Origin of the sequence: Saccharothrix sp. BKS2 (assembly GCF_047689505.1) — a bacterium.
GTDB classification, from domain to species: Bacteria; Actinomycetota; Actinomycetes; order Mycobacteriales; family Pseudonocardiaceae; genus Actinosynnema; species Actinosynnema lopnurensis.
This window is the reverse complement of sequence record NZ_JAUQOL010000003.1, coordinates 1-115343: the sequence shown is the minus strand read 5'-3', so window position 1 is coordinate 115343 and position 115343 is coordinate 1. Positions and strand designations below refer to the sequence as shown.

Sequence of the window (115343 nt, the reverse complement as noted above, 5' to 3'; positions counted from 1 at the left end):
AGCTCCCTGTCACCCGATGACCCCACCGTCCGGGCGGGCCTGTTCACCGCGGTGGCCGAGCACGTCGAGTCCGGCGCGTACCGACCGCTGCCGCACGTGGTGTACCCGGCCGCGAGGGTGGCCGAGGCGTTCGGCCTGTTGCGGAACTCCCGGCACATCGGCAAGGTCGTCGTCTCCCACGACGGCGACGTGCCGGTCGAACGACCGCCCGCCGCGGTGCGGCTGGACGAGACCGCCACCTACCTGGTGACCGGAGGTCTCGGCGGGTTCGGCGCCGCCGCCGCGCGCTGGCTGGCCGCCCGCGGCGCCCGGCACTTGGCGCTGGTCGGCCGCAGGGGAGCCGACGCTCCCGAGGCCCCCGCACTGTTGGCGGAGTTCGCCCGCTCCGGCGTGACGGCCACGGCCCACACCGCGGACGTCGCCGACGGGGGCGCGATGCGGCGGGTGCTCGCCGAGGTGGAAGGCTCCGGCCACCCGCTGCGCGGTGTGCTGCACGCCGCGATGGTGCTGGACGACGCGCCCCTGACCGAGTCGGACGACCGGCGGTTCGGCACCGCCTTCCGGCCCAAGGCGCAGGGCGCGGTCGTGCTCGACGCGCTGACCGCGAGCACCGACCTGGACTTCTTCCTGCTGTTCTCCTCCGCGGCCGCGACCATCGGCCTGCACGGCCAGGCCAACTACGTCGCGGGCAACCTCTTCCTGGAGGCCTTCGCCCGTGCCCGGCGCGCCCGGGGCCTACCCGGGCAGGCCATCGGCTGGGGAGCGATCTCGCAGGTCGGTCACGTCGCGCGCAGCGGTCTGCAGGACAGCGTCGCGGAGGTGCTGCGGCCCGTCCGACCGGCGGTGGCCCTCGCCGCCATGGGACAGGTGCTCGGTGGCGACGACGACGTCCTGGTGCTGGCCGGCATCGGCCGCAACCCGGCCCGGAGGTTCCTGCCCGGCCTGGGCTCGCCCCGGATGGCCGGCCTGTTCCCCGCCGACGTCGGTGGCGCGGAGGTCCGCGACCCGCGCGCGTTCCACCGGTCCCTGGCCTCCGCGACACCGGAGCAGGGCCACGCGCTGATCTGTCAGGCCATGACCGAGCTGCTCGCTTCGGTGTTGCAGACCGCGCCGGACCGGGTGGACGAGACCGTGCCGCTGGACCGGCTGGGGGTGGACTCGCTGATGAGCGCGGAGTTCCTCGTCGCGGTGCGCCAGCAGTTGGGCTGCGAACTGTCGGTCATGGAGGCCGCCAAGGGCGGGTCGATCACCGAGCTGGCCAGGATCGCGCTGCACCGGACGACATCCCGGGCGGCCCGCGGATGACGGGCGTGACGGCGCACCGCCGCCTCCGGCCGCTCGACAACGCCTACCTGGACTGCGACCGGCCGGTGGGCAAGGACGGCACCGAGATCGGTGTCCTGCTGCGCTTCGCCGAACCGCTCGGCAGGTCGGTCGAGGACTGGCGGGCGCTGGTCGCCGCCCGCCTCGACGCGGTGCCCGACCTCCGCCTCGTGCCGCACCGGCCGCGCCGCAGGTGGCTGCCGATGCGGTGGGCCACGGCTGACCCCGACCTCCGGCACCACGTGCGCGAGGTGAGGTCGGACGCGCCCGACGGGATGCGCGCCGCCGTCGAGGAGGTCATGGCCGGCAGGCTGCCGCTGGACCGGCCGCTGTGGCAGCTCGTCGTCCTCCGCGACGCCGCCGGCGGGGAGGCGGCCCTGTTCCGGGTGCACCACGCCCTGGCAGACGGTGTGGGCATGGTCGAGCTGGGCACCCGGCTGCTCGGCTCGGACCTGCGCGTCCCCGTGCCCGCCGAGGCCGCGCCGGTGCGGTGGGCGCGGCTGCGCGCGTGGCGGGAGGTGGTCACCGGGACGGCGCGCTACCTGCGCGGGTTCGCACCGCCGGCCGGGCGGGCCTTCACCAGCCGGGGTCTCACCGGCACCCGCCGGCTGGCCTGGGCGGAGACCGGCGTCGACCGATTGCACTCGATCGCCCGGCAGCACGGGGTCACCGGCACCGAGGTCTACCTCGCCGCCCTGGCCGGCGCGCTGCGGCAGTGGCCGCACACACCGTGGCGTTCGGGGCCGCGCACGGTCTGGGCCCTGGTTCCGGTCGACACCAGGACGGCCGGCACCGACGACGGGCTCGGCAACCGGGCGGTCAACCTGCGGGTGCCCCTGCCGTGCGACGAGCCGGACCCGCGCCGACGGCTCGCCCTGGTCGCGGGCGGCGCGAACACCGCGGGGCAGCGCAGGCGTGCCGAGGTGATGCGCGCCGGCGTCGACGTGCTGCCCGGCCCGGTGGTGAGGGCGCTGTTCTGGTGCACCTACCGGCGCTGGCACATCGACCTGGTCGCCAGCAACGTCGCGTCGCTGGGCCACCGGGTCAGCCATCTCGGCAACCTGATCACCGAGGCGTCGCCGATCGGGTTCCTGCCCCACGCCCGCCCGTTCGGGGTCGTGCTCGGCGCCTACGGGGACCGGGTGTCCCTGCACGTCACCGCCGACGCGGGCCTCCCCCGACCCGACGTGCTGTGCAAGTTGTGGATCCACTCGCTGGGCGAGCTCGCCTCGCTGCCCGCGCTCCCGCCACCTCACGGAAGAGACCGATGACCCACGTTCGTGCCGCACTCGCCGACCACCCGGTCGCCATCGTCGGGATGGCGGGGGTCTTCCCCGGCGCACGCGACGTCCAGGAGTTCTGGACCAACGTCACCAAGGGCGTCGACTGCATCACCGAGGTGCCGGAGACCCACTGGCGCGCCGCCGACCACTACGACCCGGACCCCGACGTCGAGGACAAGACCTACTGCCGGCGCGGCGGTTTCCTGCCGAGCCTGCGGTTCGACCCGGTCGAGTTCGGCATGCCGCCGGCGACGATCGAGTCGACCGGGGTCGTGCAGCTGATCAGCCTGCTGGTCGCCCGCGACGTCCTGCGCGACGCGGGGTGCGACCGCGACTGGTTCGACCCGGCGCGGACCGGCGTCGTGCTCGGCTACTCGGGAGCACCGTCGATCGCGCAGATGCTGGTGCCCCGCCTGCACCTGCCGGTCCTGCGGGCCGCGCTGCGGCAGTCCGGTGTGGACGAACAGCGCAGCGCCGAGATCACCGAGCGGTTCCGGGACTTCTACCTGCCGTGGTCGGAGGACTCGTTCCCCGGGATGCTCGGCAACGTCATCGCGGGCCGCATCGCCAACCGGATGAACCTGGGCGGGATGAACTGCACGGTGGACGCGGCCTGCGCCAGCTCGCTGGCCGCCGTGCGGATGGCGGTCACCGAACTGGTCGAGCACCGGGCCGACCTGGTGGTCACCGGTGGCTGCGACGCCGACAACTCGATCACCTCGTTCGTCAGCTTCTCCCGCACGCCCGCCCTGTCGCGCAGCGAGGCGGTCCGCCCGTTCGACACCCGCGCCGACGGCACCCTGATCGGCGAGGGCGTCGGGATGCTGGCGCTGAAGCGGCTCGACGACGCGGTGGCCCACGGCGACCGGGTCTACGCGGTCATCCGCGGCATCGGCTCGGCCAGCGACGGCGGCGCCACCAGCATCTACGCGCCCAAGCACGACGGGCAGGCGACCACCCTGCGCCGCGCCTACGCCGACGCGGACTGCTCACCCGCCACGGTCGGTCTGTTCGAGGCGCACGGCACCGGCACCCCCGTCGGCGACGAGGTGGAGCTGCAAGCGCTCGACACGGTGCTCACCGAGGCAGGCGCCGAGCCCCGCCGGGCGGCGCTGGGCACGGTGAAGTCCCAGATCGGACACCTGAAGGGCGCGGCGGGCGCGGCAGGGCTGATCAAAGCCGCGCTGGCCCTGCACCACGAGGTGCTGCCGCCCACGATCAACATCGACACCCCCACCGAGTCGCTCACCCGCGACGGCGCCCCGTGCTACCTCAACACCACCACGCGGCCGTGGGCCGAGGACCCGGAGCGCGGTCCCCGCAGGGCGGGCGTCTCCGCGTTCGGGTTCGGCGGCACCAACTTCCACGTCGTGCTGGAAGAGCACGGCGAACCACCGCCGACCACCGGCCACCGGGGCGCGACGGCGCACCTGTGGTCGTGCGCCGACCCGGCCCTGCTCCGCTCCGAGGTCGCCGGCGGGGAGGAGTGGGACGACACCGAGCCGGTGCCCGGAACCCACGCGCGGGTGGGGTTCGTCGCCGCCGACGCCCGTGACTTCGACGAACTGCGGGCGTTGACCCTCGACCTGCTCGACGCGCGCGCCGACGAGCAGGAGTGGAACCACCCGCGCGGTGTGCACTACCGGCGCGGCGCGCTGCCCGGCCGGCCCAAGGTCGCCGCGCTGTTCGCCGGCCAGGGCAGCCAGTACGCGGGCATGGGGCTCTGGCAGGTCCTGGGCACGCCCCCGGTGCGACAGGCGTTCGACACCGCCGGCCGGTTCACGCCGGGTCTGGCGGACGTGGTCTTCCCGCCGTCGTGGCAGGCTGACGCCGAGGCCGTCCTGCGCCGCACCGAGCACGCCCAGCCGGCGATCGGCGCGCTGTCCGCCGGGCAGTACCGGTTCCTGCGCGACTGCGGCCTGCGCCCGGACGGCCTGCTCGGGCACAGCTTCGGTGAGCTGACCGCCCTGTGGGCGGCGGGATCGCTGGGCGACGACGACTTCCACCGGCTCGCCCGCGCCCGGGGCTCGGCGATGCGGCCACCCGAGCCCGCCACCGCCGACCCGGGCGCGATGGTCGCGGTGACGGCCGCGGCCGCGACCGTCGAGGAGATGATCCGCGCCGAACCCGAACTGCTGATCTGCAACCACAACGCCCCCGACCAGGTCGTGGTGGGCGGCGCGACGGCCGCGGTCGAGCGGTTCGCCAGGGCGTGCGGCGCCGCGGGCGTCGTCGCGGTGCGGCTGCCGGTGGCGTGCGCGTTCCACACCCCGTACGTGGACCACGCCGTGCCGGTGTTCTCCGACGCCGTCGCACAGGTGGACTTCGTCCCTCCGGTCACGCCCGTCTACAGCAACGTCGCCGGCGCGGAGTACGGCGTCGACACCGAGGCGAACCGGCGGCTGCTGGTGGAGCAGATCCGCCGTCCCGTCGACTTCGCGGGCCGGGTCCGGCAGCTCTACCGGGAGGGGTTCCGGGTCTTCGTCGAGTTCGGGCCGAAACAGGTCCTCACCCACCTCGTCAGGCGGACCCTCGACGTGGACGACCTCGTCGCCGTGCACACCGATGGCGGTCTCGGCCGCGACGACGTGCAGCTCAAGCTGGCCGCCTTGCGCCTCGCGGTGCTCGGGCTGCCGGTGCGCGGGATCAACAGGCACTCGCCGAAGGCCGCGCCCGCCAAGCCGCCGTCGGCCGCCTCGGTGGTGCTGCGCGGGACCTGGTACCTGTCCGACGAGCGGCGACAGGCGCAGAACGACCTGCTGGACAGCCCGGCCGCGCCGCCACGACCACTGCCGGCCGCCGAACCGACACCCGCGCACGATGGCCGGTCCCACGATGACCGGCCCTGCGACGGCCGGGTCCACGACGAGTGGGCGCGCGTCGCGGCCGAGCACGTCGCGCTGCACCAGCGCTACCTCGACGGCCAGTTGCAGGTGGCCGACCAGCTGGTCCGGCACGCCGAACGGCCCGACCTGGCGGCCGGGGTCGCCGCCGTCGCCCAGCACAGCATCGCGATGGGGGAGGCCCACGTCCGGGCGAACGAGGTGCTGAGCAGGCTCCTCGGCCCCGAGGGGACCGTGCCCGGTCCGGTGCCGACGCCGAGCCCGCTGCCTGTCGCGCCACCCCTTCCCGAACCACCGCGCGAGGCGCCGGACCACCCTGTCACCCCGCCCGCCCCCGCACCGCGTCCCGTCCCCACCCCGGCGCAAGCCCCGCCGCTGTCGATCGAAGACGTCGACCCGGACGAGCTGAGGGAGACCCTGCTCCGGATCGTGGCGGACAAGACCGGCTACCACGTCGACATGCTCGAACCGGACCTCGACCTCCAATCCGACCTGGGCATCGACTCGCTCAAGCGCGCGGAGATCCTCAGCGAGCTGTGGAAGCGGTACCCGGTGCGCAGCCTGGACGGCATGGGCATCCAGCAGTTCGTCGAGATCCGCACGCTCAACGACACCGTCGAACTCCTCGTCGGCCTGCGGGGGCAGCTGTTCGGGGAGGACGACGCCGACGACGCCGACGTGGTGCGCTCCGGTGTCCGGCTGGTCCCGCTGCCCCGGATGGACGTCGTCGACGGCGCCTACCACCCCGATCCGCGGGCGGTGCTCGTGGACGACGGAGCGGAGCTGACCCGGGCCCTGGCCGCCGGGCTCACGGCCCGCGGGTGGCGCGTGCACGCGCTGCCGCTCGCGGACTGGTCCGAGGACTCCCTGGCCGCCGCACTGGACGCCGTGCTCGCCGCGGCAGGGCGCGTCGACCTCGTGGTCGTGCCGGACTCGTCGACCGAGGACACCGGACCCGACGTGGTCCGCTGCCACGCGCACGCCCTGTTGACCGCCAAGCGGCTGCTGGACCCGCTGTGCGCCACCGCGGCGACCGGCGCGCGGGCCGCGTTCCTCACGGTCAGCCGGGGCCGCGGCGCGCCCACCTCGGCTCTCGGTGGACTGGCCAAGTCCCTCGCGCACGAGGCGCCGCAACTGTTCTGCCGGTCGGTGGTGCTGACGGCGGAGCTGCCCGCCGAGCGCACCGCCGAGGCGGCGCTGCGGGAGTTGGACGACGCGGCCGCGGACGTGAACGAGGTCTTCCTCGACGGCGTCGACCGCCGGGTGGCCCGGCTGGTCCCGGTCCCGTCGACCCCGGCGCCGCACGTGGCGTTCGACCGGGACGACGTGGTCGTGGTGACCGGTGGCGCACGCGGCATCACGTCCTCGTGCGTGGTCGCGCTGGCCCGGCGGGCGCCGTGCCACTTCGTGCTGCTCGGCCGGACCAACCGGGAGGACGAACCCGCGTGGGCGACCGGCATCACGACCGACGGCCTGGCCGCCGCCCTGCTGGACCACCTGCGAAGCTCCGGCAAGGTGATGCCACCCGCGAGGTTCGAAGCGCAGGTGGCCGTCCTGCGAGCCCGGCGCGAGGTCGAGGCCACCCTCGTCGCACTGGCCGAGGCGGGCGCCACCGCGGAGTACCTCGCGGTCGACGTCACCGACCGCGACGCCGTCACCGCCGCGCTCACGCCGCACGCCGGCCGCGTCACCGCTCTCGTGCACGGCGCGGCGGAGCTCAACGACGGCCCCCTGCGGGGCAAGAGCCTCGCGGACGTGGAACGGGTCTTCGACGCCAAGGTCGCGGGCCTGCACAACGTCCTCGGCGCGCTGGACCCGTCACGGCTGCGGCACCTGGTGCTGTTCGCCTCGGTCGTGGGGCTGATCGGCAACACGGGGCAGGCCGCCTACGCCGTCGCCAACGGCGCGACCAACCGGTTCGCCCAGGACTGGCAGGCGGCGCACCCCCGGTGCCGGGTGGTCGCGATCAACTGGGGTCCCTGGCGCGGCGGCATGATCACCGAGACGCTGCGGGCCGGCCTGGAGATGGCCGGCACGCGGGTGATGAGCAAGGAGGCGGGCTCGGCCCGGTTCGTCGAGGAGGTGTTCGCCGAACGCGGCGCGGAGTCCCCGGTGGTCGTGATCTCCACGCCGATCACGCTGCCCGCGCCCTCGGCGCCGCTGCCCGCGGCCGGGCTCCGGGTCGTGCGCCGGCTCGACCACCTCCTGGCCGAGCCGGTGCTGCGCGACCACACCATCGACGAGTACCCGGTGCTGCCGCTGACCGGTGCGATGGGCTGGTGCGTCAACGTGCTCGAACACCTCCGACCCGGCGAGCACGTCGTGGAGTGCCGCGACTTCGCCGTGCACAAGGGGCTGGTCTTCGACGGCGACGAGCGGTCCACCTTCACCGCGGAAGTGCGGCCCGCCGAAGGCGAGGCGCTGCGCGTGACCATCACCAGCGCGGGCCCGGACAACCGCCACACCCCCCGGTACGCCGGCACCTTCGCGACCGGCAGGCGCATGTCACACGACCACGAGCACGGCCGTGCCTGGCACGAGGAGCTGGCCGCGCCGCCGACCGCGCCCCCGGACTTCTTCGACGTGCTGTTCTGCGGCCCCACCCTGCGCGGGTTGCGCCGAGTGCTGGCCGAGGACGACTCCGGGATGGTCCTGGAGTGCGCGGTGGCCGACACCGACCTGGCGACGGGAGCCTTCGCGGGCCGCCTGCACAGCACGGTGCCGGCCGACCAGCTCGTGCAGGCGGCCGGGTTGTTCGTCGTCAAGCGGCACGACTCGGTGTGCCTGCCGGTCGGCGTCGAGAACTGGCGGATGTCCGACCGGCTGCCCGCCGACGAGCCGTTCGCCATCGAGGTCCGGTTCGCGGGGGAGGACGGCCTGGAGGTGCGGGTCGACGTGACGGCGTCCACCGCCGACGGCCGCGTCCTGCAACGCGTGACCGGGCTGAAGATGCTGCGCATGCCCCACAGCTCGACGTGGCGCCCGGCGGTCGGGACCTCGCGGTGAACGAGGTGCTGTCGTTCGACGGCGAACCGCTGCTGGCCGCGTCACCGCGCGTCGGTCAGCCCGACGACCTGCGGCGGTTGCGCGACACCGTGGCCCGCGCGCACGCCTCCGCGCTCGACGTCCACCACCTGCTCCAGTCGCGGTCGCTCGCGCCGTTCGAGGGTGGTGACGCGTGACCGCGACCATCGCGGACGGCGCCGTCCAGCACGAGCCGGAAGGCATCCGGCGGGTGGTCGAGGCGGTGGACCGGCCCTGCTTCATCGTGCGGACCGGGCGCGGCATCGGCGCCGGCACCCGGTACCCGACGGCACCGGGACTCTCCCTGCTGGCCAGCGCGCCCGCGGTGCCGCCGGAACACCTCGGCGACAGCCGGTTCGCCCGCCACCACGGCACCCGGTTCCCGCTCATGGCCGGATCCATGGCGCACGGCATCGCCTCCGTCGAACTGGTCATCGCGATGGCCAGGGCCGGGTTCCTCGCCTCCTACGGGGCCGCCGCTCTGCCCCTGCGCGACGTGGACGCCGCGGTGGCGCGGCTGGCCAGGGAGATCCCAGACCTGCCCTTCGCCGTCAACTTCATCCACGACGGCCGTGACGAGCGGGGCATGGTCGAGCTGATCCGCTGCCTCACCCGGCACCGGGTGCGCTGCCTGGAGGTGTCGGGCAACATGCTGATCAGCAAGGAGGTGCTGCACTACCGGTTGTCCGGCGTCACCCAGGACCGCTCCGGGGCGGTCGTCCCCGCGAACCGCGTGGTCGCCAAGGTCGCGCACCCCGACATCGCGCTGCGCTTCCTGCGCCCGGTCGACCGGACGCAGGTGGGCGAGCTGGTCGCCGAGGGCCGGCTCACCGCCGACGAGGCCCGGCTCGCCGAGCGGCTGCCCCTGGCCGACGACATCACCGTGGAAGCCGACTCCGGCGGGCACACCGACGGACGTCCGCTCTCCGTGCTGCTCCCCGCGATCGCCGCGCTGCGCGACCAGGTCCAGCGGCAGTACCGCTACGCCGAGCCGGTCCGCATCGGCGCCGCCGGCGGGATCGGCACGCCGCACGCCGCTCTCGCCGCCTTTTCCCTGGGCGCGGCGTACGTCGTCACGGGCTCGATCAACCAGTCGTGCGTCGAGGCGGGTACCTCCGACGCGGCACGGCGGATGCTCGCCGCCGCCGGGATCACCGACTTCGAGTCCGCGCCGTCGCCCGTGGCGTTCGAGGCGGGCACCACCGTCCAGGTCCTGCGGGCGGGCAGCCGGTTCCCGGTGCAGGCCCGGCGCCTGCACCAGCTCTACGATCGCCACGACGGCCTGGACGCACTGCCGGCGCACGAGCGGGCTCGGCTGGAGCGGGTGTTCCGGCACCGCCTGGACGAGGTGTGGCGGCAGGCCGCGGAGCACAAGATGACCACCGACCCCGCGGCCGTCACCCGGGCCACCGCCGACCCCAAGCGCGCCATGGCGATGGTGTTCCGCTGGTACCTGGCGATGTCCTCGCGCTGGGCGGTCGCGGGGGAGCCGGACCGCGAGGCGGACTACCAGATCTGGTGCGGTCCGGCGATGGGCGCCTTCAACGACTGGGTACGCGGCTCCCACCTGGAGGAGTGGTCCAACCGCCAGGTCGCCGACGTCAACCGGCACCTCCTGCGCGGCACCGCGCACCTGGCCCGCCTCAACCAACTCACCCTCGCGGGCGTCCGGCTGCCGGAGGAGTGGACGCGCTACCGCATCCAACGGGAGAACACACCGTGACCATCGGCATCACCGGCGCCACCGGCTTCCTCGGCTCCCACCTGCTGCGCGAACTCCTCGGCGGCGGCGAACCGATCACCGCCGTGGTGCGCCCGAAAGCACGGCGATCGTCCCGCGACCGGCTGATGGGCGCGCTCGCCGCCGCGGGCGCCGACACCGCCACCCTCGCCCGCGCCACCGACCTGGTGACCGTGGTCGAAGGCGACGTGGGCAAACCGCACCTCGGGCTCGACGCGACCACGTACCGGAAGCTCGCCGATTCACTCGACACGGTGTGGCACAGCGCCGCCCTGGTCGCGCTGACCGGTCCCCGCGACCCGTTCACCGCCCAGAACGTCGTGGGCACGCAGGGCGTGCTCGACCTGGCCGCGGCCGGTGCGCGGCGCCCGCGCGTGCACCACGTGAGCACCGCCTACGTCGCGGGCGGTCGGCGTGACGGCACGGTCTTCGAGGACGAGCTGGACGACTCGGCGGGCTTCGAGAACTACTACGAGGCGTCGAAGTACGAAGCCGAGGTGCTGGTCCGCTCCTGGGCGCGACGGCACCACCGCCCGGTCAGCGTGTACCGGCCGAGCCTGCTGCTGACCGACCAGCCCATCCCCGACGGCGCGCCGGGCCACACGTTCGCCACCCTCGCCCGCATCGCCTCGCCATTCCTCGGCGACGGCCCGGTAGCCCCGAGCCCGCTGCTCACGGCAGCCGACACCTACCTCGCCGGAACACCCGAAGGCAGCACGTCGCTGCCGCTGCCGCTGCCGGGCCGGCCGAACGGCACGATAAACTGCCTGCCGGTCGAGCACGCGGTGCGCATGATGCGCGCCGTCGCGAGCCGGCCACCGGTGAACCTGGTCGACACCTACCACCTGGTCAGCCCGCACGAGACCGCCAACACCGACCTGCTGGCTGCCATCGCGCACCACCTGCCCCGGATGACCCTGACCTTCGGTCCGGCACCGGCCTCACCGTCCCCGGTCCAACGGCTGTTCTACGACGTCGTGTCCCCGTTCCTGAGCTTCTTCCGCCACGACCGCCGCTACGACCGCCGTCACCTGGGCGAGGCCACGAAGGGGATCACCGATCCGGCACCTCCGGATGCCACCTACCTCCGAGCCGCAGTGGGTTCCTACCTGTACCACCGGTAGCAGGCTGCCAGGCCACATCGACCATGCTGATCGAGCCAGGACCTGCCGGACTGCGTGCAGTTCGGGCCCGCAGCGGGGGCAGGGTGGCGGCGGAGGTCCCCGGATCGGTGGGGTGTTGGCGGAACGGTGTGGTGGTGTTGAGGAATCGGGTGTCGGAGCCCTGGTGGCGGTCGGTTTGGTTGGTGCGATCGTGGTGGGCGGTCGCGACGGACTTGCGACCCGCAAAGGACGTCCCGGCCCCGCCGAGCTGATCAATGCGGAGGATCGGGGCACCCTGTTCGCGGCGATGGCCGACTACACGCCGGAGGAATTGCCGATCGGCGGCCCGCTGTGGACCCGCCGGGCGGTGGTCGAGCTGATCCGCCTGGTCGTGGGAGTGGATATGACCGAGCAGGGCGTGGGGTTGTGGCTGCGCCGCCACGGCTTCACCCCGCAGCGTCCGGCCCGCCGCGCCTATGAGGAGCAGCCCGCCGCGGCACGCGCGTGGCTGGACGAGGAGTATCCGGCGATCGAGGCACGGGCGAAGGCCGAGTGCGCGGTGATCGCCTGGGTGGACCAGTGCGGGCTGCGCTCGGGTGCCGCCCCGCCCGGCCGGTCCTGGGCGCCGAAGGGCAGAACGCCGATCGTGCGGGTGACCGGGAAACGGCTGCGGGTCAACGTCATGTCCGCGGTCGCCTCGCGCGGCGCGCTGTGGTTCACCGTGTTCACCGACCGCTGCACCGCCGCCGTGTTCACCGCATTCCTCGACCGTGTGGCCCGCCAGGCGGGCCGGAAGGTGCACGTCATCGCCGACCGGCACCCGGTCCACCGCAGCAAGGCCGTCCGCACCTGGCTGGAGGCCAACGCCGAGCGGGTCGAGCTGCACCCGATGCCCGGCTACAGCCCCGAGCTCAACCCGGACGAACTGCTCAACGCCGATCCCAAGCGCAACGTCAACGCCTCCCGAGCCCACAACGTCGACACGGGCTGGCCCTCGGATTACCAGCTTTACCACCCGCCACCCCTCCGCCACCGAATGCTGACAGGAGGCGGGCTGTGGTGATCTTGTGCGATCGGGATGTGCTGACCGACTGGATGGCTGTGGGTCGAGGACGACGCCTACAGCCTGTGCTGCTCGAAAAGTCGTCGTCGCTGGTAGAACGAGTGCTTCAGCGTGTTGAGAGCATGTCCGGGTGAAGACGTCACCCTCGACTGGCCCCGGAGTGACGGCCTGGGGTGGACTCGCGCGCGCTCTCTTCAGGCTGATGGTTGTTGGTCGAGCAGCCCGACGGGGTCGGTGCTGTAGGCGACCATCCAGCTGGGGTCGATGCGGTACCAGACGTTCTCGTCCCAGAACGGGTCATCGCCGTCGCCGTCGTAGTGGTTGACGAGGTAGTCGCGGATCGCCGGCCAGGTCGGGTCGCTGCTCCTCCCCTCGGGGTTCAGCGGAACGGCGTGTCCGTGCGTGAAGATGCCGAGCTGCTCGCCGCGCATGAAGGTCGCGCTGATGCCGGGCCGCGCCGCGAGATGACGGGCCTTGGCGGCCTGGCGGTGGGTGCCGAAGATCCAGCGGCCATGCAGGAGGTGCCCGTCGGCGCCGCTGATGCGTGGCTCACCGCGCCGGGTGACCGTGGCGATGGCCAGGGTGCACATGCCTTGGCAGACCCGGACGACCTGCTCGGCGTCCAAGGTGCTCTCACCTGGCCGGACGATCGATTTGAGGTGGCTGCCGGAGCCGGCCAGAGACGTGTCGAGCAGTACTTGGAGGCTGTGGAGCTCGTCGGGGGTTTCGAACATCCGGCCAGTCAATCAGCTCCCACCGACGGGCCTTCACCCTGGATGCCGGCCGCAGGGTTGTGCGGCTTGACTCAGCGTAGCCGGTGTTGAAGTGGGGCTGTTCTCGTGGTCGATCGGGGACTTCGGCCCGAGGTGGGGGTGGCGTCGTCGGGTGTTGTGGCGGTGCGGCCAACCGAAGGCGGTCAGCCGTGCTTCCGTTTCATTGCCCCGATGCCGGGTGCCTTGGCGGGTCTCGTGGTTGAAGGAGGCGTTGAGGATCTCGGCGGTGAAGTCGCGTCCGAGCAGGTCCGGGGCTTTGATCGCGGCCGGATCGGCGAGGGTGGCGCGGTGCAGCCGCAGTTCGGACAGACCGACCTGGCGCATGATCCGGGCGGCGCGCTTGTAGTTGACCGGCGTCGCGCAGTTCGGCGGTGATCCGCGGGACGCAGTAGGCGCCGGCGGAGTCGCGGTGGACGGTGCGGATGCGGGCCGCCAGACGGGCGTCGGCCGCGGCGCGGCAGACCTGGTCCGACGCGGTCGTCTTCCAGCGGTGGAAACCGAATCGGGCGATCCCGACGACCTGGCACAACCGCTTCACGCCGTGGCGGCGCCGGTGGTTGTCGACGAACCGGAAGCGGTCCACCGGCGCGTCTCTCCGGCGAAATACCTCGCCGCCTTGCGCGGAATGTCCCGCTCCTCCTCCAACTCGCGGACCCGCCTGCGCAGCGCGGCGTTCTCATCCTCCCGAGACCCCCGCCGCCACGGGCGAGGAAACGGCGGTCGGTACTTCGGTGCGCTGCACGTCGTCGAGAACGTCGCGGACACATGTCGGTGGCGCTGCGGCACCACGCGCGGACGGTGTCGCTCAGGTAACACGACATCACGACCCGTCGATCGGTGAAGTTGCGCAATTTTCACCCGAAAGACGGATGCCACGGGCGTTCACGCTGATGAAACTAAACCCACTGGGAGCGCTCCCAGAGCGGGCGGGCGAGGCTGCGTGCCATAGGAGTGCGGTGCATGGCACCCGTGCTCGGCCGTCTGCGCCGCCGCACCCTCCACGCCGTCCTGACGCAAACCGTTCGACAACCCTACGACCCGCATCGGGACAGGGCCCGACACGGCTCCACGACCTCGACCGCGCGGCGGTGAGTCGGGCCCCACCGGTTCCGCCGCGGGCCGGAACTCCGAGATTCCCGTCGTCGGTCAACGAAGATTTGGCGGTGTACATGCTGAACCCATCCGGGACGACCTCCGGCCGGTCACGAGGCGCCCTGACCGTGAAGGCGGGCCCCGCGTGGCGGGTGTCGGCGGCGGTCGGCGCCTGCCTGGCGCTGTTGACCACCCTGCTGGTGACCTTCGGCGCGGGCACGGCCTCCGCCCACGGCGCGGTCAGCGACCCGCCCGCGCGCCACTACGGCTGCTACCTGCGGTGGCCCAACGGCCCGTCGCCGCAGATGGCCGCCGAAGACCCCCTGTGCCACAAGGCGTGGCAGGCCGACCCGTCCGCGATGTACAACTGGAACGGCCTGCTGCGCGACGGCGTCGGCGGCAACCACCAGGCCGCCGTCCCCGACGGGCAGCTGTGCAGCGGCGGCATGACCTTCAACGGCCGCTACGCCGCCTTCGACGAGCCCGGCAACTGGAAGGCCGCCGACCGCCCCAACAGGTTCACCCTCAACCTCAACGACACCTCCTCCCACGGCGCCGACTACATCCGCGTCTACGCCACCAAACAGGGCTTCGACCCCAAGACCCGGAAACCCCGGTGGGCCGACCTGGAACTGGTCGGACAGACCGGCAGGATCCCCACCGGCACCAGGACCCCCGTCGAGGTCGACGCACCCGGCCGCACCGGCCACCACCTGCTGTTCACCGTCTGGCAGGCCGGCCACGCCGACCAGACCTACTACTTCTGCAGCGACGTCAACTTCACCGACGGCGGCGGGCCCACGACGACGACCACGCCCACCGGCACGACCACTCCCACCAGCACGACGACCACGCCCACCGAGATCCCGTCCCGGGGCTGCTCGGCCACCTTCCGCACCACCTCCCAGTGGTCCGGCGGCTTCCAGGCCGAGGTGCGCGTGACCGCCGGACCCACCGCCATCACCGGCTGGACCATCACCTGGTCCTTCACCAACGGGGAACGGATCAACTCGATCTGGGGCGCCACCACGACCACCAGCGGGACATCCGTCAGCGCCCGCAACGCGGCCTACAACGGCTCCCTCGCCGCCGGGGCCTCCGGCACCCTCGGCTTCGTCGCCTCCGGCACCGCCGGAACCCCCGCCCTCACCTGCACCGCGTCCTGACCCCCGTGCGCTCCCGACCCGCCTGACCGACTCCGCAGCCTCAGCAGACGGGTCGGGAGCGAACCACGCGACGACAGAACGGCATCACCGCTCACACGATGTGGAGGCCGGCCACCCGTGTCGACTCGAGCTCGGTCTCGTCCTGGCTGCCGCCGTCCTCGTCTGCACGGGGCGCGTGGCGTGGTCAGGACCCGTTCGGGGTGCGCTGTCGGGTGATCACCAGGTCGGCATGATCGCCTCGGGGTAGCGGGAGCCGGCCGCGCCCTTGGGCAGGACCTCCAGCACCCGCGACTGGTCCTCCGCCGTCAGCACCACGTGCGCCGCCGCCACGTTCTCGGCCAACCTCTCCGGGCTGCGCGTGCCGGGGATGGGCACGACGTCCTCGCCCTGCGCCAGCAGCCACGCCAGCGCGAGCTGCGTCACCGTCGCGCCCTTCTCCCGCGCCAGCGCGGTCAGCGCCTCGACCGCGGCGACGTTGCGCTCGTAGTTGCCCGGCTGCCACCGGTCGTCCCAGCTGCGCATGTCGTCCGCCGGGTACTCGTCCGCCGGCCTCACCGCGGAGGTGAGGAACCCGCGGCCGAGCGGTGAATACGGCACGAACCCGATGCCCAGCTCCCGCACCACCGGCAGCACCTCGACCTCGACCGCGCGCTCGAACACCGAGTACTCGGTCTGCAACACCGACACCGGGTGCACGGCGTGCGCGCGCCGCAGCACGTCCGGGCCCGCCTCGCTCAGCCCGAAGAACCGGATCTTGCCTTCGGCGACCAGCTCGCCGACCGTGCCCGCCACGTCCTCGATGGGCACGTCCGGGTCCACCCGGTGCTGGTAGAGGACGTCGATGTGGTCGGTGCCCAGGTGGCGGAGGCTGTTCTCGGTGACCTCTCGGATGTGTTCGGGCCTGCTGTCGAGCTTCGCGCCCACGTTCGCCGGATCGGTCAGGTCGAAGCCGAACTTCGTGGCGAGCACGACCTCGTCCCGGAACCCGGCCACCGCGCGGCCCAGCAGCCGCTCGTTGCTGCCGGTGCCCATGCCGTACAGCTCGGCGGTGTCGAACAGGGTGACGCCCAGCTCGTGGGCGCGGCGGATGGTGGCGATGCCGCCCTCCTCGTCGCCCGCGCCGTACGCCATCGTCATGCCCATCGTGCCGAGACCGATCGCGCCGACCTCCAGGCCCTGTGTGCCGAGCACGCGCGTGGGCGGGTCCTGCTGCTGTGTCATGCCCTCGACGCTAGGGCCCACCCGGCGCGCCGGCATGGGCGGCGAACCGCATAGGATTGCCCGATCCTCTCACTCGCCTGTTCGGAGCGGCCCGTGCTCGACCAGCTCGCGGCGGCCGTGGGCCGCCACCGCAACGGCCTGTGGTCCGGCACCACCGCCGTGCCCCGGCTCACCGTGGTGGCCCTCGACGACCTGGTCAACCCCCTCTCGCTGCGCTACGAGCCGATGGTGTGCTTCATCGCCGAGGGCGTCAAGCGCACCGTCACGGGGGAGCACAGCCGGTTGGCGCGCCGCGGCGACATGTTCCTCAACTCGCTCGACCTGCCGGTCACCGCCGTGTTCGAAGAGGTGCCGTACCGCTCGGTCGTGTTGCACCTGGACGGCCCCGCGCTGGCCGACCTGCTGCTCGAACTCGACGGCGAGGACCCGGCCGTCCCGGTCGCGGGCCAGGTATCCGCCACGATGAGCCCCGAACTCGTCGACGCCGTCACCCGCTGGGTGCGGCTGCTCGACACCCCCGACGACATCCGGCCGCTGGCCGCCCGCGTGGAGGCCGAGATCCTCTACCGCCTGCTCGGCAGCCCGCTCGGCCCGACCCTGCGCCAGTTCGCGGCCGCGGGCTCGGCCCTGACCAGGGTGCGCGCCGCAGCCGACTGGATCGCCGCCCACTTCACCGAGCCCATCACCGTGGAGCAGGTCGCGGCGGTCGCGCACATGAGCCCGGCCACCCTGCACCGGCACTTCAAGGCCACCACCGGCATGAGCCCGCTGCGGTTCCAGAAGCACCTGAGGCTCCAGGAGGCACGGCGCCTGCTGGTGGCGGGCGACACCACGGCCGCGCACACCGCCGAGGCCGTCGGCTACGCCAGCGCCACCCAGTTCACCCGCGAGTACCGCCGCGCCTACGGCCTGCCGCCGGTGCGCGACGCCGCCCGTCTGCGCGGCAGGCTCACCGAAAGCCGTCCCAGAGGAACGCGGTGAAGGCAAACGCCCCGTCCAAGCCCTGATGGCCCTGGCCCTGGCGCTTCGACGAGTCGACGTCCTGTGGGCACTGCTGCGCGACAGCCGCGAACACCCGCGAACGCCCGCGGCTTGGGCGCGCAGGAACCGCCGCCAGGAGGTGTCGGTGTCACGCTCCGGCGCGGGCGGGTATGCGCAGGCGCCCGAGCACGTGACAAATGGGCGCCGCGGCTACCCGGCGGCCGAGCTTGAGCAGTCCGCCCTGGATCCGCCGGTAGCCCCAGCCGGAGTCCTCCCGGGCCATCCGCTCAACCAGTGCCACCAAGGTGTCGGCGGTCGACCGGTGCGGTTCGGGGTTCCAGGTGGGGAGAAGCTGCTGGGCGTGGAACTGGTCGGTGACCAGGTCCTGGGCGCCGGCGGTGCGGACCGGCTGGGTGCTGCGGTTACCCGGCGCTGCTTCGAGCTGTGGCTGCACATGAACATCGTCCAGCTGCCCGGGACCTCCGAGGTCGGCGCGCCGAGTGCGCCGTGTTCCGGTCGCGGGAGGATGCGGTCATGAGTGACGAGGCAAGGCGCGCCGCGGTGGTGGCGCTGGTCGGGCTCGCGGGCAGTCCTGATTGCCGGGACAGGGCGGACGCGGGTGGAGCCCTGGCCCGGTTCGCGGAGCTGGCGGAGGCGGGGGAGACGCTGCTGCGGCTCGTGCTCGACCCGGAGGACACGTTCGTCACCAGGGTGACGGCGGAAGCGTTGCTGAGGCGAGGGGACGTGGTGGGGCTCGCCGTGGTGGCCTCGGCTCTCGCCGCCGCCGACGTCGGGCACGTCGACTGGATCCACGCCGCGGTGCTCGACGTGTTCGGGGTGTTCGCCGGCGATCGGGACGCCGCTGTGCGGGAGTGCGGGGTGCTGGGGCGGGACGCCGACGAGCGGACGCGTCGCGGTGCCCGCGAGTTGGCCGCCGCGCTCGCCGCGATCAACCCGGTCCTCCACCCGGCCCGGGACGACTGACCGGTCAGGGGTGACGGCGCGACCCCCGACCGGGACGCCGGTCACGGGTCGCACCGGTCGCGATCGCTCGTCGAAGGCGGAGATCGAGGACATGACCGGCGGGCACGGCATCGACGTGCTCTACGACACCGTCGGCGACCAGGCGTACACCGCCGCCGCCACCGTCCTGGCACCCTCCGGCGCACGCGTCCTCATCGTGGGGTTCGCGAGCGGGCAGGTAGCCCGCCTCGACGCACAGGACCTGCTCATGAGGGACTACTCCGTCGCCGGCGTCATCTCCGCGTTCCGCGACGACACCGAACGGGCTGCCACGGTGAGCGCGTTGTCCGCCATGCTCGCCGCCGGACGCATCACCCCACCGGTGACGTCCGTGCACCCCTTCGACCAGGTCCCCGAGGCCATCGCCCGGTGAGCCGCGGACGGCTCGGGGCAGACCGTCGCGACCGTCACGACGTCCTGACGTCCTGACGTCCTGGCCGCCTCGATCTTCCTCGCCGAGCCATGTGCTCGGGTGCTGCGTCGGTGACCGTTTCCGACCGGTCCTGCGCCGAGGCCGGGGTCACCAGCACCGCCACCAGCAGTCCCGGGGTGTCCACCACGATGTGCCGCCTGCGGCCGGCGACCTCCTTCCCGCCGTCCCATCCCCGCGTCGCCCGGCCGACGGTGGCGGCCGCGCCCACCGACCGCGAGTCCACGACCGCCGCCGACGGCGCCGCCACCCGGCCCGTAGGCTTTCGGGGATGCGGATCGGCGAGCTGTCCAAGCGCACGGGCGTGAGTCGGCGCTCACTGCGGTACTACGAGGAGCAGGGCCTGCTGACCAGCTCACGCTCCGACGTCGGGCAGCGTCACTATTCCGATGCCGCGGTTCAGCGCGTGTCGCTCATCCGGCAACTCTTCGACGCGGGTATGTCCAGCCGGGTGATCGCGACCGTGCTGCCGTGCGTGGATCTCCCCGGTGACCTGGGCGTCGCCGAGGAGACGTTCACGGCGATGACGCGTGAGCGAGCCCGGATCGACGCCGACATCGCGCACCTGGTCGAGACCCGGGACGCGCTCGACGTGCTGATCGGGGCCAACAGCCGGCACCGGGCGGAGCTGTCCACGGCCCCGGAACCGGTGACACCGTCGGCCTGATGCTGTGACCCGCGCCTCAGCCCGTTGCCCCTCACATCGGTGTGAGCGGTGAGGATGGCCGCAGAGCCCGGAACCCCCGGGTCGGTCACACAGGAGGCGGCAGAAGATGGGGCAAGCATGGGGTTTCCGCAGGTACGGCGGGCCCGAGGTGCAGGAGTTCTTCGATCGTCCCGATCCCGTCCCCGGTCGCGGCGAGGTGCTGATCCGGGTCGACGTCGCCGGTGTGAATCCCCTCGACCACCTCGTGCGCTCGGGTCTGGTCCCCGGGCTCGACGGCGGGCGTCCGTTTCCCCGCGTGCTGGGCATGGAAGCAGCCGGGATCGTTCTTGCCCTGGGCGAGGGCGTCGACGGGCTCGAGGTGGGTGACGCGGTCTTCGGCTTCGCACTCACCGGTGGCGGCACCTACGCCGAGACGACGGTGCTGTCCGCGCGGAACACCGCGCGCATCCCGGCGGGCCTGTCCCCGACCGTGGCGGCAACGCTGCCGGTGGCCGGGACGACCGCGGTGGACGTGCTCGACCAGCTCGGCCTCCCGGCCGGTGCCACGATCCTGGTCAACGGGGTCGGGGGCGGGGTCGGCCTCGCCGTCGCCCGGCTGGCCGTCGGGCGCGGGTTGCGCGTGATCGGCACCGGGAGCACCGCCAAGCGAGAGCACGCCGAAGCCATCGGGGTGCGGTTCATCGACTACGCCGCCGGAGACGTCGTCGCCGCGACACGCGAGCTGGTCCCGGACGGCTTCGACGGGATCGTCGACCTGGTCGGAGGCACCTCGCTGCGCACGGTCGCCCCACTGGTCAGGGATCCCCGCAACGTCATCGCCGTGGGTGACATGTCCGTGCCCGATCTCGGTGGGCGTTTCGTCGAGCGTCGCCTCGACCGCGAGAACCTGGAGCGGGCAGCCCGGCTGGCCCTCGACGGACTACTCACACCCGTGATCACCGCGGTCCACCCGCTCTCCGACGCCCCGGCCGCCCTCGCCACCGTCGAGAACGGTCACACCTCGGGCAAGGTCGTCATCAAGGTGGCATGAGGAGGACCCGGCCGCCCGACGCCGTCAACGTCCACAGAAGACGGACGAGAGCTCGTGGTCGGCGCATCACCAACTGGGCACGTTCACCTGTACGGGGCTGAGCACGTCCAGGCGTAAGCCGACCCCTGAAGCCCAGAGTGCAGGATCGCCGCAGTTCAACGCTCGAGTGCAGAGTTCTGGCACCCCACAGGGATTGTCGCCGGTGCCGGTGCCGGTGGCAACGAGGCGCGGCGTGCATCGACTGCCCGGACAGGTAGGGCAGGGACTTCTCGTCAATGACGGCGTGTGGGCGTTGGAGCATCCGCACCACCAGGTGGTTCGTGTCGTCCGTCAGCAGCAGGACGCGGCTTGCCTCGGCGACGCAGGCCAAGCAGCTCTCCGACGTATGGATCGTTTCGTCGGCCACTCAGGTGCTTCAGGCGGGCGGAGGGGGTGAGGTGCGCGGCGCGCTTGGTCTTGCTCACCGGGCACCTCCCCTCCGGGCCGGGGCGCAGCGCGGACATGGTGTGGACCGGGTGCGGTCCTCGTCCAGCCACACCACCCGGGCGCTGATCGGGTCACCGGTACGGGCGTCGCAGGCGCCGCACTCCGCCGAGACCGCCGAGCGTCCTGCCGGGGGTGCGCTCGGCGCAGGACGGTTGATCTTTTGGTTCAGGGATGTTTCGGGCGTCATGCTGACGCCCCGTCGCGTCGCTGCTGACGCCCCGTTCGCGTTCTCCTGACGCCCCGTCGGGGCCGGCGGGACATCGTCCTGACGCCTCGTACCCGTGCCTGTGGACAACCCCGCCGACAGGACGAGGTCGTAGACCTGAGGGCGCAGGTCGGCGCGTTCGATCTGGGCGTCGCGGTAGTGGGTACGGCCCGGCTTGATCAGCCCCAACTCCTCCAGCGACCGCAGCGCGCGCTGCACGGTACGCCGTGACAGCCGGGTATAGCGCATCATCCGGTCGACCGACGGGAACGCCTCCGACCCGTCGGGGCCCGCGTGGTTGGCGAGCGCGATCAGCGTGATCGTCAGCGCGGCCGCGTCCTTGCGGTCGGTGGGGATCGGGGCGGTGTTCAGCGCCCAGTTGATCGCTTCGATGCTCACGGGCTCACCGCCCGGTGGCGCTGGTACGGCAGGATGTCGTGCACGGCTCGGCCTTCCGCAGAAGAGTCCGGGTCCAGGCCTGCCGTGGTGTTCCTGCACCCGGCGGGACCGTCCCGCAAGTAAGCTTCCGGCGCATCCGGGCGGCGGAGCCTTGCGGGCGCGGAAGTACGTGATGGGTTGTCAGCGCCTGGGGTGGGCGTGGCGTCCTCGACCTCGACCTCCGTCAGGCGTCGTTGGAACCGGGGGATGCGCGTGGCGCAGTTCGTGTTTGGATCTTGCGGTCTCGCGGATCCGGGGATCGGCTTCAGCTCGATGCGCGATGGTGCGGGGAGCAGGTGGGATACCGCTTGATCCGGCGGACAAGGAACGCGATGCCCGGCCCGAGCAAGGCTGCCAGCAGCAGCGTCGCCGGTCCCACGGTGCCGTCAACGACCGCGGTGATCGGTCCCAGGAGCAGCCAGCCGGTCAGAAGGCAGGTGGCGTCCGCGACGACCCGGATCGGCGCCGGTTGTAGCCGCGGGTGGCGGCGGTGCAGCTCCAGCATCAGGCTGTCGCGTGGAAGCGTCCCCATCTGCGCACTGAGGTAGAGGGCAACACCAACGGCGAACAGCACTCCTCCTGTCACGAACAACAGCAGCTTCCACGCCAGGTTCTGGGGTGCCGGCATCGACGCCAGTACGACGTCGCATGCCAGCGCGGGGATCGCGGCAGCGGCGACAGTCCCTGTTCCGGGACGAATGCGCAGCGGTAGACAGGTCATCAGCAGCGTCGCCTGGACGGCGATGAAGGCGCCGCCGAGGGTCCAGCCGGTGTGTTGGCTGACAGCCAGGTGCAGCACATCCAGCGGTAGCAGACCCAGCTGTGCGCGGACCAACGCGGCGATGGCCACGCCCATCAGCAGCGTGCCACCCAGCAGCCGGATCACCCGACTCGCCACGGCACGGCGGTCGATGTCGGTCATGCCCCACCTCGTCCGGTCGCAGCCACCGTGACGGCCGCGGACCACCTCGACGCCGCCCGTCCCGGCGGTGCACCCGGCGGACGAGAAGAACCGCTTGACGGTGGCCCCACCTGCCATGGCGTGTGGACCTGGTGACGTGGAGGTCCAGTCGTCGCGGTGCGCACATACATGGTGTGTCTCCTCCGGATTTTCTCCATGAAACAGCGATCAGTCAGGTGCGTTGCCAGTCATGTCCGGGGAACAGTAGCTCTCGCGGGAGATCGTTGAAACCATTTCAACCGGTGGAAAATGGTCCAGTCGATGGCGGCACGTGGGTCTTCCGATTGGTGAAAGTCGACCTGTCGGTGAATGGAACAATTTCGCGCAATGAAATTCTGCCGCCCGTCCGGCTTCTGTGTTTGCGCAGATAGAAGACTTGTTTATCCTTTTTTCGGCTTTCCTGGTGACGTGGTGGGTGGACATATGCCATTGTTTGTCTGGCAGTGACACCCGCTGTGGTTGATGAATCCGCAAGGTGGCTCGGGCGGTCGATGGAGGTCGCGACAGTCCAGGGTGTGCGTTCGGGATGGACTGCTTGCGGAATCCGGGGCAAATCCGTCCAAGGCCGGGGACTGGTCGATGTGGGGACTTGTCGAGGCAGTCGGGCGCGGCCTGAAACCAGTGACCTGTAGGGGGGAACCGATGAAGACACGCCGGGCACGATGGCGCCACACCGTCGACGGGCAGCTACTCGTACTACTGGGCCACCGAGCCGACGCGGTGCCGCCGACGTTGACGCAACACCTGCTGGGGGAGAAGGCGCTGCGGTTGACCGCCGAGGCGGCCGACGACCTGCTGATGATGGACGCGGCACTGCGAGCCGATGCCGCCGACGCGCTGGAGCACGTCGACTCCGCGGAACGGCGCCTCGTGGCGACCCGATCGACCACCACACCTGACAGCCGCGCCCTGGAGGATGCGGTGCGCTTGCACGGCGAGGCCGTGCGACGCCTGGACCAGGCACGGGCTTTGATCGACGACCTCCGTCGGTTCGTTGTCGATCTCGACGCGCCGGATGGTGCACTGCACGCTGCGGCACAGGGCTGGCGACTTTCACCGGCGGTACCGGCACAGGTCACCGTCTTCGACGACGAAACCCTCTTCCTCACCGTCGACGCCCGCCGGGCCACGACCACCGGACTCGGTGTCTTCACCACGGCGGGAGTGGAGGAGTGGGGCTGGGCCTGGCGCCGTGACGGTGACGACGACGACCTGTCCGCGCCCCTCCAGCCCGACCGCTGCGGCCGGTGGGTACTGGGCTACCTGCCCGCCACCGAGGAGATCTACGCCGTACTGCGAGGAGCGGGTCTGCCGTCGCAGGTGTGGCTGCTGGGTCGGGGGTTCGACGCCGACACCGCGCACGCCGTCCTCGACGACCTCGCGCCGCGGATGGCATGGCCCAACTCGTTGATCGCGGCGGCCGGGGCGGTCCACGCGGCGGTGCTGTGGCGGTCACGCGGTCACGTCCGGCCGGCGGCGTCGACCGGTTCCATCGCGGAGGCGTCGACGGACGAGGACACACGGCGATGACGGCACACCGACGAGGCCGGACCTGGCTGGGGCTCTCGGGTGGCCTCGTGGTACTCGCGGCCTGCGCCACCCACCCTCCGGCCGGCATCGACGCACTCGACCCGATCACGACCTCGACTCCCGGGGACGATGTCAACTCCCGCTCGTCCGGGACCGGTAAGCCCTCGGGGATGACCTCGGTGAGCGTTCCGCCGCCGGAGGTCCGGGGACCGCTGATCACCGTGGCCGGACAGGTCGAGTGGATCGGCCGGCAACCCGGTTGCGTGGTGCTGCGCCTGCCCAGCGGCCAGCGTTTCCAGCTCACCGGAACACCGGCGCGAGACGGTGAACGACAGGCCCGCGCAGGGCAACTGCCAAGACGGCAGCACATCGAGACCACCGGACACATCCCACCCGTCGGAGCAACCTCCTGCGGCCCGGGACGTGCTTTCTGGGCCGACCGACTTCGCTCCGTCGGTCCCTGAACCCTCGGCGGAAATCAACCCCCGCGTGCGGCTCCACTCCATGCCGCGCATCCATCGACCACCGGTGTCGCGCACCGCGCCCACCGGAGCCTCACTGCCCGAGGGCAGGTGAGCACAGGCTGCCGGTCACTCCCGACCGGCGGGGGTGCCGCGCCGATCGCTCAGACCCGACCCCCTGGGGCACGGCGACGGCGCGGCACACCATTCCACTCAAGAGTCAGGACACCGATGACACGCACATTCATCCTGCGCCTGCTCGGCGCGTTCGGCCTCATGCTCGCCCTGTCGCCGATCATCACTGCGGGAAGTGCCTCGGCGCAGGTGGCCATGGGCGGCCCCTACGGGCCCACCTCCACCTCCACCGGCGCGGGCAACCCGGACTCCCGGATCCAGGTGCGGGCCGCGCAGCCCGATGCCTGGCAGGCGCCCTACGCGGTGCCGGACGCCGGAAGCCGGAACGTGGCCTACCCGAACGACACCGGCTCGCAGATCCAGGCCCAGGCGTGCGGCTGGTATGCGCCCAATGTGAACTCGCACTACGTCCACTGCGGCTCCGGGAGGATCTCGATCAACGTCGAGTTCTGGTGGGGCATGGGCGCCACCCGCTCGATCTGCGTGTGGCCCGGCAAGACCCTGCTCTCCTCCCACCCGGCCCTCCAGGGCGGAATGATCACCTACGCCTACTACAACGGCCGCGGCTGCTGACGGTTCACCGGCCACGAAGCGCTTGTTGCGTGAACCCAGGTGCACCGCCGCTGCGGGGGCGTCCGGCGCACCGGCCCTGTCCCACCCCACCGCTGCACGTCCGCGGTCGGTCAACCGGCCGCGGCAGGGTGTGCTGATCGGCCGCATTGGCCTGGGGGAGAACCGGTTCACACCGACGCGTCGTCGACGGTGTCCGGCCTGCCCACCTCCACCCCGGCCGATGACGGCCCAGGACCCGTCGGTCCATCCGGGACCGGCCCGTTCGCGGCTCGCGTCGCCCCGCCCACGCGCTACCTGTGCGGGGCGGCGCGGCCGCCACGCCATCCATGCCCGACCACGGGAGAGATGATCATGTATCGAAGGCTTTCGGTCGTGCTGCCGCCGCTGCTGGGAGCAGCGCTGCTGCTCTCGGCCTGTACCTCGGGTGGCGGCACGCCGCCGCCCGCCGACACCGCGCAGCCTCGCGGCACCGGCCAGGCGCCCGCCGCGTCCGGCATCGAACAGGCGATCCCGGAACGCGACCGCGAGACCGCCAAGGCACACGCCGCGTTCCGTGCGATCGACGCGTGCGCCCTGCACGACGTCGGGGCGGCCACGGCCGTCACCGGCGACAAGGGAGACGAGATCACCCCGGACCAGGACGGGCTCAACGGGTGCACCCTGCGACTGCACAAGAGCGAGTTCGAGTCGACCTGGACCGTCTTCCTGGAGGTCGGCGCCCTGTTCCCGCCGCAGCTGCGCCACGAGGCGGCTCCGGAAACCGTGGGCGGGATGGCGGTGTTCACCAGGGAGGACGAGCGCGGCTGCACGCTGTCCAAGCCGCTGGACGACAACCACGCCGTCGAGGTGCGCACCGGCACCTACAGCGGCGCGACGAAGAAGCCCTGTGACGTGCTGCGCGAGTACGTCGGCAAGCTCGGCGAAGTCTGGAACGACCCGCCCGGGCGCGACCTCGGCCAGACCAGTCCGCGCCTGTCGCTGGCCGACGTCGACCCGTGTGTCGCTGCCTCCGCGGTGCTCGACGACGTCGGCCCTGGTGCGCGGCTCTCTCCCACGAGCGTGTTCGCCTGCTCGGCGGTTCCGGCGTCGGCGACGCCGTCGAAAGAGCGCATCGACATCGAGGTTGCGCTGATCATGGACGAGGACCCCGCCTCACTGACCAGGATCGGAGCGCGGGAACTCACGGTCAGCGGTCACCGGGCGGTGCTCACCGAGCGGGCCACCGGCTGCCTGGCCTACGTGGTGTGGGAACCGGAAACCGAGGTGGTGGTCAACGGGCACTCCGAGGACACGTTGGCCTCGCTCCAGCAGATCCGCGTGCGGGCCGGCACCTGCGAGGCCGCCCAGGCCGCCGCGGAAAAGGTCCTGGAGAAGGTCGGCAGGCGATGAGGCGCACGATCACCGCCCCGGTCCTGGCGGCGGGAGCGCTGAGCGTGGCGTGCACCACGACGATCGCCGGAAACCCCGGCCCCGCCGATGGCGTGTCGGGCAGCACCACCGTCCAGACCTCGGCAGGCAGTACCGCGACCGACGGGCGGAACTCCGACTCGGGCCAGGGCGCGTGCGGGCGCAGCTCCAAGCCCGAGCAGTGCACGCAGTGGACCCGCACCACCCCGGCCACCGGACAGCAGTTGCTGACCACCGTCAAAAACAACCCGGCCACCGCCGCGCAGATGCTGTGCTCGGCGCTGACCGGGCAGCAACTCGACACCCATCTCGGACCGGGCCACTACCGGTACATCGAGGCCGGGACCGGCTGCGCGATGTGGTCGGCCGACGACCAACTCGCCATCCGCGTGGGCGTCAACGCCCGGTACCCGCTCTCGGAGTACCTCACCAGGTTCCGCAACGACCCGCGGTTAGCCTCCTCGGTGTCCGAGCTGACCATCGCCGGCGCACCGGCGATGCGCACCGGCGTGCCACGGGAGTCCGACGGCAAGGGCGCCGACACCGAAGACCTCGTCGTCGCCGTCGGGGCACCGGACAAGCCCGGGGTGATGCAGGTGCAGGTCCTGCTGCGCCAGCCGCGCGGCAAACCGGACAGCACCCCGGTGGACCGCACCCGCCTGGACATGCGCGACACGGCTGTCGGCGACCTGCTCACAACCCTGTTCCCATCACGGTGATCACGATTCGGGGAGACCACGTCATGACCGACTTCAGCAAGCTGGTGCGCCCGGCCGCGATGCTGGCCGGTGCGTGCGCGCTGCTGCTGGGCGCCGCGCAGGCCGCCGCCCTCGGCGTGCCGTCGACCGCAACGCCGATCCCGTCCACCGCCCCCGGCGACGGTGCGCGCATCGTGCTGGGCGACCTGGACCCGAAGGTCGACGCGGCGGCCGTGGGCGCGCCGTTCGACCCGTGCAGGCTGGGCTGGGAGGCGTTCCCGGCACCGGTGCGGCCGGCCAAACCGAGCGCACCGCGCCTGCGCCCGCCCGGAGACAACGACATCTACAGCACCGCCTGCCGCTACGACCACAGCGAGCCGGCCGTGCTCAAGCCGGGCGGGCAGGCCGCGGTCGGAGCCCGGTTCATCACCGTGGTCGCCTGGGCGAAGGCAGACGACGGGATGAGCGCCAACCCCGCCGAGCACCCCAACGCCCACCCGGCGCAGTTCGGCGACAAACCGGGGCTGGTCAAGCCCGGCACCAACGCCTCCAGCGGTGACCCCACCTGCACCGCGATCCTCGCTCTGGCCGACGGCGTGGCAGGCATCACCGTCACCAACGGGAGGTTCCCCTCCGTCGACACCTGCACGATCGCCCGGACCGTCGGCGACGCCGTTGCCGCCGTCGCGCCGTGACCGGCTCGGACACCTCGGTGCCGGAGGACACGGCTGCCGGGCAGACCCGACCGATGCCCGCCCCGACCGCCGGCGGGCCGCGTGCCCGCGGGCGGCGTCGCCGAACACGCACCGACGGCACCCTGCGCGTGGCGGCGCAGGGCATGGGCCTGATCGTGGTGGCGACGCTGGTCGCGACGGTGCTGCTGCGGGAGGACATCACCGCCGGGCCGCGGGTCGGGCGGACGGTCACGGCGTCGACGACAGTCACGGTCACCGCGACCTCGTCGACGCCCGAGCCGGTGTCCGCCGAAGCGGACCCGGCCGCGGTCACCCCGCATCCGGTGTCGTCCGAGCAGCTCGCGGCGCTGCCGGTCGCGGTGGTCGGCGCAGCCCCCGGGCAGGCGATCACCGATCCCGCGCCCGGGAGCGAACCGGGCACCACGGTGCTGCACCCCACCCGCGACACCGTGGTCTACGCCGACCCCGGCGGGCCGCCGGTGGCGGTGCTGCCGCCGTACCAGCTGCTCTCACCGACCTGGGTGCCGGTCGTGGCCCGGTGGCCGGGCTGGGTACTGGTGCTGCTGCCGACCCGCCCGCACGCCGACGGCACCGCCGCGGCGGGCTGGATCCACCTCCGACCCGAGGTGCGGCTGGCCGACACCGACCGGCGGATCGAGATCGACACCACCACGGGAACGGTCGTGGTCCTGGCCGAACTGGGCCGCACCGGAACCATCCCCACCGCCGCACACGCCGCCACCACACAGGCCGAGGCGCCGGGTCGACGAAGTTTCGTGGCCGTCGGCAATCGGACCCTGCACGCGAACTGGCTGCTGCGGCTGGTGTGGCCGGTCGCGGTGGACCCGGCGCGGCTGTGCTCCGGCCGGCCGGGCGGGGTGTCGGTGCCCGGCCTGCCCGCCCGATCCGGACTCGGCGCGGCCGACGGCACCGGCTGCGTGACCACCCCCGACGCCGTCCGCGACGCACTGGGCGAGGTACCCACCGGAACGGCGGTGCTGCTGCGGTGACCCGGTCCTACGCCCGAGTTGCACACCGACCCGGTCCGCACCGGATCAACCCCCGTCGTGGGTGGAGCGCGCCGACGCCGTCGAGGACGCGCGGCGTGCTCCGCCCACTCCACCTGCCACGAGGGAGAAGGCCGGGGTCATCGAGGACGGCGACCGGTCGCGCCGGATCGCGCCCGGCGAGGCACGGCAGGCTGCCACGCCGCAGTCCCCGGCCGATGCCGGCCGGCGTGCCGGTCGCCATCCTCGTCGGAGGCCCGATCACCGGGTGGCCACCCCTCGGCACGCAGCCCACCTTCACTTCCCCGGACAGCGGGCCGTACCTCTGCCAGCGCCGACCCCCCAGGAAGGAGCAACACCGTGTTCCTCATCGACATCGACACGCGCGCCGACACCGAGCACGCGGCGGACACAGCCACGATCGACACCGGGGTCATGGGAGCCGACCTTCACCAGACCGGCGGCGAAGACCTGGTGGACAGAGCGGCGCGACTCAAGCGGATGATCAACGTCGCCCCCACCTACACCGCCGCCCTGTCCTGGTGGACCGGCATCGCCGTGCGCAGGGCAGCGCGGGCACCCGACACGCGCCGCGAGGTGGACGAATTGGAAGCCAGGCTGCTCGATGTCCCGCCCGGTACCCGCGTGCTCGTGCGCGAGGGCCACCTCGTGCCCGCCGTCGGCGACCCGACCGTGCGCCTGGCCGCGGTGACAGCGCTGGTGTACGAGCCGGCCCTGGGACTGGGAATCGACGAGCGCGAGGTGCTGCGAGAGGGCAGTGTCCCGCTGGGCGAGTTGCTCGGAGCAGCGGTACGGCGCGCCACCCAGTTCACGGTGCGCACCGCCGGGCCGGTGCGTGCCGATGCGCCGGCGCTGCACTCCCAGGCCCGCCTGCTGCTGGCGGGGCGACCGGTCGCGGTGGTGTCCGAGACGACCTACTGGTGGCCGCTGCTGCGCCGCGCGCCCGCGACGATGCCGCAGTACGTGCAGGCCGTCCCGTGACGTTGGACCGCGATTCCTACCTGGAGCGCTGCCTGCGCGTGCTGGAGGCCGTCGCCCCGCAACCGGCGCCGACGACGTTGGCGCGGATCGGCGAACTGAGCGGCCTGCCGTTGAGCACGGTCCACCGCCTCGTGCGGGTCCTGGAGCGCAGCGGCGCCGTCCAACAGGTCGGCGGCCGCTACCGGATCGGCGATCGCCTGATCGCCATCACCACCCACAGCACCCTCGAACGGCACGATCCGGCCGAGTAGTCGGCCTTTCCGCACGACCCGTCGACAGACGGTGTCGACGCGCTCATGCGGAAATCGACGTACGTCCTTCCTCTTCCCTTTTTTCGGCACATGGAATCATCGACTACGCGAACGGTCGGTAAGCCGTCTACGCCCCCACGGCTCGACGGCTTACCGACCGGTCATTTCTCGACAGTGCGCTCTCGGTCGCGCACCAGGCCATCATGGCACGTCGCAGCACCCACTGCATGAATTCGGGTGCGCAGATCACAGTTTTCGAATAATGAAAGCCTCATTTTCCGATCTGCGGGAAAAATTCCCTCCCTGGGCGGATGGAGGGTTATGGTTCCGGTATCGCCGTACGTCCAAGTCGTAGCGACGTCATGAGGCGGTGTCCACGGGGAGCTTTATGCGTGCTTTTTTCGCGAGACTGTCGGCCGTCCGGGGAGCGGATCATGTCCGGTGATCTGCTGTGGCGGCTGATGGCCGGCAGAAACCACCGCGAGGTCCGCGCCCGCTGGCGTGCTCGCCGCGCCGGCACGGCCGTGCGGGCGAATGGTGCTGTTCCCGCCGTGGACGACGGACCGGGACGCGTGGGCACCGGTCGGCCGGTGCCCGCGCGCGGCTCCCGACCCCGACCGGCGACGTGGACGCCTCCGGCACCCGGACATCCGGGAACACCGGGCGTGGTACCCGGTGGCGCCGCGCTGTGGAGGCCACCCCACCCGGCGCCGCAGCAGCAGGAGCCGGTACTTCCCGTCGGTGCCGTGCCGCCGCGGCGGGCTTCCGGGCGGCAGTCGGCTTTCGACGTGGTCGACGGTGTCCGTGAACCGTGGTGGACACGAGCGCGTCGCCTGGTCGTGGTGGGCGCGATCGTCGTGCTGACGGTCCTGGGCGCGGTCGACGTGACCGTCACCGTGCTGGGTTTCCTGCGTCCGTCGACGTCGCCCCCGGCGCCGGGGATCGCCGACGAGGTGTTCGACGGGGTCGCCGAGGGTGTGGCGGTGGACTACCTGTCCTGGGATGCCCGGAATCGGGAGCGCCGCGGGCAGGTGCTGCGGCGGTGGGCGGTGCCCGACCGCGAGGTCGACGGGTGGGACGGGCAGGGCCGCCAGTCCGCCGACAGCACCGCCGTGCTGGGACGCACTCGGCGGGGCGTCGACCAGGCCGTGGTGACCGTGCGGGTGCGGGTCGTGCCCTACACCCCGGACGAGCAGTCGGGATCGCAGAACCCGTCAACGCAGCCACCCGGGGAAGGATCCGACAGCTCGTCGCGTGCTGACGAACCCGGCGTCCCGGCCGCACAGCCCACATCGGCGGACGCGCCCGGGTGGCGGGCGCTTCCGGCACGCTGGCTGGTCCTCGCGGTTCCCCTCGCACGGCATGGCGACCACGTGCTGCTGACCGCGCCTCCCGCGCTGGTCGGCGACCCCGGCACCACACTGCCCGAACCCGTGCCCGCGGTGGAGGCGGTGAACGACGACCGGTTCACCCGCGACACCCGGCAGGCGGTGCGGAGCTTCTTCGAGGCGCTGGCCACCGGCGAGCTGGACTTCGTGCGAGCCCCGCGAGCACGGATCACCTCCCTCCGGAACGCGGCCGTGCTCGTCGAGCTGCGGCAGTGGCGCGGCGTGCAGTCGCAACCCGGCGCGCCTCCGGGGCAGCGCGCGGGGGTGGCGAGCGTGGTGTGGCGGATCGCCGAGAACGCCGGGCAACTGACCTGCACCTACCGCGTGGGCCTGCACCGCCAGGAGGACCGCTGGCTGCTGGCGGGCATCGACATCGACACCGGGAAAACACCGTGATGACCACCCTGACGACCATTCTGACCGAGCTGGCGCAGACCCAACCGTTGCAGCAGGTCAACCTCGACGGCATCAAGAACGCGATCTTCGCGCTGCTGGGCGTGCTGCTGATGATCGTGCTCGGGGTGCGGGCCTTCTGGTCCTACATGGAGGACCAGCCCGGCAAGATGGTCGCCCAGATCATCGCCGCCCTGGGCTGCGGCGTGTTCGTGTTCTTCCCCGACACCGCCGAGAACATCCTCAAGGGCGTCATCCAGTCCATCGTGGGCGGCACGGTATGAGACTGCCCACCGACACCGTCCACCTCAAACTCCAGACCCGCCAGTACGAGCTGTTCGGCCGCTCGCTGGGACGTGGCGTGGAACGGCGCGTCCTGCTGATCGGAGCCACGAGTACCGCGCTGTGGTGGGCGATGCTTCTGTTGCTGGGAATGCCGATCCTGCACCGCCTGTCCCCGCTGCTGTTCCTGGTGCCGCCGGTGGTGTTCGTGCTCTACGGCACCCGACGCGACGACACCGGCCGGATGGTGCTCGCGGCCTGGCGCGACCGGCTGCTGTTCCACGCGCCGGCGCGCCGACGGCCGATCGGCAATCCGCTGCTGGAGCTCGACAGCCACCGGTCACGGCCTGTTCGCCTGCTGGTCACCGCCCGCCTCGTCACGTCCGCTCCCAACCCTGATCGGGAAGGTGGTGCGTGGTGACACGCAAGGCACAGGCATCGCGCCGGATCACCGATCCGCCCGCCGCGCCGTTGCTGATCCAGGACGGCGTCGAGGTCACCGACGACGCGGTGTGGACGTGGGCGCGGATCCCGGACGGCTCCACCGAGCTGATGGAGGACGGCGAGCTGGAGGCCGCGACCTGGGCCACGGCCGCCGCGATGCACACGCTGCTGCCGGTCGACGCCGAGTACCACGTGAAGGTCGTGTGGGCGAGGTACTCGCCCGAGGACTACCGGGACAGCTGGGCCTCGACGCCCGGGGTGCGTGCGCCGGGCGCGGACTACTACATCGAGCTGGGCGCGCACCGCATCGCCCGCAACAGCGAGGTCGGCCACTTCCGCCGCCGCATCGTGCTGTTGGGGGTGCGCTGGCCCACCCGTGATATCGCCTCGCCGTGGGAGCAGCGCCGACAGGCCGTCTCCGTGCAGCTGCGTTCCCGCGCGGCGGTGCTGCGCGACGCCCACGACCGCGTCGACGAACTGGAACCGGCCATACGACGTTGGTTCGGCCAGGTACGGGACAGCCCTCTGCGGGGAGTCCCGGCTCCCGCCGCGACGATCGCGTGGGCCTACGCCCGCGAGCTGCGCCGCACCGCCGACCTCACCTCCGTCGGTGACGGCGAGTTGTCCGGCGCGCGGCTGGTGTCGCTCATGCACGGCGACGTCACACCCAGCCCCGACGGCCGCTACCTCACCACGCGGGACGCGACCACCGGCGCCGTTCGGCACGTGGCGATCCTCGTTCCCGCCACGAACGGGTTCCCGGCCGAGGAGTTGGAGATCCCCGGCGGGGAGTGGCTGGCACTGCTGACCGAGCTGACGGATGTGGAGGCGTCGGTGCGCGGGGTCAACCACGGCCGCACCGCTTCGCTGGCGCTGCTGCGCACCGGCCGCAAGTGGACCAGGTCGCAGTCGCTGGAGGCCGGTGAGGCGGGCGCCTCCCCGCCGGAGGAGATCGACGAGGCCGAACTCGCGCTGGCCGAACGTGACCGGGAGGTGCGGCGGCGCGTCGATGTGCTGGCGACCTCGCATCCGCGGTGGGTGGTGCACGCCGCGACGGTGGAGGAGTTGACCGACCGCGTCGAGGCGCTGCGCCGCCGCTACACCGGCATCGTCGCGCTGGAGCAGGCACCGAACATCCAGGACCTGCTGTGGAAGGAGCTGCTGCCGGGTGACCGGGTGCGGGTGCCTGAGTTCGGGCAGGTGCAGCCGATGCGCACCCTGGCCGGCTCGTGGTTCCACGGCGGCTCGGCGGTGGGGGACACCCGCGGCCCCTACATCGGCGGCAACCTCGGTGCGACGCCGGGCCCGGTGCGGCTGCACCTGGTCTCCCGCACCACCGACGACCGGCGGATGCCGACGACGATGTCGTTCACCGGCCGCTCCGGATCGGGCAAGAGCACCGCGGTGATGCTCACGGTGCTCGCCGCGCTGGCCGAAGGCGCCTGGTGCCTGCTGGCCGACCCCAAGGGCGACCTGGCCGGGATCGTGGAGGTCGCCGACCGCGTCCTGGGTGTTCCGGCGCAGGTCGTCGACGTCACCGCTCCGCAGGCGGCAGGGTCGATGGACCCGATGCGGTGGGCGCCCGGCGCCGACGAGGCCCGCACCCTGACCCTCGACGCCCTGCTCGGCGTCCTCAGCGGGGACGACCGGCGCGGCACCGAGGCGGTGCTGGAGGCCGCGATCGACCGGGTCCTGGCCCGGCCTCGGGAGATGTGGTCGGCCACCGCCGTGATCGGCGAACTCGTCGCCACCCCCGGCGAGACCCCGACCACACAGGCGGCACGGACGCTGGGGGAGACGCTCTCGGTGCGCTCCCGGCAATCCGACGTGCGCGCCGTACTGGGCACACCGGTGGACGGCGCCGCACCCATGCTGTCCGGCCGCGGACTGGTCTACCTGCGCCTGGACGGCCTGGGCCTGCCCCAGCCCGGCAGCGTGGCGGAGCAGTGGACGGTTCCCCAGCGCTGCGCGATGACCACCTTCCGGACCTCCACCGCCTACGCGCTGATGCAGTCACGCCACGTGCGCGAGCTGATCAAGCTGGTCGCGTTGACCGAGCTGCACCGCATCACCGCCTACCCGGAAGGCCGCTCGCTGGTGCAGTGGCTGGCCCGCACCGGCCGCGCCCTCAAGACCTACCTTCTGCTGGACTCCCAGTCCGCGGTCGAGATGGCCGCCATCGAGGGCCTGGTCGAGCAGCTGGTCATGTCGGCGGCGTTCGAGGCGTTGGGGCGAGAGGAACAGCAGGCCCAGGCGGTGCTGCTGCACCGGCCCGACGCGGGCCCACGCCTGCGACAGGCGCAGGGCATGGTGGGACCGGGCGAGTGCGTGATGCGCGACCGGCACAACCGGCTCGGGCTGGTGGCCTTCGACCGGCTGACCGAGTGGATCGCCGAGACCCTGTCCACCGACGCGGCCGAGGACTCCGCCGACCTCTACGCCTACGACACCGACACCGATCCGGCGGACACCGACCCCCGCGACAACCGCGGGGACGAAACACCGGCCGGCGACATAGCGCCCGATCAGGCCATTACCCGGCACGGCATCGAGGACCGCCGGGTCGACGAGCCGGAGCGTGCCCGGTGATCGCCGTCGCGTCTCCCCGCGCATCGACCCTCGGACGGCGCGTCGGCTGGTTCACGACGGCGGTGTCTGTGACCGCGCCGGCGAGCCTGCTCGCGACACAGCGGTGGCGCGCCCGGCTCGGCCGTCACGCGCGCTGCCTGCCCACCGGGCACCGGCCACGACCGGAGGTCCGGGTGCTCGGCGCGAGCAGGTCCGCGGAGTCCGCGGTCGCGGTAATCGCGGTTCGGGCGCACGACGAGGTGTTCCAGCAGGTCACGGTCGGCCTCGCTCTGATCGGGGACCGGTGGCCGGTCGACTCGACGACGCCTACGCCTGCGGAGGCGCGATGAGCAGCCAGGTCCCGCCCGCTCGACTCGTCGACTTCGTGCGCGACACGGGCCGGTGGGCGCTGCTGTTGGTGGTGCTGGTGCGTGAGCGTGCCCCGCGTCCGCTGCGATGGCTGTGGAACCGGCCGGAGCGGATGATAACCCTGGCCTGGCTGGTGGGGCTGCTCGTCGCAGGGCATGCGCGCGGTGCGGTGGCCGACGACGTGATCACCGGCCCGGACCTGGCCGGCAGTGGCCCGAAGACGTTGTTCGAGACGTACTCGTTCTCCGACTACGGCATCACCGTCAAGCCGGACGACTCGGCGTCGGGTTGGCTCGATGTCGCGTTGCCGGTGTACCAGATCATGGGTGTGATCGCGCTGCTGCTGATGTGGCTCGTGCTCGGCGTGCTGGAGGGCGCGCTGACCCTGCTGGAGTGGCTGCTCAACCTCACCGTCTACGCCGAGTCCAGCGACAGGATCGACCAGGCGGTGAACTCGGTTGCCCATCACGTGTTCTGGCCGCTGATCACGGCCACCGTCGCGATCGGCGCGGTCATGACCTACGCCCGGTGGCGTGGCGAAGGTCGTGGCTTCGCCACCGACCTGGGCTGGGTCGTCGCCACCGCGGCCACCGCGATGTTGTTCGCCTCCGGCCCCTCCACCGTGATGACCACCGTGGACGGCGCGCGGCAGCAGATCGCCGACGGCGTCATCGCCGGATCGACCCAGTTCGTGGCCGCCACGACCAACCCCACCGGGTTCCCCGCTCCGTCGATCGCCGACGGCAGTCCGCACGCGGGCACGCGTCGGCTCGTCGACGGCATGTGGTCCAACTTCGGTGCCACCCCCTGGTGCCTGGCGCACTTCAACTCCCTGGAGGTGTGCGGCAAGGCCGGTCACCACGCGCTGGCGAACGACGACACGTGGAAGCGGTGGATGGAGATCCTCGACCGGCAGGGCGCGGTCGAGGAGTTCGGTCCCTACGGCGACTACATCCGCGGACAGGACCCGGCCCGGCTGGGCGTCGTGCTGCTGCTCGCCCTGCTGGTGCTGCCGCTGGCGCTGCTGCTGATCCGCCTGGTCATCGCCGGACTCAACGCCTCGGTCGGGCTGCTGCTCGCCCTGGTCGCCGGGCTGGTGTTCCTCACGCTGTGGCCGATACCGGGCTGGCCGCGCGCGACCGGCACCCGCTACCTCGTCTACACCGTCGGCCGCAGCCTCCAAGCGCTGACCATCACCACCACGGTCTCCGGCGTGACCGTCACCTCCACGATCATCGTCACGCTCGTCGGCCAACACGGGTTCTTCATCGTCACCGTGCTCAACATCGCCCTGATGACCTCGGCGGTGCAGATGCAGTCCTGGGCGGACTCGCTGACCGGCGGCGAAGGCGCCCGCACGATGGGCGTCGGTACGGCGCTGATCGCCCGGTCGGTGGCGCGCACGGCGGTCAAGGCGGCCAGCGGCGTCGCCCGTGCCGCCGCCGGCGCGGCACGAGTCGCCGGTGGAGCGGCGATCGGCGGAGTCGGCCTGGCCACAGCCGCGACCCGCACGGTCGGCAACCAGTTCAAGTCCCAGGCGGGCAAGGCCGCGGACATCGACTGCGGACCGGTGGAGGCGACCGCCACCCGACTCGTTCCGTCCACCGCGGTGCAGCCCTACACACAGGGTCCTCCGGGAGGACGACGAGCGCGCCCGCACGGAACCGGTCCGGACACCGCGATCACCTCCGGCCCCGGCCTGGCGGTGCGGCCGAAGCCGGGCCCACGTCCCGACCCGGAAGCACGATCGGGCGCGACGTTCGACGCCGAACGAGCCACCGCGGTCGGCCCACGCCTCTGGGTCGCACCGCCCGGCGGAACCGGCACCGAGCAGGCCGCCGGCGACACGCGCCGAGTCTGGGTCGTCCCACCCGGTGGACGCGGGCTCGCACCGCCGGACAAGACCCCACCGCCCCCTGCCCGCAGTCGTCGTGGTGTTCACCAGATCAGCACCGGACGCCCACGCCCGCCCCGGAAGGTCAGGCAGGGCGGTGCGGATGCGGCCCGACCGCAACGACCGCGTCGCGCGCCCGGACACCGACGCGACGACACCGACACCGGCTGACCGGTGAGAGGAGAGCAGCACCGATGGCACATCCCGACCCGGCGCGCGACGGCTCCGAGCCGGAGGAGACCGCGCCGGTCCTCCCCGCCGGCGACCGGCTCGATGACGACGCCGATCGTCCGGCGCAGGTCGCACGACAGGTGCGCCGCGCGCTGTGGGGACGCGACCTGCTCGGCCCCCGTCCCGGGTGGTGGCCGTGGGGTACCGGTGCCCGCGCCCGAGCGCAGCGGCGGCGCGAGGTGCGCGAGCTCGGCGCGCAACGGCGCGTCGAGCTGCACCGCCGGTTCACCCACGGCCACGACCACGGTGGTGATGCCGTTCGCGCGCCGTGGCGACCCGTGCCGACCAGCCGGAACATCGCGGCCCTCGCCGCAGTGGTCGCAGTGGTCGCCGCGGTGGTGGCCGTGGCCTGGTCGATGGGCGACGGGCCAGGCGCAACCCGTGAGCCGTCGGGTGAGCAGCGTGGCGAACCGGCGCCCACCGAGGTCGCGCCCACCACCTCGACGGCGTCGATGGTTCTGCCTTCCGTCGCCGTCTCGTCGTCCGCGTGGTCGTTGCCGGAGCAACCGCCCATCCCGCCCTCGGGCGTCGCACCCGCACAAGCCCGGCCCCGGACCGCGACGGACCCGGCGACGATTGCCGTCGTCACCGCCCCACCGGGCCCACCCGCACGCCGGGAACTGTCCGATCCGCAGGACGCGGCGGGTGCCTGGCTGGCCCGGTGGTGCCCGTTCACCGCCAGCGAGGACCAGCTCGGCGACGCCGAACGGCGAGCACAGCCGGCGATGACCGACGCCGCCTGGTCGCTGTTCGACCCCGCCGGCGACGAGCGCGCCGCGCGAAACTGGGAACAGGCCACCGCCGCCGGAGAGACCGGCAGGTGCTCCGCGCCCGTCGCCCAGGTCGTACCGAGCGCACCCCGCACCCCGGAGCGGGTCGTGGTGCGGGTTACCGCCGACCGGGTGGTCACCACCGCAGCAGGGGCCCGCTACGTCGAGCCGGTCTCCTCTACCCGGGTCATGCTGCGCCGGCCCGACGGCACCTGGCGGGTCGACCTGGCCGCGGTCGGTGGCTGAGAACGATGGTCAAGCACCTTCTCGGCGGCGCAGCCGCCCTGGTCAGCCTGCTTCTGTTGGTCGCACTGCTCAGCACCGGTGCGCAGGAGGCAACAGCGGCCCCGCCGCGCGGCGGCTGCACGGTCACCACCCCGACCGCCGACGGGCAAGGCGAGCGGGCGACCGTGCCGGGCGAGCAGGTGGAAGCCACGCTGACCGCCGACCAGATGGCCGTCGCGCGCACCGTCGTCGCCGTCGGCAAAGGACTCGGGGTGACGCGGCGCGGCACCGCGATCGCCCTGGCCACGGCCATGCAGGAATCCACCCTCGACCCGAACGCGGTCTCCGGGCGCAGCCTCGGGCTGTTCCAGCAGCAGGGCGAGCTGTACGCAGGCGTCAACCGAACCGATCCGGCCGACACCGCCAGGGCGTTCTACGAGCAGCTGCTCACGCGGGTTCCGGACTATGACGACCCGGCGGTGGCGCCGGCCGAGGCGGCGCAGACCGTGCAGGCATCCGGTGCCGGAGCCTCCTGGTACGCCCGCTGGGACCGGTGGGCCACCGCGCTGGCCGCCCAGCTCTACGACGGCGTCCCCGCCCAGGGCGCCACCGACGGTGCCGGTGGCATCGCGTGCACCCCGGGCGGCGGGTCCGGACCGATCCGCGTGCTGGTCGGCGGCACCACGATCACCCTGCCACCCGAGGCCGGGATCCTCGGCACGCTGACGATGCCCCACGAACAGGCCACCACGGTGGTGGCCGCGGCGTTGAGCTACCTGGGCACCCGCTACTCCTGGGGCGGTGGCAACTCGGGCGGCCCCACCATCGGCATCCGCGACGGCGGGGTGGCCGACGCCCACGGCGACTACGCGACAGTGGGGTTCGACTGCTCCGGGCTGATGGTCTACGCCTTCGCCCAGGCCGGCATCACCCTGCCGCGTGTCTCGCAGGACCAGCAGCGGTTCGGCCGCTCGCTGCCGTGGAAGCAGGCCCAGCCCGGAGACCTGCTGTTCTGGGGACGCCCGGCCACCCACGTCGCGCTCTACCTCGGCGCGCTCCAGGGCGTGCACTACATGGTCGAAGCACCCCGGAGCGGCGACGTCGTCAAGGCCGGCCTCGTGCGCACCCGCGCGGGATTCGACTCCACGGTGGTGCGCGCATGGTGATCCTGCGACGGCACCGCACGACACTGGAGCAGCGCCGACGCCGTGCCGCTGGCCTGCTGCTCGCCCTGGCCGGCGCGATCCTGACCGTGTGGCTGGCCGCGGGGCTGCTCGCCCTGCTCGACGGGCAAGGCTGGCGCCCACCCCGGCTCCAGCTGCACTCACCGGTCCACGGTGACGGCGGGCTGCCGGGGCTGCCGACCTACCGGTCCTCGTCCCCGACCACCACCGTTGCCGAGCCGGACCCGGCCGCTTCCCCGGAGGACGGGGCACGGTGGCCGGTGACCGTCCAGTGGCCGGTGCGCCCGCTGTGGTCGGCGACGGCCGCTGTGCCGCTGTGGGCGACGTGGCTGGCGTTCGTGGTCGCCCCCGTGGCCGGGTACCGCCGTGAAGGACTGGCCAGCACCCGCGAAGTCCGGCGCGCCCTCGGCCGCCGGGAGGCCCGCGGCAAGGGGCGGGTGACGTGGCCGCGAAGCCGGTGGTGGACCCGGCTGACCATGCCCACCGCCGCGTTCGGCTACCGCCTGGGACACCCTCTGCGGCCGTGGGCGCCGTGGGTGCCGCTGTGGGCGCACTTCGAGCACAACATCCGCATCCTCGGCCGCACCGGCTGGGGTAAAACCCTGCGCCTGCTCATCCCCGTCATCCGCGACCTGCCCGGTCCGGCGATGGTGCTCAGCATCGAACCGGCGGTGTTCACCCACACCGTGCTCGCCCGACAGCACCGCCCCGCACACCCCGTGCGGGCACCGTTGCGATGGCTGCCCCGCCACCGCCGGATCCGCGAGTACCCGGTCGCCGCGGTGGACTTCTCCGACCCGGCCAACCGGTTCACCGCAGGCTTCCCGCAGGTGCGCTGGAACCCCATCGACGGGTGCGGCGACTTCGCCGTGGCCACCCGACGGGCCCACGCCCTGGTCGCAGGCTCCGACACCGCGGGCACACAGCGGCGCGGCAGCGAGGACGACGTGTTCTTCCGCAACTCCGCCGCCGAGGTCCTGGCCGCCTGGCTGTACGCGGCGGCACTGGGCGGCTACGGCCTCGACGAGATCACCCAGTGGCTCTCCGACACCCAGCACACCACCCCACGCCGCGTGCTCGCCGAACACCCGCACACCGACCGCACCGCCCTGCTCGCGCTCACCACCCACCTGAGCACCCGATCCGACCGCACCACCTCCGGCGTCGAGCGCTACCTCGCGCTGACCATCAACGCACTCATCAGCCGCGACGGTCGCCAGTTCTGCGACGTGCACCCGGACCGGTCGTTCAACATGGTGGAGTTCGTTCGTGACGGTGGCACCGTCTACGTGCTGGCCGACCCCGACCGCGTCCACCGCGTACGCCCGCTGCTGTCGTTGTTCACCGCGGAGATGTTCATCGCCGCCCGCACCACCGCACTCGCCCATCCCGGAGGCCGGTTGCCCGTGCCGTTCGTCGCGGTGCTGGACGAGTTGCGGCACAGCGTCGTGGTGCCCAACCTGCCCTACGTCGGCAACACCATGCGCAAACACGGCATCCACTACCTCTACTCGGTGCAGAGCAGCAGCCAGGAAGACGAACTCTACGGCCCCCAAGCCGACGGCCTGCGCGCCTCGGCCGGCGTCACCGTCGTCGGCGGACTGGACATGACCGTCGCCCCCGAACTGGCCACCCGAGCGGGCAACGCAGCCCTCGTCGAACGAGCCCGAGAACGGGGCGGCGACCAGGTCACCCGCGTGGACAGCCTGCCGGTCTCCGAGCAGCAGCGCCTGGCCGACGGCCGCGCCGTCATCGCCCCACGCGGCAGCGGCCTGTTCATCGCCTCCGCACCCACGATCCACCAACGCCGCCGGCTGCGCCGCCGCATCCAGCGCGAGGTCGACGCCGTCGACGCGATCGTGCGCGAAGCACGCAGCCGTGAACACAGCCGCGCCCGAGCAGCCATGGACGCCGCCGACGCACGAGCCACCTTCAACCGACCCGGAGGCACCCAGCCGTGACCGGCCACCCGACGAATCCCGCCTCGACGGCCCTCGAACCGTCTGCCGAGCAGGACGTGGCGGTGTTGCTGGCCCTGCTGGACGCCGAACCCGCCGCTGTGCGACGCACCCCGTGGACGTGGGCCGCCCTGTCGGACGAGGAGGCTGCAGCGCTGCGACGGACCGTGTGGCGGTGGGTGGCCGACTACAACCTGGTGCACGCGGTGTCCAGTGGCGAACGCATTCCCGACTGCTGGGAGCTGCACCCCGGCCTTGCCCACGACCTCGCGGTCATGGTGTGGGTCTACTACGACACCCACCACGACCCCAGATCCACACCGCTGATGGCAGGCGACTACCACCTCCGCTACCTGCCGGCGTTCCGCGCGAGGCTGGATCGCCTGCTGGGCAGTGATCCCGCCGGTTGCCGTGCCGGCGAGCATCCCGTGTCGTGGCGCACCAGCCCCGGTGAGATTCGGCTTCCACCCGACCGCAACCAGCCTGTGAATGCCGACGAGGAAAACATGGCGTTGCGCTCCTCATTCGGCTTCACCGCGAAAGGCAAATCGCTGGATGCGGAGTTGCCCACACCAGGAAGTCAGTGAGCCAACGCCGCTGACCGCGCCACCGAACAGATGACGTTGCTCAAACCGGTCTGTCTGGGCGGCTGGAACGCACCAACGCGGGTGTCGAGGGACTGTTTCAAGATCGGCTCTGGCGCACTTCCGGTGGTGGTGTGGTGGACCCCGGGCCGTGACGGGGTCGAGGGTTGTCATGATCATTTATGGCTCGAGTGGCGAAGCTGGTCGGCACGGTGTTCTCGGGGCTTTCGGCGCTGTCGGTCGAGGGTGTCGAGGACGCGGGTGATGTGATCGTGGTGCGGGCGTCGACCAGGGGCGATGAGGTGGTGTGTCCCGCTTGTGGCACTCCGACGGGCAGGGTCCACGCTTTCCACGAGCGGGTCCTCGCGGATGTTCCGGTCGACGGACGCCGGGTGCTGGTCAGGGTGCGGATGCGCCGGATGCGTTGCCCTGTCACGGAATGTGCGCGCCGAACGTTCCGTGAGCAGGTACCGGGCTTGATCGAGCGGTACCAACGACGCACCGCGCGACTGGGTAAGCAGGTTCGCGGTGTCGTGCGCGAGCTGGCGGGCAGGGCCTCCGCTCGATTGTTACCGTCGCTGGGGATCGCGGTCGGGCGGGACACCGCGGTGCGGGTCCTGCTGGGCATCCCGTTACCGGATCGCGCGGTGCCGCGGGTGCTGGGGATCGACGATTTCGCCCTGCGAAGATGTCATGACTACGCCACCGTGGTGATCGACGCCGACACCGGCGCTCGGATCGACGTGCTGCCCGGACGCGGTGCCGACGTGGTGGCAGGGTGGCTGCGGGAGCATCCGGGGGTCGAGGTGGTGTGCCGGGACGGCTCCACCGCCTATGCGCAGGCCGTACGGGACGCGCTGCCGCACGCGGTGCAGGTCGCCGACCGGTGGCATCTGTGGCACGGCCTGTGCGACGCCGCGGGCAGGGAGGTCGCGGCCCACAGTGCGTGCTGGGCCTCGGCCACGGGACTGCGCCAGGGAAAGCTCGCCGAGACGACCCTCGATCGGTGGCGGCAGATCCATGCCCTGCGCGAGGCCGGGGTCGGGCTGCTGGACTGCTCGCGCCGCCTGGGCCTGGCGATGAACACGGTCAAGCGATACGCCCGCGCGGCCACACCCGAGCGCATCCAGCGGGTGCCGAAGTACCGGGCCTGCATGGTCGACCCGTACCGGGACCACCTCCGCACCCGTCGCGAACAGGAACCCGGCGTGGGGGCCACCACGCTGCTGGGCGAAATCCGCGCCCTGGGCTACAACGGCAGCCAGAACCTCCTCGTGCGCTACCTCAACCAGGGACGGCACCTCGACGACCATCCACACCTGTCGTCACGTCGGGCCGCCCGACTGCTCCTGACCCGCCCCGGGAATCTCACCGAACGGCAACGGGAACGACTCGACGCCCTGACCTCGGCCTGCCCGGAGATGACCGCGCTGGCAAGCGTTGTGCGTTCCTTCGCCACCCTGCTCGTACCCCACAAGGACAATCCCGCCCGGTTGACGGCGTGGACCACCGCCGCACGCGAGGCGGACCTACCGCACATGCACTCCTTCGCCCGGGGCATCGACCAGGACACCGACGCCGTCACCGCCGCGATCACCCTCGACCACCACAACGGACGCACCGAAGGTGTGAACACCAAGACGAAGCTGCTCAAACGCCAGATGTACGGACGAGCCAGCTTTGCCCTTCTCCGCCACCGCATCCTCCTCGGATGACACCACCGGAAGTGCGCCAGAGCCGCTCATGGGATAGACCCCCACCCGCCGCGGGAGGAGATGGGCAGCGCCAGGAATCCATGCGCTCCCGACACCACGCTGCCTCTGGGCTACTACTGGGTCTCGGGCGCAAGAGCCTGTCGCATTTCGGGAGGTGCCGGAGCGCGTACCGTCCGCCGAGGGGCCCGCCACCGACGACGAGTTCAACGGGTCGTCGCCCAGGATGAGCGTCAAGCCTGCCTGGTCAGCGTCGCCAAGTGCCAGAAGTGGTCGATGACGGGACGGCCGGGGTGCGGGTTCATCCTCGGGAACAGCAGTGACTGCAGGTACCCGATCGTCGGGTCCACGACCGGGTGGGCTGCAGGTCGTAGTCGGCCGGTCAGGTGAGGCGGTCGTGCGTGCCGACGAGAGTGGCTACTTCCGCAGAGTTCGAGAGGGTACCGAGGGGCACTTAGACGCCGGAGTTCGAGCCCGTCTATATCGAGATCGAGTCGGTGGCGAGCTGGTCGCCGACCTCATCGTTCGGCGTTGAGCACTCTCACTCCGCTGGGGGAGTCGCTGCGCGAACCGTTCGGTCGAATCGGCGTAGTCAGCGAACTGTGTTCCCGGGTCGAGGGTTGAACACCGCTGGCGCACCCGACCGCGGGGTGAGGAACTCCCGTGGCGGCGCGCGCCGAACAGGGCCAACAACTCGTCAACGCGCACGCGCAGCGGATCGAGCATCTGCCAGCCCGACACAGGTCAAGCACGAGCGGCACCAGGGTCGCCTGGTACTGCGGACGCGCCGAGCCGATTGCGGTCGCATGTGCTGCGGACAGCGCCAACACGATCCTCTGGGCGCCGACCCAGTCGATCACGGCGGCTGCAGTGGCGTGCTCGGCCGGTCGGAGCTTGTGCGGGATGTATGTCTTGTCCGGCTTGAATTGGAAGTGCACCGTGCTGAGCTTCGGTTCGAAAGGTAGGTCCGGACGGTGGTCGCGCGTATTGTCCGGCCCTATTTCGCGGATTCGGCTGGTCCGTCGGGAGCGTTTGGACCTTCGGTTGGTTCGTGGCCGAAGAGCTGCAAGCAGCGGTTTCCCAGTGTCGTGATGCCGTGCGCGTCGATGTTCGCCACGCCGTCCCAGGTTCCGTCGCCCAAAGTGCGCAAAGCGCCGTGGCGAACGAGCGCGGCTAGCACCCCGTCAAGGAAACTCACGTAGTCAGGTAGCGCCAGTGCCAGATGGGTCCCTTCCCAGCCTCGGTGCCCGCCAGGGTTGGACCACATCGATTCCGGAGGCACCGGTTGCTCTGCGATCAGTTTCAGCACAACGACGTGCGGTACTTCCAGGTCGTTCACCATCGAGGCCAGCAACCTCGCTTCGTCAAGGTGGCTGTCGCTGCGCAGGCCATCGGCGAGGATCTGGCCGAGGGCCTGGATCTTGTCCTCCATCGAAGTCCTCGCTGCTGCCTCCAAGACTTGGGCGAGCAATTCGAGGCGGGCGTCATGACCAACTGCCCGCTCCACCAAGATGTCGAGACCGACGTCCAAGAGGTCGGCGGCGTGTTCGAGCGACCGCGCCGCGCGGTCCCCGCGACGCTCTCCTGCTCGGGTCCACACCTGTTTCAGATACTTGAGCACTGGTGCGCTGCCACCCACCAGCGTCGCCCCGACGGGGTTCGCACCAAGCGCGACACTCGCCAACGCGGCGAGCGCTCCAAGCGCAGCGTCTCGACCTGCCCCTGAATCTGCCTTGCCCGATTCGTCACGCTTCGTCATCGTCACTCCTGTCTAGTTTCGACTAGTGGTCGCGGTGGCTAGTGCTGCGTCACGCAACCTCGGTTGGATAACCGGTCCAGGTGAGGATGGGTGAGTCGGTGGCGAAGCCGGTCTTGGGGCGGGCTCGTGCGTTGCGCCAGCGGACGTCAGGGCGCGCCCTTCCTCGGAGGGGGTGATGGCCGGATCATCGGGCCCGGTTCGTCGCTGTCGGTCGGGCAAGGCTCCCGACAGCGACGATTGTGATGACAGTCCGAGGATTCATCGGGGCATGCGGAGGTCGCTTGGGGTTGGGCGTCCGATTGGGAGTACACCGATGACGATGAGGCGTGGTGTCTCGGTGGCGCTGCGAGCCACGGAGGTAATCCAGACGCTGTCGTCGAGGCTGGCGTACCCGGCGGTGTGAGGGCCGTGGTCGGCGACGATGAGGATGCCGAAGGGCGGACCGGTTGCGGTGTAGTTGGTCGCCTGGGCGAGGTACGAGCGTTCGATGGCCTCTTTCGTGGCTTTGGGTTCGCGGCGTTTGGTTTCGATGACGAAGCGGTTGCCGGGTCGGGGGGTGTAGGTGATGTCGGTTCGGCCGCCGGCGACGTCGATGATCTCGCGTTGGACGGTGTCGGGAGTCAACTGGCCTGCCAGGTGATCGTGAAGGTCGTCCTGGATGGCTTTCTCGGGCCAGGTTTGGGGCTTGCCGTCGTCGTCGGGTGGGCGGGGGCCGAGGTAGGCGGTGCGGGCGCCGTAGAGGTCGGCTTGCGCGTCGAAGCGGCTGTGGAGGAAGCGCAGGACCTGTTCGAGCAGGGTGGTGAACTCGGTGGAGAACGGTGGCCGCCATTGAGGGCTCTGAGCCAGGCGGGCGAGGAGGCCGGCGAGGAGGTCGTCGAAGCGGACGTTACCGGTCGCGGCGAACCCGTGTTGGCGGTGTTGCAGGAGCGTTTCGATGCTGTCGAGGAGATCGGGATCGAGGTCGTCGTGTAGGAGGTGCTTGCCGTCAGCGAGTAGCCCCGCGAGGGCGGGGCGGTATTCGAGTGCTTTTCCCGGCATCACCTCGCCCTCCTGGGCTACTGTGGCCTGCCTGGCACGGATGGCGTCGCGAAGTGCGATGGCATCGGGATGATCGATGAACTGCGGGTCGTGGACGAGTGCCTGGTCGAGATGGTGCAGCAACCCGGAGTGGCGCAGGAAGGCCGATTCGATCGCGGGGAAGATCAGAGTGCCGAGTCCGTCGTCGTGCGTGGGGTGACTCCGGATGGCGCGGTCGGCCAGGTAGACGTCGAGCAGTTGATTGAGCGCGGAGGCCGCGTCGTACCAGCTGGGTTCGGTCAGGCGTGTCGCAGCCGTGCGCAGCGTGGTGACCAGGCGTGCCCATGCTCCGAGGGTTTGACCGCGGGCAGCAAGCCACGGGAGGTCGTGGTGACCGGAGTTCCAGGCGTACAGAGCGGTGAGGTCGGTTTCAAGGCGGTCGGTCAGGGCACTGAGACGTCCTCGTGCGGTCTCGGGTTCGTTTCCCTTGTGGAACTCGCTGAACACCAGGACGGCATCGATGGCGGCGGTGTAGAGGCGGGCGTCGTGGCGGTTCTCCTGGCCTTGGTCGGTGGTGTGCAGACGCAGGAGCGCGCGGCGCAGGTGGTCTTCGGTGATCGACGGGTCGTGTTCGGCGAGTGCGAGGTGTAGATCTGCCAGAGCGAGTTCGAATGTGGCGTCGGCTCGGGTCGGTGTGGACAGCCTCGGATTGTCGGCGAGCCGGACGAGCACCTCGGGCAGGTCGTTGCCGCCGAAGTGGTCGTGGGCCAAGCCGATCAGCAGTGGTAGCCGGTCGAGGGCATCGGCGGGTTCGTCGCCGGTGATCTCGGTGAGCAGGGTCAGCAACCGGTGTTGTGTGGTGCGTTCGGCTACCGCGAGCCGCAGCAGACCGAGCAGGGCAGGGTGCGCCAGCGTGGCGGTTCCTTCGGCTCGCAGAGCTGCGTCGGCATGGTCATAGAGCGTCCGTGCGGTGGTGGCCGCCAAGCGGTCCAGGAGTGCGGGGTGCTCGCACAGCACGTCGATAGCGTCGTTGAGCACCCAGCCACTGTCGGGTTCCCGTATGCCACCGCGCAGGGCCGCGAGTAGTGCGTCATGGTGTGCTGTGTCGAGGTTCGCCAGGCCGGAAGCGGCGGCTTGCATCAGGTACGGCAGTTGAGGACCGCGGCATACGACGTGTGCGTCTGCCAGAACCGCGTCGACCCCGCGGAGGTCGTCCAGGGTGGGGCCGGTGGCCAGTTGTTCGTCGGTCGCCATGCTGGCCCACGACTGCAACGCCTGCTCGGTCCCGGTGACCACCGTCCCTCCTCCCGGATCGTGTCTGCCGTCTGGTGCATTAGAACAGGTGATCGTCGGTACTGGTGATGATGTGCTCCTCCGGGAGCAGGCCGCTGACGAACTCCGGATGCGCGGTGGTGAAGACGACCTGGAGTTGCGGCAGTTCGGACGTGATGGCCTGCAATTCCGTGATCAGACTGCGTGCGGACTCGGCGTTGAGTTCTTCGGCGGCGATGGAGTCGATCAGTAGAAGTCCCGGGTGGGAGGTGATGCCGCGGTCGGCGCCGATGCGCAGCAGCGCGATCACGGTGGCGATGCGCATGCGAAGTCGGTCCCCTCGGGAGAGGTCCTTGAACGCGGTCTTCTCGCCGTCCTTCACAGCGTTGACCTGTCCTGCGCGGGTGAGCCGCACGGAGTCCAGGTTCTGCACGCCGAAGCGCTCGCACAGCGTGACGATCTCGGTGTCCATCTCGGGCAGGATCTGCTTGGCGGCCTGGTCGACCACGGCCCGTACTTCACCGTGGACGGCGGCGAGAACCGCACCGATGGTGGAGCCACCCAGGGCGGGTGCCGTCTGCGCGGGTGCGGTCGCGCTGAGCTTGCCTCGCAGACCCGCAGCGGTGAGTTCCAGCTGGTGCAGTCGGGTCAGTGGATGCCCGGCGGTCAGGGTTTCCCGCAGATGCCGTCGTGCCGCCTCGTACGCGGTATCGGCTTGCTCGGCTCCTCGTACGGCCTTTTGGTGGCCGGGCAGGAGGTCGGTTTCGGCCTGGGTGGCGTTGGTGACGTTCTCGTCGAGTTGGTTCAGCAGGGCCTCGGCGACCTCGGGGTCGACCTCGGGCAGGGGGCGGGTACAGACCGCACATGCCGCGTCGTCACGTTCCTGGCTGCGCCGGTCCGCGGTGAGCGGTTCCTCGCACCGCGGACAGCAGGTGGGATCCAGGCGGCCCAACACGCGCCGGGCGTGCCAGGTCTCGGTGGCATCGAGCTTGGCCTGCTCCGCGCGGATCCGGGCGTCCCGAGCGTCACGAAGCGCTTGATCCGTACGTTCGAACGACTCCCTGGCCTGTCGCAGCGCCTCCGCCGTGTCGTCGACGTCACGAAGCAGGGCCGAGACGTCGATCGCTTCCCGGGAACGCAGATCGGTGATGGCCTTCAGGGTCTCGTCGAGTTCCTTCTGCCAGTCTGTGCGTTGCTGTGTGCGTGCCTGCGCGTCGGCGTCGGCTCGTCGCTTGAACTGGGCCTCGGACTTCTTCTCCCGTTTGTCGGCCACCGCTAGCTCGGCCATGGCCGTGCTGTAGGGCAGGTCGACGAACAGCTCCAGCAACCGTCCCGGCAGACTAGCTGCGGGCACGTCACCGAGCAGTTGCTTGTCTCCTCCGGGATTGAGGTAGCAGGCGCCGAAGTAGGCGGTCCAGCCGTGCAGCTGTGGTGCGCCTTCGCCATCGGCGCCGCCGCCGGTCTGCCATACCTGGGTGTGCTCCATGCGTAGCGTGTCGAGCATGAATTCGCCGATGACGCGCTCGATCTCACCCAAGCCGACCGCTTCGGCAAGCAGTCGCAAATGCCCGTCCTCGGCGTCGACCAGCTCCTGCTCGGTATCGGCCGAACGGATCGTCGCCCTGATGGTGCGTTCCCAGCCGGAGGACGCATCGATCGCGATCCGCACCGGCCTGCCCGCCAGCACGGCGTCCAGCCGCAGGTGACGGATCCACGACCGCACGTCCTTGGGCAGGTCACGGGCCGCGCCACGCAGTGGCAGGACGAGAAATTCCAGCATGCTGGTCTTGCCGGCGCTGTTGGCGGGGTGGACGATCGCCCACACCCCCGGGCCGAAGCGCTGCCGCACCCGGATCGCCTCGCCGGACTTCTTTGCACCCTCCGCGGTCAGTTGCAGCACGCGGATTCGTCGGTCGGCGACGGCCGGTGTCTTCAGCACCACGTTGACCTCGGCCAACGCGCGCTCGACCTGCTGGGCGGACAGGCTCACCTCGGCGGCGGCACGTTCCAGGATTTCACCGGCGCTGGGCACGGAATCGGTACGCGAAGAATCGATCATCATGCTTCCTGCTCAACGGGAGCGACGGCGAGGGCCGCGTCAGCGTGGGCGTGCCGGGCTTTCAACCCGGCCAGACGGTCCCGCGCCTGCTCGGCGATGGACGGGAGGTAGGTGCCGGTAGGAGTCTCGGCGTAGTCGCGCACCAGGTACTGCCGATCCTTAAGTTGCGTGCCGCCCGAGCCTTCTGCCAGCGCCACGACCAGACGGGTACGCTCGACGTACCAGGACAACACCGGCGCCTCGTCCAGAATGCCGTCGACTACCTCCCGGCCGCGTCGCGTCAGCCAGTACCGGTGTTCACTCACACGGTCACCGTTCACGACCTGTGTCTTGCGGATCAAGCCCTTCTCGACCAGAGGAGCGAGGGCGTCGTCGAGAGGTTCGAACGCGCCGAACCGATGGCGCAGCATCGGCAGCCTGCGCAGATCCGGCTCGTCCGAATCGAGGATGCCCGCCGCGAGAGTCAGCAGGTGTGGCTCGTCAGGTGATTTCTCGAACTCCGTCAGTAGCTCGTTGGCCAAGTAATCGGGGTAACGAACCCAGAAGTCCAATTTCTGCAACTTGACCTGCGTACGCACCACTGAGACGGCGCTGTCCGGAAGGTTCCCGTCGGACGATGTCGGCGGCTGTCCGGCAGCCGCAATCAACAGCAGCAACCGCATCGCGCTCTGCCACCTGCTGGCCCTGCGCACTCCAGTCGTCAACGATCCCCCACCAGCCTCCGCCTTTCGCGAGCACACTGACAGCGACAGTCCCGATGCACGAGTCCCCGTTCAGGTGAGTTCATGACTCGACTGAGCCGACATCGCACTGCCTTGGCGATTCGTTTCAGAACTAGCCTGAACGAGTGAGGGGGCCATCGAACGTATGTTCGTTGCACGGCTGGTGTCGCTCGTCTTTGAGTCGCTGCGACCGACGAACCGGTCTCAGGACGGGCTGGTCTTCGGACCACCAGCTTGACCACCCGCCACCCCTCCGTCACCGAATGTCGACAGAAGGCGGGCCATGGCGATCTTGTGCAATCGGGATGTGCTTACCGACTGAATGGGCTGTGGGTCCAAGACAACGCCTACAATGAGGCGATGTCGATTACGGTGGCCAGGTAGAGCCAGCCTTCCCAGGTGTGGATGTAGGTGATGTTGCCGCACCACCGGGTATCGATATCCGTCGCGGCGCAGGAGAAGTCGCGGCGGATCAGGTCCGTCGGAACGGTCGCGGCGGGGTCGGGGACGGTGGTGGTGCGCCACTGCTTGAGTGCTTACAGCGAAGTGATCATAAGAGGATTGGCGTCGGTGATCATTACATTGGAAGCCGGATGATCCTGATACGCGGGCGTGACGTTCGGTCGAAGGCGCCGAGGAAATATAGAGGAACTGCGACATGTATCGGAGGGGTTGTGATGATCGCGTCGACCGTTGATGGCCAAGGTGCGTTGGGCTTGTGAATGGCCGGTGTGTCCGGCGGAGGGGAGCGGGCGAGGTCGGGGGAAGTCGCTCACGGGGTGCGTTTCGCGTTCTACGGGTGCGTCGACGGGTCGGATCCGGAAGGGTCCGAGGTGTCGAAGGCGTGGCAGCGTGAGATGGCCGAGCACACGATCGCGGGGCAGGGCGTGATCGTGGCGGGTTTCTTCGATGTCGAGGTGACGTCACGCGCCTCGTGGGCCGTTCGTCCGCGGGCCTCGGCGTTGCTCGCGGTGTCCGGTGAGTCGGACCGTGGCTTCGACGCTGTGGTGGTCGGTGACTTCGAGCGGGCGTTCGGCACCGTCGCCGAGTTCGAGGAGTTGGTGTTGTTCGAGAGGTGTGGGGTTCGGGTGTGGATGCATGAGGCTGTAGGTCTTGTTTCGGGGGCGGCCCGGACTTCCGGCGTTGTTGACCGTGTTGCAGTCAGTTATTGAACCGAAAGTGTGCGGTTGCCTGCCGCCTGGTGGTGAACCTGCTGGTCAGCAGCCTGAAGTGAAGGCAAGCGGACACTTTCGACGCAATATCCACTCGCCGACCGCCAGAGGAGTCGCGACGGGGCGACGTCGAGCGGGTCGGAGGGGCGGCGGCTGGGAGCGGCGTGACGGGCATGCTGTGACGGTTGCTCGAGTTTCTGTGGTCGTGCCCAGGGCCACGCGCGGGTGCGTGCGAGTAGGTGCGCGGCGTCAAGGTGAAGTCTCTCCACCTTTGGTGATCAGGTGATGGTTCGAACCCGGCCGACCCCGATCGACGGGCGAGGGGCCCGTCGCCGCCCCCTTTAGCACACGCATATGCGAGGCGTCCACCACCGCCGTGTCCACCTCCAACCGGCCCAACGCGCAGCTGATCCAACAGCGCCTCGTGCAGCGCGGGCCACACGCCGGCCTCGGTTCAGTCCCGTAACCCGCCGCCAGCACATCACGTCACGCCTGCTGTGCCTGCACCCGCTGTCCGCCGATCAGGGCGTCGAGCCGGGCGCGGGCGCGACGCACGGCGTACTCGTGGTCGGCGAGTTTGGTTCCCGCCCCGTAGCGGCCGTGGTACATGACCAGGCGCACCTGTTCGCGTTGCAGTTCGTGCAGCGCCTTCGCGGCCTTGCGGCCTTTGGCCTTCTTCAGCTGTGTGCGGGCGTGGCGGCGGCGTCGCAGGGAGGGCAGGTCGGCGCGTTCGGCCGGGGTGATGAGGTCGTCGGCGACGAAGTGCTCGGCGAGCACCGTCAGGTAGGTGCCTTCCTCCTTGCCCGCGAGCCGCCAGATCAGGTAGCCGACGACGGCCACCGGAACGGCTTTGATCAGCACCGAGGGGAAGAAGCCGAGGTCGGTGAGGAACGGCGAGTTCCAGAAGAAGTGCAACGTCCACGCCACCGCGAACGCCGCCACCGCCACCGCCAGGCGCTGGGCGAACGGCTTGTGCCGCCGGGTTAGGAAGTACCCGACGCCGAACGCGGAGACGGAGGTGAACATCGCGTGGCTCCAAATACCGCTGACGATGCCGCGGACGCCGAGCACGAAGGCGACGGGCAGCACCTCGTCGTCGCTCGGGAACGCGATGGCGGCGTTGATGGAGTACGACAGGTCTTCCAGGACCTGGAAGCCCAGACCGACCATCGCGCCGACGGCCACCACGGACAGCAGGGTCGGGAACTGGTTGCGGGCGACGAGCACCAGCAGGATCACGCCGAGGATCTTCAGGGTTTCCTCGACGCTGGGTCCGGCCAGGGCTGCTCCCCAGTCGGCGGCGTACTGCGGACCGCCCAGCTTCGCGGCCAGCGAGAAGACGGCGGCGTTGGCGGAAACGGCGAGGTAGGTCGCGGCGAAGCCGCCCCAGGCGAAGGCCAGCACGTAGCCCAGCGGTGGATGTTGCTCGAACAGGTCCAGCGACCGGAGGAACAGCAGCACGGGAATGGTGTAGAGCGTCCACACCACGACTCCGGACAGCACTGCGACGGGCACGATGCGGTAGGCGGTGAGCAGTTGGGTGGCCTCGAAGAACAGGCCGTTGGCGATGAAGAACACCATCACCCAGAACGCCACGCGCCGCGGCTGGAAGAAGCTGTCGACGCCCACGGGGGCCAGGAGGTCGGGGGCGGCCTTGGCGTGCTTGACCTGCGTCACGGTCGGGCTCCCGTCATCCGGATGCTGTCGAGCATCTCGTCGACCTGGCCGGCGGTCCGCTGGTAGGTCTCCACCGCGCTGGGGCCGTAGGCGAGCACAGACAGGTCGGACTGCTCGTCCACTACGACCCACGCCCGGCCTTGCAGGTGCGGGCCTACGTAGGCCAGCGCCACCCCGGTCAGGCCGCCGTCGGTGTGGAAGGACGACCCGTCGCCGGTCAGCCGGATCGAGCCGTCGGCGGTGATGCTCCGCCTGGTGCGCTCGACCTCCTCGGCGGTCGTGCCCTTCCACTCGCTCACGGCCACGGCGAACGTCGCGCCGTCACCGGCCACCTGTGATCTGCTGCCCGGCGTCGTGCCCTCGCGGATGAGCGACCACCCGTCGGCCGGCACGAAGGTCACGCCCTCCCCGACCTCGATCGTCGTCCCCGGCTCGATCACCTCGGCCCCGGAGGTGTTGTCGTCCACGACCACCAACGCGCCGACCAGCAGCACGATGACCGCGACCACGATCAACGACCCCCACCACGTCCGGTACGGCTCACGACGTGGTAGTTCCGGTAGTCCCGTCGTTTCGGTACTGCTCATACCACCACCTCCAGGCTGCTCCCGAAGGACGAGTATGGGCACGGCCACTCGCGTCCGCATGATGGAACCGGGGCCCGCACCGGAGGGTGACGACTACCGCCCGGCGAGCAACGACGGGATGTCCCGCACACCGCCCAGCACGTGGGTGGGGTGCTCGGCTTCCAGCTCCGCCCGCGTCTGAGCCCCGGTGAGGACGCCCGCGACGATTCCGGCGCGGGCGGCGAGTCCGGCCCGGACGTCGAGTGCGGTGTCGCCGGCGGCCAGGACGTGCGCGGGGTCGGTGACGCCGGTCAGCTCCATCGCCCGGTGGATCATGTCGGGTCGGGGCCTGCCGCCGCCGACCTCCGAGGCGCACACGACGGCGTCGAGGTGCTCACCGACCCGCCAGCCCACCGCGTCCAGCAGCGGGTCGGTGATCGTCCGGTCGAAGCCCGTGGTGAGTACGACCCGCACACCGGCGCTGTGCATCGAGGCCAGCGCTTCCGGCACGCCGGGCAGCGGGACGGGCGGGATCTCGGCGTAGGCGGCGCGCAGGCGTGCGACGAACTCGGCGTGCAGGTCTTCCACCGCGTCGGGGTCGCCGGTGAGAGCGGCGAGGGCTTCTCTCTTGTCGGCTCCCATCCAGGGGCGGACGTCGACGTCGGGGACGCCGTGGTCGGTCACGACGGAGGTGAGCACGCGGTAGACCGCGCCGCCCTCGTCCACCGTCGTGCCTGCGATGTCCAGCGCGGCGAGCGCGATCATGGGTGGTCCCCTTCGGACAGCCGGTGGCGGACGACGGCGGAGAGCCGGTCGACCGCGACGATGAGCACGACGACCACGAGGATGTGGGTCAGCATCTCGTCGAACTTGAACAGCTTGATGGACTGGTTGATCAGGAAGCCGATGCCGCCCGCGCCGACGAGGCCGAGCACGAGCGACGAACGGACGTTGACGTCGAAGCGGTACATCAGCAGGCCCGCCAGTTGCGGCGACACCGAGGGCAGCAGGGCGTGTGCGGCGACCTGGACGCGGTTCGCGCCCGCCGACCGCAACGCCTGTGACGGGCCTGGGTCGGCGTCCTCCAAGGATTCCGCCCACAGCTTGCCCATCACGCCGACGTTGTGGCACACCAGGGCGAGCACGCCGGGGAACGGGCCGAGGCCGACGGCGGTGACGAAGATGAGCGCGAACACCACGTCCGGCACCGCGCGCAGGAACGACAGCACGGCGCGCGCGGCCTGGTAGACCCAGACCGCCGGGGCGGTGCCCCGTGCCGCGAGCAGCGCCAGCAGCAGGGAGAACGGGATCGACAGTGTGGTGCCCAGCAGCCCGATCCACAGGGTGACCAGGGCGCCGTCGAGACTGGGGCCGAGCACGTCCCAGGACAGGTCGGGCGGCACGGCCTCGGAGAGGAAGTCGGCCATGCCGCGCCAGCCGTCGGCGAGCGCGCCGAAGGAGATGTCGGTGGTCTCCCACGCGACGGCGTGTGCGGCCACCACGACCGCGGCCACGATCCAGCCGATCAGCGCCGCCTTGGGGCGGCGGGGTTTCGGTGGCACGGGCATGCGGCGAAAACCGTCCACAGTGGTCACGACACGGGCTCCAGGGCCTGGTAGAGGAAGTCGACGGACTGATCGGGCCGTCCGTCGAGCACGACGCGGCCGTCGCGCAGGCCGACCACGCGGTCGGCGTGCCGGGCGGCGAGGGCGGGCTGGTGCAGCACGGCGAGCACGGCCAGGCCCTCGACGTGGGCCAGCTCCGCCAGCAGGGCGAGGACCTGCTCGGAGGCGGCGGGGTCCAGCGCGGACACCGGTTCGTCGGCCAGCACCACGCGCGGGCGCTGGCACAGGGCCCGCGCCACGGCCACGCGTTGCTGCTGGCCGCCGGACAGGCTGCCGGCGCGGTCGTGGGCGCGGTCGGCCAGGCCGACCCGGTCCAGGCAGGCCATGGCCTCCTCGCGCACCTCGCGCGGGAACCCGAGCAGCGACGAGCGCAGCGACAGGCGGCCGAGTGCCCCGGCGCAGACGTTGTCCAGCACGCTGCGCCGCCGCACGAGGTGGATGCGCTGGAACACCAGCGCGAGGTCGAGCCGGTCGCGGGGCCGGCCGTCGACGGTCACGCGGCCCGCCGTCACCGGCACCAGGTCGGCGGCGGCGCGCAGCAGGGTGGACTTGCCGGAGCCGTTGGCGCCGAGCACGGCCAGCAGTTCGCCCCGGGCCACGGTGACGTCCACGCCGTGCAGCACCGGGCGGTCGCCGTAGCGGACGGCGATGCCGGACAGCTCCAGCATCAGACGTCCTCCTCGGTCAGGCCCATGGTCTCGGCCAGGTCGAACAGCGGCTGGTAGGTGGACTTGTCGACGGCGACCAGCGGGCCGGGCGGGTCCACGTCGAGCAGCTTGCCGATCTCGGCTACGGCGTCCGGCGGCAGCTTCAGCAGGGCGTCCTTCACCGCGCTCTTGAACTTCTGCGGCAGCTCGCCGCGCACGGTGATCGGGTCGTTCGGGATCGGGTCGGAGGTCCACACCTGCTTGAACTTCGACTGGTCGAACGTGCCGGCGGCGGTGGCGCTGCCGAGCTGCTGGGAGTTGATCTCGGCAGCATCGACCGCACCGTTGACCAGCGCCAGCAGCGCTTCGGGGTGGCCGCCCGCGTAGGTGAGCTTGACGTCGGAGTCGGCCATGCCCGCGTCCCGGAGAGCCTTGCGGGGCAGTGCGTCGCCGGAGGTGGAGCCGACCGAGCCCAGTGCCAGCGACCGGCCGCGCAGCTGCTCGATCGTGGTGATGTCGGAGCCGGCGGGCACCCAGATGCCCGCGGTGTAGCTGGAGAGCGTTCCGTCGGACTCGCCGAACGACGCGACGGCCTCGGCGCCTGCGCGCTTGCTGGCGAACACGTAGCCCAGCGGGCCGAAGATGCCGATGTCGAGCTTGCCGTTCTGCATGGCCAGGACTTCGGCGGAGTAGTCCTCGGTGACGGTCAGGTCCACCGGGCAGTCCAGGGCCTTCGACAGCGCGTCGGCGAGGACCTTCGCGGCCGGCGTGAGGCGGGCCGGGTCCTCGAACGGCTCGACGCCGAAGCGGATCGTGCCGTTCGGGCAGGTGGCGGACTGGGCTTCGTCGGCGGAACCGCCGCAGGCGGTGAGGACGAGGGCGGCGGCGAGGCCACCCGCGAGGGCGAAACGACGGACGGACACGGTGCGCTCCGGTGGGGGCGTGGAGTGGGAGGGACTGCCGCGGCGGCGGGCCCGGGAGGAACGGTCGCAAGTCCACGCCGGGCTGGTCAACACTTGTATTGACAAGTCATCGGCTGTTCACCCGGCGTAGACCCGCTGGTCGGACTCGGTGGGGCGGGGAGGGGTCGATCAGGCTGTGTCGATCAGGCTGGGTGGCCGAGGTCGGTGGCCGTGCGGCGGACCTCGAACAGCCGGCGGCCCTCCCGGTTGATCCAGGTGGCGGTCAGCGTGGCGGGGGAGGCGGTGGTGTCGGCGACGAGCTTGAGGAACACGTGCGGTTCGACGGCGCTGTGCACGAGGGCGGGGTGCGGGGTGTTCAGGCTCGGGATGGTGCTGTTGTGCAGCGGGCTGACGATGTACTGCCACAGGTCGTAGCCCACGCGCGGCCCGTAGTTCAGCGCCCGGGACACGTGGATGTCGCCGCCGATCAGGAAGCAGCCGGGGATGCGCTCGGCGGCGATGAGGTCCAGGATCGCGTTCTTCTCGTGGGCGTAGGTCTCCCAGTCGTCCTTTTCGGCGTTGCCCTTGTCGTCCCAGATCATGCCGGTGGCCAGGGCTTTGAAGGTGGCGGTGCTGCGGCGCAGCCGGTCGCGCAGCCAGTCCCACTGCGTTCGGCCCAGGCAGGTCGGTTTGGTCGGGTCGGCCCAGCTGGGCTCGGTGCGGCTGAACCAGCGCGGGTCGAGCAGGAACACCTCCACCGGACCGCGGCGGAACGAGGTGTAGACGCCCTGGCCGGCGCCGCGGGTGGTGAGCTGGGCGCCGTTCGCGTCGTGGCCGAAGGTGGCGTTGGCCCGGTAGTCCACGAACGCGGTCCGGTTGTTCGCCTTGGCGCCGTAGTCGCCGTGGTAGTCGTTGCCGCCGAAGTCGTGGTCGTCCCACGTGCCCCAGACCGGCATCGAACGCACCAGCCGGGCCAGCTCGGGCTGTGCCAGGAACTGCCGGTGCTTGGTGCGCGCGACGGCGAGGTCGGTGGAGTCGACGTAGGGGGTGTCGCCGAGCATGACGAAGCTGTCGCAGCCCTCGTCGACGATCCGCGTCCACACCGTGTTCGGCGTGGACGGTGCGCACGAGCCCAGGCCCATCGTGACGACCGCGGGCGCGCCCGCCGCCGGAGCCGTGGTGAACGACCCGGTCAACGGCGCGAATCCCGGCGCGCCGCCCTGCGGGGCGATCGAGTAGTCGTAGCGCGTCGCCGCGCGCAGTCCCGTCACGGTCGCCAGCAGCGTGTTGTCGTTGGCAGGGGAGAGGGTCGTGGTCACGGTCCTGGTCGTGGTCCCGGCGCGCACGGTGCACACCCAGGTCGGGAACGCGGTCGGGTCCAGGCCGGGGCGCGCCCAGAGGCGGACGCCGGTCTCGTCGACGTGGCCGACCAGCGGGCCGACCGCCGCCTCGGCGGGCATCGGGGTGGGCACGACGGCGGGCGCGGTGCCCGCCCGGACCCGGCGCACGTACCCGGCGAGGTTGGTGAAGAACGCGACGCTGTCCGCCACGGCCGCCGCGGGCTGCACGGCCGTTCCGGTGGCGTCGAAGCACTTGTCCACGGTCAGGCTGCCCACCAGGAACCGGCCGGTCCCGTGCGCGGCCTCCAGCAGGCACGGCGGCGCGCCGGTCGCCGCGCACGCCATGAGCACCCGCATCGACCGCCAGGAGCGGACGGTCTCCCAGCTGACCCGGATCGCGGTGGCGCGGCCGGTGAACAGTCGACCCTCGGACAGTCGCAGCCCCGCGACCAGGGGGTGGTCGGCGGCGGTCGGGAAGACCGTGTCGTGGTCGGCGTCGGTGCGCACCGCGAGCAGCCCTTCGGGCAGGTAGGGCACGACGGCCCCGTACTGGTCGGACTGGGCCAGGTCCAGCACGACCCGGCCAGTCGCCGCGAACTCGCGCAGCGAGGCCGCGTGGGTGGCGGTGTAGCCGAGGTAGCGGGAGTCGTTGTTGGTGAAGCTGCCGAACGCGATCAGGTCCACGCCCTGGGCCGTGGCGGGTTTGGTGGTGTCCAGCGGCACGGTCGTGAAGCCCGCGCGGCGCAGCAGTTCCGCCAGGCCGGTGGCCTTCGTCCACTGGTCGGTGAACTCCAGCACCGCCGCTGTCGGGGACGTCTGCGCCTGCGCGGTGGTGGCGGTCGCGGTCAACGCGGCAGCGACGCCCCCGACCAGAAACGACCTGCGGTGGATTCCTTCGTGGTCCATGTGTCCTCCTCGATGGGGAACCATGGGCCTCGGTCCCGTCTCCGAACAAGCTCCTGTATTGACAAGTCATCGCTTGTTCACGCCTACGACGAGAAGGGTTCGCCGCGATCGTCGACTTGTAGAGTCAAGGTATGACGACTCCCCTGCACCGGGTCATCGCCGCGGAACTGCGGCAGCGCATCCGCGGTGGTGTGCTCGCCGTGGGCGACCCGTTGCCGTCCGAGGCGAGGTTGTGCGAGGAGTTCTCCGCCTCGCGCGGTCCGGTCCGGCAGGCGCTGGCCGCGTTGCGGGAGGAAGGGCTGATCGGCGGTGGGCAGGGCAAGCGCGCGGTGGTGCTCGACGCCGTGCCGGCGCAGCCGTTCGAGTCGTTCCTGTCCTTCACCCGCCGCGCCGAGATCACCGGTCACGAACCGGGGCAGCGGTTGCAGGAGATCGCGCTGCGCCGCCCGGAACCCGCGGTCGCGGCGGCCCTGGGCATCGACCCCGACGAGAGGGTTGTGCAGCTACTGCGGTTGCGGCTGCTCGACGGCCGCCCGGCGATGCTGGAGCGGATGACCTATGTCGAGGCGGTCGGCCGTCCGCTGCTGGACGCCGACCTCGACGCCGGGTCGATCTACGCGCTGCTCATCGAGCGCGGGGTGGACCTGCACTCGGCCCGGCACACCTTCGACGCCGTCGCCGCCGACGACCTCGACGCCCGCCTGTTGGACGTGCCCGAGGGCGCGCCGCTGCTGCGCGAGCGGCGGCTGACCACCGACTCGAATGGCACGCCGATCGAGTGGTCTGACGACCGCTACCGCCCCGACGTCGCCACGGTGACCGTCACCAACACCCGCAGCACCCGCACCGCGGCGCTCTAGCGGGACGAGCGGCGGCCGACGCCGCCACCGGCCGACCGGGCCGACACCTCGCGCGACGACGGTGCTGTCGACGACTTGTCCGACGGGCAGTCCGGCCGGTGGCGACCGGGTCACCTCCCGGACGCACTCCTAGCGGGGCACCACGGCCTGCCGCATGGCCCCCGCCGTCCGGGCCGCGGCGAACGCGGCCTCCACCTCGTCCAGGCCGAAGGCGCCCGCGACCAGGTCCGCGAACGGCCGAGTCCGGTGGTGGGCGGTCAGGAAGGCGATTGCCGTCAGCAGGTCGGCGGGCCGGTAGTTGTGCACGCCGACGATCGAGTGCAACCCGCGCACCACCCGTTCCGGGTCCAGCGGCACCGGCTCGCCGGGGGACACCGACCCGGCCAGCACCGCGGTGCCGCCCACCGTGATCGCGCGCAGGCAGGCGTCCACCGCCGACGGCTTGCCCGACAGTTCCAGTGCCACGTCCACGTCGAGCGGCGCGGTGTCGGCGACCTCGGCCGCGCCGAACCGCAGGGCCTGTTCCCGCCTGGTCGGGTCCGGGTCGACCGCGATCACGTGCGCCCCGGCGTGCGCGGCCATCGCGACCGCCGTGACGCCGAGCATCCCCGCCCCGGTGACCAGCACCCGCCGCCCGTCCAGTGGACCGGCGGCGGCGACCACCGCGGCGACCGTGGCCGTGGCGCAGGAGGCGGGCGCGGCCACCGCGTCGGGCAGGTCGTCGGGCACGGCCACCACCGCGGTTCCCGGCAGCAGCACGCAGTGCGTGGCGAACCCGCCGGTCAGGGGCGCGTCCTCGGCCAGCGGCTCGTGCCCGTACTTGCGCAGCCGGCGGCACTTCTGCGTGAGCCCGCGCGCGCACCGGTCGCAGTCTCCGCACGAGGCGGTCACGGACCACACCACGCGCATGCCGGGGACCACCGGTGCGTCGTCCACGCACCGCACCCCGCCCCTCCCCACCGCGACCACGGTGCCGACCTGCTCGTGGCCCAGCACCGAGGGCGCGGGTGACGACCGCCGCCCGGTCACGGTGTGCAGGTCGCTGCCGCACACCGTGGCCAGGTCCACCCGGACCAGCACCTCGCCCGCTCCGGGTGTGCCGGGTGTGGCGGTGCTGATCAGCGTGAACGGCAGGTCCACCCCGTCCCACCTGGCGTAGCGGACGGGAACGGGCCGGGTGGTGCCGGTCATCGTCTTCACCTTGTCTTGGTCGTCGGGGGATCGGTCCGGAAGGCTCGGGCCAGTGTCAGAAGGTGATGGAGGGGTGGTCCACGGCCCAGAACCAGTTGTTGTCGCCGTTGGCCAACCGCCACGTCACGGTCATCCGGGTCGCGCCGGTCGGGACGGCGACCTGCACCTGCTCGACCTTCGCGACCACGTCGCCGCTGTAGGTCAGCGCGGTCCGGGCGGTGCCGCCGTCGAAGGAGACCGACACCGTGGCGGTCTCGGCGCCCTCCTTGCGGTAGTGCGAGCCGAACGTGATCGTCGCGCGGGAGCGACCGGTGACGTCGTGCGCGGGGGAGACCAGGGCGCTGGTGAACGTGCCGGTGCGGGCGCGGTCGGACCACTCGTCGGAGTCGGCGACCGCGAACACGCCGCGGGCGCGCACGTTGGTCTCGCGCCACTGGCCGGTCTCGGTGCGGGTCCAGAAGTCGTCGTCGGTGAACGCCCACCCGTGCCACTCGGTGACGCCGCCCGTGCCCATGCCGGTGTTGTCGATGCGCCACCCGGACGGCGCGGTGTCCGACCAGCCGGAGACGCCGATCGCCTCGTGCACGGCGGGCTTGAGCGCGACGGTGTCGAACGGGTCGGTGGAGGCCGTGCCCAGCGGGCGGCCGTCCAGGCCGGTGGCGGAGACGCCGAACCGGGCGAGCACCGTGGCGGCGACGTCGACGTTTTTCGGCGCGACGGCCGGCGTGCCGGCGGCGACGCCCGGTCCGGTGTGGATGATCAACGATGCGCGCTCGCCGGGCGTGCTTCCGCCGTGGCCGCCGGTGTCGGTGTGGCCGTGGTCGGAGGTGACGATGACGCTCCACGCCTCCTGGGCGCGGGTCGGTCGGGCGGCGATCGCGTCGAGTATCTGCTTGATCCTCTTGTCCACGGCCGTGACCGCGGCGCGGTAGCACGCGCCGGCCGCGCCGCAGGAGTGCCCGGCGGCGTCGACGTCGTCGAAGTGCAGGAAACCGGCGTCGGCGTCGGTGGTGCGCAGGTGCTGCGCGGCCCGGTCGGCGGTGGCCTGATCGCCGCCGGAGGAGACCCGCAGGTCGATTTCGGGGCCGAAGATCGGTGTGCCCGCGCTCGTGGTGACCAGGGGAGCCCAGGTGGCGATGGCGTAGGTCGACGTGGCGCGGTCGGCGCGTTCGAGCCGGGTGAGGAAGTCGGGGTGCTCGGCGAGGCGGTGGTTCGTGCCCCACGAGTTGCTCAGCACGCCGTGCTTGTCGGGCCACGCGCCAGTGGCGATGGTCGCCCAGCCCGGTCCGGACAGCGTCGGGGCCATCGGGTTGGCGTACAGGGAGGTCTTCGCCGAGGAGCCGGTGGTGATCAGGGAGTCCAGCGCGGGCGCGTCGGCCGCGGCGATCCGGTCGAGCATCAGCCCGTCGACACCGATGACGAGCACCTTGGGCACGACCGCGGCGGCGGCCTGGGGCAGGGGCACGGCGGTCAGCGCGGCAACCGCGAGACCGGCGGCGGTGAGGTTGCGCAGGGAGCCCACGCACATCTCCTTCGCTGCGGGAACTTGACCATACGAGAGCACGATGTGTGCCGGTCAATCTTCGACGCCGGGCCTCTCCAGCAGGGTGAATAACGGGCTAACTTGTCACTACAAGTCTGCTCGGCGGCTTGTGGTGTGCCGCCGACTGCCGCAGTGTCACGGTCGTGGAACCCACCCTGGTGATCGTCGGCGCGGGCATCGTCGGCCTCGCGCACGCAGTGGAAGGCGTCCGTCGCGGCCTGCGCGTGGTCGTGGTCGACCGCGACGAGCGTGCCGTCGGCGCATCGGTGCGCAACTTCGGGCACATCTGTGCCACCGCCCAGGCCGGTCGCGCCCTCGACTTCGCCGGGACCGCGCGGCAGGCGTGGCTGGACCTCGCACCCGAAGCGGGGTTCCGGCTGTGGCGGGCCGGCACCGTCGTGCTCGCCCGCGCCGAGGACGAACTCGCCGTGCTCGCCGAGTTCGCCGCCTCCCGCGGCCCCGACCAGGTCACCCTGCTGGACCGGCGTGACATCGAACTCCCGCTGCTCGCCGACGACGTCCTGGGTGCCGCCCGGCTGCCCCTCGACCTGCGCGTCGACCCCCGCGAGGCGGTGCCCGCGCTGGCCGCCTGGCTGGCCGGGCAGGGTGTCGAGTTCCACTGGCGCACCGCCGCGACCGGCATCGAACCAGGCCTCGTCCGCACCACCCGCGGCACGTTCACCGTCGACGCCACCGTGGTCACCGTCGGCCACGACGTCGACCGCCTCCTGCCGGACACTGCCGACGCCGCCGGCCTGCGCCGCTGCCGCCTGCGGATGTTCGAGGTGTCGCCGCCCGGCGGGCACGTGATCGACCCGGCCGTCCTGTCCGGCACCTCGATGCTGCGCTACCCCGGCCTGGCCGGCACCGCCGCAGCCGCCGACGTCCGCGCCCGCATCGCCCGCGACCAACCGGAACTGCTCGACTCGGTGGTCAACCTGATGCTCACCCAACGCCCCGACGGCAACCTCGTCATCGGCGACACCCACCACTACGCCCTCACCCACGACCCGTTCCTCGACGAGGACACCGACGACCTGGTGCTGCGCGAAGCCGCCCGCCTGCTCAGCGTGCCCGCGCTGACCGTGCGCCGCCGCTGGACCGGCGTCTACGCCTCCGCCCCGGACGAATTCCTCATCGCCGCACCGCACCCCACCACCCGGGTCGTTTCGGTCACCTCGGGCATCGGCATGACCACGGCCTTCGGGCTCGCCCCCACCGTCCTCGACGACCTCAACGACCGCCGTCCCGGCGCTGTATGAGGCCATGACGTTGGTGACGCCGTCGTGGAGTCGAGTGGCTGGCGGTTGGTTTCCAGCGGCAGTGTGGGGTCGATGGTAGTTGTAGTGCACGTTCCAGACGTCCAGGGCGTCGGTGCGTTGCTGTTCGCTGGTCCAGACGTGGGCGTGGAGGAACTCCTCGGTGAGGATGCGGTTGTAGCGTTCGACCTTGCCGTTGTGGCGCGGGGTGTAGGGCTTGATGCGCTGGTGGCGGGCTCCGATCAGGGCCTTGGCGAAGTCGTGGGCGCGGTAGCAGGAGCCGTTGTCGGTGACGACGCGGTGGATGTGGCCGATGCCGTGGGCGGCGAGAAACGCCCTGGCCCGGTGTAGGAACGCGATCGCGGTGACCGCTTTCTCGTCGGGCAGGGCCTCGGTGTAGGCCAGGCGGGAGAACCCGTCGACCGCGGAGTGCAGGTAGGTGTAGCCGGCGCGGGCGCCCTTGTTCTTGGCGCGTTCCACCTGTCGGGCCTGCTCGCTGCCGCGGCCGTGGGCCCGCCAGCCACCCCCGTCGGGGATCACGCCGACCTTCTTGACGTCCAGGTGCACCATGTGGCCCGGCCACCGGGCGGTGATCCGGCGGGGACGCCGGTTGTTCGCGCCGGTCGGATCAAGGAATCGGCGACGGTTCAGGCCGAGGTGGGCCAGGTGCCGCCCGACGGTGCGCACAGAGATGTGGACGCCGTCGGATTCCAGCTCCAGGGCGATGCGGCGGGCCGAGTACTTGTGGTTCCGACGCAGCCGCTCGATGCGGGCCACGACCTCGGCGGAGGTGGCGGTGGGCTGGTGGTGCGGAACGCTCGGGCGGTCCAGCAGCCCGGCCTCGCCATAGCGGCGGTGGCGGTTGACCCAGCGCGACGCGCACTGCCGCGAGATGCCCATCTCGGCCGCGACATGGGCGATCGGGCGAGTGCGGCAGCGTTGGACCAGGCGGTGGCGGCCTTCGACGGACAGCGGGGCGTTACGGTGAAGCACGGACGGGTCTTTCTGCTCGGCGGACGAGTTGGTCGCACTTCTCATCCTGCCGTCGGAAGACCCGTCCGCCCGTTCAGGGCCGGCCCACCGTCACCAACGTCATGACCCGCAACAGCTAGCGCGCCGGCGGCGGGTCAGGCCGGTGATCGGGTGGCGGCCAGGAGTTGGCGTGGTGTCGCGTCGGGCAGGTAGGCGCGTACCAGGGCGAGGCCGATGCGCGGCAGGTCGGCCTCGTCGCGGAAGGCCATGTGCACCGGTTCGTAGCGCGGGGAGAACTTCGCCTTGAACGCGTGCAGGGAGCGGAAGCCGTAGTAGGGCTCGAGGGCGCCGCCGAGCTTGTCCAGCAGCTGGTCCACGCCGGCGGGTGGCGACGCGTCGCCGCCGCGTGCCAGCGGAGCGCCTGACAGCGACACGAATGCCGCGCCTTCGGCCTGCAACGCCAGGCACGTCGAGGCGATCATGTATTCCATCACGGGACGGAAGCCGTCGGTGCGGCGGCGCATCACGTCCAGCGTCCAGCCGCGCACCACACCGCCCTCGCCGTGCACGGGCAGCCACGACGTGACGCCGTGCACGCTGCCTGTCGTGTCCACGGCCAGCCCGACGCGCACCGCGGGGTCCAGCGCCTCCTCCACGCCACCGAGCGTGAAGCCCATCTCGGGCAGGCCCTGGTCGCCCACCCACTGCTCGGAGATCGCCCGCACCTGGGAGAGCACCGACGAGGGCTCGTCGGCCAGCCGCACCAGCCGGAACTCCAGCCCTTCGCGCTGCGCGCGGTTGAGCGCGGTGCGCACGTCCTGCCACTTCCTGCCCTTGAACGCCAGTCCCGGCAGGTCGATGATCGTGTCCTCGGCGATCTGCACCGTGCGCCACCCGGCGGCCCGCGCGGCGGAGGCGGCGGCGTCGGTGACGGAGAACAGGCAGGGGATCAGCCCGCCCTGCTCGCCGGCCGCGGCGAACTCGCGCACTGCGTCGGCGATGGTCGCCGCCGGCACCACCGGGTCGGCCAGGGCGAGCGCGACACCGGCGTGCCGCTGGTAGCAGACGTACCCGCGGCCGTCGGCGGTGAAGTAGTACCGGTTGTCCGGCCAGGTGGTCATCCACGACATGGTCGAGCCGCCCACCTCGGCCAGCGTGCCGCGCACCCGGTCGAGCACGTCCTTCGACGCCGCCACACCGCCGGGCACGCGGCGGCGTGCCTGCACCCGGAACGCGCGCCGGTTGAACAGCAGCAACACCAGCAGGCCGACCCACAGCACGCCGCCGCCCAGCGCCACCGGCGCGCCGCCGGGCAGCCTGCCCGCCAGGATGAGCACCAGCGCCAGCGCGGCGACGAGCAGGTTGAGCAGTCCCAGCAGGACGGTCACCCACCATGCCCACCGCTTGCCGTAGCGCAGCTGGTTGGCGACGAACCCGCCAACGACCAGATCCACCAGCACGTCGGCTACCGGGGCGGCGTCGCCGGAGGTCGAGCCGAATGGCCCGCGGCCGGGGAACAGCAGCACCACCAGTTGGATCAGCAGCACCACGGCCAACCCTGCGGCGGCGAGCATCCGCGTCTCCGATCGCGTGCGCGGGCCGAACCCCGGTTCGACGCCGAACAGCCACTGCCCCACCAGCAGCCCGACGCCGACGGCGAGGACGTGGGCCGCGTCCGAGAGCGTGCCCTCGAACAGGAACGCCGCCGTCACGTACAGCCAGAGCACCGCTCTCACCCGCAGCCGCCACGGCGAGCGCAGCGCCGCCGAGGTGACCGCCACGGCGGTGACCGTGCCGGTGGTGAATCCGACGTCGCGCGTAGCCACCAGCGCCTGCGCCCACGTCCACCCGCTGTTCGACAGCAGCCACACCAGCAGTGACGCGGCCAGGGTGCCGCCGAGCTGCCCCGCCACCGCCGCGACGGCCACCCGCCGGGTGCCCAACCGCGCCTCGCACGCACCGACCAGCACGACGAACAGCACCAGGCCGAACACCCACTGACCGGGCGTCAGGCCGAACAGGGCGCCGGTCACGAAGGTCCACACGCGGCCCTCGCGCAACGCGGGGACGCCGTAGGCGATCCAGGGGAACCACTCGGCCCGCCACGCCGGCGTCCACACGGTGCGGGAGAGCAGCCCGACGGCGATCAGGACCACCGCGAACCCCGCGGTGAACGGCACCTTGCGCACTACGCCCGGCAAGACCGCGATCACCCGCGACGCCCGCGCCTCGAACGTGCTCATCGACGAACTCCCCTCCACGCGACCCGCCGACCACCCGTCACCCGGCGGACCGGAACAACCCGGCCACCAGCGGCACCGCCACCGCCGCCACGACCACTTGCGGCCAGACCACGACCCCGGTGTCGCCCAGCGGTCCCGGCGAGGGCAGCACCGCGCCCAGCACGGGACCGGCGCCCGCGAGCAGCACCACCACGCCCGCGAGCAGCGCCACCCGCTCCCGAACCGCCACGGGTCGCGACGGCGGGCCGCCGAACCTCCGGTCGGCCCACGGACCCGCGGCGAACCCGGCCAGCACCGCCACCAGGTGCTCGACGTCCGCGAGCGTCCCCTCGAACAGCAGCGACGTCACCACGTACAGCGCCAGGGCCACCCGCAGTCGCAACCGCCACGGTGGCGGGGCCAGCGCGGTCAGCATCGCCACCGCCGCCATCGACCCGGCGGAGAACCCCACGTCCAGCGTCGCCGTCGTGCGCGAGGCCCACTCCCAGCCGGTGGCGCCCGCGGCGGCGAGCAGGCCCGCGGCGACCAGGACCGAGCCGAGCTGCGTGACCGGCACGTACCACGCCGTGAACCGCGTCCCCAGCCGCCACTCGCACCAGCCCGCGAACAGCGCGAACGAGCCGACCATGAACCCGTACGCCCACGGCGCGATGGCCAGGAACGGCCCCGTCAGCAGCGTCCACCAGCGACCAGCGGCCAGCGACGGCACACCGTAGGCCACCTCCGGCCACCACGACTGGTCCTCGGCGGCGGTCCACAGCGCACCGGACACCACGCCGACGACGATCATGACGACCACGACGGCGGTGGTGAACGGGACGCGCCTAACGACCCGCACGGGACCGCGCTCGCTGTTCCTCCAGCAGCCGGTCGTACCCGGCCTCCCAGTCCGGCGTGAGCGCCGCGCCCGAGCGGCGCACCTCCTCGGCGCTGAGCTCCGCCGGCATGCCGTAGGTGTCGTGCAGCTCGAACAGGTCCGCCCCGGTCACCACCGGCCCCAGCGCCGCCAGCCGTGACAGGCCGTGGTGCACGGTGCGCAGGAAGGCCGCCTCCTCCCTGGCCAGCACGGCGACGATCTCGTCGCGCCGCTCGGCGACCTCGGGGTAGACGTCGGCGTAGATGCCCGCCACGACCGGCACCAGTTCGGCGGCCAGGTCGTGCACGCCCAGTTCGAGGCCGTAGCGGACCGCCCGCCGCACCAGGCGGCGCATCACGTAGCCCTGCATCCGGTTGGCCGGGCGCACGCCGTCGGCGGCCAGGAACACCGCGCCGCGCACGTGGTCGGTGATCACCCGCATCGCCGTCAGGTTGTCCTCGTAGGACTTCCCGGACAGCTCCCGCAGCCGTTGCACCATCGGCCACAGCAGGCTGACCCGGTAGACGTCGGGGGTGTCGAGCGCCGCGGCGGCGATGCGCTCCAGGCCGCCGCCGAAGTCCACGTTGTGCTGCGGCAGCCCGGCGAAACCGTCCTGGGTGCGCCGGAAGGTCATGAACACCGAGTTCCCGATCTCCAGGAACTGCCCGCCGTCGGAGTTCTGGTGCGGGAACCGGCCGAACCGGGCGTCGTGCTCGACCTGCGGGAAGTGGTAGAAGATCTCCGAGTCGGGGCCGCCGGGGTCGCCCACCGGCATCTCGTCGGGCCCGCCGGACCGGCTCCACCAGTTCTTCCGCCCGTAGAACGCGATGCGCGCGCCCTGGTTGCCGACCTCGTCCCCGTGCTCCTCGGTGTCCAGGTCGACCCGGTCCGCGCTCACCCCCGCGTCGGTGAACAGCCCGGTCCAGATGTCGGCGGACTCCTCGTCGCGGGGAATGCCGTGCTCCGGGTCGCCCAGGAACACGCTTACGTAGATCCGCCCGGGGTCCAGTCCCACCACCTCGGTGAGGAAGCGCCACACCGCCGGGATCTGCTCGGCCTTGGAGTAGTCGCCCAACGACCAGTTGCCCAGCATCTCGAAGAACGTGGTGTGCCGGTTGTCTCCCACCTCGTCCATGTCCTGCGCCCGCAGGCACGGCTGCACGTCGGTCAGCCGGGTGCCCGACGGGTGCGGCTCGCCGAGCAGGTACGGCAGCAGCGGCTGCATGCCGCTGCCGGTGAACAGGGTCGTCGGATCGTCACGCAACACCAGCGGCGCACGGGTCAGCCGCACGTGCCCACGTTCACCCAGGAACCGCAGGAAAGCCCGCCTGACCTCGTGCGCGTCCACCGGGGGAACGATGCCACGACCTCGACATCCCGGCACAACGGAAGCGACTGGTGCCCCCACCGCCGGGGTTCGGGGTCGTCGGCGCGGTCGTCCGTCCGGAGAACCACGCGAAACGGATGTTGGTCCTGTCCACGGAGACGAGCGGCGTTCTCCCGGGTGGTGCGCTGATCGGCGCTGCGGGCACAGCGGACGAGTCGCATCGGAACCAAGGTCGCCCGTTCAGGTGACCTGGATACCGCGTGCGGAAGGACGCGGTCGTGCAGGAGCCGGATTTTCGACCCGCGCCACCTGCGGGTCGGACGGAACTCCACGCCCGGCCACGCCTTGCCCAAGCGTGATGTGAATCCGGAAACCATGGGCACCTACGTCGACGGGCCCTACCGCTCACCAGCTTGAGCACTTCACCAGCATCGAAGGTCGATGCGTAGGCGGGATCGGACTGCTCCATCCGAGCGTGTTTTGGCGAGACTTCGTCATCCTGGTGAGAGTCTCTCGTCACCTCGACGTCCAGCTTCGTTCTGACGTCGAGGACCGCGCCATGACGGTGTCCGCCCTGTCCCGCCCCACCACGCTCGCCGAGTGGATCGCCGCCACCGTCCCGCCGGGTATCGCGGCGATGGATGCCGCTCCTGTCGTGAACCTGCGGTTCTTGTTCTACGGTCGCGCTTCCACTCATGAACATCAGGACCCTCGGACATCGAGGGCGTGGCAGTTGGATGTGTCCCGCAGGCTTACCGGCGGGCACGGTGTGATCGTGGGGGAGTACTTCGAGGTCGGGTGTTCCCGTCAGGTTCCGTGGCATCTGCGGCCTCGGGCGGCGGCGATGCTGCGTTACATCGCGGCGAACGCGGATCGGATCGACGCGGTGGTGGTCGGCGAGTACGAGCGTGCGTTCCTCGATGGCGCCCAGGTGCGGGAGTTGCGGGCGGTGTTGGAGCGGTTCGGGGTGCGGCTGTGGCTGCCGGAGGCGGAGGGGCCGGTGGACTTCGACAATCCCGCGCACGAGGCGTTGCTGTCGTTGCTGGCGGCGCGTTCGCAGACGGAGGTGATGCGTTCCCGGCACCGGGTCGTCACGGCCATGCGGATGCAGACGGTCGAGCAGGGACGCTACCTCGGCGGCAGACCGCCCTACGGCTACCGGCTCGTTGACGCCGGGCCTCACCCGAACCGGGCGTTGGCGCGGCGCGGCGTGCGCCAGCAGCGGCTCATACCTGACCCGGCCACGGCGCCCACCGTGAAGCTGATCTTCTCGTTACGTCTGGCCGGGTACAGCGCCGCGGGCATCGCCCGCCACCTCAACGAGCAGGCCGTGCCCAGTCCTACGAGTGCGGACGCGGAGCGCGACGGACGTCGAGACGATCATGGTTGTTGGTCGCTGCGTACGGTGGTGGAGATCCTCGGCAATCCGCGCTACACCGGTCATCAGGTGTGGAACCGCACCGGCGCCGACCGCGCCACCCGCTCACCGAGCGGACGACGGACCAGCGTCCGCAACGAGCAGCACGCCTGGGCGATCTCGACCCGCATCGCCCACATGCCGCTGGTGTCCGAGCAGGACTTCGTCACCGCACAGACCATCCGGGCCACCAGGAACAGCGCCCGCCAGGTCGACGCCGACGACGGAGGAGAGTGCGCCTACTTGTTGGCGGGCAGGCTCCAGTGCGGCTTGTGCGAACGGAAGATGGACTCGCACCGTTCCCACGGTCGCGCCGCTTACCGTTGCCGTCACGGTCACACCAGCGCCCGGACCCGACCGGAAGGCGCGCCGGGCAACCTCTATCTGCGCGAGGATCACCTGCTCGGCCACATCGCCGCACACCTCACCGCCGTCAGCATCGCCGACAACCCAGGCCCGGAGCAGACCGCACGCCTGGTCGACGAACTCGACCTCGTCTTACGCTGCGACGTCGCCGGGGTCGCTTTGCTCGACCGCGGCACCACGGGGCGAGCGCGCACACCACGCAGGCGCCTGGCACCGCAGCCTGTCCATGGCAGGCCCGGGACCGGAGATCATCGTGGAAAGGCAGGCGAACAACTCCTGCTGACCTTGAGTGGTGCGACGGCTTCGGCAGCGGATCAGCCCGATGCGCCCGCAGGCCGAGTCGAGGCACCGGCTCACACAACCCGCTCCCCGCACCAGCCTCTCTGGCGACCGATCCGCCCGGCAGCACCCCAGCGTCGGCGCCGGCAGATCGGGTTCCACGTCGCCCTCCGCACCGCCCGGTCGCGGGACGCATCCCAGGCCGGGGGAGCTGAGTATCCACCGCGGGGCCGGCACGGCCGTGACCGCGGTCGGCAGGTCGTGGGACGAGCCGGACGCCGCCCACTGCTCCTGCCGGCACACTGGCAGACACCCCACGAACACGGTCCAGCAGGTAGGCTCGAAGAGACGTCGGGAAACACAACGCCCCACGAGCATCCCAGGTGACCTGGAATTATCTCGCGGGGCGAATTATGTGTCCGAGGGGGGACTTGAACCCCCACCCCCTTTCGGGGACTAGCACCTCAAGCTAGCGCGTCTGCCATTCCGCCACCCGGACCCCTCGGCTCTCGCCGTGGTGTGTGCATAGATTACATGATCGTTCCTGGTGGCCAAAATCGGGGTGGTGGACGGCGCGCTCAGGAGCTAAAGCTGCTGGTAGCGGCGTTGCTGTAACGGAGCGTGGTAGAAATTTTACGCTCTGCTCCGGGGGCCTGCTTGTGTCTCGGCCTGCGGAGCGGTCGGGGTTGCGCCGCGTCGTGATCCGGCGGGGGAGGGTCGTCGCGGTGGGGTGGGTGGCGTCCGCACGGGAGATTTGTGGCCGGAGGCGCGGGGCCTGGTTGCGTACCCGGCGGTCTCGTGCGCGCCTCGCTATAGGGATCGAGTATCGGTTGCGGCCCGGCCCTGGGGTCGGTGCTCTTGCGCTGGGGTCACCGGGCGAGCACGGTGGGTGCGTGCGGGACGGCGGGCTGGGTTGTGCTTCAGCCGGTGGGTGGTGGTGGCCGGTTGGGGTGGGGCGCGTCCTGTTGTGTCACCCGGTGGAGTGTCATCCGTACGGTGATGGGATGTCCCGATCCGTCTGTGTCGCGGGTGGATCGCGGGGGCGGGTGGTTCGAACCCCGGGTTGCTTCGAGGTCGAGGTGGGCCGGGGTTGTCGGGCCGTCGGCTCCCGGGGAGGGCCGGAGTCGCCTGGTCCACCTGGCCGCCTCCCCAGGACTGTCTGCTTACTATTCTAAAGTAAAGCAAACCTGGTCGGAGGGGGAGTGCGGTGCGCGGGAGCCTTCGGTGGGGGATCTTGTCGGTGGTCGTGCCCGCCTCGGTGGTCGCGCTGGGTGGCGTTGCTTCTGCACAGCACCACGATGTTGAGCCGGTCGGGGCTTCTTCGTTGGGTGGGGTGTGGCTGCGGCTACTGATCGTGATTGCGCTCGTGGTGGTGGCCGGGGCTTCGCTGCTGCGTCCGTTCACCGAGGGTCTCGGGGGGCGTGCTCGGGCTGTGGTGGTGGCCGCGGCGGCGGTGGCGGTGGTGGGGGAGTTGGCCCTGGTGCCCGTTCGGGTGGAGCGGCTTGACCCGAACGAGGTGGTGGTGCCTGTGGTGCTAATGACCGGTGCGCTGGCCGTCCTGCCTGTGCTTGCCTGGTCAGGCGGTCGATCGCGCGGGTGGCTGCCCGCCGCGGTCGGGGTCGGTGCGCTGGTCGTCGGCACGGATGTGGCGGCGGTGGGCGAGCTGGTGACGGGCGAGTGGAGCGGAGGTGAACTGAGGGCCAGTGCCCTGGCCTGGGTCGCGGCCCTGGCCTGGCTGACGCTCAGCGCGCCGGTCGGGCGGGGGGTGGCTCGGGTGGTCGGGGTCGTCGCGTTCGCGGTGGCGGTCGCGGTGGTCGCGGCCGTGCCCGGGTTCGTCGCCGCCGGGGAGCACGCCGCCGTGTCCGTGCAGGGGGCTGGGTGGTCCTGTGTGGAGGGAGGGGTCCTGGACGACGGGCAGGTACTTGTCAACGGGATTGGCTCTGAGTCTGGTAACGAGTACCATTGACAAAGCACTAGCGAGTGGCGGTCTGGGGACGTACCACCGCAGGTTGTGCGCCTGCGGCCTTGACAGAGGTGTGCTGCTCGCTGCTACAACAGATAGCAGCCGAATCGACGTCACTGGGCCGGCACGAAAGTAGATCCTGGGGGGGTGGTGGTCATCCGAACCTGCCCTCCGGTCTGGTCCCACGAGCTGGCCTCGTTCATCGCCGGCATGCCGAAGGCGGAGTTGCACGTCCACCTGGAGGGTTCCCTGCGTCCCGGCACGCTGCTCGACCTCGACCGCCGCAACGGCGGTCGGTTCACCGGCCTGGACGAGCAGTGGCTCGCCGAGCGCTTCCGGTTCCGGGACTTCCGCCACTTCGCCGACCTCTACTCGACCTGCACCGATGTGTTCCGGGGGCCCGAGGACTTCGCTCGGGCGGTCACCGAACTCGCCGCCGACCTGGCCACGCAGGGCGTGGTGTACGTCGAGGCGACGTGTTCGGCGATCACGCACCACCGCGACCGGGGCATCCCGTTCGACGAGGTGGTCGACGGGCTGTGGGCGGGAGCGGAGAGGGCGCTGCGCGACAGCGGTGTGGTGGTGAGGTTCGTGCTCGACCACGTGCGGGACCTCTCCGTCGAGGACTGCCTGCGCACGGCCGAGTGGTGCGTGCTGGGGCGGGGGCGCGGTGTGGTCGCCCTCGGCATCGGAGGTTACGAGCCCGGTCGGCCCGCCTCGCTGTTCGCGGAGGCGGTGCGCTGGGCTACGGCGCGGGGCGTGCCGTTCGTGCCCCACGCCGGTGAGGCGGTCGGCGCGGACGGGGTTCGCGACGCGCTGGCGTTCGACCCGCCGCGACTGGGTCACGGGTTCCGCGCCGCCGACGACCCGTCGGTGGTGGACGACCTGCTCGAACGCGGTGTCGTGCTGGAGCTGTGCCCGACGAGCAACCTGCGCACGGGGGTGGTGGCGGACCTCGCGGAGCACCCGGTCCGCCGGCTCCTGGCCCGCGGGGTGCCCGTCGTGCTCGGCACCGACGACCCGCTGCTGTTCGGCTCCACGGTGCTGGGCGAGTACCGGCTGGCCGCGACCGACCTCGGCTTCGGCGTGCGCGACCTGGTGGCCGCCGCGCGCGAGTCCTTACGGTCGGCGCTGGTGGAGCCCGCCGTGCGCGACGCGCTCGTCGCCGCGCACGACCGCTACGCCGCCGACGTGGCCACGGCCACGCCCGACGACTCGTAGCACTCGCTGGTTCGCGGCGCCGCCACCGCGGCGGCTGCCCCTGCCCGGTGCGATCGGATCGCCGCGCCGGCCGCGGAACAACGTCATAACAAAAAATTAACCGGCAGGCGACGCCTGTCTGGTCGCCCTGCCACGCCTGCTATTGGCGAGGGCATTTTTTGGATGTTCCGCCGAATGCTCGCGCAGCGTCCCCAAAATGGTAGACCAGGGGCCGCGCGGGGTCGTCGTTGCTGCCTGCGCAACGTCCGGAAGATCCTTCCGGTAGATCGGTCAAGATGGCTGGTACGTGCGTTCCACAACCATGCACGGCATCCGTGTGAATTTGTCACTTTGTCTTGATGCGCCGCTGAACCGCTGGTAGACAGGGTTGTCGAGTCCTGCTGGCGGCTCGACGAGGTCGGGTCGCCCGGGCGGTACGAGCTTTCCTGGGATGGGTGTGGTAGAGGTGAGGAAATTCAACGGGAGTTCAGCTCCGGTTTTTCTGTCAAGATTTCGTTCGCCGCTCACGATCCCGCTCGCCACGGCTGATTTCGTGGTCCGCGGGTTCCGCGCCGACCGGCCGGAGGCACGGTCCGTGCTCGAAGAGCACGCGAGATTCTTCCTCACCGGCTTCAACCTCGCGACGGCGCACTGGAGGGCGCCGCACGAGAGGTTGCACGCCGAGGTGCCCGACAGCGAGCGCGGGTTCGCCTACGAGGGCGCCGGCATGTTCGCCGGCCTGCTCGACCTCGCCACGGCCGGCCGCGCGGGCGCGCTGCGGCGGCTGCTGACGGGGCCGGGCGACAGCTACACGCACCTGATCCACGTCGGCGCGGGCTGGCTGGCCTCGCCGATGAAGGTGACCGTCGTGCCGCGACTGCCGTCCACGCCGCTGCTGCGGTGGCTGGCCATCGACGGCGCCGGGTTCGGCGAGGTCTACTTCGGCGGCCTGCGGGCCCTGCTCCAGCGCTCCCGGCGCACGCCCGGACCGCAGTGGGAGGCCCGGCTGGCGGGCTGCGGACGAGCCCTGTGGTTCGCCGAGTCCGCCGACGCCGCCGGGGTGGCCGACGTGATCGGCCGGGCCGCCACCCCGGCCCGCCCCCACCTGTGGGCGGGCGTCGGCCTGGCCGTCACCTACGCCGGCGCCGCCGACGACGCGACCTTCGACGCGCTGGAGGAGGCGACGGGGCCGTACTTCGTCCACTTCGCCCAGGGCGTGGTGTTCGGCGCCGCGGCCCGGCAGCGCTCCGGCATCGTGCCGCCGCACACCGAGCGCTCGGCGAAGCGCTTCCTCGGCGTCGACGCGGACGAGACCGCCGAGTGGAGCGACAGGGCCGCGCAGGGCCTGCTCGACTCCAACGACATCCACTCCTACCTCCAGTGGAAGTCCAGGCTCCGCGCGCACATCGCCGCACATCGCTGATCACGACCGGGAGAGTGCGATTTACATGCGCATCAACGCACGACAGTTTCTGGTGATCGGCGTCGTCCTCGCCCTCTGCGCCGCGCTCGGCCTCCTGGTGGTTCGCCCCGGGCTGAGCGAAGCCGAGGCGAACGCGCTGGCGTCCAACTACGGCTTCACCGCCGAACCGCTCAACCCGATGGCACCGGGGGCGCGCACCGAACGCGTCGTCGCGCCCGACCTGCACGCCATCCGGGGCTGGATCTCCTCCGTCGGCGCCGCCGCCGCGCTGTCCGACCTGCGCGAGCAGGGCCGGGCCGGCGACCTGTGCCTGGTGGACCCCCGGGACGACTCGGTCACGCTGCGCCCGGTGCGCGCGTCCGACCCCGACGGGTACGAGCCGGTGCTGCTCACCCCCGCCGCCGACGGCCTGCCCTACGACCACACGATGGCGCCCATGGGCTGCGTCCCGCACGACGTGGACGCGGACGGCGACGTCGACCACGTCGTGCACTACTGGGGTCGCTCACCCGTGGTCTTCCTCAACACCGCCGGCGTCGGCGCGCCGACCGCCGACGGCTACCGCGCCGTCGAGCTGATCACGCCGATGGCGGTGTGGAACTCCAGCACCCTCAACGTCGGCGACATCGACGGCGACGGCAACCTGGACCTGTTCATCGGCAACTACTTCCCGGACGGCGCGCGGGTGCTCGACCCCGACGCGCACACCGAGAGCCGGATGCAGATGCAGGACTCGATGGGCCTGGCCCGCAACGCCGGCGTCAACCGCCTGCTGCTGGGCAAGCCCACCGGCCGCCCGGACGAGCTGCCCGCCTACACCGACGCGAGCTACGCGCTCTCCCGGATGGCGTCGACCTCCTGGACGCTGGCCACCGGCCTCCAGGACCTCTCCGGCGACGGCCGCCCCGAGCTGTACCAGGCCAACGACTTCGGCCCCGACCAGCTGATGCTCAACGAGTCCACCCCGGGCAACGTGAAGTTCAGCGAGGTGCGCGGCAAGCGCGACTGGACCAGCCCGAAGTCCACCATCATGGGCCGCGACTCGTTCAAGGGGATGGGCCTGACCTTCACCTACGACGGCGACGCGGCGCTGCCCTCGCTGATCGTCAGCAACATCACCACGCCCTTCGCCCTGCACGAGAGCAACTTCGCCTTCATCCCGCAGGGCACGCCGCAGGACTTCGCCAACGGCGAGTTCCCCTACGACGAGCGCAGCGAGGAGCTGGGCATCGCCCGCGCCGGCTGGTGCTGGGACGTGCGCAGCGGCGACTTCGACAACGACGGCGTGGACGAGATCATGCAGGCCAACGGCTTCCTCAAGGGCAAGACCAACCGGTGGCCGCTGCTCCAGGAACTCGCCATGGGCAACGACGACCTGCTGCGCCACCCGGCGTTCTGGCCGAACTTCGGCCCGGACGACGACCTGTCCGGCCACGAGCCGAACCGGTTCTGGGTGCGCGGTCCCGAGGGCCGCTACTCCGACCTCGCCGAGCACACCGGCATCGCGACCGGCGACAACACCCGGGCCCTGGCCTACGGCGACGTCGACGGCGACAACAAGCTCGACGTGGTGGTGGCCAACCAGTGGGAGGACTCCGTCCTGCTGCACAACACCGCGCCGGCGGGACCCGCCGCCGACCTGCGGCTGGTGCGGCCCGCGCCCGCGGGGTCCGGCGACGCGGTGACCGACGCGATCGGCGCCCAGGTGCGGCTGCACCACCCCGACCGGCCGCAGCGCACCCAGTTCTACCCGGCCAACGGCCACACCGGCGTCTCCGCGCCCCAGGTGCACTTCGCCCTGCCCGGCGGTGACGAGGTGCCCGCCACGATCACCTGGCGCGACGCCGCGGGCCTGCACGAGGCGGTCGTGCAGGTGCGCCCCGGCCACGGGACCATCCTGCTCAAGAGCGACGGAACGGCGGAAGTGCGATGACGACCACGGCCTCTCGCGACCTCGACCAGATCGCCGCGCCCCCGGCGCAGGGCTCCGCCCCCGAGGCGAAGCCCGGCCTGTCACCGCAGGTCAAGCGAGTCCGCGCGCTGGCGCGCTTCGCCACCACCATCACGATCTTCAACATCCTGGGCCACGCCTTCCTGGGCTTCGAGCAGGCGCCGATCACCCCGATCGTCGCCGCGCTCACCAGCTACGCCACGGCGCTGCTGTTCGAGTGGGTCGACGCCTGGGCCCAGAAGCGCGAACCGGCCTTCGCCGGCGGCTTCAAGTCGATGGTGATCTTCCTGCTGCCCGCGCACATCACCGGCCTGGCGTGCGGCATGCTGCTGTGGGGCAACACGTCCCTGTGGCCGTACATGTTCGCGATCGCGGTCGGCAACGGCGCCAAGTACGTGGTCCGGCTGCGCGTGAACGGCAAGCTCCACCACGTGCTCAACCCGTCGAACACCGGCATCGCCGTCGTCCTGGTGCTGTTCCCCTGGGTGAGCATCGCGCCGCCGTACCACTTCACCAACTTCACCGTGAACACGCTGGACTGGCTGCTGCCGCTGGGCATCCTGATGTTCGGCACCATGCTCAACGCCAAGCTCACCGGCAAGATGCCGCTGATCCTCGGCTGGCTCGGCGCGTTCGCGCTCCAGGCCGTGCTGCGCTGGCTGCTGCTCGACCACTCCCTGCTCGGCGCGCTGGTGCCGATGACCGGGCTGGCGTTCATCCTGTTCACCAACTACATGATCACCGACCCGGGCAGCAGCCCGAGCAGGCCGCGCAACCAGGTGATCTTCGGCGTGACCGCCGCGGCCATCTACTCCGCCCTGGTCCTGTCCGGGATCACCTTCGGCCTGTTCTTCGCCCTGGTGATCACCTGCGTCCTGCGCGGGTTCGTGCTGCTGCTCACGCCGCGGTTCAAGCGACCGGAGCCGGTGGTGGGCGCGTCATGAGCGGTCCCGGTGGCGTCGCGGTGGTCGGCCTGGCCTGCCGCTACCCCGACGCGGACTCCCCGGCCCGTCTCTGGGAGACGGTCCTGGGTCGCCGGCGCGGGTTCCGCAGGCTGCCCGAGCAGCGCCTCTCCAGCGCCTACCTGGGCCCGGCCGACGACCCCGACCGGACCTACTCCACCCACGCGGGCCTGCTGCGGGGCTGGCAGTTCGACCGGGCGCGCTTCGGCGTGCCCGGCACGCTGCACCGGGTGGTCGACCACGCGCACTGGCTCGCGCTGGAGACCGCGGCCGACGCCCTGGTCGACGCGGGGTTCCCCGACGGCCGCGGCCTGGACCGCGACCGGGTGGGCGTGCTGCTGGGCAACACCATGACCGGCGAGTTCTCCCGCGCGGCGCAGCTGCGGCTGCGCTGGCCGTTCATGCGGCGCGCCGCGGCGGCGGCGCTCGACGGCGCGGGCGTGGACCCCGAGCGGGCCCGGCACACCCTGGCGCTGCTCGGCGACCTGGTGCGCGAGCCGTTCCCGGTGCCCGGCGACGAGTCGCTGGCGGGAGCCCTGTCCAACACCATCGCGGGCCGCGTGTGCAACCACTTCGACTTCCACGGCACCGGCTTCACCGTGGACGGGGCGTGCGCGTCGAGCCTGCTGTCGGTCATGACGGCCGGCCGCGCCCTGCTCGGCGGCGAGCTGGACTTCGCGCTCGCCGGCGGCGTGGACCTCAGCCTCGACCCGTTCGAGCTGGTCGGCTTCGCCCGCACCGGCGCGCTCGCGGTCGACGAGATGCGCGTCTTCGACCGCAACCCCACCGGCTTCCTGCCGGGCGAGGGCTGCGGCGTGGTGGCGCTGATGCGCGCCGAGGACGCCGAGCGCGAGGGCGTGCGCACCTACGCCGTGCTGGAGGGCTGGGGCACCTCCTCCGACGGCGCCGGCGGCCTCACCCGGCCCCGGTCGCAGGGCCAGGCGCTGGCCATGGGCCGCGCCTACCGGATGGCCGGCATCGACCCGCACGCCGTGGAGCTCGTCGAGGGCCACGGCACCGGCACCCGGGTCGGCGACGAGGTGGAGCTGACCGCGCTGTGCGAGGTCCGCGGCCGCGGCGCCCACCGCGCCGCCCTCGGCTCGGTCAAGGCCAACATCGGGCACACCAAGGCCGCGGCGGGCGTGGCGGGGCTGATCAAGGCCACGCTGGCGGTGCACCACCGCGTGCTGCCGCCCACGACCGGCGTCGAGGAGCCGCACGACCTGCTGCGCGACCCCGCCGCACCGCTGCGCCTGCTCGGCGAGGCGGAGCCCTGGGGTGCGACGACGCCGTGGGCGTCGGTGTCCTCCATGGGGTTCGGCGGCATCAACGCCCACGTGGTGCTGCGCGGCCGACCCGCGCGGCCGGCCACCGCGCTGCCCGCGCACGTCACGGCGCTGGGCCGCCCCGCGCCCCGGCACGACATCGTGCTGCTCGACGCCCCGGACACCGCCGCGCTGGGCGACCGGCTCGACGCGCTGACCGCTCTCGCCCCCTCGCTGAGCGACGCCGAGCTGCACGACCTCGCCGCCACCCTGCACGCCGAGCGGCGCGGCACCGGCGCGGTCCGCTGCGCCCTGGTCGCCGACACCCCCGACCGGCTGCGCGAGGCCGCGACCGCGGCCCGCGCCCGGCTGGACGGGTGGGACGGCGAGCTGCGCGTGGACGAGACCTCGGGCGTGGTCCTGGCCGCCGGCCCGCCGCGCCGCGTCGGCCTGCTGCTGCCCGGCCAGGCCGCGCCGGTCCGCGCCGGGCTCGCCGCCTGGGCCGACGGGCTGGACGTGCCGGCGGCGGGCGTCACCGTCACCGACGACGCGACCGACACCGCGATCGCCCAGCCCGCCGTGGTCCGCCACTCGCTGGCCGCGCTGGCCTGGCTCACCGCGTCCGGCTGCCGGCCCGTCGGCGCGGTCGGCCACAGCCTGGGCGAGATCACCGCCCTGGCGTGGGCGGGCGCGCTGGACCCCGACACCGCGCAGGCCCTCGCCGTGGCCCGGGGCCGGGTGATGGCCGACCACGGCGCGCCCGGCACGACCATGGCGGGCGTCGCCGCGGACGAGGACACCGCCCGCGAACTCGCCGAGGGCCTGGAGGTGGAGCTCACCGGGTTCAACGGCCCGGCCCAGACCACCGTCGGCGGACCGGCCGACCAGGTCGGGCAGCTGGTGGCGCGGGCCCGCGAGCGCGGGATCCGGGCGACCTCACTGCCCGTGTCCCACGCCTTCCACAGCTCGGCCATGCGCGACGTCGTCGAGCCGCTGCGCGCCGAGCTGGCCGGGATCGCGTTCGCGCCGCCGGACCGGCCGGTGTTCTCCACCGTCACCGGCCGCCCGCTGACCTCGGACGCCGACCTGGTGGACCTGCTCGCCGGGCAGGTCGTCCGGCCGGTGCTGTTCACCGAGGCGCTGCGCCGCCTCACCGGGCGCTGCGACCTGCTCGTCGAGGCGGGCCCCGGCACCACGCTGACCGACCTGGCGCGCTCCGCGGGGGCCACCGCCGTGTCCCTCGACACCTGCCACCCCGGCCGGCACGCCCTGGCCACCGCCGTGCTCGCCGCGTGCTCGGCGGGCGACCTCGGCGCGTGGTTCGCGGGCCGCGCGCACCGGCCGCTGGGCCTGGACACCCGGATCGACCTGCTGGCCAACCCGTGCGAGACCGACCTGCCCGGTCTGGGCGCGCACCGGCCCGAGGACGCCCGGCCCGCGCCCGCGCCCGCCGCGGTGGTCCCCGCCGCGACGGGCGTGCCCGAGCCGCTCCCGGCCGCGGACGACACCGACCTGCTGACCCTCGTGCGCGACCGGCTCAGCCGCGTGCTGGAGCTGCCGGCGGCCAACATCAAGCCGGACAGCACGCTGCTCGGCGACCTCCACCTCAACTCGTTGCAGGTGGTCCAGGTCATCGGGGCCATCGCCGACTCCGTCGGCAGGCGACCCCCGGACAGCGCCCTGTCCAACGTGGACACCACCGTCGCCGACGTGGCCGAGCTGCTGGCCGCCCGGCCCGTCGCCGAGGCGGAGTCCGACCGGCCGCCCGCGGGCCTGGCGCCCTGGGTGCGGGCCTTCGAGCACGACTGGGCGCCGTTCGAGCCCACCGCCGCGCCCGCCGGCGGCAGCTGGACCGTCGACGCGCCGGCCGGGCACTGGCTGCACTCCGCCGCCGGGCTCCCGGGCGCCACCGGCGAGCGCAACCTCGCCGTGTGGCTGGCCGACGAGCGGCCCGAGGAGGTCGCCCGCGTCCTCGCGCTGGTCGCCGGGCACCGGCCGCGCCGCCTGCTCGTCGCCCACCGGGGCCACCCGGCCGCCGCGGGCGTGGGGCGCAGCGCCGCCGTGGAGCTGGACGGGTGCGCGGTCACCGTGGTCCACGTGCACGACGACGCGCTGGACCCGGACCTGGTCGCCGCCACCGGCTACCGCGAGCTGCGCGTCCGGCCCGACGGCCGCGCCGAGCGCGTGACCACCCGCGCGCGCCGACCGGAGCCGGGCGGCGAGCTGCCCCTGGGACCCGGCGACGTCTGCCTGGTCACCGGCGGCGTGGACGGCATCACCACCGAGTGCGGCGTGGCGCTGGCCCACCGCACCGGGTGCACCCTGGTGGTGCTGGGCCGGTCCGCGCCCGACACGCCGCGGGTCGCCGACGCGCTGCGCGCCCTGGCCTCCCGCGTTCCCGCGCACTACGTGCGGGCCGACATCACCGACCCCGACCAGGTGGCCTCCGCCGTGGCGGCCGCCGCCGGGATCGGGCCGGTGCGCGGCCTGCTGCACGGCGCCGGGGTCAACCAGCCCCGCCTGCTGGGCGCGGTGTCCGCCGACACCCTCCGCGAGACCCTCGCGCCCAAGGTCACCGGCCTGCGGCTGCTGCTCGACGCCGCACCGGACCTGCGGCTCGTGGTCGGCTTCGGCTCGATCATCGGCCGCGGCGGGCTGCCCGGCCAGGCCGAGTACTGCGTGGCCAACGACTGGCTGCGCGACGAGCTGGAACGCGCCGCCGAGCGCTTCCCGCAGCGCCGCCACCACCTGCTGGAGTGGTCGCTGTGGGACGGCCTCGGCATGGGGGAGCGGATGGGCGTGGTGGAGGGCCTCGCGGCCTCCGGCATCGCGCCGATCACCGCGGCGGACGGCCCGCCCGCCATGCTCGCCGCGCTCACCGACCGCGGCGCGCCGGTGACGCTGCTGGTCACCGGCCGCTTCCCGGAGGGGCCCACGCTGCGCGTCGAGGGCGAGGCGCCCGAACCGCTGCGCTTCGTCGAGGACCCGCGCGTGCGCTTCGCCGGGGTGGAGGCCGTGCTGGACGCGGAGCTGTCCCTGGGTCACGACCCCTACCTCGACGAGCACCGCGTCGAGGGCGTGCCCGTGCTGCCCGCCGTGGTCGGGCTGGAGGCCATGGCCCAGGCCGCGGACGCGGTGGCGGGGGAGCACCGGGGTTGGGAGTTCTCCGACCTCGACCTGCGCAGCCCGGTCACCGTGCCCGAGCGCGGCGCGCGGGTGGTGCGGGTGCTGGCGCTCGACGACGGCGCGGACGCCGTCCGGGTCGCCCTGCGCGACGACACCGACGGCCACGCCGCCGACCGCTTCACCGCCGTGGTGCGGGAGGCGCCGGAACCGGGGCCCGCCGGCCCGCCGGACGACGTCGTGCCCGCCGAGACCGGCCCGCACCCGTTCTACGGGCCGCTGCTGTTCCACCGGGGCCGGTTCCGCCGGCTGCTGGGCTACGAGCGGCTGTCCGCGTTCGAGGTCCGGGCCCGCGTGCGCGCCGAGCCCGACGCGCCGTGGTTCTCCCACTTCCACCACCAACGGCTGCTGCTGGGCGACCCGGGCGCGTTCGACGCGGCCCTGCACGTGCTGCTCGCGTGCGTCCCGCACCGCCGGGCCCTGCCCGTCGGGGCGGACCGGTTCACCGCGTGGAAGGCGCCGCGCGGAGTGCTGCGCGTGCACGCGGTGGAACGCGCGCACACCGCCGACGACTACGTGTTCGACGTGGACGTGCTGGACGCGGGCGGTGCGCGCGTCGCCCGGTGGGACGCCCTGCGGCTGCGCGCCGTGGGTCCCGCCCGCTGGGCGGAGGCCATGCCCGCCTCCCTGGTCGGGCCCATGCTCAGCCGCCGCCTCATCGAACTCGACGTCGCGCAGCGCGTCGAACTCGTGATCGCCGGGGCGGACGGCTGGGGCGGCGGCGGCGAACCCGTCCTCGCCGACGGCCACGACCACGCCCTGTTCGTCCGCGCCGACCACCCGGTCGGCGTCGCCTGGGGCACGGGCGCCGCGCCCGAACCGTTCGAGGAGTCCGACGGCGACCGCGCGGCGTCCGTCGCGGCCAAGCTCGACGAACCCCTGGAGGTGGCGGCCGGGCGGATCACCGCCGCGCGCGCCGCCCTGGCCCGCGCCGGTCTCGACCGGCGCTCGCCCCTGGAGATCGCCGAGGTCACCGACGACGGCCTGCTGGTGCTGTGCGCCGCGAGCGCCGCCGTCGTGGTCGCCCGACCCGCCGTGGCCGGGATCGGCGAACCCGTTGTCGCGATCGCAGTGGAGGTGGGATGACGTGCGCGAATACCTGTTGCGGCACCGAGTGACGTTCGACGAGACCAATGTCGTCGGCAACGTCTACTTCGCGCACTACCTGCACTGGCAGGGCCACTGCCGGGAAGCCTTCCTCGCCGACCACGCCCCCGGCGTGCTCGCCGACGTGCGGAGCGGGGACCTGGCCCTGGCCACCGTGTCGTGCGAGATGGAGTACTTCGCCGAGTGCTTCGCCCTCGACGAGGTCGAGGTGGCGATGACGCTGCGCCGCGTGCGCGGCAACCAGGTGGAGATGAGCTACGAGTTCCGGCGGGACGGCCGCATGGTCGCCCGCGGCGGGCAGGTCGTGTCCTGCCTGCGCAGGACCGCGAACGGGGTGGTCCCCGTCCGGGTCCCAGACGAGTTGTCCCTGGCCCTGGCCCAGTTCGAAGCGAAGGCGGCGGTATGACCCACCCGATGGCGCTCCCGGTGGTGCGGACCCTCAACACGGATCGGCACCGCGTCGCTCTCCAGGTGTTCATGGTGGTGGTGGTCGCCCACTGGGCCGAACACCTGGCGCAGGCCGTGCAGATCTACGTCCTGGGGATGCCCACGTCGGAGGCGCGCGGTGTCCTCGGCCTGCCGTTCCCGTGGCTGGTGCACTCCGAGTGGATGCACTACGGGTACGCCCTGGTCATGATGGTCGGCCTGATCCTGCTCCGACCCGGGTTCGTGGGCAAGGCGCGCACCTGGTGGACCGCCGCGCTGCTCATCCAGGTCTGGCACCACTTCGAGCACCTGCTCCTGCTGCTCCAGGCGCTCGTGGGCACGAACATCGCGAGCCGGCCCGTGCCGACCAGCCTGCTCCAGCTCGCCCTGCCGCGGGTGGAGCTGCACCTGTTCTACAACGCGATCGTGTTCATCCCGATGGTCGTCGCGATGATCAAGCACGGCAAGCCGTCGGACGAGGAACTGGCCGCGGCGCCGTGCCGCTGCGCGCCGGCGAAGGTGTGATCGACGTGCCGCCCGAGGACCAGGAGAACCGTCGTCCCTGCCCGCTGGAGGCCGGCCTGGACGTGGTCGGCGACATGTGGTCGATGCTGGTGGTGCGGGAGCTGCTGGTCGCGCCCGCCACCGAGGACCAGCTGCTGGAGGGCCTGCCGGGGCTCGACCGCGACCTGCTCGCGCCCCTGCTCGACGCGCTGTGCGCCAACGGCGTGGTGGAGCGGGGCGAGGAGTACCGGCTGACGCCGCTGGGCCACCGGCTGCACGGGCCGCTGCTCGCCCTGGCGCACTGGGGACGGACGAACTCGATGCGCTGACCCACCGCCGATGAGTACAAGAACACGTAATTTCCCGCTGTGCTCGACCCCGGTCCGGTACGTGCCGTCGCCGGACCGGGGTCGGGCGGCGGTCCGGGACCGCGACGGGGAACCCGGTTCGACCGCTGGTCCGCCGACGGCCCGCACGCCCGGGAGGGGACCATGCCACCCACGACCGACGAACCGGACCGCGCCGTCCCCCGGCGGGCCGCCGTTCCGGGGTCGGCCGCCGTTCCGGGGCGCCCCCGGACGCGCCGGTCGGAGCGAAGACGGCCGGGTGGTTCCCCGCCGCCGACCACCACCCCCCGGGGAAGCGGGGTGGGGCGCGGTGTCGTCGAAGCGTGACTACGGCCAGTTCTGCGGGCTCGCCGGGGCCCTCAACGTCATCGGCGAGCGCTGGACGCTGCTGGTGGTGCGCGAGCTGCTCATCGGACCCGCCCGGTTCACCGAGCTGCTCGACAACCTGCCCGGCATGGGCCCCAACCTGCTGACCGAGCGCCTGCGCGCGCTGGCCGACCTCGTCATCGTGGCCCAGCAGCCGGTGCCGGGCGACGGCCGGGCCCGCCAGTACGTCCTCACCGAGGTGGGGGAGCAGCTGCGCCGGCCGGTGCTGTCGCTGGCCCGCTGGGGCCTCCAGTTCCTCAGCGAGGAGGACAGCGCGGGCGCCAGCCGCGCGACGTGGGGTTTCCTGGCGGTGCAGGCGATGGTGTGCCAGGAGGCGGTGCCGGGCCTGTCGGAGGTCTACGAGTTCCGCGTGGCCGACCAGGTGTTCACCATCGCCGTGCGCGACGGCCGGGTCACCTTCGGCCGGGGTCGGGTCCGGGTTCCCGACCTGACGCTGGAGTGCGACACCGACACGTTCATCCGCATCGGCGCGAGGATGATGTCCCCGTACCACGCGGTCGCCACCGGCGCGGTGAGGATGACCGGCACGCCCGAGGCGGCCCAGCGCATCACGAGGTTGCTCGGGCTGGCCTGACCGCCCGCCCTCCTGTTCAGCGCCCTCCCGTTCGGCGGCGGCTCACCACCCGCCGCGGCCCGTTGGCGTCTTTCACGGCTCCGCACCGTGACGAAGACCCCCGCAGGCAAGCCGCGCTCGTCACTCATTTGGCGTAAATATGTGGTAGCCAGTCACGCGCTGTGCAGAGGCGGGGGAGCGCATCCTCCTGGCGCGCGCCGGGTATCCCCTGAAACCACGACATGCGGTGAAACCCGGTTCCCGCCGCGCGGGTCGCGTGGGGAGGCCGGGGAACTTGGCTATACGCTGGTGCAGCGAAATCAGCCGCAGAGATTTAGTGTGGCCTTATATAGGTTCACTCTGATATTGTCCGCCCCACGCCCGGTGTGACGGCACCGGTGCGACCCGGATGGAGAGACAAGGACATGAGTGACAGCAAGACCAAGCACCCGGTCGACGAGACCGAAAGGGAGCTCGGGCAGCGCACGATCGGCGCGGGTGAGGCCCACTCCGCGATCATGCGTCGCGTCTACTCGGCTCCGATCGACGAGGTCTGGTCCGCCATCACCGACCCGGACCGCATCACCCGGTACTTCCTGCCGGTGAGCGGCGACCTCCGCGAGGGCGGCTCCTTCTCGATCGAGATGAACGCCGACGGCGAGATCCTCAAGTGCGACGCGCCCAACCTGCTCCGCGTGACCTGGTCCTACGAGGGCTCGATCCCCGACGAGGTCGAGATCCGGCTCAAGGAGGTCGAGGGCGGCACCCAGCTGGAGCTCGAACACGCCTCGGTGCGGGACGTGCTCGTCTCCAGCGACCCCAAGACCGGTGACTACGGGGTCGGCGCCGGCTGGGAGGCGCCGCTGAAGTACCTCGGCAAGCACCTCGCGGGCGAGCTGCCCAACAAGCCCTCCCTGGAGTGGTACGAGCCGACCGAGGAGGACGCGGACCTGAGCCGGGACGCCGGGATGGCCTGGTCGCAGGTCATCGAGGCGGCCTACGTCAAGCTGCTCAAGCAGGGATCGAAGTCCTGAGCCGCCGTCCGTCAGACCTGCCGGGCGGTGGCCCGGTCCTCGCCGGGCCACCGCCCGACACCGGTGCGTAAGGCATCATCATGAGCGATTCCTCCCCCTCACCCGGCCTCGGCGTGGCGTTCGACCGCGCGGCCGACGACTGGCTCGCCTGGCAGCAGACGCCCTGGGCGCGCGTGTACTACGCCCTGGTCCGGCACGTCCTCGCCGCGCTGCCGGAGGTGCCCGGTCGGTCCCTCAACGTGCTCGACGTGGGCGGCGCGAACGGCGTCGACTCGCTGCCGCTGCTCGTGGCGGGCCACCGGGTGACGGTCCTCGACTTCTCCTCGGTCCTGCTGGCCGAGGCCGTCGCGGCGGCGGAGAGGGCCGGCGCGGACGGCGACCGGCTGCGGGTCGAGCACCGGGACGTCGGCGACCCCCGACCGCTCCCGCTCCCCGTCGACGCCACCGGCTGGGACCTCGTGCTGTGCCACAACGTGCTGCACTACCGGGACGACCCGGCGGAACTGGTCGGCCGGCTCGTCGCCGCGACGCGGCCCGGCGGCGCGCTGTCGCTCATCGCGCCGAATCCCGCGATGGACGTCCTGGCCGCCGCGATCCGCGACGGCGATCCCCGGCAGGGGTTGGAAATGCTCGAAGCCCCGACCCGCCGTTCGGTCACCATCGGTGAACCCATGCACCGGTTGGAAAGGGCGAGCGTCGAGGCCGCGGTGCGGGACGCCGGCGCGGTCGTGACGGATCGCTTCGGGCTCCGCACGGTGATCGACCTCGTTGTCGACGACCGGCTGAAACGCGATCCGGAGTGGCTGCGGCAGACCACGGAGCTCGAACTGGCCCTGTGTTCTCGCGCCCCCTACCGCGATATCGCGCGGTTCTGGCAGCTGATCTGCCGAAGGCCGGACTGAACCACCCCGGTCCGCCGGCCGGGCCGACGGCGAAATGCCCCGCCGGCGCGGTGGAACCGCCGAACCGCCCGACACGAAACCCTGGTCCACATCACTTCACAAATGATTGTATGAGCTGGCCGATGATCCAACGCCGAACGCGGGAGACGACATGCCGCACACCGGTCCGGGCCCCGGGACGGGCGCTCGCGGCCGGGGTCGGCGCGGATCGCCGGCCCGGCGCCCCGACGGCTCGGGCGCGCCGCTCGACATCGACTCGCACACCGACCCGCACACCGACGACCCGCCACCTGATCGGATCCGTTCCCGTCGGTCGGTACCGGGGCCGGAGTTCGGAGGCGCCACCGGCATGAGCAGTCCGGACCCCCACGCGCCGCGCGCGGGAACAGTGTCGGTTCTCTGTGTACAGCAACAAAGATCGCTAAGGATTGGTGAAGCTATGAGGCGAGTGTTGGCGGCGTCCACCAACGACGACAGGGGCACAGCATGAACGCGACCATCACCGCGCGCGGGCTCGTCAAGCGCTACGGCGACGTCGTCGCGCTCGACGGCCTCGACCTCCAGGTGCCCGACGGCACCGTGCTCGGGCTGCTCGGCCCCAACGGCGCCGGCAAGACGACCGCCGTCCGCATCCTGACCACGTTGCTCGAACCCGACGAGGGCGAGGTGACGATCGCCGGCATCGACGTCCGCGCGGACCCGGGCAAGGCGCGCCAGCACATCGGCCTGTCGGGGCAGAACGCGGCCGTCGACGACTACCTCACCGGCTACGAGAACCTCTACATCGTCGGCCGGCTGTACGGCCTCAAGGCGGCCGACTCCCGCGCGCGGGCGCGCACCCTGATCGACGACTTCGCGCTCACCGACGCGGGCGACCGCCCCGTCAAGACCTACTCCGGCGGTATGCGCCGGCGCCTCGACCTCGCGGCGGCCATCGTGGCGCAGCCGAAGGTGCTGTTCCTCGACGAGCCCACCACCGGACTGGACCCCCACAGCCGCAACAGGTTGTGGGAGACCATCCGCGCGCTGGTCGAGCGCGGCTCCACCGTGCTGCTCACGACCCAGTACATGGAGGAGGCCGACCAGCTGGCCGACGACGTGGTGGTGGTGGACAACGGCAAGGAGATCGCCCACGGCACGCCGGACGAGCTCAAGCGGACGGTCGGTGGCGACCGCGTGGAGCTCGTCGTCAAGAGCCACGAGGACCTCCAGGCCGCCGAGCAGGCGCTGCGGGGCACGGGTCTGGAGGAGGTCACCGTCGACCGCGAGACGCGGCGGCTGACCGCGCCCGGCTCCGGGGGCCCCGACATGCTCGCGGGCCTGCTGCGGTCGTTGGGCGAGGCCAATGTCACGCTGCTCGACGTGTCGCTGCGCCGTCCCACCCTCGACGACGTCTTCCTGTCCCTCACCGGGCACAGCACCGTTCCCGCCGACGACGGCAAGGACCCCGCCGGGGTCGACAAGAAGGCCGGGACCAAGAAGAACGCCGCCCGTACCAAGCAGGAGGTCGAGTCATGACCGCAGCGACCAAGGCCCTCACCGACGGCGCCATCATCGCGAAGCGCAACCTGATGAAGGTCAAGCGGATGCCCGAGATCATCGTCATGATGCTGATCTCGCCGTTCATGTTCATCCTGCTGTTCGCGTTCGTCTTCGGCAACGTCATCGAAATCCCGGGCGGCAACTACCGCGAGTTCCTGCTCGGCGGCATCTTCGCCCAGACCATCATCTTCGGCGCCACCTTCACCGGCCTCGGGATCGCCGAGGACGTGCAGAAGGGCATCATCGACCGGTTCCGGTCGCTGCCGGCCTCGCGGTCGGCGGTGCTGGTGGGCCGGACGACCAGCGACATCGTCTACAACGCGCTGTCCATCGGCGTCATGATGCTGGCGGGCCTGCTGGTCGGGTGGCGCATCCGGTCCTCGTTCCTGGACGCGGTCGCGGGCGTGCTGCTCCTGCTGCTGTTCGCCTACGCGTTCTCCTGGGTGATGGCCTTCTTCGGCCTGCTCGTGCCCAGCGTCGAGGTCTTCAACAGCGCCACGGCCGTCATCATCTTCCCGCTGACGTTCCTGGCCGGCACGTTCGTGCCGACCGAGCCGCTGCCGCCGGTCATCCAGACCTTCGCGGAGTGGAACCCGGTCACGGCCATCGCGCAGGCGTCCCGGGAGCTGTTCGGCAACATCAGCGCGGCCACGCCGACCCCCGACGCGTGGCCGCTGCGCGAGCCCGTCACCTACAGCCTGCTGTGGGTCGTGGGCATCCTGATCGTCTTCGTGCCGCTGGCTATCCGGCGGTACAGCAAGACGACCAACCGCTGATCGCGCGTCGCGCGGCGTCGTCGGCGGAAGGTGCGGCGGGCAGGGCGGGGAATCCCCGCCCTGCCCGCCGCCCATCGTCCAGGGTGGCCGGAGAGTGGCACTCGCTGTGCTGTCAGTATAGAATTCAAAAGTATGATGACGGCATTGCTCCTCACCGGACCGCACGCCGGCAACGTGCATCCCACCCTTTCGCTCGTCGGCGAGCTGACCGGTAGGGGCCACCGGGTCACGCACCTCACCACCGCGGAGTTCGCCGAGTCCGCGGCGGCCTTCGGGGCCTCGGTGCTGACCTACGAGTCGGCGGTCGCGGGTCTGGACCCGGCGGAGGTGTTCGCCTCCGGCGACCCCACCCTGCCGCACATGCTCTACCTCAAGGAGAACCTCCAGGTGCTGGAGGCGGCGGAGGCGGCTTTCGACGGCTCCCCGCCGGACGTGATCCTCTACGAGGACGCCCCGTTCATCGCCGGGCGGCTGCTGGCGCACCGGTGGAACCGGCCCGCGGTGCGGCTCAGCGCGGGCTTCGCGACCAACCAGGAGTACTCGTACTACCAGGAGATGGTGGACGCCTCGGGCATCCCCGGACCCCTGACGTTCGAGGGTTTCCGGGAGGCGCTGGCCGAACTGCTCCGGGCCCGCGGCCTGGACACCTCGCTGGAGGAGTTCTGGTACGGCATCGCGGACCGCAACCTGGTCTTCATCCCGAAAGCCTTCCAGTTCGCCGGGGAGACGTTCGACGACCGCTTCCTCTTCGTCGGACCGGCGCTGGAGGGCCACCGCGCCGGCCGGTGGACCCCCCGGGACGACCGACCGGTGGTGCTGATCTCGTTGGGCACCAGCTTCAACGACCAGCCCGAGTGGTTCCGGACCTGCATCCGGGCCTTCGCGGACACCCCCTGGCGCGTGGTCATGACGGTGGGCACCCGCGTCGACCCGGCTGAGCTGGAACCGCTGCCCGACAACGTGGAGGTCCACGGCTACCTGTCCCACTTCGCGGTCCTGGAGCACGCGCGGATCTGCGTCACCCACGGTGGAATGGGAACCGTGATGCAGTCGCTCCACTGGGGACGGCCGATGGTGACCGTTCCGCACTACGCGTTCGAGGTCGAGCCGATGGCGAGGCGCATCCAGGAACTGGGACTCGGTCGCCACATCACCTCGGAACAGTTCGACGCGACAACGCTGTACAACACCGTGGAGGAACTCGCCAACGACGCGGATACCCTCGCGAGGGTTCAGGAGATGCAGCGTCAGATCCAGAGCGCCGGCGGCGCCGCCAGGGCGGCCGACGCGGTACTCGCACGGCTCGACAGCGCAATGAGCAACCAACGGCCATGACACAACCACGACGCGATCTGTCGCCAAGATGATCTGCTGCTATTGTCGCCGCGAGACCGTCTAGTTTCTATGTTGAGAGGCGATGAACCTTGAGCATCAACGACTGGATTGCACAGACCACTCGTGATGTCAGGCCCGGTTCCGTGGCCGGTGGTCCCGGTTACGCGGCGGTGCTGCGGCGCACCTACGACGCGCCCGCCGAGGACGTGTGGGACGCCATCACCACCCCGGAGCGGCTGGAGCGGTGGTTCCTGCCCGTGTCCGGGAACCTGGAGCACGGTGGCAAGTTCCAGTTGGAGGGCCACGCCGGCGGCGACATCGTGGAGTGCGACCGGCCGCGCAAGCTGCACCTGACCTGGATGGCGGAGGGCCACCCGGCCAACGAGATCGTGCTGGTCCTCACGGCCGACGGCGACTCCCGCACCACGCTGGAGCTGGAGCACTCCGGTCCCGGTGAGGGCGACGAGGTCATCGGCCACGTGCTGGCCGTCGGCGTCGGCTGGGACCCCGCGCTGATCGCGCTGGGCCAGCAGGTGGCCGGCGAGACGCCGGACAAGCAGTGGTGGTTCGAGTCGCCCGAGGCCCTGGAGTTCACCAAGATGTCGGTCCGCTCCTGGGCCGAGGTGCTCAAGGACCGCAAGGTCGCCGACGCCGACGCGGTGGACAAGACCGCCGAGGAGACCCTCGGGTTCTACACCCCCGAATAAAACGGCGGTACCGAATCCGAATCCGCCGCGCAGCGGCCGCCCCCCGGCGGAGTGCGAGGAACTTTCTCGCACCCCCGCCGGGGCGGTCGCTCACGGTGGTGGTCGCGTCGAGAACGAATCGTGTTGCATTACAGTGAACATCCTGGGAATGGAGAGTTCAGCTCAAATGTCAACTACGTCGTTTCGTCACCCAGACGCCGAAGCGCAGGCTGGACCGCCGCCCGGGAAGGCGTCGCCCGAGGGCACGTCGACCGCGGCGCGGGACTTCGCGCGGTTCCCGCTGCACCACCGGATTCGGCTCCACATCCTGGAGCAATCACATCGGGCCCGATTCGGGCACATCGGTTCGGCCCTCTCCATCGCGGACGTCGTGGCCGTGCTGTTCGACGGGGTCCTGCGCGGCGAGGGCCCGGACCGCGAGCGGTTCATCCTGTCGAAGGGCCACGCGGTGCTCGCGCTCTACGCGGCGCTCTACGAGACCGGGCGCATCGACCGGGCGGCGCTCGACAGCTACTGCGGCAACGGCACCCCCCTCGGGGCGCACCCCGAGCACGTCGTCGACGCCATCGACTTCTCCACCGGCTCGCTGGGGCACGGGCTGTCCATCGGCGCCGGCTCCGCCCTCGCGGCCCGGATGCAGGGCTCGGACCGCCGCACGTTCGTCCTGGTCAGCGACGCGGAGCTGAACGAGGGCTCGGTCTGGGAAGCCGCCATGTTCGCGGCCCACCGGGGCCTCGGCTCGCTCGTCGCGATCGTCGACGCCAACGGCCAGCAGGCCCTGGGGCCGACCAACCAGGTCCTGGACCTCGAACCGCTCGTCCCGCGCTGGGAGGCGTTCGGGTGGTCCGCCCAGGAGGTCGACGGCCACGACGTGGGCGCCCTGCGCGCCGCGCTCGACTCGGTCGACAGCACCTCGTCGCGCCCGCACGTGATCATCGCGCGCACCACCGCGGGCAGCGGCGTCTCGTTCATGGAGGACCGCGTCGCCTGGCGCTACTGGCCGCTGTCGGACGAGCAGTACGCGACCGCGGTCGCCGACGTCACCGCCACCGCCGACGCCACCGGCGCCACCACCCCGACGGAGGCATGATGAGAGCCGCATTCGTCGAGACGCTCACCGAGCTGGCGGAGCGCGACCCCCGCGTCGTCCTGCTGACCGGCGACCTCGGGTTCAACATGCTGGAGCCGTTCGCGGAGCGGTTCCCGGACCGCTTCTACAACGCCGGTGTCGCCGAGCAGAACATGGTGGGCCTGGCGACCGGGCTCGCGGAGTCCGGGATGATCCCGTTCGCCTACTCGATCGCGACGTTCGCGACCATGCGGCCGTACGAGTTCATCCGCAACGGCCCGGTGCTGCACCAGCTGCCGGTGCGGATCGTCGGCGTGGGCGGTGGGTTCGAGTACGGCAACAACGGCGCGACCCACTACGGGCTCGAAGACGTCGGCATCCTGCGGATGCAGCGGGGGCTGACGGTCGTCGTGCCGACCGACGCCGCGCACGCGCGCACCGCGTTCGAGCAGACCTACGCGCTGCCGCGACCGATCTACTACCGCCTGTCGAAGGGCGGCGCGGCGATCCCCGGCCAGGACACGGACTTCGAGCTCGGCCGGCTGACCAGGCTGCGCGCCGGGGGAGACGTCGCGCTGGTCGCGCTCGGCGCCAGCGTCACCGACGCGCTGGCCGCGGCCGACCTGCTGGCCGCGGAGGGTGTCGAGGCGTCGGTGGCGGTGGTCGAGAGCTTCAACCCGTCGCCGCACGACGACCTCGCCGACTTCCTCGCCGACGTGCCCCTGGCGGTCACCGTGGAGCCGCACTTCGTCGACGGCGGTGTGGGCACGCTGGTGGCGGAGGTGATCGCGGAGCGCGGCCTGTCGACCCGCCTGCGGCGCTGCGGGGTGGAGGACCTGCCGCGCGGCATCACGGGGTCGCAGGCGTTCCTCCAGGAGCACTTCGGCATCTCCGCGACCGCGGTCGCGGGCGCCGCCACGTCCATGGTGGCGTCCGCGCGGCGGTGAGCGGGCACGACGACGGCCGGCCGGTCGATCCCGCGGCCGGCCCCCCGCCCGGCCGGCCACCGGCCGGGCACGCGCCGCCCGACCAGTCCCGGCTCGACCAGCTCCCGTCCGACTCGCCGCCGCCCGGCCGGTCCCGACCCGACCTGCCGTCGCCCGCCCGGCTCCCGCCCGGCCACCCGCCGTCCGATCACCCGCCGTCCGACCGCGTGCCTGCCTCGCCCCGGCGCGCCCTGGTCACCGGCGCCGGGGGTTTCATCGGCGCGAACCTCTGCCGGCGGCTCCTGCGGGAGGGGCACGCGGTGCACGCGGTCGTGCGGCCCGGCTCCGACCCGTGGCGGCTGGAGGGGATCCTCGCCGACATCGCGGTGCACCGGATCGACCTGCGCGACACCGGGGCGGTGCGGACCGTGCTGGACGCCGTGCGGCCCGACTGGGTGTTCCACCTCGCCGCCCACGGCGCGTACTCGTGGCAGACGGACGCCGACACGATCTTCACCACCAACGCCGAGGCGACCGGCGGGCTCGTCGACCTGGCCGGCGCGGGCGCGTTCGAGGCGTTCGTCCAGGCCGGGTCCACGGCCGAGTACGGCCCCGGGGACCGCCCCGCCCGCGAGTCCGACCCGGAGCGGCCGCGCGGCTCCTACGCCGTCAGCAAGGCCGCGGCGACGCGGTACGCGCGGACCGTGGCGGTGGAGCGCGGGGCCCACATCGTCACGCTGCGCCTCGGCACGGCCTACGGGCCCTGGGAGGACCCGCAGCGCCTGATGCCGACCCTGGCGGTGTTCGGGCTCAACCGGCGGCTGCCGCCGCTCACCGACCCGCGGACGGTCCGGGACTTCGTCTTCGTCGACGACGCCTGCGAGGCGTTCGCGCGCGCGGCGGCGGCCACGCACCTCGACCGCGGCACGGTCCTCAACGTCGGCAGCGGCACGCCGACCTCGCTGGCCGACCTCGTCGAGCTGGTGCGCGCCGAGCTCGGGATCGACGAGCGGCCGGGCTGGTCGACCATGGAGCCGCGGACGTGGGACGCGGCGCTGTGCGTGGCGGACTGCTCGCGCGGCCGTCGCCTGCTCGGCTGGCGGCCGCGCCGGGACCTGGCCGGTGGCTTCCGCGCCCTGGTCGACTGGCTCGGGCGGGAAGGCGGACCGGGTGCGAGGTACGCGTGGGAGGTCGGGGCGCCGCCGCGTTAGGCGGAGGTGGCCGCCCAGGCTTTCTTGGCGGTCTTCCACTGGGTGGAGTTGACCTCTTCCCACGCGCGGGATCGGGTTTCCTCCAGGACCTTCCAGGGCACCAGCGTGTTGGTCATGGTGGCGTTGTAGATGTTCATCTTGTCGGGGTCGAAATCGGGGCTGAGGTGGCCGTTGGCGATCGCCATGTCGAACAGCGGCGAACCGGGCATCGGCACCACGATGAAGAAGTTCGCCGCGTCCAGGCCGTAGGAGACGTGATCGCGGGCGAGGTCGATGGTGTTCTGGATCTCCTCCATCGTCTCGTCCGGGTAGCCCATCATGTAGTTGCCGTAGAGCTGGAAGCCGTACTCCTTCATGGCGATGATCAGCCCGCGCAGGTCGGCCTTCTCCACGTTGAGCTTGTTGCTCGCGTACTTGCGCATGATGCGCAGGTTGCCCGTCTCGAACGGCATGTTGATCTGCGTGAAGCCCGCCAGGGACAGGGCTTCGAGCACCTCGTGGTCGGGCTTCCAGCGCTTGAGCAGGTGGATGATGTTGATGCCGTTGAGGTCGCAGATGGTCACGCCCGCGCCCTGGATCTTCTGCAGCAGCCGCAGGCCGCGCTTCTTCTGCCCCAGCAGCGAGTCGTCCTCGATGAACACCTCGGTCACGCCGAGGCCCTTGAGGGTTTCGATCTCGGCCAGCACCCGCTCGTCGGACTTCACCCGGAAGCTGCCGATGGGGCCGCTGAGGCTGCCCTCCTCCTCGTTGGCGATGTGGCAGTACGCGCAGTGGAACGGGCACCCGAGCGAGGTCATCATGGTGGCGTAGCGCAGTTCGGCGCCGGGCTCGAACATGCCCGAGTGCGGCCGGGCGAGGGTCCAGTACCGCTGGTTGGGCAGCAGGTCCCAGGCCGGCATGGGCAGCAGGTCCAGGTCCTGCACGACGTCCCGGGACCGGGTCGGCTTGATCCGGATCTGGCCGTCCTCGGGAAACGCGACCCCGTGGAGGTCGGCGAAGCTCGGCCGCTTCGAGCGCCGCACGACCTCGACGATGTCGATGATGGTCTGCTCGGCCTCGGACAGGCACACCACGTCGAAGCCGGCGTTGAAGAACTGCGGCAGCCGCGAGCGGGCGTTGACCCCGCCGGAGACGAGGATCTTCTCCGGGTAGGCGGCTTTGATCAGCCGGGCGCAGTGCAGGACCATGGACTCCTGGTCGGTGAAGATCGACGTGATGCCGACGATGTCGTGCTCCGCCACGACCTCCAGGATGCGCGCGTCGTCGACGCCGGTGCGCAGCAGGCCGCTGGGCAGCGGCGAGGGCTTGGCGAAGATCTCGTCGAGGTTGTCGGGACCGTCACCCACGCAGGCGTCGAAGACGCGCACGTGCACCCCGTGTTCCCGCAGCGCCCCGCCCAGGTTCGGATAGGCGAGTGAGCCGTTCGGCTTGCACACGGTCCCGGGGAAGTTCTGGTTCGGCGGGTACAGAAGCAGCACGCTGACGTCTCGGAGCTCCATGATAAAATGCTATCTTTTTCTTAAGTGAAAGGCAATCGGCTGGGCCGTCCGGGTCAGGCCCCGGAGCGCTCCAGGTACGCCTCGACCTCGTCGGCGCCGCGGGCCGAACCACCGGACTCCCGGACGTCGCGCTGCATGAGCAGCACCCGCTCCTTGACCTCGGTGTCGCGCGCGAGCCGCTCCACGACCTCCCGGATGCCGGCCGGGTGGACCTGGTCGGCCGGCAGCTCGTAACCGAGGCCCAGCTCGACGGTGCGCCGCGCGAACGGGGCCGCCTCGGTGGCGAAGTGCGGCATGACGACCAGGGGCACGCCCATGTCGACGGCCTGCATTGTGGCGCCCGTGGTGCCCTGGATCAGGCACGCCGACGCGTGCCGGAGCACGGCGCGGAAGGGCACCCAGGGCAGGGCCTCGACGTTGGGGGGCAACGGCCCCAGCGTCTCGGGGTCGAGGGTGCGGCCGATCGCCATGACCACGTGCCACGGGGTGTCGGTGAAGGCTTCCGCGCACGCCTTGAAGAACTCCGGGTGCTCGTTGAACGTGCTGCCCAGCGACACCAGCAGGACCGGGGTGTCGGGGGTGGGCGGCTGCCAGCCGGTGTCCTGCGTCAGCCCGGTGAAGTTCGGCCCGACGAACGCGAACCGCTCGTCGAACGTCTCCGGGGCGATCTGGTAGGACTTGGGCAGGTGGATGATGTTGAGGTCCTCGATCTCGCGCCAGAACTCCTTGACCGGCGTGTCGACGCCGTACTCGGCGAGCAGGTCGGCCAGCACCGCGTGCACCGCCTCGACGTCGGCCGGGTGGCGGTGGCCGTGGCTGGCCCACAGCGCCTCGAACATCGAGTAGTGCTCGTTCTCGGCGAAGCCGCCGTTGAAGCGCACGGCCGGTCGGTTCCAGCGCTTGGCCAGCAGCCGCCCCGCCAGGAACGGCATCACGTCGTAGGCCACGAGGTCGGGCGGGTCGTTGCGCAGCGCCTCCTCGGCCGCGCGCAGGAGGGCCACGTTCTCCCGGACGTAGACCAGGTGCAGCTGCGTCTCGGCGTCCTCCCGCTGGACGACGTCGGGCACGTGGAAGTCGTCGAACGCCGACTTGTAGAGCAGCACCTCGGCGCCCGCCGCGGCGACCTCCTCGGCGAAGGCCGGTCCCGTCAGGTACGAGATGCGGTGCCCGCGCCGGGCGAGCTCGCCCACCACGCCGAGCGACGGGTAGACGTGGCCGTGCCCCTGGACGTTGACGACGAGGATGTGGCGCGGACTGATCGGCATTCGGGCTGCACGCTCCTTCTGGGGGGTGTTCGACGTGGCGCTGTTCATCCTGCCGGGGTGGGGCGGGACGGGACGGGCGGGACGGGTGGGGCGGGACGGGCGGGACGGGCGGGCTAGCCGCCCACCAGCGGCGGGATGATCTCGACGCGGCTGCCGTGCTCCAGCCCCACGTCCTCGGGCGGCGTCATGCGGGGCACCTGCTCACCGTCGACGACGAAGATGTGGTAGTCCAGCAGGCCGCCGGTGGGGGAGAAGAGCCGGTAGCCGGCGGTCGGGTGCGAGTGCACGAACGCCTCCAGGAGCTCGCGCAGGTTGGCCGCCTGCAACTCCAGGCGGGCCTGGCCCGACGTCGCGTTTCGCCAGCTTCCGGGGACGATGAGCTGTGGCATGGGACATCCTCAGAGGTCTCGGGCGCAGCGGAATCCGGTCGCGAAGCAGGCCCACCCGGTGGGGTCACCGTGCAGCCGCTCGCTCGTGCGGGTCTGGAAGCGCAGGTTCATCCACGAACCACCGCGGACGACGCGGTACCGGCCCATCACGCTCAGCAGGGAGTCGTCGCAGTCGGGCGACGGGCCGTAGAGCCGACTCGGCGATGAGGTCCACTCGTACACGTTGCCCGCCATGTCCGCCACCCCGTACGGGCTGTCGCCGTGCGGGCTGAAGGACCCGACCGGCGTGGTCAGCGGGATCGGGCCCCGGTCGCGCTGGTGCTCCCGCCACCACGCGCGCCACTCGACGGCGCTGTGGGTGGACCGGCCCAGCCACAGGTCGGCGGTGTTGGCCCGCTCGCGCGACCACTCGTCGCCCCAGGGCCACAGCCGGTACCCGGGGTCGGGTCCGCGCGCGGCCAGCTCCCACTCGGCCTCCGTGGGCAGCCGCTTGCCCGCCCACGCGGCGTAGGTGTCGGCGTCCTCGACCGCCATGTGGACGACGGGGTGGTCCTCGGGCGGGGCGTAGTCGACCTCGGAGCCGGCGGGGCGGCGCCAGGACGCGCCGGGCGTCTGCTGCCAGTAGTCCACGCCGTAGACGAGGCTCCAGCCCCGGCGCTCGGCGACCGTCTCGTACCCGGTGTCCTCGGTGAAGTCGGCGTACTGGCCGACGGTGACCGGGTGGCGGTCGATCACGAACGGCGCGACCTCCACGAGCGTCTGCGGCGTCTCGTCGCGGAACCACGGCGTGGGCAGGGGCTGCTCCTGCTCCTCCAGCCACTCCATCACCCACTCCGGCGATCCGAGCTGGAGCGCGGCTCCGTCGATCAGCACGGATTCGTCGGCTTCAACGCTGCTGGGCGTCGCTTCTCCGTAGGTTGCCATAGCGCCATCCTGTCGGTCGTAAGCCTTAAGAACTGTACAGCGAGTTGGTCCAGGGGAGGCAAGGTTGACGAGCCGACCGGCAGCGTTGAGACTATCGGCTCGTATAGTGTTCCAGCAGTTCCGAGGCCGTCCCGCCGCCGGGGACGTCGAGGTGGCCCGCGCCTCGAGGTCGACCTGGCCGACGGGCCGAACTCCGCACCGGCCGTCCTACGTCAGGAGCAACCCGATGAAGGTTCTGTTCGTCTCGTCGCCTGGCCTCGGGCACCTGTTGCCGATGATCCCCCTGGCCTGGGCGTTCCGAGCGAGCGGCCACGACGTGGTCATCGCCACGGCCGAGCACGCCCACCGGGCGGCGCAGGCGGGCCTGGAGGTCGTGGACATCGCGCCGCACTTCAGCTCCGTCGCGGCCTTCGAGCAGGTGGCCAAGGACCGTCCCGACTTCGTCACCACCGTCGCGACGCGGCCCGCGATCGACCTCGCCGAGTGGGGCGTGCAGATCGCCGCGGTGAACCGCCCCCTGATCGACGGCCTCCTCACCCTGACCGACGACTTCAAGCCCGACCTGGTGGTCTACGAGCAGGGCGCGACGGCCGGCCTGTTCGCGGCGGCGCGGGCCGGGGTGCCCTCCGTGCAGCGCAACCACGGCGCGTTCGCGACCGGCGGGATGCACGACGCCATCGCCTCGTACCTCGGCGACTTCTTCGAGAAGTACGACCTCCCGAAGTCGCTGCCGAAACCTGATGTGATCATCGAGTCGTTCCCGCCGAGCATGATCCTCGACCGCGCCCCCGAGGGCTGGTTCATGCAGTGGGTGCCCTACGGCGGCGGAGAGGTGCACGGCGACCGCTGGCCCACCGCCCCCGAGCGGCCCCAGGTCGCGGTGTCGATGGGCACGATCGAGCTCCAGGCGTTCGGCCTCGGCGCCGCCGAGTCGATCATCGCGGCGGCCGCCGAGGTGGACGCCGACTTCGTGCTGGCCCTCGGCGACCTCGACACCACCCCGCTCCAGCCGTTGCCGTCGAACGTCCGCGCGATCGGGTGGACGACGCTGCACCGGCTGCTGCGCCAGTGCGCCGCGGTGGTGCACCACGGCAGCGGCGGCATGATCATGACGTCGATCGAGTCCTGCACGCCGCAGCTCCTCGCGCCCGACGCCAGGGACATGTTCCAGCACTCGGGGCGCGACGCCGTCCGCAAGCTCGGGGTCGGGCTGGTGAGCACGGCCGACCAGGTCACCCCGGAGCTGCTGACCGAGCTGATCCGGGACGAGAAGCTGGCGCGGCAGATGAAGGTGGTGCGGGACGAGGTGCACTCGCTGCCCTCCCCGGCCGAGACGGTGCGGCGGATCATCGCCGAGATCTGACGGGTGCGGCGGGCCGCGGGGTCCGGCGGCGGGGTGGTCCTCCAGGGGATTCCCGCGCCGCCGGGTCCCGCGGTCGTGCGTTCCGGTGAGGTCGAGGGCGTGGGGCCGGGGGTGAGGACCGCCGGGCGGTGCGGGACCAGGCAGGCCGGACCGGATCGGCGGATCCGGCCGACCGGATCAGGTCAGCCAGGCGTCCGGGCCGGCGCCGCCGCGACCGAGGGGCGGGAACAGCTCGTCGAGGGCCGCTTCGAGCTCTGGGGCCAGCGGTTCCCGCAGCGCGGCCAGCGCGCCCTTGAGGTGGGCGGGGTGGCGCGGTCCGATCACCAGCGAGGTCACGCCGGGGCGGGCGAGCGTCCAGGCCAGGCCGACCTCGGCGGGTGGGCGCCCGTGCTCGGCGCACAGCCGCTCGAACCGCTCGACGACGTCGCGGTGCTCGTCGAGCGCGGCCGCCGCGCGGCCCTGGGCCGACTTCACCGCCGTCCCGTCGGACATCTTGGCCAGCACCCCGGAGAGCAGCCCGCCGTGCAGGGGCGACCACACCAGCACGCCGATGCCGTAGTGCCGCGCCGCCGGGATGATCTCCAGCTCGGCGTGCCGGACGAGCGGGTTGTAGAGGCACTGCTCGGCGGCGATCCCGAACGAGTGACGCGCGCGGGCCGCCTCCTGCGCGGCGGCGAGCTGCCACCCGGCGAAGTTGGAGGACCCGACGTAGCGGACCTTGCCCTGGGCCACGAGCAGGCCCATCGCCTGCCAGATCTCCTCCCAGCCCGTCGCCGGGTCGGGTTGGTGCATCTGGTAGAGGTCGATGTGGTCGGTGCGCAGCCGCCGCAGCGACGCCTCGCAGGCCCGGACGATGTGGTGGGCGGAGAGCCCCTCGTCGTTGGGCCCGACGCCGAACCGGCTGCCGACCTTGGTGGCCAGCACGACCCGGTCCCGCACGCCCGGCCGGGAGAGCCAGTCGCCGAGCAGCTCCTCGGTGTGCCCCTGGTGGACCCGCCAGCCGTAGATGTCGGCGGTGTCGACGAAGTCGATGCCCTCGTCGAGGGCCGCGTCCAGCAGGGCCAGCGCCTCGGGGCCGTCGACCCGACCGCCGATGTTCACCGTCCCCAGGCACAGCCTGCTGACGCGCAGGCCGGCGCGGCCCAGCGGGACGTGCGTGGCCTGCTCCCCGGTCATCGGACCCCCGTCTCCGCGGCTGCTCCGCGCCTCGCGGGCACTCGGCTTTCCACCGTCGCAGATAGATCTACGAAAGGCAACTCAGTGGGAGTTCCGGCACCCTTGATAGCTTCTTGCCCGTGTGTTAGATACTGTTATCTATACCCATAGTGGCGGAGGGTGCTCATGATCCCGGTCTTCAAGGTGGCGATGGCGCCCGATGCCCCGGAGCGGGTGGCCGAAGTCCTCCGGAGCGGCCGGGTGGAACACGGGCCGAGGGCCGACGCGTTCGAGGTCGAACTGGGGCGCCGGCTCGGCAACCCCCGGGTCGCCGCGGTTAACTGCGCGACCTCCGGCCTGCACCTGGCGCTGCACCTGCTCGTGGGGCGCGACCCGTACCGGCCGGACCCCACCCCCGAGCGGGACGAGGTGCTCACCACCCCGTTCACCTTCGAGGGCACCAACTGGCCGATCCTGGGCAACGGCCTGAAGATCAGGTGGGTCGACACCGACCCGGCCACGCTCAACATCGACCTCGACGACCTGGAACGGCGGATCTCTCCCCGGACGCGGGCGATCGTCGTCGTGCACTGGCTCGGGTTCCCCCTCGACCTGCGCAAGCTCGACGAGGTGCTGGACCGGGCCGAGCAGCGCCTGGGCTTCCGGCCCCCGGTGGTGGAGGACTGCGCCCAGGCTTGGGGGGCGACCTACCGCGAGAAGCCGCTGGGCAACCACGGCAACACCGCCGTCTACAGCTTCCAGACGATCAAGCTGCTGACCGCGGGCGGCGGCGGCCTGGTGGTCCTCCCGGACGAGGAGCTGCACCGGCGGGCCCTGCGCACCCGGTGGTTCGGCATCGACCGCGCCGACGACCGCACCCGCGGCGAGTACGAGGTCCCCGAGTGGGGCTTCCGCTTCCCGATGAACGAGATCAGCGCCGAGATCGGCCTGGCCAACCTGGAGCTCGTCGACGACCTGCTGGCCCGCCACCGGGCCAACGCGCACCGCTTCGACAAGGAGCTCCAGGGCGTGCCGGGCCTGGAGCACACCGAGCGGCCCGACGACCGCGAGCCCACCTTCTGGGCCTACCCGGTGAAGGTCGAGGACCGGCTGGGGTTCATGCGCCGGCTCGACGAGGCCGGGATCATGACGAGCATCATCGCCCGGCGCAACGACGAGCACGTCACCGTCGCCGCCGCCCGCGAACCCCTGCCCGGCCTCGACTCCGTGGCCGACCGGGTCTGCTACCTGCCCGTCGGCTGGTGGTTGACCGAGGAGCAGCGGGAGCACATCGTCGACACCGTCCGCGCCGGATGGTGAGCACACCCTCCGCCGACCGTTCACCCTGCGGCCGTCACCGAGAGGATCATCGCCGAACTCGCGCGGGCGCACGCCGTGCGTTGGCCGCGTCGAGATTGGAGGACCATGCGGTTCCTGCCTCATGACCGCGACCCGTCCGTGCTCGTCGTCGGAGCGGGCTACGTCGGCCTGTGCCTGGCCGCGGTGCTCGCGCAGCGCGGCCTCCGGGTCATCGCGGCCGACGTCGACCGCGCCCACGTCGAGCGGCTGCGCGCCGGCAGGTGCACGATCGCCGAACCCGGCCTGGAAGAACTGCTGCGCGACGGCCTCGCCAGTGGGCGGCTGACCGTCACCGCGGACCTGTCCGCGGCCTCCGACTGCGACGTCGTCCTGCTCACCACGGGCACCCCGGTGGACGCCGAGGGCCGGCTCGACCCGAGCCAGCTGGAGGCGGCCTGCCGCGACCTGGCCCCCCGGCTGCGCGCCGGGCAGCTCGTCGTCGTCAAGTGCACGGTCTCGCCCGGCACGACCCGCACCGTGGTCGCGCCCCTGCTGGCGGGCCACGGGCTGGAACCGGGCACCGACATCGGCCTGGTGCACTGCCCGGAGCGGCTGGCCGAGGGCCAGGCGCTCGACCAGCTGCGGGAGCTCGCCGTCGTGGTCGGCGGGGTCAACGCCGAGTCGGCCGAGGCGGCGACCGCCTTCTGGGAGCGCCACCTCGGGGTCCCCGTCCACCCGGTGAAGGACGCCGACGTGGCCGAGGCGGTCAAGCTGGCCAGCAACTGGTGGATCGACCACAACATCGCGATGGCCAACGAGCTGGCGCTGTTCTGCGACGCGTTCGGGATCGACGTGATGGACGTGGTCACGGCGGCCAACACCCTGCCGAAGGGCGCGGGCCGGATGAACGTGCTGCTGCCCAGCGTCGGCGTGGGCGGCTCGTGCCTGCCCAAGGACCCGGTGATGGCCGCGCGGGCCGCGGCGGACCGCGGCGTCGAGCTGCGCACCGTGGCGACCGGTCGGGCGGTGAACGACGCCATGCCGGGCCACGCGGCCCGGAACCTGGTCGACGGGCTGCACAAGCTCGGCACGGACCCGGCCGGCGCGACCGTCGCGGTGCTCGGGCTGGCCTTCAAGAGCGACACCGGCGACCTGCGCGAGACCCCCGTGGCCCCGTTCGTCGAGCACCTCCGGAACGCCGGCTGCACCGTCCGGCTGCACGACGGGCTGGCCGAGCCGGACCGGGTCCGCGCCCTGTTCGGGCAGGACCCGGAACCCACGATCGCCGCGGCGCTGGCCGGGGCCGACGCGGTGGCCATCCTGGCCGGGCACCGGGAGTACCGCGAGCTCACCGCGGCCGACCTGCGCGCCGCCACCCGGTCGGGCTGCCTGGTCTTCGACGGCCGCCGCTACTTCACCCGGGACGAGATCAGCGACCTGCACGCCCACGACCTCCAGTACCGAGGGATCGGCCGGTGACATGACCGAGACACCCATTCCGCTGGTCCGCCGCGGCGAGCACGTCCTCGTCACGGGCGGGCACGGCTTCATCGGCAGCCACCTGGTGGAGGCGCTGGCCGCGGCCGGGCGGCGGATCACCGTCCTCGACCCCGCCGACCCGCCGCCGGACCTCGCCGTCCCGGCCGGGACGGTGCGCCACGTGCGCGGCGACGTGCGCGACGCGGAGCTGGTCCGCCGCGAGATCACGGCCGACACCGCCCTGATCATCCACCTGTCGTCGCTGGTCGGGGTGGACCAGTACCTCTACGACCCGCTCGACGTGATCGACATCGCGGTGACCGGGACGCGCGCCGTCCTCGACGCCACCCGGGACGCGGGCGCGAAGCTGGTCCTGGCCAGCACCAGCGAGGTCTACGGCCGCAACCCCGACACGCCGTGGTCGGAGGACTCCGAGCGGGTGCTCGGCCCCACCACGGCCGACCGGTGGTCCTACTCCACCAGCAAGGCGGTGGCCGAGCACATGACGTTCGCCCACGCCCGCCGCTACGGCACCCGCGCCACCGTGCTGCGGTACTTCAACGTCTACGGCCCCCGCCAGCGGCCGGCCTACGTCGTGAGCAACACCGTGCACCGCCTGCTGCGCGGCGAACCGCCGCTGCTCTACGACCGCGGCGACCAGACCCGGTGCTTCACCTACATCCGGGACGCCGTCGAGGCCACCCTCGCCGTCGCCGCCTCGCCGGAGACCGAGGGGCTGGTGCTCAACGTCGGCAACGAGCGCGAGAGCACGATCGCCGAGATCGTGCGCGCCGTGGGTGCCGCCGTCGGCTCCTCGGTGGAGCCGATCCGGCTGGACACCGACTCCGCGTTCGGGAAGGTGTACGAGGACATCCCCCGGCGCGTGCCGGACACGTCCCGGATCGCCGGTCTGCTGGGCTGGCGGGCGACGACCCCGGTCGAGCAGGGCCTGGTCGAGACGGTCGCCTGGGCCCGCGCGAACGACTGGTGGACCGGCCAGAGCGCGGGGGAGCGGAACGAGCGCGGAGCCGCCCGATGACCAGCAGCACGACGACGACCGGCACGACGGCCGGCACTCCAGCCGGCACGACCGACGGCACTCCAGCCGACACGACCGCCGCGCTCCGGCTGGTCCTCCCCGGTGAGGGCGAGCCCCGCCGGGGCGGCATCCTCCGGTACTTCGGGCCGGGCGGCATGGACCACATCGACCCGGCGTGCGCCAGCTACGCGTTCTCCCACCAGATCCTGCGGCTGTTCACCCGGCAGCTGTTCACCTACCCGACCACCGCCGACGAGGACGCCCTCACCCCGGTGCCCGACCTCGCGGTGGCGGTCCCGACCCCGGACAACGGCGGCGTCGTCGAGGGCGGCCTGGTGCACCGCGTCGAGCTGCGCCCCGGCGTGTTCTGGGACACCGAGCCGCCGCGCGAGGTCACCGCCGCCGACCTGGTGCGCGGGCTCAAGCGCCTGGCCTGCCCGGTGACCGGCACCGGCGCCCTGGGCTACTTCACCAGCACGGTGCGGGGGATGGCCGAGTTCGCCGAGGGCTACCGGGCCGCGATCGAGCGGGACGGCGCCACCCCGGAGACCGCCGCCCGCTACCAGAACACCCACGAGATCAGCGGGCTGCGGGTGCTCGACGACCGCCGGCTGGAGATCGGGCTGGTCCGCCCGGCGAACGACATCGTCAACATCCTCGCCACGCTCTACGCCTCGCCCGCCCCGGTCGAGTACGACGCCGTGGTGCCCGGTGGTCCCGGGTTCGCCGACGTCGTGCGCTCCTGCGGCCCGTACCGGCTGACCGGCTACCGGCACGGCGAGCACCTGTCGATGCGGCGCAACCCCGCCTGGAACCCGGCCTCGGACCCGCTGCGGCCGGCCTGGATCGACGGCATCGAGGTCCGCATGGCCCGGGTCGAGGACGAGGTGGTCCGGGACGAGGTCGAGAGCGGCCGGGCGGACCTGTCCTGGGGCGCGCCGGTCATCAGCCACGACCGGCCGTCACCGGACGCCGACCGGCACGTGGGCTACGCCCTCAACCCGTACCTCCTGTTCAACGTGCGCGGGCCGCGGCAAGAGCTGCGGGACCCGGCCGTCCGGCGCGCCCTGGGCACGGCCGTCGACAAGGCCGCGCTGGTCGGGCTGATGGACCGGATGGACCTGGGCACGGTCACCCAGACCGCGCACTGCGTCATCCCGCCGGGCAACGTCGGCTACCGGCCCGCGCCGCCCGGCACCACCGACGGCGGGGACCCGGAACTGGCCCGGAAGATGCTGCGGGCCGCCGGCTGCGAGGGGATGCGGCTGCGCGTCCTCTACCGGGTGGAGACGCCGCACGACGACATCGCGTTCAGCTACGCCGACGACCTCCGCGCGGCCGGCGTCGACGTCGAGATGATCCGGATCCTGCACGCCGACGAGTACTACCGGATCCTCCAGGACCCGGAGCGCGCCCTCGCCGGCGACTGGGACGTCACGGCCGCGGCCTGGACGCCCGACTGGTTCGGCAACAACGGGCGGACCTGCATGCAGCCGCTGTTCGAGTCCCCGTCCGGGGCCGGCAGCTGCAACTACGGCGGCTACAGCGACCCGGCCGTGGACGCGCTGATCGCCGAGGCGCTGGCCGAGCCCGACCCGGAGCGGGCGGGCGACCTGTGGCACGCCGTGGACCGGGCCGTGTGCGAGGCGGCGGCCGTGGTGCCGCTGCTGGTGTGCGAGCCGACGATCCTGCACGTCACGAGCCCGCGGGTGCGCAACGCGATCCCGATGCCGCACGTGGACCGCTGGTACGACGCCGCCAACCTCTGGCTGGTGGACTGACGCGGCCGATCGCCCGACCGGCCACACGCCTGGCCGGTCGGGCGGTCGGTCATCACCCGGCCGACAGCCGGCCCTCGCCTGACCGGCCACACGCCCGGCCGACACCCGCCCGACCAACCGACCACCGCCCGTGGGCCGGTGCCTCCGCGGAGGCACCGGCCCACGGGCGTCTTCAGACCGGGACCCGGTCGGTCGAGCGCGACCCCGCCGGTTCCAGCGCGGCCGGGTCGGCGGCCATGCCGAGCGAGTACAGCGGCGTCACCCGCTCCGCCCCCGGCACCGCCCGCGCGGCCGCCGGCGGCCCGTGCAGGAGCGGCACGACCGCCGCCCTGGTGATCGCCTCCTGCTCGACCGCCGCCCACGCGGCCCGGGTGGCGTGCGGGTCGGAGTCCACGCCCAGCGCCCGGTCGATCAGCACGTCGAAGACGGGGCCGTCGACGCGCCCGGCCCGGCGGACCAGCAGCGCCTGGAGGTAGGCCCGGTAGTTGTGGTGGCGCCACCGGGCGGCCCACCCCGTCAGCAGCAGGTCGTGCTCCGCCCCGCCGTCGCCGTGCAGCAGTTCGGCGTGGTCGGCCGGTCCCACCGCCCGGACCTCGACCCGGAACCCGACGCCCGACAGGCACCCGACCACGGCCGCGGCCACCGCGGCGGCCGCGGCGGTGTCCGGGTGGACGAGCACCAGCGCCGTCCCCTCGCCCGACCCGACCGGCGAGCCGGGGGCAGGGAGGTCGAGGGGCGAGTCCGGGTCCTGGTTCCCGCTGTTGCCGGGGGGCACCACGCGCCGGGCCGGCGCGACGCCGGGCAGGTGGCCCGCCACGGCCTCGGCCACCAGCCCGGGGTCGACCGCCGAGGCGACGAGCCGGCGCAGCGCCGGGTCGGCGAGCGGACGGCCCTCCCCGGCGTGGGGGAGCAGGCACGCGTGCAGCACCTCGGGCACCTCGACCTCCGGCGCCACCTCCGGCGCCGGGGCGCCGGGGCGGAGGGTCACCGCGTCGAACGCGCGTTCGCGCAGCGGGTCGGTGTCGGGGTCCCAGGCGGGGTTCGGCTCCAGCCGCACCCCGCCGTCCGGGTCGAGCCCGGCGATCCGGTACGGCCCGGTCGCCCGCGCGTGCCGCGCGAAGTCCTCGCCACCGGGCACGACGTCGTCGTGCTCGACGGGCGCGGGCGCGACGCAGGTCAGGGCGAGCAGGTCGATCGCGTCCTGGGCCGGGCGCTCCAGCTCGACCACCAGGCTCTCGTCGTCCAGGGCGAACACGCCCGGGATCGAGTCCCCCTCGCGGAAGGCCCGGTGCCGCGCCGCGTCGTCCTCGTGGCCCGCGACGGCCTCGGCGTACCGCTCCGCGTACGCGCGCATCCCCAGCACCGCCGACAGCAGGAGCTCGATCCCCGCCGGTCGCGCGGTCGGGCTGCACGCGCGGGCGAACCCGCGGACGACGTCGTGGGAGGTCACCCGGCGGGGTGGCTCGGTGTCCCAGTGGACCTCCGGCCGGAGGTGGACCACGTAGGACCGCAGGCTCGTGCCCAGGCCCGCGTTGTAGGTCGACGGCACGGCCGAGGCGAGGTCCCCGATCGGCTCCACCGCCCGCCAGCCCCGCTGGTCGGGCTCGGCCCGGTAGCCGAACAGCGTCCGCGTGGTCAGCCGGTGGACCAGGTCCGCGGCGGGGCGGGCCCGAGCCGGGTCCAGGTCGCCCGGCGCGAGCGGGGCGGGCAGGTGCAGGTCTCCGGTTCGCGGCGCCGTCACGACATCTCCCGTCCCAGGTCGCGCATGATCGACACGGCCCGGTCGATCTCGTCGTGGTCGTTGAACAGGTGCGTGCAGACGCGGGCCGCGTAGTGCTGGTGGGTCGAGCCGGGGACGTCGAACTCGGTCCACCGGATCCAGATCCGGTGCTCGTGCTCCAGCCGGTCGACGAACGCCATGAACTTCTTGACGTTCCAGGCGTCCTCAGGGCGCCGGAACGGGTGGAACGCGATCAGCGGCGAGCGCAGCCGGTCGTCGCCGCCGGGGGAGTAGATGTTGTCCCGGCCGAACGCCTCGACCAGCGCGGCGCGCGCGTGGTCGGCCAGGTCGAAGATCCGCCGTTCGATGCGGGCCCGGCCGATCTCGTCCCACAGCTCGGCCGCCGCGGCGAGGGCGGCGCCGCGGGCGATGCTGGCGCTGCCCGCGCTCTGGAAGTAGTCGCCGATGTTGCAGCTCTCGACGCTGGTGGTGGTCCGGGGCGGCGGCTCGCCCGCCATCGGGTACCAGGTCGACACGACCGGCCAGATCGTCGGCAGCGGCAGCGGGTTGTGCTCGGGGAAGACCTTGTTGCGGATGTAGAGGATGCCGGTGCCCAGCGGGCCGCACTGGAACTTCGAGCCCGAGCAGGAGATGAAGTCGGCGCCGAAGGCCCGGAAGTCGCAGTCGAGCATCCCGGGCAGCAGGGCGCCGTCGACCACCGTGGTCAGGCCGTGCCGCTGGGCGAGCTCGCAGAGCGCGCGGATCGGCATCATGGTCCCGGTGAACAGGGTGATCCCGGAGAACGCGAGGACCTTGGTCCGCGGCGTGATCTCCCGCTCGAACAGCTCGACGATCTCCTCGGCCCGGACGTCCCAGCCGGTCGGGGGCGTGATCGTCTTCAGGGTGATCCCGTGCCGGTTGCGGACCAGGTTGAAGTTGGACAGCACCGAGTAGCACTCGTGGGTGGTGGTGAGCACCTCGTCGCCCGCCCGCAGGTCCAGCCCGTTGATCACCCGGGCGACGCCCTCGGTCGCGTTGTGGCAGATGACCATCTCGTCCTGGTCGACGCCGAAGGCGCGGGCCAGCGTCTCCCGGTGGCCGGTGTACATGCCCGGCGGGTAGACGTTCATCAGCCCGCCGGTCCACTCCCGGGTCACCCGGTCGTTGACGTCCAGCACCTCGTACGGCAGTGCGCCGACGGTGCCGGTGTTGAGGTGGGTGAAGCTGCGGTCGAGCGCGAACAGGTCGCGGATGGTGTCCCACGAGGCGTCGTGCAGTTGGCGCCTGCCCCGCAGTTCACGGGGCGCGGTGGAGGTCACGCGGCTCCTCCTGAGGTTCGGGTCCGGTCGGAGTGGATCACTGCGAGCAGGGTGAGCAGCAGGCTGCGGGCCTCGATGTTGACCTGGCAGCTGGTCGTGACGAGCTCGGCGAGCTGGTGGGCGGTGAGCCAGAGGTACCCGGGCGCCGGCTCCAGGGGAGCCGACGGGTCCTGCTCGACGACGAGGTGGCGGGTGGTCGCGTGGTAGAAGCGGCCGCCCTCCTCGGACTGCCGGGACTCGTGCAGCACGCGCTCCGGCGGGGTGGCCAGCACCGCGTCGAGGTAGTCGGGCCGGCCGGGCGTGCCCGGCGGGAAGTTCGACGGCGTGCACTGCACGGTGGGCCCGACCTCCACCCCGGCGCGGTAGCCGGGGCGCACGTCCGCCTTCACCAGCAGGTGCAGGGTGTCGCCGATCCGGCGGGTCACCAGGGCGACCAGCCCGACGTCGCACGGCGCCAGCAGCGGCTGCGACCACGCGCCGACCTCGCGGCTGTCCGCCGCGACGTCCACGCCGATGATCCGGAACCAGCGGCCGGAGACGTGCCCGATCTGCGACTCGTCCCGGACCCAGCCGGCGGCGGCGGTGGCGGCGAGCGGGATGCGCTCGACCGACAGGGACTGGAGCTCGCGCCGCTCGCCGAGCCAGCGGTGGACCTCGGCGGTGTCGTGCCGCGCCTCGTGCCCCGGGAAGCCGAGCGACCTGGCCAGTGCGGGGTGCCGAACCGACACCGAGCCGTCGACCGCCGGCGGCAGGCAGGACAGCACGGTCCGGGTGTCCATGTTGACGACGTCGGGGTGGCGCAGCAGGTCGAGGATCTCGGCGAGGGTGAACCAGCGGAAGTCCTCGTGCACGTCGACGGGCTCGTCCACCTCGACCACGACGTTGCGGTTGCGCTTGCCCCGGAACCAGGAGCCCTGCTCGGACTGGAGGATGTCGACCAGCGCCCGCCCGGGGTGGTCGCCCAGGAAGTACTCGACGTACCGCGAGGTCTTGCCCTGGTGGGCCCGCGAGTAGTTGCTCGGGGTGGACTGCACCGTGGGTGACAGCTGCACCAGGCCGATGTTGCCAGGCTCCATCTTGGCCTGCATCAGGAAGTGCAGCACGCCGTCGATCTCGCGGGCCAGGATGCCCAGCACGGCGACGTCGTCCTGCCGGATGATCGGCTGGAGCCAGCGGGCGCTGCCGTCGGGGGTGGTGACCTCGGCTCCCTCGACGGTGAAGAACCGGCCGCTGCGGTGGACCAGGTCGCCGTCCTCGGCGCGGAAGGACCACCCGTCGAGCCGGTCGAACGGGACGGGAGTCACCCGGAAGGTACCGTTGCGGCGGCGCTCGCGCAGCCAGTTCAGGGCGTTGCGGGCCCCGTCCGTGGGCGCGCCGGCCGAGGTGGCGAGGCGGGCCGCGAGGTCGGGGCGGGCGTGCAGGTCCAGGGTCATGCCGGTTCTCCCGCGACTGCCTCGACGATCGACATCACCGACGGGGTCGGGATCACCCGGGTCACCCGCAGGCCGGCGGCGGTGAACAGGGGCCGCAGCTCCGCGGTGGTCCGCTCCCGCCCGGTGAACGCGCTGAGCATCATCAGGTCCATGAGGTGGCTCTGGTGCTCGCTGCCGTCCTCGGGGACGACGGCGTCGACGACCAGCACGCGGCCGCCCGGTTCCAGGGCGCGCAGGCAGGCGCGGAGGATGCGCACGGACTCCTCGTCGTCCCAGTTGTGCAGGATCCGCTTGAGCACCAGGACGTCGCCGCGGGGCACCTCGGTGAAGAAGTCGCCGCCGACGGCCTTCCAGCGCCCGTCCTGGCCGGCGGCCTCCAACCGGCTGGTGTTCAGGGCGTCGGGCCGGTCGAACAGCACGCCGTCCAGGCCCGGCCGGGCCTGGAGCGCGGCGAGCAGCATGGTGCCGTTGCGGCCGCCCACGTCCACGACCGTGCCGGAGTCCGGCAGGTCGGAGGCGGCGGCGATGAGCGCGTTCTCCGCGTCGGAGACCGTGGCCATGCCCTCGTAGAAGAGGGCGTCGGTCTCAGGGTTGGCGGCGAAGTAGTCGCCGAGCGGCTCGCCGAAGTAGCGGGCGAAGGTCGGCTCCTCGTCGGTCAGGCTCGACTCCAGCCGGTGGCACGTGGTCCAGAACATCGGGTCGGTGAACATCAGGACCCCGGAGCGGGCCGGTGGCTCGGCGGTGCTGCGCAGCGCGCGGCCCAGCTCGGCGAGGGTGTACCGGTCGTCGTCGTGCTGACGCACGACGCCCCGGGTCGCGAGGAAGCGCAGGAGTCGGGCCAGACCGTCCGGTCGGGCGCCGGTCGCCGCGGCGAGCGCGCTGACCGGGACGGGCTCGTCGTCGTCGAGGTGGTCGGCCACGTTCAGCCGGGCGAACGCGCGGAGCGCCGCCGACCGGACGAAGGCCATGGCCTCGTCGTACAGGACGAGGGCTGACTCGTGGTCTCTCATGGATCACCCCAGAGTCGCGTAAGAATTTGATACTGACTGTATGCGGGGTTGGCGGGTGCCATCAAGGAACGCCGGGTGATTGACCCAGCATCTAACTTCAGGAACACTTATCTACTTGAGGCTGTGCGTGGCCTTGGGCGCCACGGCGCGTCAGCGCGCCCACGTGGGGCCCACCTGGGACCCGCCTGGGGCCCGCCGACCGGGATCGCCGAGGGAGAGGTGTGACGTGTTCGAGAGGTTCACCGACCGCGCGAGGCGGGTGGTTGTCCTGGCCCAGGAAGAGGCCCGGATGCTCAACCACAAC

91 protein-coding genes, 1 tRNA gene and 2 pseudogenes (1 of these 94 running past the window's edge) are annotated in these 115343 nt (G+C 72.0%); 59 read left to right on the top strand and 35 right to left on the bottom strand.

What is annotated here, in order from left to right:
- The 7 genes from Q5530_RS06350 to Q5530_RS06320 form a co-directional block, all read left to right on the top strand.
- Positions 1-1305, top strand: the final stretch of a protein-coding gene (locus Q5530_RS06350; protein ID WP_415361264.1) for an SDR family NAD(P)-dependent oxidoreductase. The gene continues 6015 nt to the left of window position 1, outside the view; 1305 of the gene's 7320 nt are visible here — the last part of the coding sequence; its start codon lies beyond the left edge, outside the window; the stop codon is at positions 1303-1305.
- Between the two features lie 5 nt (positions 1306-1310).
- A complete protein-coding gene (locus tag Q5530_RS06345; protein WP_415361263.1) occupies positions 1311-2594 on the top strand; it encodes a wax ester/triacylglycerol synthase domain-containing protein in 1284 nt (427 codons plus the stop codon).
- Positions 2591-8455, top strand: coding sequence for an SDR family NAD(P)-dependent oxidoreductase (locus Q5530_RS06340; RefSeq protein WP_415361262.1), 5865 nt, complete (start codon positions 2591-2593; stop codon positions 8453-8455). Before Q5530_RS06345 ends, Q5530_RS06340 begins: the two co-directional genes overlap by 4 nt.
- A complete protein-coding gene (locus Q5530_RS06335) occupies positions 8452-8631 on the top strand; it encodes a hypothetical protein (RefSeq protein ID WP_415361261.1) in 180 nt (59 codons plus the stop codon). Before Q5530_RS06340 ends, Q5530_RS06335 begins: the two co-directional genes overlap by 4 nt.
- Complete coding sequence (locus Q5530_RS06330) at positions 8628-10196, top strand: PfaD family polyunsaturated fatty acid/polyketide biosynthesis protein (protein ID WP_415361260.1); 1569 nt, start codon at positions 8628-8630, stop codon at positions 10194-10196. Before Q5530_RS06335 ends, Q5530_RS06330 begins: the two co-directional genes overlap by 4 nt.
- Positions 10193-11338, top strand: coding sequence for an SDR family oxidoreductase (locus tag Q5530_RS06325; RefSeq protein WP_415361259.1), 1146 nt, complete (start codon positions 10193-10195; stop codon positions 11336-11338). Before Q5530_RS06330 ends, Q5530_RS06325 begins: the two co-directional genes overlap by 4 nt.
- Before the next feature lie 163 nt (positions 11339-11501).
- Positions 11502-12380, top strand: coding sequence for an IS630 family transposase (locus Q5530_RS06320; RefSeq protein ID WP_415361258.1), 879 nt, complete (start codon positions 11502-11504; stop codon positions 12378-12380).
- A 194-nt stretch (positions 12381-12574) separates the two neighbouring features.
- Here the strand turns inward: Q5530_RS06320 and Q5530_RS06315 are convergent, their stop codons facing one another.
- The gene (locus tag Q5530_RS06315; RefSeq protein WP_415361257.1) at positions 12575-13114 is read right to left on the bottom strand and encodes a pyridoxamine 5'-phosphate oxidase family protein; all 540 of its coding nucleotides are present in this window, start codon (positions 13112-13114) and stop codon (positions 12575-12577) included.
- A 33-nt stretch (positions 13115-13147) separates the two neighbouring features.
- Positions 13148-13477 (bottom strand): hypothetical protein, encoded by a 330-nt coding sequence (locus Q5530_RS06310; RefSeq protein WP_415361256.1) that lies wholly within the window; start codon positions 13475-13477, stop codon positions 13148-13150.
- A gap of 845 nt (positions 13478-14322) precedes the next feature.
- On the opposite strand from Q5530_RS06310, the gene Q5530_RS06305 reads away from it, so the two are divergent.
- Entirely contained in the window at positions 14323-15411 is a 1089-nt protein-coding gene (locus tag Q5530_RS06305; RefSeq protein ID WP_415361255.1) for a lytic polysaccharide monooxygenase, read from the top strand.
- A gap of 216 nt (positions 15412-15627) precedes the next feature.
- Here Q5530_RS06305 and Q5530_RS06300 read toward each other — a convergent pair whose 3' ends face one another.
- Complete coding sequence (locus Q5530_RS06300) at positions 15628-16632, bottom strand: aldo/keto reductase (RefSeq protein ID WP_415361254.1); 1005 nt, start codon at positions 16630-16632, stop codon at positions 15628-15630.
- 93 nt (positions 16633-16725) lie between these two features.
- Between Q5530_RS06300 and Q5530_RS06295 the strand changes: the two genes are divergently transcribed.
- The gene (locus Q5530_RS06295; protein WP_415361252.1) at positions 16726-17613 is read left to right on the top strand and encodes an AraC family transcriptional regulator N-terminal domain-containing protein; all 888 of its coding nucleotides are present in this window, start codon (positions 16726-16728) and stop codon (positions 17611-17613) included.
- Between the two features lie 148 nt (positions 17614-17761).
- On the opposite strand, the gene Q5530_RS06290 is transcribed toward Q5530_RS06295, so the two are convergent.
- A complete protein-coding gene (locus Q5530_RS06290; RefSeq protein WP_415361251.1) occupies positions 17762-18067 on the bottom strand; it encodes a hypothetical protein in 306 nt (101 codons plus the stop codon).
- Between the two features lie 80 nt (positions 18068-18147).
- Here Q5530_RS06290 and Q5530_RS06285 point away from each other — a divergent pair, with 80 nt between their 5' ends.
- Positions 18148-18597 (top strand): hypothetical protein, encoded by a 450-nt coding sequence (locus Q5530_RS06285; protein WP_415361250.1) that lies wholly within the window; start codon positions 18148-18150, stop codon positions 18595-18597.
- A 10-nt stretch (positions 18598-18607) separates the two neighbouring features.
- Entirely contained in the window at positions 18608-19009 is a 402-nt protein-coding gene (locus Q5530_RS06280) for a zinc-binding dehydrogenase (RefSeq protein ID WP_415361249.1), read from the top strand.
- Positions 19010-19043: 34 nt separating this feature from the next.
- Here the strand turns inward: Q5530_RS06280 and Q5530_RS06275 are convergent, their stop codons facing one another.
- Entirely contained in the window at positions 19044-19316 is a 273-nt protein-coding gene (locus tag Q5530_RS06275) for a transposase (protein WP_415361248.1), read from the bottom strand.
- A gap of 21 nt (positions 19317-19337) precedes the next feature.
- On the opposite strand from Q5530_RS06275, the gene Q5530_RS06270 reads away from it, so the two are divergent.
- Together Q5530_RS06270 and Q5530_RS06265 are read left to right on the top strand one after the other, a co-directional pair.
- Positions 19338-19733 (top strand): MerR family transcriptional regulator, encoded by a 396-nt coding sequence (locus tag Q5530_RS06270; RefSeq protein WP_415361247.1) that lies wholly within the window; start codon positions 19338-19340, stop codon positions 19731-19733.
- Positions 19734-19839: 106 nt separating this feature from the next.
- Positions 19840-20763, top strand: coding sequence for an NADP-dependent oxidoreductase (locus tag Q5530_RS06265; protein ID WP_415361246.1), 924 nt, complete (start codon positions 19840-19842; stop codon positions 20761-20763).
- A 460-nt stretch (positions 20764-21223) separates the two neighbouring features.
- Here the strand turns inward: Q5530_RS06265 and Q5530_RS06260 are convergent, their stop codons facing one another.
- Positions 21224-21853 (bottom strand): helix-turn-helix domain-containing protein, encoded by a 630-nt coding sequence (locus Q5530_RS06260; RefSeq protein WP_415361245.1) that lies wholly within the window; start codon positions 21851-21853, stop codon positions 21224-21226.
- Between the two features lie 304 nt (positions 21854-22157).
- Positions 22158-22814 carry a YczE/YyaS/YitT family protein gene (locus Q5530_RS06255; protein ID WP_415361244.1) on the bottom strand — a complete coding sequence of 219 codons (657 nt, stop codon included), beginning with the start codon at positions 22812-22814 and terminating at the stop codon, positions 22158-22160.
- A 759-nt stretch (positions 22815-23573) separates the two neighbouring features.
- Here Q5530_RS06255 and Q5530_RS06250 point away from each other — a divergent pair.
- From Q5530_RS06250 to Q5530_RS06165, 18 genes are all read left to right on the top strand, one after another.
- The gene (locus tag Q5530_RS06250; protein WP_415361243.1) at positions 23574-24383 is read left to right on the top strand and encodes a hypothetical protein; all 810 of its coding nucleotides are present in this window, start codon (positions 23574-23576) and stop codon (positions 24381-24383) included.
- 692 nt (positions 24384-25075) lie between these two features.
- A complete protein-coding gene (locus Q5530_RS06245; RefSeq protein ID WP_415361242.1) occupies positions 25076-25552 on the top strand; it encodes a DUF6355 family natural product biosynthesis protein in 477 nt (158 codons plus the stop codon).
- 351 nt (positions 25553-25903) lie between these two features.
- Complete coding sequence (locus Q5530_RS06240) at positions 25904-26941, top strand: hypothetical protein (protein ID WP_415361241.1); 1038 nt, start codon at positions 25904-25906, stop codon at positions 26939-26941.
- Positions 26938-27678, top strand: coding sequence for a hypothetical protein (locus Q5530_RS06235; RefSeq protein WP_415361240.1), 741 nt, complete (start codon positions 26938-26940; stop codon positions 27676-27678). Before Q5530_RS06240 ends, Q5530_RS06235 begins: the two co-directional genes overlap by 4 nt.
- 23 nt (positions 27679-27701) lie before the next feature.
- Complete coding sequence (locus tag Q5530_RS06230) at positions 27702-28352, top strand: hypothetical protein (protein WP_415361239.1); 651 nt, start codon at positions 27702-27704, stop codon at positions 28350-28352.
- Positions 28349-29362, top strand: a complete 1014-nt coding sequence (locus Q5530_RS06225; protein WP_415361238.1) for a hypothetical protein — start codon at positions 28349-28351, stop codon at positions 29360-29362. Before Q5530_RS06230 ends, Q5530_RS06225 begins: the two co-directional genes overlap by 4 nt.
- A gap of 357 nt (positions 29363-29719) precedes the next feature.
- On the top strand, positions 29720-30361 hold the full coding sequence (locus Q5530_RS06220; RefSeq protein ID WP_415361236.1) for a hypothetical protein: 642 nt from the start codon (positions 29720-29722) through the stop codon (positions 30359-30361).
- The gene (locus Q5530_RS06215) at positions 30358-30612 is read left to right on the top strand and encodes a helix-turn-helix domain-containing protein (RefSeq protein ID WP_415361235.1); all 255 of its coding nucleotides are present in this window, start codon (positions 30358-30360) and stop codon (positions 30610-30612) included. Before Q5530_RS06220 ends, Q5530_RS06215 begins: the two co-directional genes overlap by 4 nt.
- A gap of 842 nt (positions 30613-31454) precedes the next feature.
- Entirely contained in the window at positions 31455-32396 is a 942-nt protein-coding gene (locus Q5530_RS06210; RefSeq protein ID WP_415361234.1) for a hypothetical protein, read from the top strand.
- Positions 32396-32677 carry a hypothetical protein gene (locus Q5530_RS06205; RefSeq protein ID WP_415361233.1) on the top strand — a complete coding sequence of 94 codons (282 nt, stop codon included), beginning with the start codon at positions 32396-32398 and terminating at the stop codon, positions 32675-32677. Before Q5530_RS06210 ends, Q5530_RS06205 begins: the two co-directional genes overlap by 1 nt.
- Positions 32674-33096, top strand: coding sequence for a hypothetical protein (locus tag Q5530_RS06200; protein ID WP_415361232.1), 423 nt, complete (start codon positions 32674-32676; stop codon positions 33094-33096). The genes Q5530_RS06205 and Q5530_RS06200 overlap by 4 nt, the downstream gene beginning before the upstream one ends.
- Positions 33093-35708 (top strand): ATP-binding protein, encoded by a 2616-nt coding sequence (locus tag Q5530_RS06195; protein ID WP_415361231.1) that lies wholly within the window; start codon positions 33093-33095, stop codon positions 35706-35708. Before Q5530_RS06200 ends, Q5530_RS06195 begins: the two co-directional genes overlap by 4 nt.
- 325 nt (positions 35709-36033) lie before the next feature.
- A complete protein-coding gene (locus Q5530_RS06190) occupies positions 36034-38121 on the top strand; it encodes a hypothetical protein (RefSeq protein ID WP_415361230.1) in 2088 nt (695 codons plus the stop codon).
- Between the two features lie 23 nt (positions 38122-38144).
- A complete protein-coding gene (locus Q5530_RS06185; protein ID WP_415361229.1) occupies positions 38145-39197 on the top strand; it encodes a hypothetical protein in 1053 nt (350 codons plus the stop codon).
- Positions 39198-39253: 56 nt separating this feature from the next.
- Positions 39254-40342 (top strand): C40 family peptidase, encoded by a 1089-nt coding sequence (locus Q5530_RS06180; RefSeq protein WP_415361228.1) that lies wholly within the window; start codon positions 39254-39256, stop codon positions 40340-40342.
- Positions 40336-42321: a type IV secretory system conjugative DNA transfer family protein gene (locus tag Q5530_RS06175; protein WP_415361227.1), complete on the top strand. Its 1986-nt coding sequence runs from the start codon at positions 40336-40338 to the stop codon at positions 42319-42321. The genes Q5530_RS06180 and Q5530_RS06175 overlap by 7 nt, the downstream gene beginning before the upstream one ends.
- A complete protein-coding gene (locus Q5530_RS06170; RefSeq protein ID WP_415361226.1) occupies positions 42318-42905 on the top strand; it encodes a hypothetical protein in 588 nt (195 codons plus the stop codon). Before Q5530_RS06175 ends, Q5530_RS06170 begins: the two co-directional genes overlap by 4 nt.
- A gap of 209 nt (positions 42906-43114) precedes the next feature.
- Positions 43115-44617 carry an ISL3 family transposase gene (locus Q5530_RS06165; protein ID WP_415361680.1) on the top strand — a complete coding sequence of 501 codons (1503 nt, stop codon included), beginning with the start codon at positions 43115-43117 and terminating at the stop codon, positions 44615-44617.
- A gap of 994 nt (positions 44618-45611) precedes the next feature.
- Here Q5530_RS06165 and Q5530_RS06160 read toward each other — a convergent pair.
- From Q5530_RS06160 to Q5530_RS06145, 4 genes are all read right to left on the bottom strand, one after another.
- On the bottom strand, positions 45612-46373 hold the full coding sequence (locus Q5530_RS06160; protein ID WP_415361225.1) for a hypothetical protein: 762 nt from the start codon (positions 46371-46373) through the stop codon (positions 45612-45614).
- A gap of 258 nt (positions 46374-46631) precedes the next feature.
- Positions 46632-48686 (bottom strand): hypothetical protein, encoded by a 2055-nt coding sequence (locus Q5530_RS06155; RefSeq protein ID WP_415361224.1) that lies wholly within the window; start codon positions 48684-48686, stop codon positions 46632-46634.
- A gap of 37 nt (positions 48687-48723) precedes the next feature.
- Complete coding sequence (locus tag Q5530_RS06150) at positions 48724-50724, bottom strand: hypothetical protein (protein ID WP_415361223.1); 2001 nt, start codon at positions 50722-50724, stop codon at positions 48724-48726.
- On the bottom strand, positions 50721-51383 hold the full coding sequence (locus Q5530_RS06145) for a hypothetical protein (protein ID WP_415361222.1): 663 nt from the start codon (positions 51381-51383) through the stop codon (positions 50721-50723). The genes Q5530_RS06150 and Q5530_RS06145 overlap by 4 nt, the downstream gene beginning before the upstream one ends.
- 839 nt (positions 51384-52222) lie before the next feature.
- On the opposite strand from Q5530_RS06145, the gene Q5530_RS06140 reads away from it, so the two are divergent.
- Positions 52223-52615 (top strand): hypothetical protein, encoded by a 393-nt coding sequence (locus Q5530_RS06140; RefSeq protein ID WP_415361221.1) that lies wholly within the window; start codon positions 52223-52225, stop codon positions 52613-52615.
- Between the two features lie 276 nt (positions 52616-52891).
- Here Q5530_RS06140 and Q5530_RS06135 read toward each other — a convergent pair.
- The 8 genes and pseudogenes from Q5530_RS06135 to Q5530_RS06100 all read right to left on the bottom strand — a co-directional run.
- Positions 52892-53100 (bottom strand): annotated as a pseudogene (locus Q5530_RS06135) (IS5/IS1182 family transposase); the annotation flags it as partial.
- 1 nt (position 53101) lies between these two features.
- Positions 53102-54292: a PrsW family intramembrane metalloprotease gene (locus Q5530_RS06130; protein ID WP_415361220.1), complete on the bottom strand. Its 1191-nt coding sequence runs from the start codon at positions 54290-54292 to the stop codon at positions 53102-53104.
- Positions 54289-54879, bottom strand: a complete 591-nt coding sequence (locus Q5530_RS06125) for a hypothetical protein (RefSeq protein ID WP_415361219.1) — start codon at positions 54877-54879, stop codon at positions 54289-54291. Before Q5530_RS06125 ends, Q5530_RS06130 begins: the two co-directional genes overlap by 4 nt.
- Before the next feature lie 93 nt (positions 54880-54972).
- Positions 54973-55623 carry a phosphonatase-like hydrolase gene (locus tag Q5530_RS06120; protein WP_415361218.1) on the bottom strand — a complete coding sequence of 217 codons (651 nt, stop codon included), beginning with the start codon at positions 55621-55623 and terminating at the stop codon, positions 54973-54975.
- Positions 55620-56426, bottom strand: a complete 807-nt coding sequence (gene phnE / locus Q5530_RS06115) for a phosphonate ABC transporter, permease protein PhnE (RefSeq protein WP_415361217.1) — start codon at positions 56424-56426, stop codon at positions 55620-55622. The genes Q5530_RS06120 and phnE overlap by 4 nt, the downstream gene beginning before the upstream one ends.
- Before the next feature lie 23 nt (positions 56427-56449).
- Positions 56450-57151, bottom strand: coding sequence for a phosphonate ABC transporter ATP-binding protein (locus Q5530_RS06110; RefSeq protein ID WP_415361216.1), 702 nt, complete (start codon positions 57149-57151; stop codon positions 56450-56452).
- A complete protein-coding gene (locus Q5530_RS06105) occupies positions 57151-58053 on the bottom strand; it encodes a phosphate/phosphite/phosphonate ABC transporter substrate-binding protein (protein ID WP_415361215.1) in 903 nt (300 codons plus the stop codon). Before Q5530_RS06105 ends, Q5530_RS06110 begins: the two co-directional genes overlap by 1 nt.
- Positions 58054-58235: 182 nt before the next feature.
- Positions 58236-60278, bottom strand: coding sequence for an alkaline phosphatase D family protein (locus Q5530_RS06100; RefSeq protein ID WP_415361214.1), 2043 nt, complete (start codon positions 60276-60278; stop codon positions 58236-58238).
- 131 nt (positions 60279-60409) lie between these two features.
- Between Q5530_RS06100 and Q5530_RS06095 the strand changes: the two genes are divergently transcribed.
- Positions 60410-61138: a GntR family transcriptional regulator gene (locus Q5530_RS06095; protein ID WP_415361213.1), complete on the top strand. Its 729-nt coding sequence runs from the start codon at positions 60410-60412 to the stop codon at positions 61136-61138.
- A gap of 129 nt (positions 61139-61267) precedes the next feature.
- On the opposite strand, the gene Q5530_RS06090 is transcribed toward Q5530_RS06095, so the two are convergent.
- Complete coding sequence (locus Q5530_RS06090) at positions 61268-62329, bottom strand: zinc-binding dehydrogenase (RefSeq protein WP_415361212.1); 1062 nt, start codon at positions 62327-62329, stop codon at positions 61268-61270.
- Positions 62330-62384: 55 nt separating this feature from the next.
- Positions 62385-63851 (bottom strand): alkaline phosphatase family protein, encoded by a 1467-nt coding sequence (locus Q5530_RS06085; protein WP_415361211.1) that lies wholly within the window; start codon positions 63849-63851, stop codon positions 62385-62387.
- Positions 63852-64015: 164 nt separating this feature from the next.
- Between Q5530_RS06085 and Q5530_RS06080 the strand changes: the two genes are divergently transcribed.
- Positions 64016-65134 (top strand): TIGR03364 family FAD-dependent oxidoreductase, encoded by a 1119-nt coding sequence (locus tag Q5530_RS06080; protein ID WP_415361210.1) that lies wholly within the window; start codon positions 64016-64018, stop codon positions 65132-65134.
- On the opposite strand, the pseudogene Q5530_RS06075 reads toward Q5530_RS06080, so the two are convergent.
- From Q5530_RS06075 to Q5530_RS06060, 4 genes and pseudogenes are all read right to left on the bottom strand, one after another.
- Positions 65126-66124 (bottom strand): annotated as a pseudogene (locus tag Q5530_RS06075) (IS481 family transposase); the annotation flags it as partial. The gene Q5530_RS06080 and the pseudogene Q5530_RS06075 sit on opposite strands and share 9 nt — an antisense overlap.
- A 134-nt stretch (positions 66125-66258) precedes the next feature.
- Complete coding sequence (locus Q5530_RS06070; protein WP_415361209.1) at positions 66259-68346, bottom strand: bifunctional lysylphosphatidylglycerol flippase/synthetase MprF; 2088 nt, start codon at positions 68344-68346, stop codon at positions 66259-66261.
- Positions 68347-68383: 37 nt separating this feature from the next.
- Positions 68384-69184 (bottom strand): hypothetical protein, encoded by an 801-nt coding sequence (locus Q5530_RS06065; protein ID WP_415361208.1) that lies wholly within the window; start codon positions 69182-69184, stop codon positions 68384-68386.
- Positions 69171-70550 carry an alanine--tRNA ligase-related protein gene (locus Q5530_RS06060; RefSeq protein ID WP_415361207.1) on the bottom strand — a complete coding sequence of 460 codons (1380 nt, stop codon included), beginning with the start codon at positions 70548-70550 and terminating at the stop codon, positions 69171-69173. Before Q5530_RS06060 ends, Q5530_RS06065 begins: the two co-directional genes overlap by 14 nt.
- A 538-nt stretch (positions 70551-71088) precedes the next feature.
- On the opposite strand from Q5530_RS06060, the gene Q5530_RS06055 reads away from it, so the two are divergent.
- Positions 71089-72978: a recombinase family protein gene (locus Q5530_RS06055; RefSeq protein ID WP_415361206.1), complete on the top strand. Its 1890-nt coding sequence runs from the start codon at positions 71089-71091 to the stop codon at positions 72976-72978.
- A 29-nt stretch (positions 72979-73007) separates the two neighbouring features.
- Here the strand turns inward: Q5530_RS06055 and Q5530_RS06050 are convergent.
- Positions 73008-73090 (bottom strand) — tRNA-Leu (locus Q5530_RS06050).
- A 741-nt stretch (positions 73091-73831) separates the two neighbouring features.
- Between Q5530_RS06050 and Q5530_RS06045 the strand changes: the two genes are divergently transcribed.
- The 19 genes from Q5530_RS06045 (at position 73832) to Q5530_RS05955 (ending at position 97364) form a co-directional block, all read left to right on the top strand.
- Positions 73832-74557 (top strand): DUF6239 family natural product biosynthesis protein, encoded by a 726-nt coding sequence (locus Q5530_RS06045; RefSeq protein ID WP_415361679.1) that lies wholly within the window; start codon positions 73832-73834, stop codon positions 74555-74557.
- 144 nt (positions 74558-74701) lie between these two features.
- Complete coding sequence (add, locus tag Q5530_RS06040) at positions 74702-75775, top strand: adenosine deaminase (protein WP_415361205.1); 1074 nt, start codon at positions 74702-74704, stop codon at positions 75773-75775.
- A gap of 430 nt (positions 75776-76205) precedes the next feature.
- Positions 76206-77177, top strand: coding sequence for a DUF1702 family protein (locus Q5530_RS06035; protein WP_415361204.1), 972 nt, complete (start codon positions 76206-76208; stop codon positions 77175-77177).
- 52 nt (positions 77178-77229) lie between these two features.
- On the top strand, positions 77230-79110 hold the full coding sequence (locus Q5530_RS06030; RefSeq protein ID WP_415361203.1) for a CRTAC1 family protein: 1881 nt from the start codon (positions 77230-77232) through the stop codon (positions 79108-79110).
- On the top strand, positions 79107-80072 hold the full coding sequence (locus tag Q5530_RS06025; RefSeq protein WP_415361202.1) for an enediyne biosynthesis protein UnbU: 966 nt from the start codon (positions 79107-79109) through the stop codon (positions 80070-80072). Before Q5530_RS06030 ends, Q5530_RS06025 begins: the two co-directional genes overlap by 4 nt.
- Positions 80069-85624, top strand: coding sequence for an SDR family NAD(P)-dependent oxidoreductase (locus Q5530_RS06020; protein WP_415361201.1), 5556 nt, complete (start codon positions 80069-80071; stop codon positions 85622-85624). The genes Q5530_RS06025 and Q5530_RS06020 overlap by 4 nt, the downstream gene beginning before the upstream one ends.
- A 1-nt stretch (position 85625) precedes the next feature.
- Positions 85626-86051 carry an acyl-CoA thioesterase gene (locus tag Q5530_RS06015; protein ID WP_380635618.1) on the top strand — a complete coding sequence of 142 codons (426 nt, stop codon included), beginning with the start codon at positions 85626-85628 and terminating at the stop codon, positions 86049-86051.
- A complete protein-coding gene (locus Q5530_RS06010; RefSeq protein ID WP_380635617.1) occupies positions 86048-86596 on the top strand; it encodes a hypothetical protein in 549 nt (182 codons plus the stop codon). Before Q5530_RS06015 ends, Q5530_RS06010 begins: the two co-directional genes overlap by 4 nt.
- On the top strand, positions 86569-86904 hold the full coding sequence (locus Q5530_RS06005; protein ID WP_380635615.1) for a winged helix-turn-helix transcriptional regulator: 336 nt from the start codon (positions 86569-86571) through the stop codon (positions 86902-86904). The genes Q5530_RS06010 and Q5530_RS06005 overlap by 28 nt, the downstream gene beginning before the upstream one ends.
- A 328-nt stretch (positions 86905-87232) precedes the next feature.
- Positions 87233-87883: a winged helix-turn-helix transcriptional regulator gene (locus Q5530_RS06000; protein WP_415361200.1), complete on the top strand. Its 651-nt coding sequence runs from the start codon at positions 87233-87235 to the stop codon at positions 87881-87883.
- Between the two features lie 404 nt (positions 87884-88287).
- The gene (locus Q5530_RS05995; protein ID WP_415361199.1) at positions 88288-88896 is read left to right on the top strand and encodes an SRPBCC family protein; all 609 of its coding nucleotides are present in this window, start codon (positions 88288-88290) and stop codon (positions 88894-88896) included.
- An 80-nt stretch (positions 88897-88976) separates the two neighbouring features.
- Entirely contained in the window at positions 88977-89798 is an 822-nt protein-coding gene (locus Q5530_RS05990) for a class I SAM-dependent methyltransferase (RefSeq protein WP_415361198.1), read from the top strand.
- 486 nt (positions 89799-90284) lie between these two features.
- Complete coding sequence (locus tag Q5530_RS05985) at positions 90285-91316, top strand: ATP-binding cassette domain-containing protein (RefSeq protein ID WP_415361197.1); 1032 nt, start codon at positions 90285-90287, stop codon at positions 91314-91316.
- A complete protein-coding gene (locus Q5530_RS05980) occupies positions 91313-92116 on the top strand; it encodes an ABC transporter permease (protein WP_380635606.1) in 804 nt (267 codons plus the stop codon). Before Q5530_RS05985 ends, Q5530_RS05980 begins: the two co-directional genes overlap by 4 nt.
- A gap of 132 nt (positions 92117-92248) precedes the next feature.
- Positions 92249-93451 (top strand): macrolide family glycosyltransferase, encoded by a 1203-nt coding sequence (locus tag Q5530_RS05975; RefSeq protein WP_415361196.1) that lies wholly within the window; start codon positions 92249-92251, stop codon positions 93449-93451.
- Between the two features lie 143 nt (positions 93452-93594).
- The gene (locus Q5530_RS05970) at positions 93595-94158 is read left to right on the top strand and encodes an SRPBCC domain-containing protein (RefSeq protein ID WP_380635603.1); all 564 of its coding nucleotides are present in this window, start codon (positions 93595-93597) and stop codon (positions 94156-94158) included.
- 148 nt (positions 94159-94306) lie between these two features.
- Complete coding sequence (locus tag Q5530_RS05965) at positions 94307-95248, top strand: transketolase (RefSeq protein WP_415361678.1); 942 nt, start codon at positions 94307-94309, stop codon at positions 95246-95248.
- Entirely contained in the window at positions 95248-96174 is a 927-nt protein-coding gene (locus Q5530_RS05960; protein ID WP_415361195.1) for a transketolase family protein, read from the top strand. The genes Q5530_RS05965 and Q5530_RS05960 overlap by 1 nt, the downstream gene beginning before the upstream one ends.
- A complete protein-coding gene (locus Q5530_RS05955) occupies positions 96171-97364 on the top strand; it encodes an NAD-dependent epimerase/dehydratase family protein (RefSeq protein WP_415361193.1) in 1194 nt (397 codons plus the stop codon). The genes Q5530_RS05960 and Q5530_RS05955 overlap by 4 nt, the downstream gene beginning before the upstream one ends.
- Here the strand turns inward: Q5530_RS05955 and Q5530_RS05950 are convergent.
- From Q5530_RS05950 to Q5530_RS05935, 4 genes are all read right to left on the bottom strand, one after another.
- Entirely contained in the window at positions 97361-98863 is a 1503-nt protein-coding gene (locus tag Q5530_RS05950; RefSeq protein WP_415361192.1) for a B12-binding domain-containing radical SAM protein, read from the bottom strand. The genes Q5530_RS05955 and Q5530_RS05950 overlap by 4 nt on opposite strands.
- Before the next feature lie 53 nt (positions 98864-98916).
- On the bottom strand, positions 98917-100128 hold the full coding sequence (locus Q5530_RS05945) for a macrolide family glycosyltransferase (protein ID WP_415361191.1): 1212 nt from the start codon (positions 100126-100128) through the stop codon (positions 98917-98919).
- A gap of 113 nt (positions 100129-100241) precedes the next feature.
- Positions 100242-100517, bottom strand: a complete 276-nt coding sequence (locus Q5530_RS05940; protein ID WP_415361190.1) for a MoaD/ThiS family protein — start codon at positions 100515-100517, stop codon at positions 100242-100244.
- Positions 100518-100526: 9 nt separating this feature from the next.
- The gene (locus Q5530_RS05935; protein WP_415361189.1) at positions 100527-101441 is read right to left on the bottom strand and encodes a formylglycine-generating enzyme family protein; all 915 of its coding nucleotides are present in this window, start codon (positions 101439-101441) and stop codon (positions 100527-100529) included.
- Between the two features lie 226 nt (positions 101442-101667).
- Here Q5530_RS05935 and Q5530_RS05930 point away from each other — a divergent pair, with 226 nt between their 5' ends.
- Positions 101668-102804 (top strand): glycosyltransferase, encoded by a 1137-nt coding sequence (locus Q5530_RS05930; RefSeq protein ID WP_380635583.1) that lies wholly within the window; start codon positions 101668-101670, stop codon positions 102802-102804.
- Positions 102805-102981: 177 nt separating this feature from the next.
- Here Q5530_RS05930 and Q5530_RS05925 read toward each other — a convergent pair whose 3' ends face one another.
- Positions 102982-103980, bottom strand: a complete 999-nt coding sequence (locus Q5530_RS05925) for an aldo/keto reductase (protein ID WP_415361188.1) — start codon at positions 103978-103980, stop codon at positions 102982-102984.
- A gap of 165 nt (positions 103981-104145) precedes the next feature.
- On the opposite strand from Q5530_RS05925, the gene Q5530_RS05920 reads away from it, so the two are divergent.
- From Q5530_RS05920 to Q5530_RS05905, 4 genes are all read left to right on the top strand, one after another.
- A complete protein-coding gene (locus tag Q5530_RS05920; RefSeq protein ID WP_415361187.1) occupies positions 104146-105279 on the top strand; it encodes a DegT/DnrJ/EryC1/StrS family aminotransferase in 1134 nt (377 codons plus the stop codon).
- 105 nt (positions 105280-105384) lie between these two features.
- Positions 105385-106737 (top strand): nucleotide sugar dehydrogenase, encoded by a 1353-nt coding sequence (locus tag Q5530_RS05915; RefSeq protein ID WP_415361186.1) that lies wholly within the window; start codon positions 105385-105387, stop codon positions 106735-106737.
- A 1-nt stretch (position 106738) separates the two neighbouring features.
- Positions 106739-107776, top strand: a complete 1038-nt coding sequence (locus Q5530_RS05910; RefSeq protein WP_415361185.1) for an NAD-dependent epimerase/dehydratase family protein — start codon at positions 106739-106741, stop codon at positions 107774-107776.
- The gene (locus Q5530_RS05905; RefSeq protein ID WP_415361184.1) at positions 107773-109557 is read left to right on the top strand and encodes an ABC transporter substrate-binding protein; all 1785 of its coding nucleotides are present in this window, start codon (positions 107773-107775) and stop codon (positions 109555-109557) included. The genes Q5530_RS05910 and Q5530_RS05905 overlap by 4 nt, the downstream gene beginning before the upstream one ends.
- Before the next feature lie 172 nt (positions 109558-109729).
- Here Q5530_RS05905 and Q5530_RS05900 read toward each other — a convergent pair whose 3' ends face one another.
- Genes Q5530_RS05900 through Q5530_RS05885 form a run of 4 tightly spaced genes read right to left on the bottom strand, consistent with a single transcriptional unit; the run spans position 109730 to position 115039 of the window.
- The gene (locus Q5530_RS05900; RefSeq protein ID WP_415361183.1) at positions 109730-111298 is read right to left on the bottom strand and encodes an ABC transporter substrate-binding protein; all 1569 of its coding nucleotides are present in this window, start codon (positions 111296-111298) and stop codon (positions 109730-109732) included.
- Positions 111295-112596 carry an aminotransferase class V-fold PLP-dependent enzyme gene (locus Q5530_RS05895; RefSeq protein WP_380635569.1) on the bottom strand — a complete coding sequence of 434 codons (1302 nt, stop codon included), beginning with the start codon at positions 112594-112596 and terminating at the stop codon, positions 111295-111297. Before Q5530_RS05895 ends, Q5530_RS05900 begins: the two co-directional genes overlap by 4 nt.
- Positions 112593-114029: an NDP-hexose 2,3-dehydratase family protein gene (locus Q5530_RS05890; RefSeq protein ID WP_415361182.1), complete on the bottom strand. Its 1437-nt coding sequence runs from the start codon at positions 114027-114029 to the stop codon at positions 112593-112595. Before Q5530_RS05890 ends, Q5530_RS05895 begins: the two co-directional genes overlap by 4 nt.
- A complete protein-coding gene (locus Q5530_RS05885; protein ID WP_415361181.1) occupies positions 114026-115039 on the bottom strand; it encodes a methyltransferase in 1014 nt (337 codons plus the stop codon). Before Q5530_RS05885 ends, Q5530_RS05890 begins: the two co-directional genes overlap by 4 nt.
- Positions 115040-115343 lie beyond the last annotated feature (304 nt).

Excerpts from the sequence above, each read along its gene's own strand:
- Q5530_RS06340 (WP_415361262.1), top strand. The coding sequence starts at position 2,591 with ATGACCCACGTTCGTGCCGCACTCGCCGACCACCCGGTCGCCATCGTC.
- Q5530_RS06315 (WP_415361257.1), bottom strand. The coding sequence starts at position 13,114 with ATGTTCGAAACCCCCGACGAGCTCCACAGCCTCCAAGTACTGCTCGAC.
- Q5530_RS06310 (WP_415361256.1), bottom strand. The coding sequence starts at position 13,477 with ATGCGCCAGGTCGGTCTGTCCGAACTGCGGCTGCACCGCGCCACCCTC.
- Q5530_RS06305 (WP_415361255.1), top strand. The coding sequence starts at position 14,323 with ATGCTGAACCCATCCGGGACGACCTCCGGCCGGTCACGAGGCGCCCTG.
- Q5530_RS06300 (WP_415361254.1), bottom strand. The coding sequence starts at position 16,632 with ATGACACAGCAGCAGGACCCGCCCACGCGCGTGCTCGGCACACAGGGC.
- Q5530_RS06285 (WP_415361250.1), top strand. The coding sequence starts at position 18,148 with ATGAGTGACGAGGCAAGGCGCGCCGCGGTGGTGGCGCTGGTCGGGCTC.
- Q5530_RS06270 (WP_415361247.1), top strand. The coding sequence starts at position 19,338 with ATGCGGATCGGCGAGCTGTCCAAGCGCACGGGCGTGAGTCGGCGCTCA.
- Q5530_RS06265 (WP_415361246.1), top strand. The coding sequence starts at position 19,840 with ATGGGGCAAGCATGGGGTTTCCGCAGGTACGGCGGGCCCGAGGTGCAG.
- Q5530_RS06255 (WP_415361244.1), bottom strand. The coding sequence starts at position 22,814 with ATGACCGACATCGACCGCCGTGCCGTGGCGAGTCGGGTGATCCGGCTG.
- Q5530_RS06245 (WP_415361242.1), top strand. The coding sequence starts at position 25,076 with ATGACACGCACATTCATCCTGCGCCTGCTCGGCGCGTTCGGCCTCATG.
- Q5530_RS06240 (WP_415361241.1), top strand. The coding sequence starts at position 25,904 with ATGTATCGAAGGCTTTCGGTCGTGCTGCCGCCGCTGCTGGGAGCAGCG.
- Q5530_RS06235 (WP_415361240.1), top strand. The coding sequence starts at position 26,938 with ATGAGGCGCACGATCACCGCCCCGGTCCTGGCGGCGGGAGCGCTGAGC.
- Q5530_RS06230 (WP_415361239.1), top strand. The coding sequence starts at position 27,702 with ATGACCGACTTCAGCAAGCTGGTGCGCCCGGCCGCGATGCTGGCCGGT.
- Q5530_RS06205 (WP_415361233.1), top strand. The coding sequence starts at position 32,396 with ATGACCACCCTGACGACCATTCTGACCGAGCTGGCGCAGACCCAACCG.
- Q5530_RS06200 (WP_415361232.1), top strand. The coding sequence starts at position 32,674 with ATGAGACTGCCCACCGACACCGTCCACCTCAAACTCCAGACCCGCCAG.
- Q5530_RS06190 (WP_415361230.1), top strand. The coding sequence starts at position 36,034 with ATGAGCAGCCAGGTCCCGCCCGCTCGACTCGTCGACTTCGTGCGCGAC.
- Q5530_RS06185 (WP_415361229.1), top strand. The coding sequence starts at position 38,145 with ATGGCACATCCCGACCCGGCGCGCGACGGCTCCGAGCCGGAGGAGACC.
- Q5530_RS06175 (WP_415361227.1), top strand. The coding sequence starts at position 40,336 with ATGGTGATCCTGCGACGGCACCGCACGACACTGGAGCAGCGCCGACGC.
- Q5530_RS06160 (WP_415361225.1), bottom strand. The coding sequence starts at position 46,373 with ATGACGAAGCGTGACGAATCGGGCAAGGCAGATTCAGGGGCAGGTCGA.
- Q5530_RS06150 (WP_415361223.1), bottom strand. The coding sequence starts at position 50,724 with ATGATGATCGATTCTTCGCGTACCGATTCCGTGCCCAGCGCCGGTGAA.
- Q5530_RS06145 (WP_415361222.1), bottom strand. The coding sequence starts at position 51,383 with ATGCGGTTGCTGCTGTTGATTGCGGCTGCCGGACAGCCGCCGACATCG.
- Q5530_RS06125 (WP_415361219.1), bottom strand. The coding sequence starts at position 54,879 with ATGAGCAGTACCGAAACGACGGGACTACCGGAACTACCACGTCGTGAG.
- Q5530_RS06120 (WP_415361218.1), bottom strand. The coding sequence starts at position 55,623 with ATGATCGCGCTCGCCGCGCTGGACATCGCAGGCACGACGGTGGACGAG.
- phnE (WP_415361217.1), bottom strand. The coding sequence starts at position 56,426 with ATGCCCGTGCCACCGAAACCCCGCCGCCCCAAGGCGGCGCTGATCGGC.
- Q5530_RS06110 (WP_415361216.1), bottom strand. The coding sequence starts at position 57,151 with ATGCTGGAGCTGTCCGGCATCGCCGTCCGCTACGGCGACCGCCCGGTG.
- Q5530_RS06100 (WP_415361214.1), bottom strand. The coding sequence starts at position 60,278 with ATGGACCACGAAGGAATCCACCGCAGGTCGTTTCTGGTCGGGGGCGTC.
- Q5530_RS06095 (WP_415361213.1), top strand. The coding sequence starts at position 60,410 with ATGACGACTCCCCTGCACCGGGTCATCGCCGCGGAACTGCGGCAGCGC.
- Q5530_RS06090 (WP_415361212.1), bottom strand. The coding sequence starts at position 62,329 with ATGACCGGCACCACCCGGCCCGTTCCCGTCCGCTACGCCAGGTGGGAC.
- Q5530_RS06070 (WP_415361209.1), bottom strand. The coding sequence starts at position 68,346 with ATGAGCACGTTCGAGGCGCGGGCGTCGCGGGTGATCGCGGTCTTGCCG.
- Q5530_RS06055 (WP_415361206.1), top strand. The coding sequence starts at position 71,089 with ATGACGGTGTCCGCCCTGTCCCGCCCCACCACGCTCGCCGAGTGGATC.
- Q5530_RS06035 (WP_415361204.1), top strand. The coding sequence starts at position 76,206 with ATGGGTGTGGTAGAGGTGAGGAAATTCAACGGGAGTTCAGCTCCGGTT.
- Q5530_RS06025 (WP_415361202.1), top strand. The coding sequence starts at position 79,107 with ATGACGACCACGGCCTCTCGCGACCTCGACCAGATCGCCGCGCCCCCG.
- Q5530_RS06020 (WP_415361201.1), top strand. The coding sequence starts at position 80,069 with ATGAGCGGTCCCGGTGGCGTCGCGGTGGTCGGCCTGGCCTGCCGCTAC.
- Q5530_RS06010 (WP_380635617.1), top strand. The coding sequence starts at position 86,048 with ATGACCCACCCGATGGCGCTCCCGGTGGTGCGGACCCTCAACACGGAT.
- Q5530_RS05995 (WP_415361199.1), top strand. The coding sequence starts at position 88,288 with ATGAGTGACAGCAAGACCAAGCACCCGGTCGACGAGACCGAAAGGGAG.
- Q5530_RS05990 (WP_415361198.1), top strand. The coding sequence starts at position 88,977 with ATGAGCGATTCCTCCCCCTCACCCGGCCTCGGCGTGGCGTTCGACCGC.
- Q5530_RS05985 (WP_415361197.1), top strand. The coding sequence starts at position 90,285 with ATGAACGCGACCATCACCGCGCGCGGGCTCGTCAAGCGCTACGGCGAC.
- Q5530_RS05980 (WP_380635606.1), top strand. The coding sequence starts at position 91,313 with ATGACCGCAGCGACCAAGGCCCTCACCGACGGCGCCATCATCGCGAAG.
- Q5530_RS05975 (WP_415361196.1), top strand. The coding sequence starts at position 92,249 with ATGATGACGGCATTGCTCCTCACCGGACCGCACGCCGGCAACGTGCAT.
- Q5530_RS05965 (WP_415361678.1), top strand. The coding sequence starts at position 94,307 with ATGGAGAGTTCAGCTCAAATGTCAACTACGTCGTTTCGTCACCCAGAC.
- Q5530_RS05960 (WP_415361195.1), top strand. The coding sequence starts at position 95,248 with ATGAGAGCCGCATTCGTCGAGACGCTCACCGAGCTGGCGGAGCGCGAC.
- Q5530_RS05950 (WP_415361192.1), bottom strand. The coding sequence starts at position 98,863 with ATGGAGCTCCGAGACGTCAGCGTGCTGCTTCTGTACCCGCCGAACCAG.
- Q5530_RS05945 (WP_415361191.1), bottom strand. The coding sequence starts at position 100,128 with ATGCCGATCAGTCCGCGCCACATCCTCGTCGTCAACGTCCAGGGGCAC.
- Q5530_RS05940 (WP_415361190.1), bottom strand. The coding sequence starts at position 100,517 with ATGCCACAGCTCATCGTCCCCGGAAGCTGGCGAAACGCGACGTCGGGC.
- Q5530_RS05935 (WP_415361189.1), bottom strand. The coding sequence starts at position 101,441 with ATGGCAACCTACGGAGAAGCGACGCCCAGCAGCGTTGAAGCCGACGAA.
- Q5530_RS05930 (WP_380635583.1), top strand. The coding sequence starts at position 101,668 with ATGAAGGTTCTGTTCGTCTCGTCGCCTGGCCTCGGGCACCTGTTGCCG.
- Q5530_RS05925 (WP_415361188.1), bottom strand. The coding sequence starts at position 103,980 with ATGACCGGGGAGCAGGCCACGCACGTCCCGCTGGGCCGCGCCGGCCTG.
- Q5530_RS05920 (WP_415361187.1), top strand. The coding sequence starts at position 104,146 with ATGATCCCGGTCTTCAAGGTGGCGATGGCGCCCGATGCCCCGGAGCGG.
- Q5530_RS05915 (WP_415361186.1), top strand. The coding sequence starts at position 105,385 with ATGCGGTTCCTGCCTCATGACCGCGACCCGTCCGTGCTCGTCGTCGGA.
- Q5530_RS05910 (WP_415361185.1), top strand. The coding sequence starts at position 106,739 with ATGACCGAGACACCCATTCCGCTGGTCCGCCGCGGCGAGCACGTCCTC.
- Q5530_RS05905 (WP_415361184.1), top strand. The coding sequence starts at position 107,773 with ATGACCAGCAGCACGACGACGACCGGCACGACGGCCGGCACTCCAGCC.
- Q5530_RS05890 (WP_415361182.1), bottom strand. The coding sequence starts at position 114,029 with ATGACCCTGGACCTGCACGCCCGCCCCGACCTCGCGGCCCGCCTCGCC.
- Q5530_RS05885 (WP_415361181.1), bottom strand. The coding sequence starts at position 115,039 with ATGAGAGACCACGAGTCAGCCCTCGTCCTGTACGACGAGGCCATGGCC.